At 69.6% G+C, this 110253-nt stretch carries 126 protein-coding genes, 1 tRNA gene and 1 pseudogene (2 of these 128 cut by a window edge); 91 read left to right on the top strand and 37 right to left on the bottom strand.

Features of this window, described 5'->3' with window-relative positions; genetic code table 11:
• The 3 genes in view from FG385_RS04255 to FG385_RS04265 are tightly spaced (at most 8 nt apart) and all read right to left on the bottom strand, a layout consistent with a single transcriptional unit that may run on beyond the window.
• Positions 1-1446 carry the 5' portion of an FtsK/SpoIIIE domain-containing protein gene (locus tag FG385_RS04255; RefSeq protein ID WP_139095275.1) on the bottom strand. It extends 1254 nt beyond the left edge of the window, so the window shows 1446 of its 2700 coding nt (coding positions 1-1446); its start codon is at positions 1444-1446; its stop codon lies off the left edge, out of view.
• A gap of 8 nt (positions 1447-1454) precedes the next feature.
• The gene (locus tag FG385_RS04260) at positions 1455-1703 is read right to left on the bottom strand and encodes a hypothetical protein (protein ID WP_139095276.1); all 249 of its coding nucleotides are present in this window, start codon (positions 1701-1703) and stop codon (positions 1455-1457) included.
• Entirely contained in the window at positions 1704-1964 is a 261-nt protein-coding gene (locus FG385_RS04265; RefSeq protein ID WP_139095277.1) for a hypothetical protein, read from the bottom strand.
• Between the two features lie 291 nt (positions 1965-2255).
• Between FG385_RS04265 and FG385_RS04270 the strand changes: the two genes are divergently transcribed.
• The 4 genes from FG385_RS04270 to FG385_RS04285 all read left to right on the top strand — a co-directional run bounded on the left by FG385_RS04270 (position 2256) and on the right by FG385_RS04285 (position 4409).
• On the top strand, positions 2256-2729 hold the full coding sequence (locus tag FG385_RS04270; RefSeq protein ID WP_139095278.1) for a hypothetical protein: 474 nt from the start codon (positions 2256-2258) through the stop codon (positions 2727-2729).
• Positions 2726-3100 (top strand): winged helix-turn-helix domain-containing protein, encoded by a 375-nt coding sequence (locus FG385_RS04275; RefSeq protein ID WP_139095279.1) that lies wholly within the window; start codon positions 2726-2728, stop codon positions 3098-3100. Before FG385_RS04270 ends, FG385_RS04275 begins: the two co-directional genes overlap by 4 nt.
• Before the next feature lie 752 nt (positions 3101-3852).
• On the top strand, positions 3853-4134 hold the full coding sequence (locus FG385_RS04280) for a type II toxin-antitoxin system Phd/YefM family antitoxin (protein WP_139095280.1): 282 nt from the start codon (positions 3853-3855) through the stop codon (positions 4132-4134).
• Positions 4131-4409 (top strand): type II toxin-antitoxin system RelE family toxin, encoded by a 279-nt coding sequence (locus FG385_RS04285; RefSeq protein ID WP_139095281.1) that lies wholly within the window; start codon positions 4131-4133, stop codon positions 4407-4409. Before FG385_RS04280 ends, FG385_RS04285 begins: the two co-directional genes overlap by 4 nt.
• On the opposite strand, the gene FG385_RS04290 is transcribed toward FG385_RS04285, so the two are convergent.
• Entirely contained in the window at positions 4394-4780 is a 387-nt protein-coding gene (locus FG385_RS04290; protein WP_235022378.1) for a formylglycine-generating enzyme family protein, read from the bottom strand. The genes FG385_RS04285 and FG385_RS04290 overlap by 16 nt on opposite strands.
• Before the next feature lie 393 nt (positions 4781-5173).
• Positions 5174-5260 (bottom strand) — tRNA-Ser (locus FG385_RS04295).
• Between the two features lie 169 nt (positions 5261-5429).
• Between FG385_RS04295 and FG385_RS04300 the strand changes: the two genes are divergently transcribed.
• Complete coding sequence (locus FG385_RS04300) at positions 5430-5690, top strand: MFS transporter (protein WP_139095282.1); 261 nt, start codon at positions 5430-5432, stop codon at positions 5688-5690.
• A 323-nt stretch (positions 5691-6013) separates the two neighbouring features.
• Here FG385_RS04300 and FG385_RS04305 read toward each other — a convergent pair whose 3' ends face one another.
• On the bottom strand, positions 6014-6280 hold the full coding sequence (locus tag FG385_RS04305) for a winged helix-turn-helix domain-containing protein (RefSeq protein ID WP_235022380.1): 267 nt from the start codon (positions 6278-6280) through the stop codon (positions 6014-6016).
• 139 nt (positions 6281-6419) lie between these two features.
• The gene (locus FG385_RS04310) at positions 6420-8084 is read right to left on the bottom strand and encodes a bifunctional diguanylate cyclase/phosphodiesterase (RefSeq protein WP_139095283.1); all 1665 of its coding nucleotides are present in this window, start codon (positions 8082-8084) and stop codon (positions 6420-6422) included.
• A 251-nt stretch (positions 8085-8335) separates the two neighbouring features.
• On the opposite strand from FG385_RS04310, the gene FG385_RS04315 reads away from it, so the two are divergent.
• From FG385_RS04315 to FG385_RS04330, 4 genes are all read left to right on the top strand, one after another.
• Positions 8336-9703 (top strand): tryptophanase, encoded by a 1368-nt coding sequence (locus tag FG385_RS04315; RefSeq protein ID WP_139095552.1) that lies wholly within the window; start codon positions 8336-8338, stop codon positions 9701-9703.
• A 136-nt stretch (positions 9704-9839) separates the two neighbouring features.
• Positions 9840-10832, top strand: a complete 993-nt coding sequence (locus FG385_RS04320; RefSeq protein WP_139095284.1) for an AraC family transcriptional regulator — start codon at positions 9840-9842, stop codon at positions 10830-10832.
• Positions 10833-10886: 54 nt separating this feature from the next.
• Complete coding sequence (locus tag FG385_RS04325) at positions 10887-11186, top strand: helix-turn-helix domain-containing protein (protein WP_139095285.1); 300 nt, start codon at positions 10887-10889, stop codon at positions 11184-11186.
• A 237-nt stretch (positions 11187-11423) separates the two neighbouring features.
• Positions 11424-12071: a phosphoribosyltransferase gene (locus FG385_RS04330; protein ID WP_139095286.1), complete on the top strand. Its 648-nt coding sequence runs from the start codon at positions 11424-11426 to the stop codon at positions 12069-12071.
• A gap of 56 nt (positions 12072-12127) precedes the next feature.
• Here FG385_RS04330 and FG385_RS04335 read toward each other — a convergent pair whose 3' ends face one another.
• Positions 12128-12808: a TetR/AcrR family transcriptional regulator gene (locus FG385_RS04335; RefSeq protein ID WP_139095287.1), complete on the bottom strand. Its 681-nt coding sequence runs from the start codon at positions 12806-12808 to the stop codon at positions 12128-12130.
• A gap of 124 nt (positions 12809-12932) precedes the next feature.
• On the opposite strand from FG385_RS04335, the gene FG385_RS04340 reads away from it, so the two are divergent.
• Positions 12933-13382, top strand: a complete 450-nt coding sequence (locus FG385_RS04340) for a nitroreductase family deazaflavin-dependent oxidoreductase (RefSeq protein ID WP_139095288.1) — start codon at positions 12933-12935, stop codon at positions 13380-13382.
• A gap of 118 nt (positions 13383-13500) precedes the next feature.
• Here FG385_RS04340 and FG385_RS04345 read toward each other — a convergent pair whose 3' ends face one another.
• Positions 13501-14289 carry a protein phosphatase 2C domain-containing protein gene (locus FG385_RS04345; RefSeq protein ID WP_139095289.1) on the bottom strand — a complete coding sequence of 263 codons (789 nt, stop codon included), beginning with the start codon at positions 14287-14289 and terminating at the stop codon, positions 13501-13503.
• A gap of 63 nt (positions 14290-14352) precedes the next feature.
• Here FG385_RS04345 and FG385_RS04350 point away from each other — a divergent pair, with 63 nt between their 5' ends.
• Both FG385_RS04350 and FG385_RS04355 read left to right on the top strand, forming a co-directional pair.
• A complete protein-coding gene (locus FG385_RS04350) occupies positions 14353-14562 on the top strand; it encodes a helix-turn-helix domain-containing protein (protein ID WP_139095290.1) in 210 nt (69 codons plus the stop codon).
• Complete coding sequence (locus FG385_RS04355; RefSeq protein WP_139095291.1) at positions 14562-15089, top strand: Clp protease N-terminal domain-containing protein; 528 nt, start codon at positions 14562-14564, stop codon at positions 15087-15089. Before FG385_RS04350 ends, FG385_RS04355 begins: the two co-directional genes overlap by 1 nt.
• Before the next feature lie 359 nt (positions 15090-15448).
• On the opposite strand, the gene FG385_RS04360 is transcribed toward FG385_RS04355, so the two are convergent.
• Positions 15449-16228 carry a hypothetical protein gene (locus tag FG385_RS04360; protein ID WP_139095292.1) on the bottom strand — a complete coding sequence of 260 codons (780 nt, stop codon included), beginning with the start codon at positions 16226-16228 and terminating at the stop codon, positions 15449-15451.
• Between the two features lie 347 nt (positions 16229-16575).
• On the opposite strand from FG385_RS04360, the gene FG385_RS04365 reads away from it, so the two are divergent.
• Positions 16576-17127: an RNA polymerase sigma factor gene (locus FG385_RS04365; RefSeq protein WP_139095293.1), complete on the top strand. Its 552-nt coding sequence runs from the start codon at positions 16576-16578 to the stop codon at positions 17125-17127.
• On the opposite strand, the gene FG385_RS04370 is transcribed toward FG385_RS04365, so the two are convergent.
• Complete coding sequence (locus FG385_RS04370; RefSeq protein ID WP_139095294.1) at positions 17124-18290, bottom strand: pyridoxal phosphate-dependent aminotransferase; 1167 nt, start codon at positions 18288-18290, stop codon at positions 17124-17126. The genes FG385_RS04365 and FG385_RS04370 overlap by 4 nt on opposite strands.
• Positions 18291-18319: 29 nt before the next feature.
• Here FG385_RS04370 and FG385_RS04375 point away from each other — a divergent pair, with 29 nt between their 5' ends.
• Positions 18320-19603: a DUF445 domain-containing protein gene (locus FG385_RS04375; protein ID WP_139095295.1), complete on the top strand. Its 1284-nt coding sequence runs from the start codon at positions 18320-18322 to the stop codon at positions 19601-19603.
• 40 nt (positions 19604-19643) lie between these two features.
• On the opposite strand, the gene FG385_RS04380 is transcribed toward FG385_RS04375, so the two are convergent.
• Complete coding sequence (locus tag FG385_RS04380; RefSeq protein WP_139095296.1) at positions 19644-19823, bottom strand: hypothetical protein; 180 nt, start codon at positions 19821-19823, stop codon at positions 19644-19646.
• Between the two features lie 50 nt (positions 19824-19873).
• Positions 19874-20335, bottom strand: coding sequence for a CGNR zinc finger domain-containing protein (locus FG385_RS04385; protein WP_139095297.1), 462 nt, complete (start codon positions 20333-20335; stop codon positions 19874-19876).
• A gap of 86 nt (positions 20336-20421) precedes the next feature.
• Between FG385_RS04385 and FG385_RS04390 the strand changes: the two genes are divergently transcribed.
• The 8 genes from FG385_RS04390 (at position 20422) to FG385_RS04425 (ending at position 25288) form a co-directional block, all read left to right on the top strand.
• The gene (locus FG385_RS04390; protein WP_139095298.1) at positions 20422-20787 is read left to right on the top strand and encodes a VOC family protein; all 366 of its coding nucleotides are present in this window, start codon (positions 20422-20424) and stop codon (positions 20785-20787) included.
• A 17-nt stretch (positions 20788-20804) separates the two neighbouring features.
• On the top strand, positions 20805-21113 hold the full coding sequence (locus FG385_RS04395; RefSeq protein ID WP_139095299.1) for a TFIIB-type zinc ribbon-containing protein: 309 nt from the start codon (positions 20805-20807) through the stop codon (positions 21111-21113).
• Positions 21114-21791 (top strand): AAA family ATPase, encoded by a 678-nt coding sequence (locus tag FG385_RS04400; protein ID WP_139095300.1) that lies wholly within the window; start codon positions 21114-21116, stop codon positions 21789-21791.
• Positions 21792-21834: 43 nt separating this feature from the next.
• Complete coding sequence (locus tag FG385_RS04405) at positions 21835-22278, top strand: helix-turn-helix domain-containing protein (RefSeq protein ID WP_235022384.1); 444 nt, start codon at positions 21835-21837, stop codon at positions 22276-22278.
• Positions 22256-22849, top strand: coding sequence for a hypothetical protein (locus FG385_RS04410; RefSeq protein WP_139095301.1), 594 nt, complete (start codon positions 22256-22258; stop codon positions 22847-22849). Before FG385_RS04405 ends, FG385_RS04410 begins: the two co-directional genes overlap by 23 nt.
• 114 nt (positions 22850-22963) lie before the next feature.
• A complete protein-coding gene (locus tag FG385_RS04415) occupies positions 22964-23260 on the top strand; it encodes a DUF2516 family protein (protein ID WP_139095302.1) in 297 nt (98 codons plus the stop codon).
• 19 nt (positions 23261-23279) lie between these two features.
• A complete protein-coding gene (locus FG385_RS04420) occupies positions 23280-23831 on the top strand; it encodes a YbaK/EbsC family protein (protein ID WP_139095303.1) in 552 nt (183 codons plus the stop codon).
• Positions 23831-25288, top strand: a complete 1458-nt coding sequence (locus tag FG385_RS04425) for an aromatic amino acid lyase (protein WP_139095554.1) — start codon at positions 23831-23833, stop codon at positions 25286-25288. Before FG385_RS04420 ends, FG385_RS04425 begins: the two co-directional genes overlap by 1 nt.
• On the opposite strand, the gene FG385_RS04430 is transcribed toward FG385_RS04425, so the two are convergent.
• Entirely contained in the window at positions 25224-25967 is a 744-nt protein-coding gene (locus tag FG385_RS04430) for an ABC transporter permease (RefSeq protein WP_139095304.1), read from the bottom strand. The two genes, FG385_RS04425 and FG385_RS04430, sit on opposite strands and share 65 nt — an antisense overlap.
• Positions 25940-26626, bottom strand: a complete 687-nt coding sequence (locus FG385_RS04435) for an ABC transporter permease (protein ID WP_139095305.1) — start codon at positions 26624-26626, stop codon at positions 25940-25942. Before FG385_RS04435 ends, FG385_RS04430 begins: the two co-directional genes overlap by 28 nt.
• A 102-nt stretch (positions 26627-26728) precedes the next feature.
• Between FG385_RS04435 and FG385_RS04440 the strand changes: the two genes are divergently transcribed.
• Together FG385_RS04440 and FG385_RS04445 are read left to right on the top strand one after the other, a co-directional pair.
• A complete protein-coding gene (locus FG385_RS04440) occupies positions 26729-27646 on the top strand; it encodes an ABC transporter substrate-binding protein (RefSeq protein ID WP_139095306.1) in 918 nt (305 codons plus the stop codon).
• 46 nt (positions 27647-27692) lie between these two features.
• Positions 27693-28127, top strand: coding sequence for an SRPBCC family protein (locus tag FG385_RS04445; protein ID WP_139095307.1), 435 nt, complete (start codon positions 27693-27695; stop codon positions 28125-28127).
• 156 nt (positions 28128-28283) lie between these two features.
• On the opposite strand, the gene FG385_RS04450 is transcribed toward FG385_RS04445, so the two are convergent.
• The gene (locus FG385_RS04450) at positions 28284-28511 is read right to left on the bottom strand and encodes a hypothetical protein (protein ID WP_139095308.1); all 228 of its coding nucleotides are present in this window, start codon (positions 28509-28511) and stop codon (positions 28284-28286) included.
• A gap of 371 nt (positions 28512-28882) precedes the next feature.
• On the opposite strand from FG385_RS04450, the gene FG385_RS04455 reads away from it, so the two are divergent.
• Entirely contained in the window at positions 28883-29884 is a 1002-nt protein-coding gene (locus tag FG385_RS04455; RefSeq protein ID WP_139095309.1) for an NADP-dependent oxidoreductase, read from the top strand.
• Positions 29885-30025: 141 nt separating this feature from the next.
• A complete protein-coding gene (locus tag FG385_RS04460; protein WP_139095310.1) occupies positions 30026-30772 on the top strand; it encodes a hypothetical protein in 747 nt (248 codons plus the stop codon).
• Here the strand turns inward: FG385_RS04460 and purU are convergent.
• The 7 genes and pseudogenes from purU to FG385_RS04495 all read right to left on the bottom strand — a co-directional run bounded on the left by purU (position 30769) and on the right by FG385_RS04495 (position 35800).
• Positions 30769-31629 (bottom strand): formyltetrahydrofolate deformylase, encoded by an 861-nt coding sequence (purU, locus tag FG385_RS04465; protein ID WP_139095311.1) that lies wholly within the window; start codon positions 31627-31629, stop codon positions 30769-30771. The two genes, FG385_RS04460 and purU, sit on opposite strands and share 4 nt — an antisense overlap.
• Before the next feature lie 23 nt (positions 31630-31652).
• Positions 31653-32345, bottom strand: a complete 693-nt coding sequence (locus FG385_RS04470) for a maleylpyruvate isomerase family mycothiol-dependent enzyme (RefSeq protein ID WP_139095555.1) — start codon at positions 32343-32345, stop codon at positions 31653-31655.
• Entirely contained in the window at positions 32254-32970 is a 717-nt protein-coding gene (locus FG385_RS04475) for a DedA family protein (protein WP_139095312.1), read from the bottom strand. Before FG385_RS04475 ends, FG385_RS04470 begins: the two co-directional genes overlap by 92 nt.
• Positions 32971-33175: 205 nt before the next feature.
• Positions 33176-33724 (bottom strand): annotated as a pseudogene (locus FG385_RS04480) (lysophospholipid acyltransferase family protein); the annotation flags it as partial.
• Entirely contained in the window at positions 33721-34428 is a 708-nt protein-coding gene (locus tag FG385_RS04485; protein ID WP_139095314.1) for a GNAT family N-acetyltransferase, read from the bottom strand. The gene FG385_RS04485 and the pseudogene FG385_RS04480, both read right to left, overlap by 4 nt.
• Positions 34429-34541: 113 nt before the next feature.
• On the bottom strand, positions 34542-35327 hold the full coding sequence (locus FG385_RS04490; protein ID WP_139095315.1) for a class I SAM-dependent methyltransferase: 786 nt from the start codon (positions 35325-35327) through the stop codon (positions 34542-34544).
• Positions 35306-35800: a DUF2505 domain-containing protein gene (locus FG385_RS04495; protein ID WP_139095316.1), complete on the bottom strand. Its 495-nt coding sequence runs from the start codon at positions 35798-35800 to the stop codon at positions 35306-35308. Before FG385_RS04495 ends, FG385_RS04490 begins: the two co-directional genes overlap by 22 nt.
• A 26-nt stretch (positions 35801-35826) precedes the next feature.
• Here FG385_RS04495 and FG385_RS04500 point away from each other — a divergent pair, with 26 nt between their 5' ends.
• Entirely contained in the window at positions 35827-36864 is a 1038-nt protein-coding gene (locus FG385_RS04500; protein WP_139095317.1) for a UDP-N-acetylmuramate dehydrogenase, read from the top strand.
• Here FG385_RS04500 and FG385_RS04505 read toward each other — a convergent pair.
• Entirely contained in the window at positions 36856-37590 is a 735-nt protein-coding gene (locus tag FG385_RS04505; RefSeq protein WP_139095318.1) for an SDR family NAD(P)-dependent oxidoreductase, read from the bottom strand. The genes FG385_RS04500 and FG385_RS04505 overlap by 9 nt on opposite strands.
• 90 nt (positions 37591-37680) lie before the next feature.
• Here FG385_RS04505 and FG385_RS04510 point away from each other — a divergent pair, with 90 nt between their 5' ends.
• The 5 genes from FG385_RS04510 (at position 37681) to FG385_RS04530 (ending at position 42923) form a co-directional block, all read left to right on the top strand.
• Positions 37681-38850 carry a L,D-transpeptidase gene (locus FG385_RS04510; RefSeq protein WP_139095319.1) on the top strand — a complete coding sequence of 390 codons (1170 nt, stop codon included), beginning with the start codon at positions 37681-37683 and terminating at the stop codon, positions 38848-38850.
• Between the two features lie 108 nt (positions 38851-38958).
• On the top strand, positions 38959-40269 hold the full coding sequence (gene mshA / locus FG385_RS04515; RefSeq protein WP_407645452.1) for a D-inositol-3-phosphate glycosyltransferase: 1311 nt from the start codon (positions 38959-38961) through the stop codon (positions 40267-40269).
• A complete protein-coding gene (locus FG385_RS04520; RefSeq protein ID WP_139095321.1) occupies positions 40266-40781 on the top strand; it encodes a type III secretion system chaperone family protein in 516 nt (171 codons plus the stop codon). The genes mshA and FG385_RS04520 overlap by 4 nt, the downstream gene beginning before the upstream one ends.
• A gap of 65 nt (positions 40782-40846) precedes the next feature.
• A complete protein-coding gene (locus tag FG385_RS04525) occupies positions 40847-41704 on the top strand; it encodes a DUF4349 domain-containing protein (RefSeq protein ID WP_160148728.1) in 858 nt (285 codons plus the stop codon).
• A 478-nt stretch (positions 41705-42182) separates the two neighbouring features.
• Positions 42183-42923, top strand: a complete 741-nt coding sequence (locus FG385_RS04530; protein ID WP_139095323.1) for a phosphoglyceromutase — start codon at positions 42183-42185, stop codon at positions 42921-42923.
• Between the two features lie 12 nt (positions 42924-42935).
• On the opposite strand, the gene FG385_RS04535 is transcribed toward FG385_RS04530, so the two are convergent.
• The gene (locus tag FG385_RS04535; protein ID WP_139095324.1) at positions 42936-43583 is read right to left on the bottom strand and encodes a response regulator transcription factor; all 648 of its coding nucleotides are present in this window, start codon (positions 43581-43583) and stop codon (positions 42936-42938) included.
• 66 nt (positions 43584-43649) lie between these two features.
• On the opposite strand from FG385_RS04535, the gene FG385_RS04540 reads away from it, so the two are divergent.
• The 13 genes from FG385_RS04540 to FG385_RS04600 all read left to right on the top strand — a co-directional run bounded on the left by FG385_RS04540 (position 43650) and on the right by FG385_RS04600 (position 54979).
• On the top strand, positions 43650-44501 hold the full coding sequence (locus tag FG385_RS04540; protein ID WP_139095325.1) for an aldo/keto reductase: 852 nt from the start codon (positions 43650-43652) through the stop codon (positions 44499-44501).
• A 165-nt stretch (positions 44502-44666) separates the two neighbouring features.
• Positions 44667-45839 (top strand): sensor histidine kinase, encoded by a 1173-nt coding sequence (locus FG385_RS04545; protein ID WP_139095556.1) that lies wholly within the window; start codon positions 44667-44669, stop codon positions 45837-45839.
• The gene (locus FG385_RS04550; protein ID WP_139095326.1) at positions 45836-46525 is read left to right on the top strand and encodes a response regulator transcription factor; all 690 of its coding nucleotides are present in this window, start codon (positions 45836-45838) and stop codon (positions 46523-46525) included. Before FG385_RS04545 ends, FG385_RS04550 begins: the two co-directional genes overlap by 4 nt.
• A 27-nt stretch (positions 46526-46552) precedes the next feature.
• Positions 46553-47599: a Ppx/GppA phosphatase family protein gene (locus FG385_RS04555; protein WP_139095327.1), complete on the top strand. Its 1047-nt coding sequence runs from the start codon at positions 46553-46555 to the stop codon at positions 47597-47599.
• Between the two features lie 51 nt (positions 47600-47650).
• Entirely contained in the window at positions 47651-49144 is a 1494-nt protein-coding gene (locus tag FG385_RS04560; protein WP_139095328.1) for a hypothetical protein, read from the top strand.
• Entirely contained in the window at positions 49141-49929 is a 789-nt protein-coding gene (locus tag FG385_RS04565) for a sugar phosphate isomerase/epimerase family protein (RefSeq protein WP_407645453.1), read from the top strand. Before FG385_RS04560 ends, FG385_RS04565 begins: the two co-directional genes overlap by 4 nt.
• Positions 49930-50156: 227 nt before the next feature.
• Entirely contained in the window at positions 50157-50984 is an 828-nt protein-coding gene (locus FG385_RS04570; protein WP_139095329.1) for a thioesterase family protein, read from the top strand.
• Positions 50985-50993: 9 nt separating this feature from the next.
• Positions 50994-51806, top strand: a complete 813-nt coding sequence (gene proC, locus FG385_RS04575) for a pyrroline-5-carboxylate reductase (RefSeq protein ID WP_139095330.1) — start codon at positions 50994-50996, stop codon at positions 51804-51806.
• 9 nt (positions 51807-51815) lie between these two features.
• Positions 51816-52052, top strand: a complete 237-nt coding sequence (locus FG385_RS04580; protein WP_200834294.1) for a PIN domain-containing protein — start codon at positions 51816-51818, stop codon at positions 52050-52052.
• A gap of 223 nt (positions 52053-52275) precedes the next feature.
• On the top strand, positions 52276-52488 hold the full coding sequence (locus tag FG385_RS04585; RefSeq protein WP_139095331.1) for a helix-turn-helix domain-containing protein: 213 nt from the start codon (positions 52276-52278) through the stop codon (positions 52486-52488).
• 194 nt (positions 52489-52682) lie between these two features.
• Positions 52683-52784 (top strand): 30S ribosomal protein bS22, encoded by a 102-nt coding sequence (locus FG385_RS04590; protein ID WP_017986394.1) that lies wholly within the window; start codon positions 52683-52685, stop codon positions 52782-52784.
• 177 nt (positions 52785-52961) lie between these two features.
• Complete coding sequence (locus FG385_RS04595) at positions 52962-54005, top strand: NAD-dependent epimerase/dehydratase family protein (protein ID WP_139095332.1); 1044 nt, start codon at positions 52962-52964, stop codon at positions 54003-54005.
• Between the two features lie 23 nt (positions 54006-54028).
• Positions 54029-54979: a lysophospholipid acyltransferase family protein gene (locus tag FG385_RS04600; RefSeq protein ID WP_407645454.1), complete on the top strand. Its 951-nt coding sequence runs from the start codon at positions 54029-54031 to the stop codon at positions 54977-54979.
• A gap of 19 nt (positions 54980-54998) precedes the next feature.
• On the opposite strand, the gene FG385_RS04605 is transcribed toward FG385_RS04600, so the two are convergent.
• Genes FG385_RS04605 through FG385_RS04615 form a run of 3 tightly spaced genes read right to left on the bottom strand, consistent with a single transcriptional unit; the run spans position 54999 to position 57611 of the window.
• A complete protein-coding gene (locus FG385_RS04605) occupies positions 54999-55901 on the bottom strand; it encodes an HAD family hydrolase (protein WP_139095334.1) in 903 nt (300 codons plus the stop codon).
• A 49-nt stretch (positions 55902-55950) separates the two neighbouring features.
• Positions 55951-56946, bottom strand: coding sequence for a DUF5667 domain-containing protein (locus FG385_RS04610; protein WP_139095335.1), 996 nt, complete (start codon positions 56944-56946; stop codon positions 55951-55953).
• 38 nt (positions 56947-56984) lie between these two features.
• Complete coding sequence (locus tag FG385_RS04615) at positions 56985-57611, bottom strand: sigma-70 family RNA polymerase sigma factor (protein ID WP_235022402.1); 627 nt, start codon at positions 57609-57611, stop codon at positions 56985-56987.
• Positions 57612-57791: 180 nt separating this feature from the next.
• Between FG385_RS04615 and FG385_RS04620 the strand changes: the two genes are divergently transcribed.
• The 20 genes from FG385_RS04620 to FG385_RS04715 all read left to right on the top strand — a co-directional run bounded on the left by FG385_RS04620 (position 57792) and on the right by FG385_RS04715 (position 76180).
• A complete protein-coding gene (locus tag FG385_RS04620; RefSeq protein WP_139095337.1) occupies positions 57792-59303 on the top strand; it encodes an AMP-binding protein in 1512 nt (503 codons plus the stop codon).
• On the top strand, positions 59300-59548 hold the full coding sequence (locus FG385_RS04625) for a glutaredoxin family protein (RefSeq protein WP_139095338.1): 249 nt from the start codon (positions 59300-59302) through the stop codon (positions 59546-59548). The genes FG385_RS04620 and FG385_RS04625 overlap by 4 nt, the downstream gene beginning before the upstream one ends.
• Before the next feature lie 30 nt (positions 59549-59578).
• Positions 59579-61108, top strand: coding sequence for a molybdopterin-dependent oxidoreductase (locus FG385_RS04630; RefSeq protein WP_235022389.1), 1530 nt, complete (start codon positions 59579-59581; stop codon positions 61106-61108).
• 50 nt (positions 61109-61158) lie between these two features.
• Positions 61159-61416, top strand: coding sequence for a FitA-like ribbon-helix-helix domain-containing protein (locus FG385_RS04635; RefSeq protein WP_139095339.1), 258 nt, complete (start codon positions 61159-61161; stop codon positions 61414-61416).
• Positions 61413-61838: a type II toxin-antitoxin system VapC family toxin gene (locus FG385_RS04640; RefSeq protein WP_139095340.1), complete on the top strand. Its 426-nt coding sequence runs from the start codon at positions 61413-61415 to the stop codon at positions 61836-61838. The genes FG385_RS04635 and FG385_RS04640 overlap by 4 nt, the downstream gene beginning before the upstream one ends.
• Before the next feature lie 171 nt (positions 61839-62009).
• Complete coding sequence (locus FG385_RS04645; RefSeq protein ID WP_139095559.1) at positions 62010-62792, top strand: redox-sensing transcriptional repressor Rex; 783 nt, start codon at positions 62010-62012, stop codon at positions 62790-62792.
• A gap of 2 nt (positions 62793-62794) precedes the next feature.
• Positions 62795-64114 carry a glutamyl-tRNA reductase gene (locus tag FG385_RS04650; protein WP_139095560.1) on the top strand — a complete coding sequence of 440 codons (1320 nt, stop codon included), beginning with the start codon at positions 62795-62797 and terminating at the stop codon, positions 64112-64114.
• Complete coding sequence (gene hemC, locus FG385_RS04655; protein ID WP_200834295.1) at positions 64111-65079, top strand: hydroxymethylbilane synthase; 969 nt, start codon at positions 64111-64113, stop codon at positions 65077-65079. The genes FG385_RS04650 and hemC overlap by 4 nt, the downstream gene beginning before the upstream one ends.
• 31 nt (positions 65080-65110) lie before the next feature.
• Positions 65111-66643, top strand: coding sequence for a bifunctional uroporphyrinogen-III C-methyltransferase/uroporphyrinogen-III synthase (locus tag FG385_RS04660; RefSeq protein WP_139095341.1), 1533 nt, complete (start codon positions 65111-65113; stop codon positions 66641-66643).
• A 60-nt stretch (positions 66644-66703) separates the two neighbouring features.
• The gene (gene hemB / locus FG385_RS04665) at positions 66704-67675 is read left to right on the top strand and encodes a porphobilinogen synthase (RefSeq protein WP_139095342.1); all 972 of its coding nucleotides are present in this window, start codon (positions 66704-66706) and stop codon (positions 67673-67675) included.
• A gap of 13 nt (positions 67676-67688) precedes the next feature.
• A complete protein-coding gene (locus FG385_RS04670; protein ID WP_200834296.1) occupies positions 67689-68210 on the top strand; it encodes a hypothetical protein in 522 nt (173 codons plus the stop codon).
• The gene (locus FG385_RS04675; protein WP_139095343.1) at positions 68207-68626 is read left to right on the top strand and encodes a DUF3093 family protein; all 420 of its coding nucleotides are present in this window, start codon (positions 68207-68209) and stop codon (positions 68624-68626) included. Before FG385_RS04670 ends, FG385_RS04675 begins: the two co-directional genes overlap by 4 nt.
• A 12-nt stretch (positions 68627-68638) precedes the next feature.
• Positions 68639-68974 carry a hypothetical protein gene (locus FG385_RS04680; RefSeq protein WP_139095344.1) on the top strand — a complete coding sequence of 112 codons (336 nt, stop codon included), beginning with the start codon at positions 68639-68641 and terminating at the stop codon, positions 68972-68974.
• Positions 68975-68996: 22 nt separating this feature from the next.
• On the top strand, positions 68997-70298 hold the full coding sequence (hemL, locus tag FG385_RS04685; protein ID WP_139095345.1) for a glutamate-1-semialdehyde 2,1-aminomutase: 1302 nt from the start codon (positions 68997-68999) through the stop codon (positions 70296-70298).
• The gene (locus FG385_RS04690) at positions 70295-70921 is read left to right on the top strand and encodes a histidine phosphatase family protein (RefSeq protein WP_139095346.1); all 627 of its coding nucleotides are present in this window, start codon (positions 70295-70297) and stop codon (positions 70919-70921) included. Before hemL ends, FG385_RS04690 begins: the two co-directional genes overlap by 4 nt.
• Positions 70918-71490 (top strand): TlpA family protein disulfide reductase, encoded by a 573-nt coding sequence (locus tag FG385_RS04695; RefSeq protein ID WP_139095347.1) that lies wholly within the window; start codon positions 70918-70920, stop codon positions 71488-71490. Before FG385_RS04690 ends, FG385_RS04695 begins: the two co-directional genes overlap by 4 nt.
• 235 nt (positions 71491-71725) lie before the next feature.
• On the top strand, positions 71726-72499 hold the full coding sequence (locus FG385_RS04700; RefSeq protein WP_139095348.1) for a cytochrome c biogenesis CcdA family protein: 774 nt from the start codon (positions 71726-71728) through the stop codon (positions 72497-72499).
• Positions 72496-74112 (top strand): cytochrome c biogenesis protein ResB, encoded by a 1617-nt coding sequence (gene resB / locus FG385_RS04705; RefSeq protein ID WP_235022390.1) that lies wholly within the window; start codon positions 72496-72498, stop codon positions 74110-74112. Before FG385_RS04700 ends, resB begins: the two co-directional genes overlap by 4 nt.
• Before the next feature lie 2 nt (positions 74113-74114).
• A complete protein-coding gene (ccsB, locus tag FG385_RS04710) occupies positions 74115-75098 on the top strand; it encodes a c-type cytochrome biogenesis protein CcsB (protein ID WP_139095349.1) in 984 nt (327 codons plus the stop codon).
• Entirely contained in the window at positions 75098-76180 is a 1083-nt protein-coding gene (locus FG385_RS04715; RefSeq protein WP_139095350.1) for a MinD/ParA family ATP-binding protein, read from the top strand. Before ccsB ends, FG385_RS04715 begins: the two co-directional genes overlap by 1 nt.
• Here the strand turns inward: FG385_RS04715 and FG385_RS04720 are convergent.
• Both FG385_RS04720 and FG385_RS04725 read right to left on the bottom strand, forming a co-directional pair.
• On the bottom strand, positions 76177-76356 hold the full coding sequence (locus tag FG385_RS04720) for a hypothetical protein (protein ID WP_139095351.1): 180 nt from the start codon (positions 76354-76356) through the stop codon (positions 76177-76179). The genes FG385_RS04715 and FG385_RS04720 overlap by 4 nt on opposite strands.
• Before the next feature lie 132 nt (positions 76357-76488).
• The gene (locus FG385_RS04725) at positions 76489-76698 is read right to left on the bottom strand and encodes a BldC family transcriptional regulator (RefSeq protein ID WP_139095352.1); all 210 of its coding nucleotides are present in this window, start codon (positions 76696-76698) and stop codon (positions 76489-76491) included.
• A 171-nt stretch (positions 76699-76869) separates the two neighbouring features.
• On the opposite strand from FG385_RS04725, the gene FG385_RS04730 reads away from it, so the two are divergent.
• From FG385_RS04730 to cds1, 3 genes are read left to right on the top strand one after another with little or no spacing between them, the layout of a single operon-like run.
• Positions 76870-77334, top strand: a complete 465-nt coding sequence (locus tag FG385_RS04730; protein ID WP_200834297.1) for an Lrp/AsnC family transcriptional regulator — start codon at positions 76870-76872, stop codon at positions 77332-77334.
• Positions 77335-77379: 45 nt separating this feature from the next.
• Positions 77380-77646: a DUF4229 domain-containing protein gene (locus FG385_RS04735; RefSeq protein ID WP_139095353.1), complete on the top strand. Its 267-nt coding sequence runs from the start codon at positions 77380-77382 to the stop codon at positions 77644-77646.
• The gene (cds1, locus tag FG385_RS04740) at positions 77643-78710 is read left to right on the top strand and encodes an L-cysteine desulfhydrase Cds1 (protein ID WP_139095354.1); all 1068 of its coding nucleotides are present in this window, start codon (positions 77643-77645) and stop codon (positions 78708-78710) included. The genes FG385_RS04735 and cds1 overlap by 4 nt, the downstream gene beginning before the upstream one ends.
• Here the strand turns inward: cds1 and FG385_RS04745 are convergent, their stop codons facing one another.
• The 3 genes from FG385_RS04745 to menE are packed head-to-tail and all read right to left on the bottom strand — an operon-like array spanning position 78711 to position 80899.
• Positions 78711-79583 (bottom strand): 1,4-dihydroxy-2-naphthoate polyprenyltransferase, encoded by an 873-nt coding sequence (locus FG385_RS04745; RefSeq protein ID WP_139095355.1) that lies wholly within the window; start codon positions 79581-79583, stop codon positions 78711-78713. It lies immediately after the preceding gene.
• A 24-nt stretch (positions 79584-79607) separates the two neighbouring features.
• Positions 79608-79736 carry a hypothetical protein gene (locus tag FG385_RS35265; protein WP_268815903.1) on the bottom strand — a complete coding sequence of 43 codons (129 nt, stop codon included), beginning with the start codon at positions 79734-79736 and terminating at the stop codon, positions 79608-79610.
• Between the two features lie 32 nt (positions 79737-79768).
• Positions 79769-80899, bottom strand: a complete 1131-nt coding sequence (menE, locus tag FG385_RS04750; RefSeq protein WP_139095356.1) for an o-succinylbenzoate--CoA ligase — start codon at positions 80897-80899, stop codon at positions 79769-79771.
• 152 nt (positions 80900-81051) lie between these two features.
• Between menE and FG385_RS04755 the strand changes: the two genes are divergently transcribed.
• Entirely contained in the window at positions 81052-81399 is a 348-nt protein-coding gene (locus FG385_RS04755; protein ID WP_139095357.1) for a DoxX family protein, read from the top strand.
• A gap of 4 nt (positions 81400-81403) precedes the next feature.
• Here FG385_RS04755 and FG385_RS04760 read toward each other — a convergent pair whose 3' ends face one another.
• Positions 81404-82336 (bottom strand): 1,4-dihydroxy-2-naphthoyl-CoA synthase, encoded by a 933-nt coding sequence (locus tag FG385_RS04760; protein WP_139095358.1) that lies wholly within the window; start codon positions 82334-82336, stop codon positions 81404-81406.
• Positions 82337-82393: 57 nt separating this feature from the next.
• Here FG385_RS04760 and menD point away from each other — a divergent pair, with 57 nt between their 5' ends.
• From menD to FG385_RS04775, 3 genes are all read left to right on the top strand, one after another.
• Complete coding sequence (gene menD, locus FG385_RS04765) at positions 82394-84049, top strand: 2-succinyl-5-enolpyruvyl-6-hydroxy-3-cyclohexene-1-carboxylic-acid synthase (protein WP_200834298.1); 1656 nt, start codon at positions 82394-82396, stop codon at positions 84047-84049.
• Positions 84050-84118: 69 nt separating this feature from the next.
• Positions 84119-85624, top strand: coding sequence for a M1 family metallopeptidase (locus FG385_RS04770; RefSeq protein WP_139095360.1), 1506 nt, complete (start codon positions 84119-84121; stop codon positions 85622-85624).
• A gap of 84 nt (positions 85625-85708) precedes the next feature.
• Positions 85709-86110 (top strand): DUF3592 domain-containing protein, encoded by a 402-nt coding sequence (locus FG385_RS04775; protein WP_235022403.1) that lies wholly within the window; start codon positions 85709-85711, stop codon positions 86108-86110.
• Here FG385_RS04775 and FG385_RS04780 read toward each other — a convergent pair.
• A complete protein-coding gene (locus tag FG385_RS04780) occupies positions 86094-86933 on the bottom strand; it encodes an inositol monophosphatase family protein (protein ID WP_139095361.1) in 840 nt (279 codons plus the stop codon). The genes FG385_RS04775 and FG385_RS04780 overlap by 17 nt on opposite strands.
• 154 nt (positions 86934-87087) lie before the next feature.
• Between FG385_RS04780 and FG385_RS04785 the strand changes: the two genes are divergently transcribed.
• The 18 genes from FG385_RS04785 to nuoN all read left to right on the top strand — a co-directional run bounded on the left by FG385_RS04785 (position 87088) and on the right by nuoN (position 107265).
• Positions 87088-88209 carry a glycosyltransferase family 4 protein gene (locus FG385_RS04785; RefSeq protein WP_200834300.1) on the top strand — a complete coding sequence of 374 codons (1122 nt, stop codon included), beginning with the start codon at positions 87088-87090 and terminating at the stop codon, positions 88207-88209.
• A 3-nt stretch (positions 88210-88212) separates the two neighbouring features.
• Positions 88213-89364 (top strand): glycosyltransferase, encoded by a 1152-nt coding sequence (locus FG385_RS04790; RefSeq protein WP_139095362.1) that lies wholly within the window; start codon positions 88213-88215, stop codon positions 89362-89364.
• A 14-nt stretch (positions 89365-89378) separates the two neighbouring features.
• On the top strand, positions 89379-90104 hold the full coding sequence (locus FG385_RS04795; RefSeq protein WP_139095363.1) for a demethylmenaquinone methyltransferase: 726 nt from the start codon (positions 89379-89381) through the stop codon (positions 90102-90104).
• 28 nt (positions 90105-90132) lie between these two features.
• Positions 90133-91404 carry a geranylgeranyl reductase family protein gene (locus FG385_RS04800; RefSeq protein ID WP_139095364.1) on the top strand — a complete coding sequence of 424 codons (1272 nt, stop codon included), beginning with the start codon at positions 90133-90135 and terminating at the stop codon, positions 91402-91404.
• A 312-nt stretch (positions 91405-91716) separates the two neighbouring features.
• Positions 91717-92073: an NADH-quinone oxidoreductase subunit A gene (locus FG385_RS04805; protein WP_139095567.1), complete on the top strand. Its 357-nt coding sequence runs from the start codon at positions 91717-91719 to the stop codon at positions 92071-92073.
• Position 92074: 1 nt separating this feature from the next.
• Positions 92075-92617: a NuoB/complex I 20 kDa subunit family protein gene (locus FG385_RS04810; protein ID WP_139095365.1), complete on the top strand. Its 543-nt coding sequence runs from the start codon at positions 92075-92077 to the stop codon at positions 92615-92617.
• A 17-nt stretch (positions 92618-92634) separates the two neighbouring features.
• Positions 92635-93375 (top strand): NADH-quinone oxidoreductase subunit C, encoded by a 741-nt coding sequence (locus FG385_RS04815; RefSeq protein WP_139095568.1) that lies wholly within the window; start codon positions 92635-92637, stop codon positions 93373-93375.
• Positions 93372-94685 carry an NADH-quinone oxidoreductase subunit D gene (locus tag FG385_RS04820; RefSeq protein WP_139095366.1) on the top strand — a complete coding sequence of 438 codons (1314 nt, stop codon included), beginning with the start codon at positions 93372-93374 and terminating at the stop codon, positions 94683-94685. Before FG385_RS04815 ends, FG385_RS04820 begins: the two co-directional genes overlap by 4 nt.
• Positions 94685-95407: an NADH-quinone oxidoreductase subunit NuoE gene (gene nuoE, locus FG385_RS04825; RefSeq protein WP_139095367.1), complete on the top strand. Its 723-nt coding sequence runs from the start codon at positions 94685-94687 to the stop codon at positions 95405-95407. The genes FG385_RS04820 and nuoE overlap by 1 nt, the downstream gene beginning before the upstream one ends.
• 73 nt (positions 95408-95480) lie before the next feature.
• A complete protein-coding gene (gene nuoF / locus FG385_RS04830; protein ID WP_139095368.1) occupies positions 95481-96755 on the top strand; it encodes an NADH-quinone oxidoreductase subunit NuoF in 1275 nt (424 codons plus the stop codon).
• Positions 96756-96757: 2 nt separating this feature from the next.
• A complete protein-coding gene (locus FG385_RS04835; RefSeq protein ID WP_139095369.1) occupies positions 96758-99214 on the top strand; it encodes an NADH-quinone oxidoreductase subunit G in 2457 nt (818 codons plus the stop codon).
• Positions 99211-100524 carry an NADH-quinone oxidoreductase subunit NuoH gene (nuoH, locus tag FG385_RS04840; RefSeq protein ID WP_139095370.1) on the top strand — a complete coding sequence of 438 codons (1314 nt, stop codon included), beginning with the start codon at positions 99211-99213 and terminating at the stop codon, positions 100522-100524. The genes FG385_RS04835 and nuoH overlap by 4 nt, the downstream gene beginning before the upstream one ends.
• Positions 100511-101077 (top strand): NADH-quinone oxidoreductase subunit NuoI, encoded by a 567-nt coding sequence (nuoI, locus tag FG385_RS04845; RefSeq protein ID WP_139095371.1) that lies wholly within the window; start codon positions 100511-100513, stop codon positions 101075-101077. Before nuoH ends, nuoI begins: the two co-directional genes overlap by 14 nt.
• A complete protein-coding gene (locus FG385_RS04850) occupies positions 101074-101895 on the top strand; it encodes an NADH-quinone oxidoreductase subunit J (RefSeq protein ID WP_200834301.1) in 822 nt (273 codons plus the stop codon). Before nuoI ends, FG385_RS04850 begins: the two co-directional genes overlap by 4 nt.
• Positions 101892-102191: an NADH-quinone oxidoreductase subunit NuoK gene (gene nuoK / locus FG385_RS04855; RefSeq protein WP_091505144.1), complete on the top strand. Its 300-nt coding sequence runs from the start codon at positions 101892-101894 to the stop codon at positions 102189-102191. Before FG385_RS04850 ends, nuoK begins: the two co-directional genes overlap by 4 nt.
• Positions 102192-102257: 66 nt before the next feature.
• Positions 102258-104153: an NADH-quinone oxidoreductase subunit L gene (gene nuoL, locus FG385_RS04860; protein ID WP_139095372.1), complete on the top strand. Its 1896-nt coding sequence runs from the start codon at positions 102258-102260 to the stop codon at positions 104151-104153.
• A complete protein-coding gene (locus tag FG385_RS04865; protein ID WP_139095373.1) occupies positions 104150-105700 on the top strand; it encodes an NADH-quinone oxidoreductase subunit M in 1551 nt (516 codons plus the stop codon). The genes nuoL and FG385_RS04865 overlap by 4 nt, the downstream gene beginning before the upstream one ends.
• A gap of 2 nt (positions 105701-105702) precedes the next feature.
• Complete coding sequence (nuoN, locus tag FG385_RS04870) at positions 105703-107265, top strand: NADH-quinone oxidoreductase subunit NuoN (protein WP_139095374.1); 1563 nt, start codon at positions 105703-105705, stop codon at positions 107263-107265.
• Positions 107266-107333: 68 nt separating this feature from the next.
• Here nuoN and FG385_RS04875 read toward each other — a convergent pair whose 3' ends face one another.
• The gene (locus FG385_RS04875; protein WP_139095375.1) at positions 107334-107552 is read right to left on the bottom strand and encodes a hypothetical protein; all 219 of its coding nucleotides are present in this window, start codon (positions 107550-107552) and stop codon (positions 107334-107336) included.
• A gap of 203 nt (positions 107553-107755) precedes the next feature.
• On the opposite strand from FG385_RS04875, the gene FG385_RS04880 reads away from it, so the two are divergent.
• A complete protein-coding gene (locus FG385_RS04880) occupies positions 107756-109063 on the top strand; it encodes an HNH endonuclease signature motif containing protein (RefSeq protein WP_139095376.1) in 1308 nt (435 codons plus the stop codon).
• Between the two features lie 16 nt (positions 109064-109079).
• On the opposite strand, the gene FG385_RS04885 is transcribed toward FG385_RS04880, so the two are convergent.
• On the bottom strand, positions 109080-110253 hold the 3' portion of the coding sequence (locus tag FG385_RS04885) for an MDR family MFS transporter (RefSeq protein ID WP_200834314.1). It continues 692 nt past the right edge of the window; 1174 of the gene's 1866 nt are visible here — the last part of the coding sequence; the start codon falls outside the window, past its right edge — the gene reads right to left on this strand; it ends in the stop codon at positions 109080-109082.

The raw sequence follows: 110253 nt of genomic DNA on the forward strand, positions 1-110253 counted from the left end.
CCGTAGCTCGTCGGCGAGGAACCGCAGCAGCGCGAGCCCGAATTCGCGGTCGGTGTTGACGTTGACCCCGATGAGCCGGGCATGCGGCAGCCAGCTCGCGTCACGCCGGCCGGGCGCGAGGCCCGCGAAGGACACGCCTTCCTTGAAGTCCAGCAGGTACAGGGCCAGCTCATCCGGCGGGTAGCGGGCGGCGAGGCTGCCGATCAGCGCGTACAGGAAGTTCGTCTTGCCGGATCCGCTCGGGCCGCCGATCAGCGCGTGCGGGGAGCCGTCACCGATGACCACCTCGACCGGGTCACCCTCGAAGAACCCGACGGGCGCGCGCAGTTCGCGGGCGGAGCTTTCCTCGCCCAGCCCGGCCGGGAGCAGATCGGCGAAGGACCGCGGACCGCCCTGCTTGGCGATGACCGCGTCCGCGAGTCGGCTGGCCGCCCCGCTGACCTCGGCGCCCGGGATCGGCGGGTCGAGGTCGACGACGATGTCCGGCCCGGTCATGCTGGTCACCGCGTGCTGCTCGTCGGCGAAGCGGATGTTCTCGACCCCGCCGCCGAGCATGGTCGGCAGGTCCACGCCGATCAGCGAGATGCCGGCCGCGAGCGCGCCGCCGGCGATGCGCTTGAGCTCGCGGAGCTGTTCACGCGTCCAGTCCTCGCCGTTGCCGAAGAACACGGCGATGCGCCACGGCTCGATGCGCTGGCCGAGCGCTTCGCGCATGGTGCGCAGGGAATGATGGCCGGCCTGCATGGTCTGGGCGTGGGTGCGGCGGATGTACCCGGCGAGCTCGTCGAGCAGGTCGTCGAGGCGGGCTGGGTCGTAGACGGTGACCGCGCTGGTGCGGCTGAGCGGGTACAGGTTGGGCAGGACGGCCGTGAGCTGGCCGACGTCCCACAGGTGCACGCGGACCGCCCCGGGTTCCATGCTGCTCAGCACGCGCAGCAGCAGCCCTTCGACCAGCGATTCCGCCGCCGGGCGGGTCTTCGGCGCGGTGGTGATCGCCAGGTGGGACTCGTCCAGCAGCGGCACGGTGACCGGGAACGGCCCCGTCGAGTCCACAGTGGACGAGCCGATGCGCCAGAGCGGCGGGACGGTGAGCTTTTCCTTGCCGACTCGCCCGAGCCAGTCACTCGGGGGGCGGCCGGCGGGGCCGGGCGCGGTCTCGGCGACGAGCTGGCGCAGGCGGCCCGGGACGGTGGCGGCCTCGGCGTAGAAGGCGGCTTGCACCGTGTTCAGCTGCTCGCGGACGCTCGCGAGCGCCGGATGCCGCAGGTCCTCGCCGGTCGCCTTGCCGATCCCGGCCTGGACGAGGCGCTGCTCAAGTCGGAGCCGCTCCAGCTCGGCCTCGGCGGATTCGCGGGCGGACCGCGCCGCACCGAGCACGAGGCCGAGCTGTTGACGCATCGTGTTCAGCGCGGTCAGCACCCGGCCGCGCTGTTCACTGGACTTCATGAACTTCATCAGAGGCTTGCCTGGTAGCCGCTCACCAGCTCGTCGGCCGCCGCGAGGCGGTCGGCGTCCTGGTGAAGGCGTGCCTCGGCGAGAGCGAGTTGGGGCGGTAGCCACGGCTCCGCCTGTTCGAAGGCCGTGACGATCGTTTCGCGTGCCTCATCCAGCAGCTCCACCGCACGATTGGTGTGTCCGGTTGCCTCCGCCAGTTTCGCACGGAAAGCACCCAGTTGCGCGTGGAGCTCGCCCAGCGAATACATCTACAGCCGAGCGGAGTAGGACTCGGCCGAGGAAACCGCGGCCTCGATCGTGCTCTGTTGACCCGTTATGCCCTGGACGGCTTCCGCGAGTAAGCCATGTGCCTGAGTCACCTCGGGCTGGGTGCTACCGGCTGTTACCTGTCCCAGGATCTGCTGAGCCTCCTCGAGTGCCTGGGCGGCCTGTTGCAGGGCGGCGACACTGGCATTGCACTTCTCGTTCGCCATCGCGATCCCTGCACGGATCTCTTCGACTCCGGCCATCGGCGCGGGTTCTCCTCGGTTCTGTCGAGCTGCGTGGCCGCCGTTGGTGGCGACCCCCATAAAACTATCGGTAGCTGCCCGCCTTGATCGCACTAGGCTGTTCGAGTGATGCATCGCTGGTCACGCCGCTGCTTCGGGTGAATTCTTGACCTATGAGTGTCGCTATCGCGGTCCGGAGTCCCGACGGCGATTTCCAGACCGGCTCGCTGGGCCTGGCCTATCTCGGATCGGTGGCGTAGCAACTCCCCTTCAAGTACTTTCCATAGTAGAAAGTACTTGAAGTGGAGTGGCATGGCGATGAGAGACGACATGAAGAACCCGGCGATGCTGGAGTTGCTGCGTGCCCAACGGGCGCAGTTGGCCGGCCGCCTGGAGACGCCGTGGTGGTACGTCGCGGCCATGGCGTTCGCGTGGGCCGTGGCCTTTGCGATGCCGATCGGATCCCACTACCTCACCGGTGCGGGCATCGGGGGCAGCCTGCTCGTCATCGTGGTGTTCCTGCTGGCGCAATACGCTCTGGCCCGGGTCAGCGGTGTGAATGTGGGCATAGTGACCTGGCGGTACCCGTCTGGCCGAGCCTGGACGATCGCCATAGTGATGGTGATCTTCGCGGCAGACGCGGGGGAAACGCTCTTGCTCGAGCACAGGCTGCTCGCGGCTGCGATAGTGGTCGGCGGGCTCGCTACCGTGGTGGGAACGTGCTGCTGGCAGGGCCATCTGCGGGGCATCCGACGGGACCTGCAGACCGGCCGGGGGGCGAGATGACCGGCAAGGGCACGCCGGCCGCCCGGCTGGATCCGGTCATCCACCCGATCACCCGGCTGTCGATCTGCGGCCTGCTGGCCAGCGGCGCGGACTGGGTCGAGTTCGCCGCGCTGCGCGACGCCGCGGGGATCAGTGACTCGGTGCTGTCGAAGCACTCGCGGCTCCTGGAAGACGCCGGCTACGTCGAAGTCAGGAAAGGGGCGGTCGGCCGCCGGCCGCGGACCTGGTTCCGGCTGACCCCGAACGGGCGCGAAGCGTTCCAGGCTCACGTTGCCTGGCTCCAGCAAGCCGCCCGGGTGCGCCCCGGAGACGCGGCCGAGAACACGGCACCAGCCGCGAGCGCCGCCCACGCGGCGAACGAACTTGGTTGACGCGTCGCGGACGCTCACCGAACCGGACACGGCCCCTGATCGGCTCGCCAACTGCGCCGCGAAGTGACCTTCATGAGGTTTTGGCAATTGCTCCGCCCAAGCAGCACAAGGCCGTGGTCGGCAAGGTACCCACACGGCGACGCAGATGTCGTAGACGCCGTTCCGACGCCGGTTGGTCGCCGTCCCCGGGGTTGATGGCGGCGAACACCGTGCCTGGCTCGCGGTTTTACTGCAAGCCAAATCGCAACCGCAACAGCAGAACGCCGGGCACCCGGTGCGGGCATGCCCGGCGTTCCGCTTCGGGTTGTTCAGGCGCGTGCAGACCCGCGCTGACCTGCGGATACGGCGGATAGCTGCAACGCTGGAGGAAATCCGGCCGGGAGCGAACTGCAACGGAAACCGCCACGGCCACTCGCACGTGATCTGGGCCAACTGCAACCTGAACCGCAACGCTTGAAAGGCCCTGTGCCGGTTCCCGGTAGGCACCCACGCCAACCGCCTTCCACCAGTAGCTCAGCGACCGTACGAGACAGCGTTTTTCGGCTCGTTCCCGGCCCTGAGGTCAGCGCTACCGGCGAGTGACACGACCTGGCCCCGCTTGGGCTCCCAGCGACTCAACCCGTCACATGCGCTGTGACGGGCCAGGAATGGCCTGAGCTGCGCATACGTTGGAGCGCGCCGCCGTGACGGGTGGACGCCGCACCCGTCACGTGCCCTGTCAGGGACCGCGCCGACGCGGTATCCTGAGAAGCGTGAGCGAACCAGCAGGCACCGTCCGCGCCGAGGACAACCCGTCCCTGGCTGAGGTTGCGCGCCGTGCCGAACACGGCGAGACCATCTCGGTCATCGCCCACGGCGAGCACGTGGCCGACGTAGTGCCGTCCGGCGAGCTGGACCGGCTACGCGAGACCATCGAAGTACTGGCAGACCCCGACGCCCGCCGTGCGCTGGAGGACACCGAACCCGTGGTCATCGGCCGCGACGCTATCAACGCACTGATTGCCGAACGCATCGAGCGCGAACGGCAACCGTGACAGCTGAGCCCTACGAGATCAACCTGACCCGCACGGCCCGCCGCGCCCTCGCCGAACAGTTACCGATCGATGTTATGGCCGTCTCCGACTTCCTGAACGGCCCGCTCGCCGAGAATCCGCACCGCGTCGGCAAGGAGCTGGACGCGCCATTCCACGGCGTACATTCCGCGCGCGTCATGCGGGAATGGCGTCTTCGCTACGTGATCGACGACGAAAAACGAGCGGTCACCATTCGCGATATCCGGCATCGCCGCGACGCCTACAAGCCGCGCTGACCCTTGAGCAGACTCGCCAAGCTTTCGACTGGAGTAGCGCACCGAAAACCTGTTTCGTCATCGCACATGGTCGCTGCCGCATCGTTGAACGACGACGGGGTTGCACGGTCGAAGGGGCTTGTCCAGGCGCCGCCCTTCGATTCGTGGCGGCCGTGACGTGTCTCCGTCGCGCACCATTCCCAGACGTTTCCGCACATGTGGTAAACCCCGTACGGACTGACACCGCTTTGATAGCGGTCGCCCGGAGTGGTTGCGCCGACTCCATTTTCGCGGACATTGCATTTTGCGGGAGTTGGCTGGTCTCCGCAGGGGTAGACAGCGCCTCGCGTACCGCGTGCTGACTTCTCCCATTGTTGCCCGCTCGGCAGCACTTTACCGGCCTATTCCGCGTAGGTGTTCGTGTCGTTTCAGGTCACGAAAATGACGGGGTGGTTGGCGAACGGCAGCAACTGTGCTGGTCGTGCTCAAGGTGCCGTTGCCTGCGGTCATGGAGTTGATGGGCTGGTCCGACGCGAGCATCGCGAAGAGGTGCATAAACGTCACGGACGAACTGGTGAGAGCCGTCGCGGAAGAAGTCGGCGGGCACATCAGCTTGCTGAGTCGCTTCCGGAGGGACTCGCCAGGCCGTTCCGGGCGCTGTTGGGCGAGGACGACGACGGCTCGGCCGGTGTCCCGATACCGGCCTGAGTAGGGCAACTGCAACGGAGAGGCGAAACGCCGGGCACCCGCTGGCGGGGTCACCCGGCGTTTCGCCTGGTCAAGCGCGGAGGATACGGGATTCGAACCCGTGAGGGCTGTAACACCCAACACGATTTCCAATCGTGCGCCTTAGGCCGCTCGGCCAATCCTCCGTCGAAGAGCGTACACGGGCCGTGGCGGGAAGCCCGACACGGGGGAAGGCGTGGTTAGGCCGGCTGACCGCCAGCGAACTGCACTGGGTGATCAACTCGTACGCGACGGCGCTTGCCATATTTCTCATGCTTGCCGGGTCGATATCAGACCGTTGGGACGAGCGCCGCGATGCTGGTCGCGGCCCGTTCGGTGCAGGGCATCGGCGGAGCGACGCTCCTTGCGATCGGGCCGGCGCTGCTGAGCGAGGTCCTTCAGGGAAGGCAGCGAAGTTTCGCGCTGGCGGTCTTCGGCTCGGTGGCAGGTTTCGCCATGGCTTTCGGGCCGATGTTCGGGGGGATGTTGATCAGCGTCCGCGGATGGCGCCTCATATTTCTGGTCAACGTGCCCGGTTGCCCGCATCCATCGGCTGGGCCGGTGGTGCGCTCATGATCGTGGTGCTGAGTTCGTTTGTCGCTTTGGCAATGCAGCCCGGGAATCCGGCCGGAGGTGCCCGGCTACGACTGTCTGACGTGGTCAAGGTGGGCGCATAGCCTCAGCGGGCACATCAAGTTCGAGATCGACGTGGTCGCTTACGCGGGAGCGTGAGCAGGTGCGGCTCGCGACGGTCGGATTGTCGCACGAGGCCATTACCTCGTTCCTGGAAAGGCGAATTCCTGGTTACGTTGGCGGTAGTGCCGTTCCCGAGCTGGTGGCCGATCAGCTCGGCGGGGCGTGGCAGCGCGATCGCTCCGTTCGTGTCGTCTTGAACGCCGCTATTTCTCATCCTCCCGCTTATACCGGTCGGCGATGTACGTTCCTTTCGACCTGATTGTCACCACCAGTCCCCGGTAGCGAAGCAGGCGCGTGGCGTGCCGCGCGGTGCCCAGCGAGACACCGTATTCCTGCGCCAGCCTGCGTTCCGAGGGCAGGGGCGTATTCGGGGCCAGTTCGCCGGCCTCGATCCGGGCGGCGAGGTGCTCGGCCATCATTTCGTAGACGTAGCCCGGAGTATCGCCGGGATCGAACTTGGGAACGACCACGTGGCGACCTTAGAACCACCTTGAACGGCGATAGTGTCGTGGGCGCGCCCGCCTGCGTTAGGGCGCGACAAAGCGCAGGCGGATCCGGTCGGACGGGAATTCCCCCCAAAAATCTGGCCGCGTCACTCTACCGAGTAGCTCAGCGTCTTGGTGCGGGCCGCCCGCGGAGGATCTCGACGCGTTCCGAACCGGGCCAGCCGTTGACCCAGCTCGAACCGATCACCTGCTTCGCCGATTTCTTCAGCGGCGCCAGCAACCGGGAAACCTCGCGATAGGACTTCGCCATCGTGCCGGTGCATACGACGGTCGCCAACGAAACCGTGACCGGCATCCCGTCGACGGCCCACGGCGCGTCGAGCAGGGTGTCGGCCACCGTGGTCACTTCGTCGATATCGCAAGCGATCAGGAAATCGTCGCCGCCGACGTGGCTGACCGTGACACTGCGCAGTTTCACGCTGAGATCGGACAGCGCGCGCCCGAGCGCGCGGATCAGATCGTCGCCCGCGGCGAAACCTGCGGTGTCGTTGACGCGCTTGAACGAGTCGATGTCGAGCCACGCCACGACGGTCGGGTGCCCGCCGACGAGCCGCCGGTCCACTTCGCGGGCGACCGCGTCGCTGCCCGGCAGCCTAGTGAGCGGATTGAGCGCCGCGGCCTCTTCGATCTTCATTTCGGCGACTTCGCGGATGAGCTCGTGCACGAGGACGACGCCGAGACAGCGTCCCTGGCCGTCGATCACCACCACGTCGTCGCCGGTACGGTCCAGTTCGGCGTCCGTGACCAGATCGAGCAGTTCGAGCGCGCCCGCGCCGGTGCGGATCGTGCGCGGCGCGTCGGCGAGGCGGGCCGCGGGCCTGTTCGCATGCAAGGCGTGCCCGAACGGGCCGGTCAGATCGAGCAGGAAACGCGCGCGGTCGATCGACCATACGGGCCGCTCGCCGGGGTCCAGCCCGATGATCCCGGTCGGCGCGTCCTGGTCGAGCAGCACGTTGCGGACCTGGTCGCAGGTCGCGTCCGCGGGCAGCGTCGCGGGAGCGTGCAGGAAGTCGTCGACGCGCGGGCTGGCCGCCGACATCCGGACCGGCCCGGGGTCGACGGTGGTCAGGCCCGTCGTCGGGACCCCGTCCTCCCGCGCGGGGGCGAACAGGTTGCCCTGCACGATGCGGACGCCGAGCTGCCGCACGGTCGCCAGCTGGTCCTCGGTTTCGATACCGGTCGCGACGAGGCGGATGCCGGTGCGGTCCGCGAAATGGCAGAGGGCTTCGACGAGCGCGGCGGTAGGCTGATCGTCGGGGAGCCGGTACAGCGTCGTGCGGTCGAGCTTGATCAGATCGGGACGGGCGTCGGCGAGCAGGTTGAGCGGGACGTCACCGTGGCCGAGGTTGTCGAAGGCGATGCGGAAGCCGAGTTCGGCGAACCGGGCGGCGCCGGCGAGCAGGGCCTTGGCCGGTACGCCGTGGAACGGCGAGCCGATCTCGAGGACGATTTCGCGGGCCCGCCTGCCGGTGGCCGTCAGCGTCTCCAGCAGCGAATCGAGTACCAGCTGCGGGGCGGCGGCGGACGCGGCGGTGAGGTTCAGGTGGAGTGGGAGCAGGGTCTCGTAGGACGACTCCTCGACCACGGCGCGCGCGGCGAGCGCGGCGTCCACCTTGACAAGGCGCCCCTTCCGCATCGCGTACCGGAGCAGCTCCTGGACTTTCCCGGAGGCGGGCCGGGCAAGTGCCTCGACGCCGACGATGCCGCCCGTGTGCAGGCTGTACAGCGGCTGGAAAGCGAAGCTGACCTGCTCGACCGCGACTTCCACAACTCAGATCTTCGCCCTTCGGGAGAAGGTTTCGGAGCAATCGTGGCTCGATAGTTACATGTGAATCACGCTCGAATAAAGATTGTGGCGCAGATCACTTTACGGTGCGGTGAATGGTCGGGATGCAATTCCAATAGGACGGGATTGGCCTCTACCGGCAGCGTTGCCGGGCCGCCACCCTGGGGAGGTTGGGCTCGCCCGGGGGTCAGGAGATCCGCATGCCGTCCTTTACTGATCACGATCGGCACAGTATGGAGCCGTTCCGCATCAAGGCCGTCGAGCCGATCCCGTTCCCGACCGTCGAGGAGCGGCATGAAGCGCTGGTCGGCGCCGGTCACAACCTGTTCCGGGTGCCCGCCCGGAAGATCACGATCGACCTCCTGACCGACTCCGGGACGGCGGCCATGTCGGCGGCGCAGTGGGCGGCGCTGATGAACGGTGACGAGTCCTATGCCGGCGCGCGTTCGTTCGAGCGATTCAAGGCTGTCGTAACGGAGTTGACCGGCTACCCGGAGATACTGCCGGTGCACCAGGGGCGCGCCGCCGAGCGGATAGTGCTCGGCAATGTGCTGAGGCCCGGCGACATTTCTGTGAGCAACACGCATTTCGACAGTACGCGGGCGAGTGTCGAGGCCACCGGCGCCGAAGCCGTCGATTTGTCCGTTTCGGCATTTCAGGGCGTTCCCAACCCGTTCGGGGGCGATCTCGATCTCGACGCGCTGGCCTCGCTGCTCGGCGGCGAATCCGGGCGGCGCGTCCGGTGTGTCGTGCTGACGGTGACCAACAACGCCAACGGCGGCCAGCCGGTGTCCCTGCGCAACATCGCCGGAGCGCGGAAACTCTGTGCCGCGCGCGGGATTCCGCTGTTCCTCGATGCCGCACGGTTCGCGGAGAACGCATACCTCATCACTGAGCGCGAAACCGGCTACGCCGACTTCGCGCCGCGCGAGATAGCGCGCAGGATGTTCGATCTCGCGGACGGCTGCTGGGCCAGTCTCAAGAAGGACGGCATCGGCAACATCGGCGGCCTCATCGCTCTTCGTGACGGTGACCTCGCGAACCGGTGTGCCGAGCAAGTCATTGCGTACGAAGGGTTCCCCACCTATGGCGGGCTCGCCGGGCGCGATCTGGAAGCGCTTGCTCAGGGCCTGCTCGAGGTCACCGAACCCGGATATCTCCGGTATCGCGCGGAATCGGCGCGCTGGTTCGGCCATCAGCTGGGGCTCGCCGGGCTGCCGGTGCTCCAGCCGACCGGTTGCCACGCCGTGTATCTCGACGCGGGTCTCCTGCTCGAGCACATTCCCCCGCACCAGCTGCCGGCGACCGCGTTCGCCAACGAGCTCTACCTCGCGGGCGGGGTTCGGGTGTGCGAACTCGGGACGCTCGTGTTCGGCAAGCCCGCGCTTGACGGCGGCCCGGAGCTCCCGGCGCCGCGCGAGCTGGTCCGGTTCGCGCTCCCGCGCCGCGTTTACACCGCGAGCCACCTGGAATACGTCGTCGACGTGGCCGAGGAGGTCCGGTCGAAGGCGGCGCAGCTGCGGGGTTACCGGATCGTGCGCGCTCGTGGTGCGATGCGGCAGTTCACCGCGGTGCTCGAGCCGGTACAAAGGACTCGCTAACGGGCTGCAATTTGCAGTCAGCAAACTACACCCATTTGCCGGTAGCGTTTCCGGAGAAAACGCTCCAGGGTATGTCCCGGAGGTGTGTGGGAGTCGAAGTCGCCCAGCCCTGGATCGAACACGACTGCCCGGGACAATGACACCGTTACCGCTGGAAAGATGCAAACTGTTCGAGTCCAGGAATCTCGACGAAACGCGTGATCACGTAGCGAAGATCTTCTGCCCGCACAAGCTGGACCTGCTGGGGCCGAACGCGGAGTTGCACGCGCGCATGCATTGCCACCGTATTCGCAATATAGCGATTGCGTACGTCGCCTACGGCTGGGACACCAGGGTGGATCCCGGCGAACTCGGCTCCTTCTTCGCGGTAATGCTGCCGGCTGCGGGAACAGGTACTTATCAGAGCAGTTTCGAACATGTGCAGACAGGCGCGGAAATGATCGCGGTGGCATCGCCGACGGAACCGGTGCAGATGCGCTTGTCGAAGGACTGCGGAAACATCGTCGTCCGGATCGAGCGCGCGGCCGTCGAGGCGCGATTGTCGGAGATGCTGAACGGGCCGCTGCGCAGGCCGATCCGGTTCCAGCTCGGGATGGATGTCACCACGGGGTACGCGCGCAGTTGGGTCCAGTCGCTCAAGGCCAGCATCGCCGATCTCGGCAACCCGGATTCGCTCCTGACCCATCCGCTCGCGATGGAGCAGTTCGAGCAGGCCCTCATCGTCGGCCTGCTGCTCGCCCAGCCGCACAACTACACCCGGATGCTCAACGGGGATCACCGCCCCGTGCCCTCGCGATTGCTCGGCGTCACCGTCGATCTGCTCGAGGGGCATCCGGAATGGGCACATACGTCCGCGAGCCTGGCCCGCCAGGCGGGGGTGAGCGTCCGCGCACTGCAAAAAGCCTTCCGTGAACAGCTCGACAGCTCACCCAGCGAGTATCTCCGGGGTGTCCGGCTCCAGCGCGTGCACGACGAGTTGTGCGCGGCTCAGTGCGACACCACGACCGTCGGCGAGATCACCAGCAGGTGGGGCATCGTCCATCACGGCCGGTTCGCCGCCGTTTACCGGGCGCGGTTCGGTGAGTCGCCAAAACAGACCCTCGGCCGGCAGCATGCGCGAAGAGGATAAAACCGTGCGCGAAACGGATCGCTGGCCGCCGAGCGGGCTTCTAGTGTCGGGCGCATGCCGACCCGTGAGCGCGGCGTGCGGTTTCGTCGAGGATCCGGCGACTGCGAACCGATCGGATCCCTCATCCGGTCCACCCGGCGCGAGCACGGGCTGACCCAACACGGCCTGGCGGACACGCTCGCGTCGGCGTCCGGAAACGGCAGTCTCGGACGGGATGAGGTTTCCCGGTGGGAGCGCGGCAAGCGGGTGCCAGGGCCGTACTGGCGGGGGTGGCTGTCCGATGTGCTGGATATCGCCCCGGACCGGTTGCACTCGTCCGCCAGGGCGGCCAGGCACCTGCGCGGCCCGGCGTGATCACCTGGTCGGCGCCGTGAGATTTCGATTTCACTACAGGTGTTCGCCGGGGCGCGACCGTTGGGTAGCCTCGGGCGAAGTTGCCAAGGCAGCATGGCCACCCTCGGGGTGGCTCCGGTCCCGTCGGCCGGCGGCTTCAGCGTGGAGGAAGCCGGTCGGCGAGACCGGCTTTTTGTCTATTGAGGACACTCGCGTGGCGCGGGTGTCCTCGACGTCAACCCTGGGTATCCGGCGAAGATGACACGCATCCGGGCGTTTCGGGACCGGCGGGCGGCCGGTCTGCACCTGGGCGAGGAGCTCGGCCGGCGCCGGTGGCACGATCCACTGGTGCTCGGGCTCGCTCGCGGTGGCGTCGTCGTCGCGCACGCCGTCGCGGAGGTGCTCGACGCCCCGCTGGACGTCGCTGTGGCCCGCAAGATCGGTGCCCCTGGCCAGCCCGAGTTCGGCGTCGGTGCGGTCACCGCGAGCGGGGACGCCACCTATGACGCGCGCAGCCTGCGTGCGCTGGGCCTCCATCCTGAGGACCTGCGGGAAAGCCGTGACGCGGAGCAGGCCGAAGCCCGCCGGCGCGAGCGGGTCTACTTGCAGGGGCGCGCTCCGCAGCCGCGCGCCGGCCGTGACGTCATCCTCGTCGACGACGGTCTCGCGACCGGGGTGACCGCGCGCGCCGCGGCGCACGTGATCCGTGCCGACAGGCCGCGCTCCCTCGTCTTCGCCACCCCGGTCGCCGCGCTGGAGGCAGCGGCGGCCATCAAGGCCGAGGTGGACGACGTGATATGCCTGCTGGCGCCGGACGAGTTGCGTGCCATCGGCGAGTGGTACGCCGACTTCACACAGACCAGTGACGACGAGGTCATCGACCTGCTCGGCGGCGGAAGGGCATGACGGTTCCGTGGTGCTCGACGTCGGGCCGCTGACTCGCCACGAGCTGGTCCGGAGCCTCAGGTGAGGCCGACGAAATCCGCCATCTGGAGGCAGGTGTAGGAGAAGAATGCGTCCGCCGGATCGGCGCTGCCCACGTACTGGCCGAACAGTTCGAAGCTGATCGCCCCGAACAGCTGCGTCCAGGCGATCATCAGGCGGCCGACCTCGGCCGCGGACAGCGCCTTTTCGAGCGTGCCGGCCAGGCCGAGTGCCTGTTCCCGGAGCGGTCCGCTGACCTCGGGGCCCGGGTAGGCGGGTCGGAGCGCGCCGCCCGCGGCCACGTCGATCAGGGCGAGCGCGACCCTGGCGGCGGGGCCGACGGTGTCCTGCGGGGCTTGGTAGCCGGGGATCGGAGAGCCGTAGATCAGTGCGTACTCGTGGGGATGCTCGCGCGCCCAGCCGCGCGCCGCCTGCCAGATGGACTGCCACCGGACTCGCGGCTGCTCCGCCTGGTCGTCGGCCTTTTCCACCGCCTCGCCGATCGCGTTGTAGGCGTCCACGATCAGCGCCGTCAGCAGGTTGTCCCGGCTCGGGAAGTAGCGGTACAGCGCGGACGAGACCATGCCCAGCTCGCGCGCCACGGCACGCAGCGAGAGGCCGTGCGCGCCGACCTCGGCGAGCTGGCGCCGTGCCTCGTTCTTGATCTCCTGCGTCAGCTCGGCGCGGGCGCGGTCCCGGGCGGTCCTGATGGCGGTCATCGGCCCAGTCTGCCATTGATGAGAGCGACGGACAAATTCAAGAGCACCGCTCTTGACAGTGGCCGGCCAGAGGTGTTCACTGATCTCAACAGAGAGCACTGCTCTCCCAAGACGAGGAGATCCGATGAACGAGATTCGCTACATCAAGCCCCGCAAGGGCGAGTACCTCATGCACAACACGGTGCGGTGGCTGACGAAGCGCGGGATGAGCCTGATGGGCAGCCGGGTGCTCTACGTCCGGGGCCGCAAGAGCGGTGAGCTGCGGTCGAACCCGGTCAACCTGCTCACCGTCGACGGGCAGGAGTACCTCGTCGCGCCACGCGGCGTCACGCAGTGGGTGCGCAATCTGCGCGCGGCCGGTGAAGGCGAGCTGCAAGTGGGCCGGCGGTCCGAACGCTTCCGGGCGATCGAACTCGGTGACGACGAGAAGCCCGTTCTGTTGCGGGAGTACCTGAAGCGCTGGAAGTGGGAGGTCGGCATCTTCTTCGACGGTGTCGATGCCAGCGCGCCCGACGAGAAGCTGCGCGAGATCGCGCCGGGCTACCCGGTCTTCCGGGTCGCCGCAGTGAGCTAGCGGGAGCGCTACCGGCAGACCCGCCGGGTGGCCTCGGGCGGGTGCACGACGAACGGTCGCATCATGCCCTCGTCCTCGTTGAGGAGAAGCGGGCGGGCGGCCAGATATGCCGCGCGGGTTATTCGGCCGATTGGCCCAGTTCGGCTCCGTCGAACTCGACGAGGACGAGCGCCTGATCATCGTGAACTTTGGCGCGTGGCCAGCGCTTGCCGCGCGGATCGGTGCGCTCGGCCGCGCGCACCGCCTCGAGAACGGAAGACAGGCCGCGCTCGCGCGCCGCGGTGAGAACCTGTGGCCAGTCGAAGAGGCCGTAGTCGTCCACGCCGACCGACACCCCGTCGGAGGCCAGCAACACCGCGTCGAGCGAACCGCGGGGCCAGCTGCGGCACCGTGCGCGCGACGCGGCGGCCGGAGTCGCCTCCGCCACCCAGAATCCGCCGGGCCGGTTCCGCAGCGCATGCACCTCGGCCGTCGTGTTGAGGCGTCCGGACCGCCGCAGCCTGGCAAGCCGGTCGTCGGTCAGCGGATCGGCGCCGGCCGGGCCGAAGGCGACGACCGGGCTGTCCGCGAGCACCAGCCCGTCGATGCGGGAAGTGGTCCAGCGGAGCATCGCCACCGTGCTCGACGGCGACGCCCCGGGGTGCAGGTCATGGGCGGCGGCCACCGCGGCGATCGCGCCGGACAGCAGCGCGCGCAGATCCTCTTCCGGTTTCGCCCGCAAGGCGTCGGCGAGTTCGGCCGCGAGCAACCCCGCGTACCAGCCACCCGGTGGCAGACCCGGTGCCGGCGCCGTAGCGCCGTCCAGGAGCACCACCGCGTTTTCCAGGATGACGACGTGATCCTCGCTGGGCCGCGGCGCGCCGTCGATGCCGACGCCTGCCTGCTCGGCGACCTTGATCGTGGGCACGGTTCGAGCCTACGTATGTCAACCAAGGTTGACGACTGGGCCGTGTCAACGTAGGTTGACAGCATGAGTGAGGCAACAGATCTGGCCGCCCGCGCGGGCGATCGCGACCCCCGGGTGGGGTTGCGGGCCGTGGCCGCCCTGCGCCGGCTGCTGGAGCAACTCGAGGCCGTGCAGGTGCGCAGCGCCCGCACCCACGGCTGGTCCTGGCAGGAGATCGCCGCCGAGCTCGGGGTGAGCCGGCAGGCCGTGCACAAGAAGCATGGAGGCAGCTGATGTTCGAGGCATTCACGCAGGACGCGCGCGAGGCCGTGGTCGCGGCGCAGCGCGACGCGGCGGAGGTCGGCGCCCGTGAGGTCACGCCGCTGCACCTGCTGATCGCGCTGCTTCGCGGCCAGGAGAGCGCCGCCGTGCGGTTGCTGACCAACCTTGGCGTCGCCGTGGACGACGTCGTGGCCGAGGCGGGCCGAGTCCGGCGCCGCGGTGGGATCAGCGAGGCCGATGCCGAAGCGCTCGGGGAGTTCGGCATCGACGTGGACCGGATCATCGACCGTGTCGAGGAGGTGCACGGGCCGTCAGCGCTCGCGGGCTCCGGGCGCGGCAAGAAGGGCAAGCACATCCGCTTCGCCGACGAGTCGAAGAAGGCCCTGGAGTTGACGCTCCGGGAAGTGGTCGGGCTGGGCGCGAGGAACCTGGGTTCCGAGCACATCCTGCTCGCGCTCACCGTGCTCCGCGGCCCAGCCGCCGACATCCTCGCGCGGTTCGACGTGGACGCGCACCGGTTGCGGCAGGCGCTCGCGTAAGAACAGCCGGTGCGCCGGATGAGTCCGCTCCAGGGAAACAGGTGGTCATCCAGCGCACCGGCTGTCGTAACGCCGCCCGGGCCCGCCGGCACCGCCCCTCGACGTGCCGGCAGGCCCGGCGGCTAGGCGCGCATCGGGGACTTGCTCCCGCTCGGCGCGGTGAGCGGGAACGCCCGAGGCGTGCCGGTGAGTCCCGGCGCCGCAGGGGCAACGCGGCACCGGGACCAAGACCCGAACCGGCCGGGCGACCCCGGCCGATCGGGAAGCATGAAGGTGTGCATGAAACGCCCCTCGGTAAGGAAAATACAAGAAGTTGATCTTGTTCTGGGCGTGGCTCGCCCGCGGAACCGAGGTGGGGGTCAGTCGGGGGAGGTGGTCGGCAAGGCCGCTTCACGGCTGTTGCCGGCGTGCGCGTCCCGCCGGGGGACACCGATGGGCGCGAGCGCCGCGATGCCGGAGCGCGTGGTGAGGACCGCCAGCGGATGCTTGGTGTTCCCGCCGCCGTCGTGTGCGGCGACGGCGCTGCATGCCTGGCCGCCCGGCGCGCTCGGCGGTACGGGCAACGGGTTCTTCGCCCGCACGACATGCTCGGTGACCGGCGCCGGTGTGCTCGGCGCCGCCGCGGGTCGCGGCGGCTGGGGGTGCTCGAGGGACGGCTGGGTTACGACGGCCGCTTGCCGGTCCGGGACCGGTGCGGGCTTGGGGGCCGGTGGAGTGCTGACCGCCTTCGGTGGTGCCGAGGCGGCGCGGGTCTGTTTGGTGGTCGCGTGCTGCTTCGGAGCCGGCGCCGCGGGTGCCGGCGCGAGCGCCGCGGTGACCGGCTGGACGACCGTGGTGGTCGTCTCGGTCACGGTGGTCGTGACGGTTTGCACGGTGGCGGTGACTGTCGAGGTGAGGGCGTCGACGGTGTGCTCGACCGTCGAGACGGTCGTGGTCAGCAGGCCGCCGAGAAGGCCGCCCTGCGCTTGCGTGACCTGCCCGGCCAGCGTGGGCTCGGTGCCCTGCGGGGTCTCGTCGGCCGAGGCGGTGAGGCCGCCGAGCAGCCCGGCGACGAGCCATCCGGCGAAGGCGAAACCCGCGGCCGCCAGCAGCTTGCCCCAGAGCGGGACGGCACGATGCGTGACCTCCGCATCCCTCACCGCCATCACCACCGTCCCGGGCCCGGCTCAGTCCGGGTGAGCTCTGAGTTGCTCTTGTCGATATCCTGTTCGACCTGGTCATCCGCAGTGCGGAACCGGCCCATTTCTAGCACCGCTGGCGAGTGTTTCACTTCGAAAGCTTCCGATCCACCCCAGACGGCCGAAAAGAGCCACCGGCTTGCGTGCATCTAACCAGACAACGATCACTCTGGGTATCGTCCAGTGCGGGGCTGTCCCTGAGTATGACTACTCAACTCCGTGCTGACCTGGGTCTTCGCGGAGCCGAATCGCGGTACGTCGCGTCCCAATTCCGTTGAGTGGCGGACGGCGAGACGGAGGCACCCGCGTTGACCGAGTTCGATTTCGGTGAGCTGCTCGGGAGAGCCGCCGGGGGCGACGAAACGGCGTGGCGCGTTCTCGTGCGTGCGCTTTCCGCCCTGGTGCTGGGGATCGCCCGGTCCTACCGCCTTGGTGAAGCCGACGCGCTCGATGTCTGCCAGAACACCTGGCTCAAGCTCGCGCAGGTGTCCGGCGGCCTGCGCGATCCGGCGCGTCTCCCGGCGTGGCTGGCGACCACGGCCCGCCGCCAGGCGCTGCACACGCTGACCGCGAGCCGGCGTGAAGTTCCGTGCGTGGACCAGGATCCGGCCGAACCGGAGCGCTCCGCCGAGCACGCGCTGCTGGACGCCGAACGCGACCGGGTGCTGTGGCAGGCGGTCGAGCGCCTGCCCGACCGGCATCGTGAGCTCATCCACCTGCTCGCCGGCGATGCCCGGCTCACGCACGCGGAACTGGCCGTCAAGCTGGGCATCCCACCGGGGAGCATCGGGCCGTTACGCCGCCGGGCGCTCGACCGCCTGCGGCGCGCGCTCGAAACGCAGGGCTACGACCACGCCTAACGCAGTTTGTGCAGGCGGACGATCCCCTCGTCGAGCACCTCGTCCCGCTTACAGAACGCGAACCGCAACAGGTGCTTCCACTCGTCCGGGTGATCGGTGAAGACGCTGACCGGCACCGCCACCACGCCGACCCGTTCCGGCAGTTGCCAGGCCAGTTCGGTGGCGTCCGAATAGCCCAACGGCCGTACGTCCGCACAGACGAAATAGGTGCCCAGGCTCGGATGCACGGTGAAGCCCGCCTCCACGAGCCCGGCCGACAGCCGGTCCCGCTTGCGCCCCAGGGACACCCGCAGCCCTTCGACCCACGGCAGTTCGTGGTCGAGCGCCCGGGCGACGGCGGGCTGCAGCGGGCCGCCGGAGACGAAGGTGATGAACTGCTTCGCCGCCTTCACCGCGCCGACGAGTTCGGCGGACGAGCAGACCCAGCCGATCTTCCAGCCGGTGCAGTTGAAGGTCTTGCCCGCGCTGGAGATCGACACCGTCCGCGACCGCATACCGGGGAAGCTCGCGAGCGGGCGGTGTCCGGCGCCGTCGTAGACCAGGTGCTCGTACACCTCGTCGGTGATCGCGAACAGGTCGTTGCGCACGCACAGGTCCGCGATCGCCGAAAGTTCGGCGTCGGTGAACACCGTGCCGGTCGGATTGTGCGGCGAGTTGACCAGGATCGCCCTCGTCGCGGGCGTGACGGCGGCGCGGAGCGCCTCGAGGTCGAGCGCGAACCGGCCGTCCTGGTCCTCCACCAGCGAAACCACCCGCCGCGTGGCGCCCGCCATCGCGACCGCCGCGGGATACGAGTCGTAGTACGGCTCGATCACGATCACCTCGTCGCCGGGTTCGGTGAGCGCGAGCATCGCGGCGGTGATCGCCTCGGTGGCCCCGGCGGTGACGAGGATTTCGGTCTCCGGGTCGTATTCGAGGCCGTAACGGGCGCGGTGCCGGGCGATGGCGGACCGCAGTTCGGGGCGACCGGGGCCGGGCGGGTACTGGTTCGCGCCGCCGTACAAGGCGTCCTTCGCGGCGTCGAGCATGCTCGCCGGCCCGTCGGTGTCCGGGAATCCCTGGCCGAGGTTGATCGCTTCGGTGCGGACCGCGAGCGCCGTCATCTCGGCGAAGATCGTCGAGGTGAACGGGCGCAGGCGGGGGACGAGAGCAGGTTTGCGCATAATCGACGATCCTCACGGACAATGGGGGTGTGGAGCAAACAACGCCCGTCGATCCGCTCGGCGGCCTGGCCGATGAGCAGGCAAAACGGCGCGGGCTGCGGAAGATGAAGCTGGTCGCCCTGTCCTTCCTGCTCGGGGCGACCGTCGTGTTCGCGCTGACCAGTTGGGCCCAAGCCGCCGGCTGGACCGGCTGGGTGGGGTATCTCCGCGCGGCGGCCGAAGCCGGCATGGTCGGCGCGCTGGCCGACTGGTTCGCCGTGACCGCCCTGTTCCGGCATCCGCTGCGGATCCCGATCCCGCACACCGCGATCATCCCGAACAAGAAGGACGCGCTGGGCAGCAGCCTCGGCGAGTTCGTCGGTGCGAACTTCCTGTCGGAACATGTCATTCGCGACAAGCTCCGCCGCGCCGAGATCGCGCGCCGGCTGGGGGAGTGGGTTTCCCAGCGCGACAACGCCGAGCGGGTGACCTCCGAACTGGCCACCATGGTCCGTGGGCTGGTCACCGTGCTGCGTGACGAAGACGTCCAGGCCGTCCTCGAGCAGGCGCTCGTGCGCCGCGTGGTCGCCCAGCAGTGGGGGCCGCCGCTGGGCAAGCTGCTGGAGCAGGTCTTCGCCGATGGTGCGCACTACAAGCTGGTGGACCTGATGTGCGACCGCTCGTACGAGTGGGTGCGCGACAATCACGCGACCGTGTTGCGGGTGGTGTCCGACCGGGCGCCCACCTGGTCTCCGAAGTTCGTCGACGCGATGCTCGCGGACAAGGTGTACGGCGAGGTGCTGTCGTTCGCGTGGGCGGTCAAGACCGACGTGAACCACCCGATGCGGCTGGCGCTCGACAAGTTCCTCGGCGAGTTCGCACAGGACCTGCAGAAGGACCCGGACACGATGGCGCGCGCCGAACTGGTCAAGCAGCAGCTCCTCGATCACCCCGACGTGCAGCGGCTGATCGGCTCGGCGTGGACGACCGCGAAGGGCATGCTGCTGGCCGCCGCCGAGGACCCGTCGAGCGAGCTGCGGCTTCGGGTGCGCGACGGGCTGAGCTCCCTGGGCACGCGGCTCGTCTCCGACGACAGCCTGCGGTCCAAAGTGGACGGCTGGCTAGAGGGTGCCGCGGCGTACCTGGTCACCAACTACTCGCGTGAGATCACCACGATCATCACGGACACCGTGGAACGCTGGGACGCCGAGGAGACCTCGCGCAAGATCGAACTCCAGGTCGGCCGGGACCTGCAGTTCATCCGCATCAACGGCACGGTCGTCGGCGCACTCGCGGGGCTGGTGATCTACTCGATCGCGCACGCGGTCTTCTAGAGCAGCACCCGCCCGCCGTCCACGCATATCGTCTGGCCGGTCATGAACCCGCGGTCCGGGTCGAGCAGAAAGCTGATCGCCCCGCGACGAGCACCCTCCGGTGCACCTCGTCCTGGTCGGGAAAGGATTCCAGCTCCTCCTCGGTCTGGATCGCGCCGGGCATGGCGGCGTTGACCCCCTGTCCACCGGTTCTGAACTGCGGTTTCTCGGGTTTGTCCACAGGCGGAGGGGTTATCCACAGGTCCTTCTGTGGGTAACTCGTTCGGGGGGTCACTGGCGCTCGCGCCAGGTCCTTGCCTTCTCGCGGTTGCCGCACACCCGCATCGAGCACCACGTCCGCGAACGGTTGCGTGACTCGTCGAAGAAGGCCCACCGGCAGTCGTCGGCCGGGCAGATCTTGACGCGGTCCCATTGGCCGAGGACGGCGAGCCGGGCGGCGGCGGCGAGTACGGCACCAGTCGCCTCGCGGGCGGACAGGACCGGAGTACCGGCGGCGAGTTCGATCTGAACGGGTACCCCGAGCGGCCCGGCTTCCGCGTCGGGGTCACCGACCGCCGCCCGGAGCGTGCTCCTGATCGCGCGAGCCGCCTGCAGGGTGTCCGGCCTGAGATCGCGTTCGGTGGCCCACCGGCGCCAGGTGCCGGCCTGGTGCAGGACGTCGGTGCCCTCCTCGACGTTGACGGTGTTCAGGAAGTCCACCACGAGGGAGATATCTGCGGAGCGGCCGGTCACCTAACCAGCATAAGGCGAATGCCGGTTGCGCCCGATGGAGAGTAACCCGCATACTTCATTGACTGGTTACGACAAAGGAGCAGAGCATGACCGAGATTCCGACGTTCGGCACCGTCGCGCTGGACTGCCCGGACCCGAAGTCGCTGGGCGAGTTCTACGGAGCGCTCCTCGACTGGGGAACGCCGGAGGTGCACTACGACGGGCAGTGGGCCGACCTGACCGGGCCGGGCGGCGTGATGATCTCGTTCCAGCGGGTCGAGGGCTACCGTCCGCCGGACTGGCCGGGCCAGGACGTGCCGCAGCAGTTGCACCTCGATTTCCGGGTTTCGGATCTCGCGGTCGGGCGCGAACGAGCGCTGTCGCTGGGCGCGAAACTGCTCGATGACAGCCGTGACACCTTTCACGTCTACGCCGATCCGGTCGGTCACCCCTTCTGCCTCTGCGCCTCCTGACTGCGTACGCTGGCGGGGTGATTTGTCCGAAATGCCAGAACGTGATGCGGACCGTCGACAAGAACGGGGTGCACATCGAGCAGTGTGAGGGCTGCCGGGGCATCTTCCTCGACCGTGGTGAGCTCGAGCAGATCGCGGGCGCGGAAAGCACGTACTACGGTTCGCCGCCGCGGTACGCGGGCCCGGACGGGTACGGCGACTCGCCGCGTCCGTACCGCCGTGACTACCGCGATTCGCCGAGGCAGTATCAGGGTGGCTACGGGGACTCGCCGCGGCCGTACCGCGGACATCGCAGGCGCGGCTTCCTCGAGAGCCTCTTCGACTAGATGCTCGACCCGCGGATCTGCCCGGCCTGCGGGGATCGCGCCAATGCGCCCCTCGTCGAAAGTTCGACGAGGGTGTGCGAGCACTGCGGGCATCGCTGGCCGTTCCGGCGGCTGCCGCTCTTCGCGCTGACCGGGCCGAGTGGCGCCGGCAAGTCGACGGTGGGGCCGGCGCTCGCGCGGCGGCTCGGCGCCCGCGCCGTCGTGCTCGAACAGGACGTGCTGTGGACCGCCGGGCTGCGCGACGACGTCGACGGCCATCCGGCGTTCCGTGCCACCTGGCTGCGGATGGCCGCGATGATCGCGCAGAACGGCAGGCCCGTCGTCCTGTGCGGCACCGTCGTGCCGCCCGAGTTCGAGGCGCTGCCCGAGCGCGCGCTGTTCTCGGACATCCACTACCTCGCCCTCGTCGCGGAGCCCGCGGTGCTTGCTCGCCGCCTTCGCGCGCGGCCGGCCTGGCGGGAGTGGGACGAGCCGCGCATCGCCGAAACCCTCGAGTTCGACGCCTGGCTCCGCGAGCACGCGGACACCTTCCGGCCGCCCGTGCGCCTTTTCGACACAACGAATGCGTCCCTCGAAGCCGCTGTGGACCACGCTGCCGCCTGGTTCCGCGAGCTGGCTACCGTTGACACCGTTCACGAGTCACCCGATGGGTGCAAGCAAGGTGCTTGCAATTGCTAGCAGTTCGGGGTAACGTGGTTGGTGTCGCGAGGAGATGAGCCCGATGGGAAACGAGGGAGACAACCTCGACAGCTCGCAGGCAGGGCCGATCGAGAAGGTCGGCCACATCGCTTCCGACATCGGCGAGTACATCCGCCAGCAACGCAACAACGCGAAGATCTCGTTGCGGCAGCTGTCGAAGCTCGCCGGGGTGTCGAACCCGTACCTGAGCCAGATCGAACGGGGGGTCCGCAAGCCCAGCGCCGAGATCCTGCAGCAGATCGCCAAGGGGCTGCGGATCTCCGCCGAGGCGCTGTACGTGCAGGCCGGCATTCTCGACCTGCCCTCCGGCGGCCCGGTGCCCGACGCGATCCGCGCCGACACCGAGCTCACCGAGCGGCAGAAGCTGGTCCTGCTCGATGTGTACGAGTCCTTCCGCCGCGAGAACAACCACACAGACGTTCCTGTTCAGGAGAGTGAACATCATGCCGAGCACCAGGACCGATGAGGTACGCAAGGCCGTGAACACCGCCGTGGAGCAGCTCCGCACGCCGCTGCTCGCCGCGCTCGGCGCCGGCAACCTGGCCGGTCAGGCCGTGGCCGACGCCGTCGGCAAGGCGCGGGAGCGCGTCAACGAGAGCAGCGAGGTCGCGCGCAAGAACTTCGAGGAACTGCCCTCGGACGTGACGTCGCTGCGCGAGAAGCTGGACCCGGCCGAACTGCGCAAGCTGGTCGACGAGTACACCGAGGCCGCGCTCCGGCTGTACAACAAGCTGGCCGAGTCCGGCGAGCAGGCCTGGGACAAGTTCCTGGCCGAGCCGCGCGTCAAGTCCGTCCTCGACCAGATCGAGGGCGCCAGCACCGACGCCCGCGAGAAGGTCGAGGAGGTCCTGGGCCTGGCCGCGAAGCGGACCCACGAAGCGGGCGAGAAGGTGGCCGAGGAGACCGCGGAGGCCGCGGACAAGGTCGAGGAAGCCGCGCCGAAGTCGGCCCCGGCCAGCAAGCCGGCGACCACCCCCCGCCGCACCACCGCGACGGCGAAGGCGAAGAAGCCGGCCGCCCCGAAGACCGAAGAGTAAGCACCTGGCTCCGGACGGTCCGGTCGGCGCACCCCGTGTGCCGGCCGGACCGTTCGTGGCATTCTGGTCACAGGGGACAGGTCAGTCGGGGGCGAAGGGACGTAGGCTGGACAAGTGCCGCTCATAGCGCAATGGATCATGATGGTCGTCGGGTGGGCCGGGACGCTCGCGGGGCTCGGCGCCTTCTTCCACGCGCTCCTGCAGCGGGCGGACGCCTTCACCGCGGCCGACCGGAAGACCAAGCCGATCTGGCTGGCCATCACCGGCGCCGGCACCGTGGCCATGGGGTTGTTCGGCTTCGGCGGCGCGGGCACGCTGTTCTGGCTCGCCGGGATTGTCGCCGTCCTGGTCTACCTGGTGGACGTCCGGCCGAAGCTGATCGAGGTCCAGCGCGGCGGCAAGAACTGGTAGCCACGCTAGCCTCGGGTGCATGAGGAACTGGACCATCTCGGGGACCCTGACCGCCGAACCGGCCGCAGAGCGTGCGGACCTTCTCGCGGAGCCGGTCGCCAAGGCACTGGCCGCGCTGGCGAGCCCCGACGCCGGGGTCGTCGAGATCGACCCGGAACTGGCGGATACCGCCGCCTTCTGTGACGCGTACTCCTCTCCCATGGCGGCGTCGGCGAACTGCGTCGTCGTGGCCGGCAAGCGGGCGGGTGAGGTCCGCTATGCCGCGGCGCTCGTGCTCGCCACCACTCGCGCGGACGTGAACGGCGTGCTCAAGCGCCGCCTCGACGTGCGCAAGGCCTCGTTCGCGCCGATGGACGAGGCCGTCGAGCTCACCGGCATGGCCTACGGCGGGATCACCCCGGTCGGGCTGCCCGCGCAGTGGCCGATCCTCATCGACAAGGCCGTCGCCGAATCGCCCGAGCTCGTGATCGGCAGCGGCATCCGCGGCAGCAAGCTGCTGGTGACCGGTGAGCTGCTCGCCGCGCTGCCCGGCGCCGAGGTCATCGAAGGCCTCGCCAAGCCCGCCGCGTGATCGTCGGCGCTCCCGGCGATCTCGACGTCGCCGCGATCCGGCGGATCGCCGGCGGCGAGCCGGTCCGGCTCGACGATCGCCTGCTGAAGGTCGTCGCCGCCCAGCGCGAGGCCGTGCTGGGCGCGCTCACGGGCCAGCCGGTGTATGGAGTGAACACCGGGATGGGCCGCCTCGCCGGCACCCCGCTCACCGCCGAACAGCAGGCAGGGCACCAGGCACGGCTGCTGATCGGGCGAGCGGTGGGCGGACCGCCCTGGTTACCCGCATCCGACGTGCGCGCGCTGTTCGCCGTGCGCCTGCGCGATCTGCTCACGCCGGAAAGCGGGGCGAGCGCGGACGCGGCGCGTTTCCTGGCGGACCGGCTGAACGACGGGTTCGTCCCCGCCGTGCCCGCGACCGGCAGCGGTTCGGCCGGCGAGATCATCCCGCTCTCCCATGCGTTCCAGACCTTCCTCGGCCTCGGCTCGATGCTCGACGGGGCGTCCGCGGCCGATGCGCTGGCGCGGCGTGCCGCCGAGCCGTACCGGCCGGGGCCGAAGGAAGGGACCACCTTCATCCAGGGCGCGCCCATCGCGACCGCGCACGCGATCCTTCGCGCCGCCACGGCCGCCGAACTCGCCGAACTCCAGACCCTCGCGACGGCGCTCACCATCGACGCCATCGGCGCGCCGCGCGGCGTCTACCGCCCTGAGCTCGCCGGGCCGGACCCAGTCCTCGCCGGTGTGCTTCGCCGGATCCAGGCCCTGACCGGCGGCGGTACCGCACGGCCCGTTGTGCAGGCGCCGGTTTCGGTCCGGGTGGGGCCACCGGCGCTGGCGTACACCCGTCGTGCGGTGGCCGAACTCGAGGACGCCACCGAGCGGGCTCTCGCCGCGCCGACCGACTCGCCGTCGTTCGTCGAGGGCGAGTTCGTTTCGACGGCCGGATTCCACGCCGCCGAACTCGGGCTGCGGATGGACGCCGTCGCCGCCGCGCTCGTGCACGTGGGCGAGATCAGCGTGCAACGGACGCACCGCCTGCTCGACGAGCGGTTCAGCGGCCTGCCCGCCCAGCTCACCCCCGAACCGGGGCCGCAGGCGGGCCTGTCGCCGCTGCACAAGCGGGCCGCCGGAGAGCTCCACGCGCTCCGCCGGTCGGTCACCGCGGCATCCCTCGGTTCGCTGGACACCTCGTCGGGGCAGGAGGACGTGCAGGTCTTCGCGCTCGACTCCGGGGAGCGGCTGCGCGCGGCGCTCGATCATCTGCTCGTGATCACTGCCTGCGAACTGATCACCGCCCACCAGGCACACGTCCTGCGCGGGGAACCGGGCGCGCCCGCGCTGCGCGAGGCCTACCGTCGGATCGGTGAACTCGTCCCGCCCGTCGTGGAGGACAGGTCGCTCGGGCCGGAGGTCACAGCGTTTGTGGCTGCCTTGCGTTCTCCACGGTCAATCCCTTCGGCACCACCAGCCGGGTGATCAGCGTGAACGCCCCCTCGCACAGCAGCGCCAGCACGATCACCGCGACGCCGCCGCCGAGGATTTCGCCGTAGCCGCCGCGCCCCTGCGCGAAACCGTCCACGATGTACCGGCCGAGCCCGCCGCCGTCGTTCACGATCGCGCCGATCGCGACCGTCGCGATCAGTTGCAGGAACGCGACCCGGGCACCCGCCAGGATCACCGGCAGCGCCAGTGGCAGCTCCATCCGGAACATGATCTGGGCCTCGGTGTAGCCGGTGCCGCGCGCGGCATCGACCGCGTCGGCGTCCACCGAGATCACCCCCGCGTAGGTGTTGGTGAACAGCGGCGGCAGCGCGAGCGCGACCAGCGCGATCAGCAGCGGCCAGAAATCGGTGTCGAGCTCCCAGCGGGCCGCGAGGAACCAGAACAGGATGATCAGCCCGAAGCTCGGGATCGCCCTGCCGATGTTGATCACGGTGCTGGCCAGGAAGGCGCCGCGCCGGTAGTGCGCCAGCCACAGGGCAGGCGGGATGGTCAGCACGGCCGCGACGGCGAGCGACAGCGCGGAAAAGCTCAGGTGCTCGACCGTGCGGTACGGGATGCCGGCCGGGTCGGTCCAACTCCACCGGTTCGGCTGCCCGAGCCACTGCCAGGCCTCGGTGAAGATGTTCACGCGCGCACCCGCTTCCGCGCCCACGGCGCCAGCACCCGTTCCGACGTCCAGAGCAGGAAGTCGACGACGACGGCCAGTGCGATGGCCAGCACGATGCCGACGATGATCGGCGTCGGGTTCGGCGTGGTGGTCCGGATGCCCTGCAGGATGAAGTACCCGAGCCCGCCCATCCCGAGCATCGACGTGACCGTCACCAGCCCGATGGTCGTCACGGCCGCCACCCGCAGCCCGGCGATCACGACCGGCAGCGCGAGCGGCAGTTCCACGCTGAGCAGCAGCCTCGCCCGGGTGAAGCCCATCCCGATCGCCGCTTCGCGGACGTCGGCCGGCACCTGCTCGATCCCGGTGACGATGTTGCGCAGCAGGATCAGCAGCGTGTACGTGGCCAGCGGGATGACCGCGGTGGTGAACGACAGCCCGAAGAACGGGACCAGCAGCGCGAACGCGCCCAGGCTCGGGATTACGTACAGGGCGCCGGCGCCGGACAGTGCGATCGGGTAGAACCACCGCCAGCGCAGCGACAGCACGGCCAGCCCGACCGACACGACCAGCCCGATCGCGAGTGCGGTCCCGGTGAGCGCCAGATGTTCGCCGAGCCGCTGGATGATGTGGTCCGCGTTGCGCTCGACCCACCGCCACTCGAACAGCGGCCGGTCGGATTCGGCCAGCACGATCGCAGTCACCCGGCGAGCATAGATCTTCCAACGGCACCTTCTCTCATCATGTGGTTTCTGTCGGTGGTCGCGGTTAGGGTCGTCTGCGACCGACCAACTGGAGGGAAGACGATGCGCTGGACTAGGGGTTTCAAGGCGGGAGTGGTGCTCGCCGCCGCGGCGCTCGGGCTGGCCGCGTGCGGCGGGGGTGGCAGCGATCAGTCGGCCGCACCGAGCAAGGGCGGGAACCCGATCGTCGTGGCGTCGTTCAACTTCACCGACAGCCAGATCCTGGCCGAGCTGTACTCGCAGGCGCTGGAGGCCAAGGGCTACCCGGTCACGCGGAAGTTCAACATCGGCTCCCGCGAGCTGGTGTACCCGTCGCTGAAGTCCGGTGAGCTGCAGTTCATCCCGGAGTACCAGGGTGCCGCGATCAGCACGGGGTTCAACCAGACGGCGCCGAAGGACGCGGACTCCGAGCACGCGAAGCTCGCCGAACTGTTCAAGCCCTCGGGGATCGGGCTGCTGAACTACGCGCCCGCCGAGAACAAGAACACCTACATCGTCAAGACCGACCTGGCGAAGCAGCACGGGCTGACCAAGATCAGCGACCTGAAGAAGCTGGGCAAGATCGTGCTCGGCGGTCCGCCGGAATGCGGCACGCGCGCCAACTGCTTCGTCGGCTTCCGGGACACCTACAAGCTGGACGTCACGTTCCAGAGCATCCAGGAGGCCGGGCCGCGGCTGCAGCAGCTGAAGTCCGGCGCGGTGACCGTGATCCCGGTCGACTCGGTGAGCCCGCCCACCTCGGATCCGGAGTACACCGCGCTGCAGGACGATATGAACATCGTCGCGACCGAGAACATCGTGCCGGCGGTGAACCAGAAGGTGCTCGACGAGCGCGGCCCGGACTTCGCGGCCGTCGTGAACGCGGTGAGCGCCAAGCTGACCACCCCGGAGCTGCGCGAACTGAACAAAGAGGTCGATGCGGACGGTGACGCGGTCGCGGATGTGGCGAAGAGCTGGCTGAATAAGCAGGGGCTCGCCTGATCGTTAGAGTCGCGGTCGAGGACCACGATTCGAACAGGGAGTGAACATGGCTCAGGTCACGGCCACCGCGGAACGCACGATCGGCGCACCGGTGGACAAGGTGCGCGAACTCGTCGCCGACTATGCCGAAACCCGGCCCAAGATCCTGACCGAGCAGTACCGGGATTACCAGGTCACCGAGGGCGGCAAGGGCGCGGGCACCAAGGCGACGTGGAAGCTGCAGGCCACGTCGAAACGGGTGCGCGACGTCGCGGCGACCGTGACCGAGCCGGAGCCGGGCACCCTGGTTGAAAGCGACGCGAATTCGAGCATGGTGACGACCTGGACGGTGCGGGAGTCCGGCGGCGGCAGCGTCGTCCGGATCGAGACCACCTGGCAGGGTGCCGGCGGTATCGGCGGCTTCTTTGAGAAGACCTTCGCGCCTGCCGGGCTCAAGCGGATCTACGACGGGGTGCTCGGCAAGCTCGCCGAGCTGGCTTGACGGGAGAGGGGTACCCGGCACGGCGGGATTGACGGCACGATCTGCGTTTCGATGACACGGCCTGGCCGGAGGCCGTGCTGAGGCACGGACTACCTGATGCCCGAAGCCGCCGGGTACCTGCATGCGGCGCCGCCGGCCGTCGATCGTGATGGTCGGCTACTCCGGTCGTGCGGTCCAGCCAACCGTCACATAAGGAACGTCGAGTTCCCCCTTACCGAGGATGTCCTCGATGTCACTCACCAGTTCATCGAACAGCAGGCCCGCCTGTCGCTGCAGCGTCGCGTGCGAGCGCCATGCCGAGATCCAGTCTTCCGCCGGCACGCGGTGTACCACCGGTTCCTCGAGCGCCGACGTCTCGCCGAACAGTCCACTCTCCTCGATCACCGCGCGTTGATCCTTCCGCCGTACGCCGTACGCCGTACGCCGTACGCCGTACGCCGTACGCCGTACGCCGTACGCCGTAGGAGTACCGGGGCACCCGCGAGCAGATCAGCGACTCGATCTCGGACTGGAGTGGATCATCCAGTTGGCGGTGATTCCACACGCAGGCGATATGACCACCATCGATCAGCAGGTGGGCGCACTCCCGAAGCGCCGCTTGCCGGTCCATCGTGTTGAACGACGAGCCGAAGGTCACCAGCTCATACGACGACGCCGGTAAGCCGCGCCACAAATCGGAATCCGCGCCCCGGTTCTGCTGGTTGTATGTCGGCGAGAGTAGGTTTCGTTCGAGGATCGATGTTGGGAGTTCGACGATGAGCACGGCGACCGAGGTGCGTCTCGCGTCCCGCCCGCAGGGGTGGCCGACGCTGGCCAACTTTTCCATTGTGGACACCGAGATCCCGCGCCCAGGTCCGGGGCAGGTGCTGGTACGCAACGTCCTGATGAGCGTCGACCCGTACATGCGCGGCCGGATGAACGACGCGAAGTCCTATGTCGCGCCGTACGAGGTCGGTGCGGCCATGCAGGGTGGCGCGGTCGGCGAAGTCGTCGAGTCCACCGTGGACGACTTCGCTCCCGGTGAAACCGTGTTGCACGACCTGGGCTGGCGCACGCATGCCGTCGTCGACGCCAAGCGGGCGACGAAGGTCGACCCAGAGGCCGCGCCGCTCGGCGCGTACCTCGGTGTGCTGGGCATGCCTGGCCTGACCGCGTACGCCGGGTTGCTGGACGTCGCGCGGCTCACCGAAGGTGACACGGTCTTCGTTTCGGGCGCGGCGGGTGCGGTCGGCTCGGTGGTCGGTCAGCTGGCGAAGTTCAAGGGCGCCAAGCGGGTCATCGGCAGCGCCGGTTCGGACGCGAAGGTCGAGCACCTGACTGGCGAACTCGGCTTCGACGCGGCGTTCAACTACAAGAACGGCCCGGTGACAGATCAGCTTGCCGCGGCCGCCCCGGACGGTATCGACGTGTACTTCGACAACGTCGGCGGCGAGCATCTCGAGGCCGCCATCGCCAACGCGAACGTCCACGCGCGCCTCGCGATCTGCGGCATGATCTCGGCGTACAACGCGACCGAACCGCCCGCGGCGCCGCGCAACCTCGGGCGGGTCATCGGCTGGCGGCTGACCATCCAGGGCTTCCTCGTCCGTGACCACTATCACCTGCGTGACCGGTTCTTCGCCGAAGTCGCCCCGCTGGTGAAGGACGGCCGCCTGCGGTACGAGGAGACGGTGGTCGAAGGCATCCGCAACGCCCCGCAGGCATTCCTCGACCTGCTCGGCGGCGCGAACACCGGCAAGATGCTCATCCGCTTGTGAAGCCGGGGCGGGCTGCACGTCAGCCCCGAGCGAGATAGTCGTAGGCATCCTTCGTAGGGAAGGTACTGCGACAGGGAACGTACGCGTTGGAGCCGCTCGTAGGGTGACGCCAGTGCGGACCGGGTCGGCCATGCTCGGCGTATGACGACGATCCTGCGAACACGGACCCGGTCGGTCGAGCGAGCGGCCTACCAGGTCGGCGCGCTGCTGTTCCTGAGTGGTGTGGTCCACCTGGTCGTGCTGATCGCATCCGGCACGACGTGGGAGGGCCCGCTGTCGTACCGGAAGGCGATGACGTTCGGGCTGTCCTTCGGGCTCACCCTCGCGACGCTCGCCTGGGCCACGTCGTTCCTGCGCATGAACGAACGGGTGCGGACCGCGTTGCTCGGTGCGTTCACCGTCGTGAGCGTGGTTGAGGTCGCACTCGTGACGATGCAGGTCTGGCGCGGGGTGCCGTCGCATTTCGACTTCGAGACCGGCTTCGACACGGTCGTCTCGATGATGCTCGCGATCGGCGCGGTGATCATCGTGACGGTCCTCGGGTTCACCCTCGCCGCCCTGCGCTCGACGAGCGGCCTATCGCCGAGCATGCTGCTGGCGCTGCGGTTCGGGCTCGTGGTGCTGATCGCCGCGCTGGCCGTCGGCGCCGTGATGATCGTCGACGGCGTGCGGCTCGCGCGGGGCGGTGAACCGCAGTTGGCCTACACCACGGCCGGTGCGCTCAAGCCAGTGCATTTCGTGGCCATGCACGCGATCCTCGTTGTACCGGCGCTCGCCTGGCTGATGCGCTTCACCGACTGGACCGAGCGCCGCCGCACCCGCATCATCCAGGCGATCGCGGTGATCTACGCGATCGCGGTCGCCGGCACGTGGCTCGTCTTCGGCTAGAACACGACGGTCCGGTTGCCGTGCACGAGGACACGGTCTTCCAGATGCCAGCGCAGGCCGCGGGCGAGGGTGATCTTCTCGATGTCCCGGCCCTTGCGCACCAGATCGGGCACGGTGTCGCCGTGGTCGACGCGGATCACGTCCTGCTCGATGATCGGTCCGGCGTCCAGATCGGCGGTGACGTAATGGCAGGTGGCGCCGATGAGCTTCACCCCGCGGCGGTGCGCCTGGTGGTACGGGCGCGCGCCGATGAACGAGGGCAGGAAGCTGTGGTGGATGTTGATCGCGCGACCGGCCCACTCTTCGCACAGTTCCGGCGGCAGGATCTGCATGAACCGCGCCAGCACGACCGCATGCGGGTCGTGCTCGTCGACCAGCCTGCGGATCTCGGCGAACGCGCTCGCCTTGTCCCCGGGCGGGAACGGCACGTGGTGGAACGGGATCCCGTGCGCCTGCGTGATACCCGCGAGCGAGTCGTGGTTGCCGATCACGGCGCGCACGTCCACGTCGAGTTCTCCGGCTGCGACGCGGCCCAGCAGGTCGTACAGGCAGTGCCCGTCCTTCGACACCAGCAGCACCACCCGGCGCCGGACATCGGTGTCCTCGACCCGCCAGTTCGACTCCGCCGACAGCGAGGACGCGACCTCCGCGAAGCGGGCACGCAACTCGTCCACGCCGAACGGCAGCGAGTCGGCCCGGACCTCCTGGCGGGTGAAGAACCAGCCGGTGTCCGGATCCGTGTGGTACGCCGCTTCGACGATCCAGCCGCCCGCCTCGGCGAGGAACGAGGACACCCGGGCCACGATGCCGGTGCGGTCAGGGCAGCCGAAGGTGATCACATAACGTCGTTCGGACACCCGCCCATCTTCCCCGGCGCTGCTCACGGCGATGCGAGGGGCTTCAGCAGCGCCGTGTCCCCGGTGACGACGGCCTGGCTGGGCCGCCCCCAGACCCGCCGGTAGACGGCGTCCGCGGAGCCCGTGATGGTGAGGTCGGCCTCGGCCCCACTCTCGTCGATGGACGGGGGCGCGCCGGGGGACAGGCGCACGGTCCAGTCGCGTTCGATATCCGTGGCGCTCAACCGCACCGTGCCCGCGTACGTCGTGTCCGCCCAGTCGGTGCGGGTCGGCACCATCCAGGCGATCAGTTCGTCCACGCCGTCCGCGGCGAATTCGGGGTCGAATCCCACGGACGGTTCAGCCGACAGCGCGTGCTCCGCGTCGAGGCGATGGATAGCCGCTTCATGCGCCTGCCGCCGCGCCCACGAGGCGGCGACCCGCGGGTACCGCGTGAACGGCAGCCAGGCCGGCGCGTCCGGATCCGCGAGGCCGTCGAGCATCTTCGTGCGCTGCTCGTCCCACCAGGCGAGTAGCTCGTCCCAGCCTTCCGGCGGCCGGTCCGGCTTGATTTCGCGGCCGCTCGGGTCGGCCAGGGCCTGGATCACCCACGACTGCACGCGGCCGAGATGCCCGACGAGCCGGCTAACCGTCCACCTCGGACAGGTCGGCACCTCGGCGTCCGGTCCCGCGGTCACCACCGCGGAGCGCATCGCGTCGCCCTGGGTCCGGATCATCGTCAGGAAGTCCTCGTGCCGCATGCCGCGAGCGTAACCGGCGAACCACCTCGAGCGCGCCGACGAGGAGCAAGCCGATCGCGAACGACAGCACCAGTCCCCGGCCGGGCGAGTCGGTGAACGCCGCACCGCCGACCGAACCGATGCACACGCTGTAGGCGGCCCAGATGGTCGTGCCGAGCGCGTCGAACGTGACGAACCGGGGCCACGGCACGCCCATGCTCCCGGTCGCGAGGCCGCTCGCGACGCGCCCGCCTGGCAGGTACCGGGCCGCGACGATCAGCAGTGCGTTATGCCTGTTCACCTGGGTACGAGCCCATTCGTAGCGGGCTTGCCCACGTTCGCCCCGTTGCAGGCGGGCGAGCATGCGCGGTCCGGCGCGGCGGCCGATCCAGTGCGACAGGCAGTCCCCGGCGAGCGCCCCGCTCGCGGCCACCGCGACCAGCAGGCTGAGCCGCGGCAGATCCGGGCCGAGCAGCACCGCGACCGTGACGACCGTGGTTTCGCTCGGCATGAACGGCAGCAGCGCGTCCAGCGCCGACACGGCGAACACGATCAGCCACAGCCACGGGGACGACAGCGCGTCCTTCAGCAGCAGGCCGAGACCGTCCAGCAATTCAAACATGCGCGGCCTGACGCACGGCGGCTTCGGCTCGCGCCGCGAGTTCGCGCCTGTCCGCATACGGTTCGAACGCCTCGTGTACCTCGACCTCGACCCGCAGGTCACGAGCCCGCACGACGCGCCGCAGCGAGTTCAGCAACGTGTCTTCGCCGACGAACGACGCGACCGTGCTCGGCTCCCCGCCCTGCCGGTAGCCCAAGGTCACCGGGCGGATCGGCGCCCGCGCGTCGATCGCCGCCTGGAACGCGGCACGCCGGAAAGTGCCGCCGCCGTGGCTGCCGCACCATGTGGTGCCCTCGGGAAAGACCAGGACCGACCGGCCGGAACGCAGGGTGCTCGCCACGTCCACCACGACGGCGGGCAGGCCGCGCAGCTGATGACGGTCGATGAAGCGGGTGCCGCAGCGCCGGGCCAGGCCGCCGACGACCGGCCACCGGCCGACTTCGCGTTTGGCCAGGAACGCGGTCGGTTCGATCGCCAGTGCCGCCACGATGTCCAGCCAGGACAGGTGGTTCGCGACGATCAGCGTGCCGCGCGCCCCCGGGACGCTGAGCCGTTCGGCGTCGGTCACCACCTCGACCCCCAGTTCCGTGAGCAGCCGGCGCGCGGATGAGCGGAGTTCACCGCCTCGCGCGGCGGAACCGGAGGCGGCCAACGCCCCGCGCCAACGCCGCACGGCTTGCATTGTGGTCACCTCAGGTCGCGCGGAGGTGACGCAGCGCGGTGTACACGGTGAATAGCTGGCCCACGCGTTCATCTGCCGTCCCCGAAGAGGTAACGCCGGTAGCGCGGGCCGACCCGGTCGAACGACAGCAGCGTGAAGAAGTCCGCGACCGCGAACTCCGGGTCGTGCGCGGGCGGGCCGCAGACCCATGCCCCGAGCCGCAGGTAACCGCGCAGCAGCGGCGGAACGGCCGCGTAGGACGGGCGCTCCTGCGTGCGGGGCAGGGGAACCCACGGGCGGTGCGGTTCGACGCGCAGCCCGGCCGGTGAGAGGTGCCTGGCGCGGGTCAGTTCCCAGGTGTCCGCCGCCGTGACGCCGCCGTCGGCGAGTGACACCGACGCGCAGCCGGCCAGGTGGCGGTACCCGGCCGACTGCGCGTACCGGCCCAGCGTCGCCCACATCAGGTTGATCACCGCGCCCGTGCGATGCGCGGGATGGACACAGGACCGGCCGATCTCGACGAGTTCCGGCCGCAGCGGCGCGAGCGCGTCGAGTGCGAACTCTCCTTGTGGATAAAGGCTTTCGCTGGCCCCAGGCAGTAGGATCCGGTAGGTACCGACCACTTCGCCGTCGTGCAGGACCGCCAGGTGCTCGCAGACTTCGTCGAATTCGTCACGGTCGTCCCCGGCACCGAACTCGGCCGAGAACACCTGCCGCCGCAGCGCGAGGCAGCCGGTGACGATCGCCGGATCGGTGGTCACGACCGCCTGGTATCGCGTGTCGATGAGCGTTGTCATGGATCCGATCCTGGCGCCGCGCGTAACGCGTTGACCAGGACATTCTGGTCATATCGGGGAGAAGTCCGGGTTCGCCCGTACCGGTTGTCCCGCTCGTGCGGGTCGGGTTGTCCCTACCTCACGGTGTGCCACGGGACGGTCAGCTCGCCGAGACGCCAGCGCCGAGGCCCGTCGAGCACCGGCCAGCCCCGAGCCCGCAGCAGTTCCACCGTGCGCAACCACCGGAAGCGGACCCCGAACGCCCGGTGCGGCGCGGCGGCGGCCCAACAACTGTCCAAAAGCGACAGAAACTCGTGCACCGGTTCGCCGGGCACGTTGTGGTGGATCAGTGCTTTCGGCAGACGTTCGGCCACTGTGGACGGTCGATCGAGCGTGCTCAGCTTGTAGGACAAGGTAAGGCTGAGCGGCCCGTCGGAGCGGAGCGCGACCCATGAGCAGAGCCGGCCGATCTCGTCGCAGGTGCCCTCGACGAGCAGCCCGCCGGGCGCCATGCTGTCTAGGATCAGCTTCCACGCGCCTTCGACCTCGTCCTCGGCGTACTGCCGGAGCACGTTGAACGCCCGGACCACGACCGGTGCGGTACCCGCGAGCTCGAACCCACCGCGGGAGAAGCCGAGCCGGGGCGGGTCCGCGAGCGGGGCGGCCGCGGCGACCCGCGCCGGATCCAGCTCGAGACCGAGCACTCGTGCGCGCGGGCACGCGGTACGCAGCCGGTGGGCGAGTTCCGCGGTGGTGATACCGGAGGCGCCGTACCCGAGGTCGACCACCAGGGGGTCCGCCGCATGGCGCAGCAGGGCGGACACAAGCGGCGAAGCCGTGAGCCAGCGATCGACCCGGCGCAGCCGGTTGGGGTTGGTGGTTCCTCGGGTAGGCGAGCCTAGGGGTTTTCCGCGAGCCACTGCGCGGACAGTTCGACTTCGCGGCGCAGCAGGTGGGTGATCTGATCCGCGACGAAGTCTTCGAGCTTGCCCCCGACGAGCGGGATGCGGATCTTCACCTCCCCGGTCGCGCGCAGCACCGTCTTCCCGCCCTCGGCTCTGAGTTCGGTCCGGACGTCGATCTCGCCGGGCAGACCGCTGACCGTGGCCCTGGCCGTCCCGCTGTAGCCCTCGCGCGTCCAGCTCTCCTGCCGGTCGACGAACAGGTCGCCGCTGTGCAGGGTGCGCACGATCGACGGCAGCTTGTCCGCGCCGACCCCCTGGCGCAGGGTGAACCGCACGCCGACCGCGGTGGTCGTGTAGTCGAGCAGGGCCGCGTTCTGGCCGCCGACCTCGGCCAACCGGGCCCGGAGCGCGGGCTCGCTGGTCTGGGCGGCGAACACCTCGTCAACACCTTGCGTGAACTCGGCGCGGTGCTCGATACGGGATGCCATGACCGGAGACAGTACCGTTTGACCTCGTGACACCAGTCGAAACCCGGACCCTCCTGGCCGAGCACACCACCCTGCACCTTGGCGGCCCCGCCCGCCGGTTCGTCGTCGCCGAGACCACGGAAGACCTGCTCGGGGCCGTGCGCGCGGACGGCCGGGTGCTCCTGCTGGGCGGCGGCTCGAACCTCGTCGTCGGCGACGCCGGGTTCGACGGCACGGTGGTCAAGATCGCCACCCGCGGCTGGCGGATCGACGGCGAGTCCGTCGAGGTGGCCGCCGGGCAGAACTGGGACGAGTTCGTCGCGGCGATGGTCGAGGCCGGTTTCGGTGGGCTGGAATGCCTGTCCGGCATCCCGGGCTCGGTCGGCGCGACGCCCATCCAGAACGTCGGCGCGTACGGGTGCGAAGTGGCCGACCTGCTGATCTCCGTCGAACACTACGACCGGCGCACCGGCGAGGTGCGCACCCTGAGCGCGGCCGACCTGGGCTTCGCCTACCGCACGAGCGTGCTCAAGGGCACCGACAGCGGGATCGTCCTCGACGTCCGGTTCCGGCTGCGGCCCGATGGGCTGTCCGCCCCGATCCGCTACGCCGAACTCGCCCGCACGCTGGGCGTCGAACTCGGCGCGCGCGTCCCGGCCGCCGACGCCCGCGAGGCCGTGCTCGACCTGCGGCGCGGCAAGGGCATGGTCCTCGACGCGGGCGATCACGACACCTGGAGCGCGGGCTCGTTCTTCACCAACCCGATCGTGCCGGAGTCCGAACTGGACGGTGTGCTGGCCCGGATCGCCCAGGTCGTGGACACGCCGGCGCCGCAGTACCCGGCCGAGGGCGGGGTGAAGCTGTCGGCCGCGTGGCTCATCGAGCGGGCCGGTTTCCACAAGGGCCACCAGGGCCCGGGCGGCCGGGTTTCGCTGTCGACGAAGCACACCCTCGCCCTGACCAACCGGGGCGCCGCGAGCACCGCCGATCTGCTCGCCCTGGCCAAAGAGGTCCGCGACGGCGTCGAGGCGAAGTTCGGCGTCACCCTGCACCCGGAACCGCTGCTGATCAACTGCTCACTGTGAGCGATCCGCCCGCGTCCCGTTGAGCTGGGCCCTCGGCTTGAGTTCGATCGAGTCCAGGTTCACATGCGGCGGCCGGGTGGCGGCGAAGGCGATCACCTCGGCGACGTCTTCCGCGGTCAGCGGGGTCAGCCCGCGGTAGACAGCCGCCGCGCGGTCGGCGTCGCCGGCGAACCGGTTCACCGAGAAGTCCGTCTCGACCATGCCCGGGATGATCTCCGTGATCCGCACGGGGTCGCCGAGATGTTCCGAGCGCAGCGTCTTGTGCAGCGCCGCCTGCGCGTGCTTCGCCGCCGTGTAGCCCGAACCGCCGTCGTACACCTCGTGCCCGGCTACCGAGGTCACGGTGATGACATGGCCGTCGCCGGACTCGATGAGCTTCGGCAGCAGCGCCTTCGTCATCCGCAGCGTGCCGAGGACGTTGGTCTCCCACATCCAGCGCCAGTTGTCTTCGTCGGCGTCCACGACACGCTCGAGGCCTCGCGCTCCGCCCGCGTTGTTGACCAGGACGTGGCATTCTGGGACCTGCTGGACAAAAGCGGCAACCGAGGCGGCGTCAGTGACGTCCAGTGAGTGAGCGGTACCGGCCAGATCCGCGACCACCTTCTCCAGGCGGTCGAGGCGGCGGGCGCCGAGCACGACGTAGAACCCGGCTTCGGCCAGTGCGCGAGCGGTGGCTTCACCGATCCCCGCGCTGGCCCCGGTGATCACTGCGGTTCGTTTGCTCATGCGCCCATACTCCCAGCGGGGGAAGGCCGGATATCGCGGGGAGCCGGTGGGCGTTGGACTGGGACGGCTGGGAAAAGGGGAGGCAAATTCGTGATGGACAGGCGTTCGGTGGTGAAGGCGGCGCTGGTCACGGGAGCGGGGGCGGTCGTGGCGGCGTGCACCGGCGGCGGTGGCAGCGGGGGCGGCACAGACGGAGCCGCGCCGGCGACCGAGAGCAGGCCCGTGGCCAAGCTCACCGCCCAGCCCGCCGTCGACGCGCACGACGCGGCGGTGCTCCAGCCGGTCACGGTACGGGTGGCCGACGGTCGGCTGACCGACGTCAAGCTCACCAACGCCGACGGCCACGCGGTCGAAGGCTCGTTCAACACCGATCGCACGGTCTGGACCAGCAGCGAGGTCCTCGGCTACGGCAAGACGTACACCTACGCGGCCTCCGCGACCGGTACCGACCAGAAGCCCGTGCAGTTGGCCGGCAGTTTCACCACGCTGACGCCGGCGCGGCAGATCCGGGTGACGATCAACCCTGGCGACGACGCCGAGGTCGGCGTCGGGATGCCGGTCAGCGTCAAGTTCAGCTCCGACGTGCAGAACAAGGCCGAGATCGAGAAGGCGCTGATGCTCGAGACGAGCGGCCACGTCGAGGGCTCGTGGGGGTGGCTCTCGGACCGGCAGGTGGACTTCCGGCCCAAGGAGTACTGGCCGGCGAACACCCAGGTCAACGCGGACGCGAAGCTGTACGGCATCGACCTCGGGGGCGGTGGCTACGCGCGGGCGGACGTGACCACGAAGTTCACCGTCGGGCGCAGCCAGGTCGTCAAGATCCACACCCCGGACCACGTCATGAACGTCTACCGGGGCGGGGCGAAGGTCAACAGCTACCCGTGCAGCAACGGGCTCGACTCGGACGTCAACCGGAACACGCCCAACGGCACGTTCATCATCATGACCAGGGAGCCGCACGCGATCTTCGACAACGCGCGCTACGGCTACACCAACGTCAACAAGAAGTGGGCCTGCCGGATCTCCAACCACGGCGAGTTCATCCACGAGAACCAGGACAACGCGGCCGCGATCGGCAAGGTCAACAACTCACACGGCTGCGTAAACCTGCTGGACGCCGACGCGAAGGAGTTCTTCGACTCGGCGCTGATCGGCGACCCGGTGGAGATCACCGGTTCGCGGCTGGCGGGCCCGGTCAATTCGGACGTAATGGACTGGCTCGTGTCCTGGTCGGCCTGGCGGGGGAAGTCGGCGCTCTAGTCCCGTCGCCCATTGGGGGAAGATGTCGGGGGCCTGCTGGCGTTGCGCACTCCAGGTGGCCCTCCGCCGTGCTTTGCCGGCGGCCGACACACATGGGAGTGAACCAGGGTGACGATCTCGCTGCGCGGGTCTCGAACGGCGTCGACGATTTGGCCGCGCAGGGTCGCGGTGCTGTCCGTACACACCTCACCGCTGGAACAACCGGGCACCGGCGACGCCGGGGGCATGAACGTGTACATCACGCACACCGCCGTGGAGATGGCGCGGCGCGGGATCAGCGTCGAGGTGTTCACCAGGGCGACCTCCTCCGACCAGCCGCCGGTCGCCGAGCTCGCCCCCGGGGTGCTCGTCCGCCACGTCCCGGCCGGCCCGTTCGAACCGCTCGGCCGTGACGAACTGCCCGCGCAGTTGTGCTCGTTCACCTCGGGCGTGCTGCGGGCCGAGGCCTTCCACGAGCCGGGCTACTACGACCTGATCCACTCGCATTACTGGCTCTCCGGCCAGGTCGGCTGGCTCGCCCGTGATCGCTGGGGCGTCCCGCTCGTACACACCGCGCACACCCTCGCGAAGGTCAAGAACGCGGCGCTCGCCGATGGTGACAAGCCCGAGCCGCGCACCAGGGTGTTCGGTGAAGAACAGGTGGTCGCGGAGGCGGACTGCCTCGTCGCGAACACGCCGGTCGAGGCGAGGCAGCTGGTCAGCCTGTACGGCGCCGATCCACGCGCGGTGCGCACCGTCGAACCGGGCGTCGATCTCGAACGCTTCACGCCCGGTTCGAAGACGGCCGCCCGCGACAAGCTGGGCCTGCCGCAGGACGCGGCCGTGCTCGCGTTCGCCGGGCGGATCCAGCCGCTCAAGGCGCCCGACGTGCTGCTGCGCGCGGCGGCGCGCCTGCTCGAGCAGAGCCCTGGGCTGCGCGAGCGGCTCGTCGTGCTCGTGGTGGGCGGGCCGTCGGGGACCGGGCTCGAACAGCCGCAGGCGCTGCGGGAGCTGGCGGCCGAGCTGGGTATCCAGGAGCAGACGAGGTTCCTGCCGCCGCAGCCGGGCGAGATGCTCGCCGAGGTCTACCGGGCCGCCGACGTGGTCGCGGTGCCCAGCTACAACGAGTCGTTCGGGCTGGTGGCGCTCGAGGCGCAGGCGTGCGGGACACCGGTGGTCGCGGCCGAGGTCGGTGGTCTGCCGGTGGCCGTGGCGCACGGGGTGTCCGGCCTGCTCGTGCCGTCGCACAAGGCGCACGATTGGGCCAGCGCGCTGGCCAGCGTCGCGTTGCAGCCGGACCGGCGTGCCGAGCTCGGTGACAACGCCGTGCACCACGCGCGGCGGTTCTCGTGGGAGCGGACGACCGACGCGTTGCTCGGCACCTACGCGGTGGCGGCACACTCGTTCCGGAACGCACTACGCCCGGAGGTTGCGGTTTGAGCGTCGACCAGGTGATCCAGTCCACCCTGGACCGGGCGGGCCTGAAGTACGACAAGAAGGCCGAGGGCCGGTACTTCGTGACCCTGCCCGGCACGAAGAAGCTGCAGACGAACTGCTGGCTGATCGTGCGGGAGCACGCGTTCGCGGTGGAGGCGTTCGTGTGCCGGCGCCCGGACGAGGCGCATGAGGAGGTCTACCGCTTCCTGTTGCGCCGCAACGCGAAGCTCTACGGCGTGCACTACACGGTGGACGCACTCGGTGACATCTACCTGGTCGGCAAGCTGAGCCCGGCGTCGGTGACCGAGGACGAGCTGGACAAGCTGCTCGGCCAGGTCCTCGACGCCGCCGACAACGACTTCAACACGATCCTGGAACTCGGCTTCGCGACTTCGATCAAGCGCGAATGGGACTGGCGGGTGTCCCGCGGCGAGTCCCTGGCCAACCTGCAGGCCTTCAAGCATCTGGTGGAGCCGGAGCATCCCCTCGAGCCGGGCGCGCTGACCGATTCGTGATCTTCCGCGTGCAACCGCTGTGACCGATCCGCCCGTCTTCCCGCCGGAACTGGAGGGAGACGAGGTTGAGAGCAGGATTGTTGCTGACCGGGCTGGCCGTACTCGCGCTGGCGAGCGGCTGCACCGGGACCGCCACCAGCGACCGGGCTGCCGCGCCCGCGCAGGGCGGGGTCGCGCAGCCGGAACACCAGAGCCAGGCGAACGGCCAACCCCGGCAACTCGCGAGATCGGCGCGACTGGCCATGACGGCCACCGACATCCGCGCGGTGACAGCCGAGGCACGGCAGATCGCGGTAGCGGCGGGCGGCTACTCGGGCTCCGAGCGCACCGACGTCGGCTCGGCGAACATCGCCCTCGCCGTCCCCGACAAGACGCTCGATGACGTGATCGGTCAGCTGTCGCGGCTGGGCCAGGTCACCAGCACTGAACAAACCGCGCAGGACCTGACCGAGCAGGTCATGGACCTCGACTCCCGCCTCGAAACGGCCCGCCGCAGCGTCGACCGGATCCGCGCCCTGCTGGACCGTGCCGCCAGCCTGAGCGACATCACGACCATCGAATCCCAGCTGACCACGCGGGAATCCGACCTGGAATCCCTGGAAGCCAGGCAACGAACCCTGACCACAAGCGTCGCCATGGCGACCATCACCCTGACGATCACCCCGGCAGCTCCGCTCCCGGCTGTGACAGCGGCCCCAGGCTTCCTGGCAGGGCTGGCCTCCGGCTGGTCAGCCTTCCTCACGTTCGGCCGCACGATCGTGCACGCCCTAGGCGCGGCCCTACCGTTCCTGCTGATCATCGGCCTCCTGGTTACCGCCCTATGGCCGATATGGCGACGCCGACCGCACAAACGTGCCCAGCCGAAGGGGAGTCCAGGGGGCTCGCCCCCTGGCGGGGGTCGGGGGGTTCGACCCCCGATGTGATGCCCGGAGGGCCGGACGGGCGCTTTCCGCGAGTAGGGGTGCTCCGCCCCGGAGGCGGAGCGGCTCGAGGGAGGGGGAGTCGCGAACTCGAGCCGCCCCGCTGACGCTCCCGCCGCTGTGGACCCGGTGGCGAGGGGGAGTGCCAACGGGGCCGGCGGGGCCGCAGCCCGGCAGGGGGGAGACGAGCTGCGGTCGTACCCCGCTGCCGCTGGGGAGTGCGTGGAATCCAGCGGCGCGGGACGTACGTCAACTTGTCAGATATCCACCAGTAATCACAAGACTACTGGATACTCCATTCGAGTGAAATTTATGATGCGTGTTAACGGAACGCAGCAAGTGTCACTTTCCGCATGCGTTCTGAGGGGTGGTAGGACCGCTCGGTCGATTGCGTTACCGTCTAGTAACGCACTGTGCGTAGAACGCGTACCCAACGCCACCCTCGACGGAGACGGTTCGCGCCGCGGTTTAGATTCGGAGTATGGCCGAACTAGGGACGTTGGTGCTGCTCCGGCACGGGCAGAGCACCTGGAACGCGGAGAACCTGTTCACCGGTTGGGTCGACGTACCCCTGTCCGAACTGGGGCAGTCCGAGGCCCGTGAGGGCGGTGAGCTGCTGGCCGAGAAGGGGATCCTGCCCGACGTCGTGCACACCTCGCTGCTGCGCCGCGCGATCTCGACCGCCAACATCGCGCTCGACGTTGCCGACCGGCACTGGATCGACGTGCGCCGCAACTGGCGGCTCAACGAGCGGCACTACGGGGCGCTGCAGGGCAAGAACAAGAAGCAGGTTCGCGACGAGTTCGGCGAAGAGCAGTTCATGCTGTGGCGGCGCTCGTACGACGTGCCACCGCCCGCGATCGAGCGCGGCACCGAGTTCAGCCAGGACGCCGACCCCCGCTACGACGCGGACGCGCCGCTGACCGAATGCCTGAAGGACGTCGTCGCGCGCCTGCTGCCGTACTGGGAGTCGGCGATCGTGCCCGACCTCCGTGCCGGCAAGACCGTGCTCGTCGCGGCGCACGGCAACTCGTTGAGGGCCCTCGTCAAGCACCTCGACGGCATCTCCGACGATGCGATCGCCGGGCTCAACATCCCGACCGGGATCCCGCTGCGCTACGACCTCACCGAGGACCTGAAGCCGGTCACCGTCGGCGGCGAGTACCTCGACCCTGAGGCGGCGAAGGAAGCCGCCGCGGCGGTCGCGAACCAGGGCCGCTGACCCACCTCGCGGTTAGATCAGGCCCAGGTCGCGGGCGCGGGCGCCGGCTTGGAAGCGGGACTCCGCGCCCAGGGCCGCCATCAGCTCGGCGACGCGGCGGCGGTACGTGCGCAGGCCGAGGCCCAGTGTGCGCGCCGCCGTCTCGTCCTTGCAGCCCGACGCCAGCACGTCGAGGATCCGCGGCGCCAGCGCCCGCACCTCGGCGAACTGCATCTCGAACACCTCGAGCTCCGTCGCCGCGCGCCAGGCCGCGTTGAACAGCGACGTCACGCTCTGCATGACCTCCGGGCGCGTCATCACGCTGTAGCTGCGCTCACCGCCCGAGCGGTCGCCAGCCAGGATCGCGACCCGGCGGTCGAGGATGATCGTCTCGTTGATCTCGTCCGGGGTGATCCGGATCTCCGCGCCGAGCCGTTTCAGCATGCGCAGGTGCCGCACCTGCTGGTCGTCGAGGAGCACCCCGGGCCGGTACAGCTTCCGCACGTGCGCCTTCGACCCGCTGGGGGGCGCCGCGGGCGCGAGGGGCTGGTGCGAGACCGCCCAGGTGTGCATGTCGTTGGCCGCGCACGCGACCTCGTCGGCCGACGCGAACAGGTGCCCGGCGCGCTCGAACAGTTCGGCCTCACCACGCACTACCGCGGCGTCTCCGGCTATCTCCATCCCTCCAGTTTGGCAGCAAACTGCCAATCCCGGGCGTGCCGCGAACGGACTCAGCAGGCTGACAGCATGACAACGGAAACGATCACCGCCGCCGCGGCGGGCACCTGGCAGCTGGGCGAGAACACCGTGAACCGGATGGGCTTCGGCGCCATGCGGCTGCCCACGGCCGACCGGGACACCGCCGTCACGGTGCTGCGCCGGGCCGTCGAACTCGGCGTCAACCACATCGACACCGCGGCCTTCTACTTCCAGGACCTGCTCTCGTCCAACGAACTGATCAACACCGCGCTGCGCCCGTATCCGGCGGACCTGGTGATCACCACGAAGGTCGGCCCGGGGCGCGACACGTCGGGCGAGTTCTACTTCGCCCGGCCCGACCAGCTCCGCGGGCAGGTCGAGGAGAACCTGCGCCAGCTCGGCCGCGAGCACCTCGACGTGGTCAACCTCCGGATCGGCCAGACCCTCGACCGCGGAACCGGCTCCCTCGCCGAACATTTCGGCGCACTGGCGGAACTGCGCGAAGCCGGGCTGATCCGGCATCTCGGGATCTCGAACGTCAACGCGGGCCATCTCGCCGAGGCCCAGCAGATCGCCCCGGTCGTGTGCGTGCAGAACCAGTACGGCCTCGGCGTCCGGCGGGAGGACGACGGGCTGCTCCGCCTGTGCGGCGAGCAGGGGATCGCCTTCGTTCCCTTCTTCGCCGTCGCCCACGCGCATGAGGACGACGCCGTCGCGGCCGTCGCCGAGGCGCACGGCGTGACCGCCGCGCAGCTCCGCCTGGTCTGGACCTTGCACCAGGGAGCCCATGTGCTCGCCATCCCGGGCACCGGAAATCCGGCCCATCTGGCGGAGAACGTCGCGGTCGGCGGGCTGCGACTGTCCGAAGAGGAGCTTGCGCGACTCGACCCGATCCGGTGAATTCGGGAGTCACGGCCCGGCGGCGGGCACGTGAACGCGGGCTTAACCGGCGACCAACAGTTTCCATGAAGGTGTCACAGGCGTCACGACAAGCCCGTCAAGACTAGGTCAAATGGACATCTTCGTGCTTACGATTCAGCCGTGAGCGTGAGTGCTGCACTCGCCATGGCCGTCGGCTGCCTGCTCGTCGGCGCGATCGCTGGTTCCCTGATCAGCCAGGGTCGGCGCCGGCGAGTGGCCCGCCGTCCGGCGGGCCCGACGGTCGCGGAGTTGTTGCTCCGGCTGGTGCGCTCCTCCGACAACGGGGTACTCGTGCTCAACCGATTCGGTGACATGGTGCTCCACAACAACCGGGCCGAGGCCCTCGGGCTCGTGCGGGACAACCGCGCCGACCCCCGCGCCCGCAAGGCGAGCGAGCAGGTGGTCGAGACCGACGAGGACGTCGAGGTGGACCTGTCCCCGCTCGAAGCTCGCGGCCGCCAGCCGGAAGCGGTGGTCGGGCACGTTCGCCCGCTCGGTGACGGGTTCACCGTCGTCGAGGCGGTCGACCATTCCGAGGCCGCCCGGCTGGAGGCGGTCCGCCGCGATTTCGTCGCGAACGTCAGCCACGAACTCAAGACCCCGGTGGGGGCGATCGCGCTGCTCACCGAGGCCGTGCTGGACGCCGCCGACGACGTCGACGAGGTGCGCCGGTTCGGCGGCAAGATCCTGCACGAGTCGACCCGGCTGGGCACGCTCGTGACCGAACTCATCGCGCTGTCCCGCCTGCAGGGCGCGGAGCGGCTGCCCGATCTGAACGTGGTCGAGGTGGACGCCGTGGTCCGCGAGGCGCTGGGCCGCACGAAGCTGTCCGCCGAGTCGGCCGACATCCAGGTCACCGCCGACGCGCCGAGCGGGCTGCTCATCGAGGGCGATCGCACGCTGCTGGTCACCGCGCTGTCCAACCTGCTCGAGAACGCCGTCGCGTACTCGCCCGCGGGCAGCCCGGTCTCGGTCAGCAGGCGGCTGGTGGACGGCAAGGTCGAGATCGCCGTCACCGACCGCGGGATCGGCATCGCCGAGGAAGACCAGCAGCGCGTGTTCGAGCGGTTCTACCGTGCGGACAAGGCCCGTTCGCGGGCGACCGGCGGCACCGGCCTCGGCCTCGCGATCGTCAAGCACGTGGCCGCGAACCACGGTGGTGAGGTCAAGCTGTGGAGCATGCCGGGCACCGGCTCGACGTTCACCCTGCGGCTGCCGGTTTACAAGGGCGCGAGCTCGAACGGCTCCGCCCCCGAGAACCCCGAGCGGATACCCCGGCTCGTGGCGACCAGTCAGGAACAGGGAGGAAAACAGTGACGAGGGTGCTCATCGTCGAGGACGAGGAGTCGTTCGCCGACCCGTTGGCCTTCCTCCTGCGCAAGGAGGGTTTCACCGCGGCCGTGGCCAGCACCGGGCAGCAGGCGCTGGAGGAGTTCGACCGCAACGGGGCCGACATCGTGCTGCTGGACCTGATGCTGCCGGGGATGAGCGGCACCGACGTGTGCAAGCAGTTGCGGCAGCGCTCGGCGGTTCCGGTGATCATGGTGACCGCGCGGGACAGCGAGATCGACAAGGTGGTCGGGCTGGAACTCGGCGCCGACGACTATGTGACCAAGCCGTACTCGGCGCGCGAGCTGATCGCACGCGTACGCGCGGTGCTGCGGCGCGGCGGCGAGAACGGCGGGGAAGGCGAGCTCGCACCGCTGGTGCTGGCGGCGGGCCCGGTGCGGATGGACGTCGAACGGCATGTGGTGACCGTCGACGGCAGCGACGTCTCCTTGCCGCTCAAGGAGTTCGACCTGCTGGAGTACCTGCTGCGCAACGTCGGCCGGGTGCTCACCCGCGGCCAGCTGATCGACCGGGTGTGGGGCGCGGACTACGTCGGGGACACCAAAACGCTGGACGTGCACGTCAAGCGGCTGCGGTCGAAGATCGAACCCGATCCGGGCTCGCCGCGGCATCTGGTGACCGTGCGCGGTCTTGGTTACAAGTTCGAGACTTAAGCCGTCGGCCAGGTACCGTAGGGCTTTGTGCGCCTAGGGGTACTCGACGTCGGGTCCAACACCGTGCATCTGCTGGTGGTGGACGCGCATCGTGGTGCCCACCCGACGCCGATGCATTCGGAGAAGTCCGTGCTGCGCCTCGCCGAGCAGCTAACCAAGCACGGTGAGCTGAGCAAATCCGGGGAGAAGGCGCTGGTCGACGCCGTGGCCATGGCGAAGAAGGCGGCCGCCGCGCTGGAGTGCGAGGAGGTCATGGCCTTCGCGACCTCGGCCGTCCGCGAGGCGGCGAACTCGGCGAAGGTTCTCCGCAAGGTCCGCGACGAGACCGGTATCGAGCTGAGAGCGCTTTCCGGGCCCGAGGAGGCGCGGATGACGTTCCTGGCCGTCCGCCGCTGGTTCGGCTGGTCGGCCGGGCAGCTGCTGGTGCTGGACATCGGCGGCGGCTCGCTCGAGGTGGCCATGGGTATCGACGAGGAACCGGCGCTGGCCGAGTCGCTGCCGCTGGGCGCCGGGCGGATCACCCGCACCCGGTTCTCCCACGATCCGCCGAGCCGCGGTGAGCTCGTCGCGACCTCGGCATGGCTCGAAGAGCAGCTCGCGCCGCTGGCGCGTAAGGTGGCCCGTTCGGGCAAACCGGACAGGGTGGTCGCGACGTCCAAGACGTTCCGGTCGCTCGCCAGGCTGACCGGAGCGGCGCCGTCGGCAGACGGCCCGCGGGTACGCCGTACCCTGTCCGACACCGCGCTGCGGCAGCTGATCGCCTTCGTCTCGCGGATGACGGCGGCCGACCTGGCCGAGCTCGAGGGAGTCAGTTCGAGCCGGGCACACCAGCTGGTCGGTGGTGCGCTGGTGGCACAGGCCGCCATGCGGGCGCTGTCGCTGCACGAGCTGGAGATCTGCCCCTGGGCGCTGCGAGAGGGGCTGATCTTGCGGCGACTGGACCATTCGAACGGTGCGGACGACACTGCACCGGGGGCGTGGCGCAGTTCGTCGCGCGAACAGACCGATGACAGCACCCCGCTGGACGGGGACGATGCGCTCAGTGCACGGTGGAGAGGTGGAAGGGATGCGTGAGGCGGTGCCGCGTTGTCACGTCCGACGCCGTGCGGTTGGGGTGAAACGCTGATGAGCCGAGAAAGCGGTCAGGACCGCTCGCAGAAGACGGTCGCCGAGCTGCTTGCCCTGCACGGTGGGAACGTCGAGGGCCGCCGCCGGCATCGTCGTGCCGCCGAAGAGGACGACGAGCAGCAGCCGAACGGCGCCGCGCCGCGGCGTGCCCGCGGTGCCACCGACACCGGCCCGCAGGCGATCATCGATCGGGTCCGCGGCGACAACCCGCCGCCGCCCAACGGCCGCCGCAACGGCGGTCGCCGCGCCCTGCCCGACGACGACGCACCCCCGGCCCCGCCCCGCCCGCAGCAGGACTCCGCCGCGCTGCCCCGGCCCAACGGGGCTCCGCCGCCGCCACCTTCGGGCAACTTCCCGAGACCGGTCCCGCCCGCGTCGGGAGCGTTCCCCAAGCCGAACGTCGCGCCACCCGAGTCCGGCGCGTTCCCCCGGCCGGCGCAGGAGCCGGCCGGCTTCCCACCCCCAGAGCCCGGCGGTTTTCCGCGCCAGAACATGCCGCCGCAGCCGTCCGAGCCCAACGGGTTCAAGCTGCCCGCACGTCGCCGACCGCCGCATGACTCGGGGCCGCTCCGCCGGCCCCCGCAGGAGTCGGCCCCGCTGCCGCTGCCCGAGCAGGGCGAAGAGCCACGGCCCCGCGCGGCCGAGGAGACCCGCCAGGTGCCGCCGCTGCACCGGGCTCCCCAGCCCGGGGCGCTGTCCGCCCGTCTCGACGGGCTCGACGTACCGGCCCCCGACGAGACCGCGGATCCAGGGCCGCCGCCGGGCGGGATGCCCAGCGGCGCCTTCGCGGCGCCGCCGCGCCGCCCGTTCCGCCGCCGTCCGGGCCGCCCGCCGGCGGAGCCCGAGCAGCACACCGAGCAGTTCCAGGCGGTCAACGGCAAGCAGCCGCCGGAAGCGGCCGTCCCGCAGGACGCGCCGCCCGCCGGGCTGTCCCGGTGGCACCGCCGGCGTGACCAGGTCGCCGCGGAGGACACCGAGGTCGGCGTGATGCCGGCCGTGCGCGACGAGCCGGAGCCGCACCCGTCTGGGTTCGCCCGCGCTCCCCACGTGCCGGACGAGCAGCTCGAGGCCACCGGTTTCCACGACCCGTTCGCCGATGACGACGAAGAGGTCGACGAGTTCGGCGACTTTGGCGAGGCGGAGCCCGAGCGGCGTGGCGCGGGGTACGAGTACGAGGACGAGGCGGCCGACGAATACGAGGAGGACGCCGAGCCCGCGAGCGAAGCGTCCCCGGCCAGGCAGTGGCTGTCCATGGCAGGGCAGCTCGCGCTCGGCGTCGTCGGCGGAGCCGCGGTGTGGCTCGGCTTCAACTGGCTGTGGGGCAAGATCCCGGCCGCCGCGCTGGTCGTCGCGCTCGCCGTGATCGTGGGGCTGGTGTGGATCGTGCGGAAGATCCGCCGCGCGGACGACATCCAGACCATGGTCCTGGCGGTACTGGTCGGGCTCGTGGTCACCGTCTCGCCCGCGGCGTTACTGCTGCTGTCCCGTTGATCCCGATCGGCCTGTCGACCGCGTCGGTCTGGCCGTTACGCGCCGGCACCGGGTTCGAGCTCGCCGCGGACCTCGGTTACGACGGGGTCGAGGTCATGGTGTGGGTCGACCCGGTGAGCCAGCATGTGCCCGAGCTGCGCCGCTGGTCGCGGCGCACGGGCATGCCCGTGCTGTCGGTGCACTCCCCGTCGTTGCTGATCACGCAGCGGGTGTGGTCGCCGGATCCGGTCGTGCGGTTGCGCCGCAGCGTCGAGGCCGCGCTCGACCTGGAGGCGCGCACGGTCGTCGTGCACCCCCCGTTCCGCTGGCAGCGGCGCTACGGCGACCGGTTCGCCGATCTGGTCGCCGAACTGGAGGACGACAGCGGGATCGAGATCGCGGTCGAGAACATGTTCAAGGTCCGCCCGCCCGGTGGCCGCCGCGACACCCGGATGTCCGCGTTCCGGCCGTCGATCGATCCGACGGACGTCGGGTACGGGCACTACACGCTGGACCTCTCACATTCGGCCGCCGCCGGGATGGACGCGCTGGCGCTGGCGGAGCGGATGGGTGGCGGGTTGAACCACGTGCACCTCGCCGACGGCACCGGGGTGCCGAAGGACGAGCACCTGGTACCCGGCCGCGGCGGCCAGCCATGCGCCGCGCTGCTGGAGAACCTCGCCACGGCCGGGTTCGACGGGCAGATCGTGCTGGAGGTGAACACGCGCCGCGCGAGCAGTTCCGCACACCGGATGAAGGACCTGGCGGAGGCGTTGCTGTTCGCCAGGTTTCACGTCGGACAGTGAATCGTCAACAAGATCAACTTCACTCTGCCGACGGCCGGTGGAGCATGGGCTTCCGATATGTGAACACGTAAAGTTTCCGTCGTGAACTCCCTGCGCTCGCTGACACATGCCGCCGGAAGCGGCACGGTATGCCGTGCCGTGAATGACGCTCCCGCCACGAGAGGCGCAGCGCACGAGGCCGATCTCAGCCGTCTGGTCGTCTCCCCGCGCGTCGTGGTCAGCCGTTCGTGAGCGCGGTGGAAGCCCGGGACCCCGCGGCCTTCGACGTGGCGTGCGCGGTCCGGTCCCTGGGAGACGGCACGCTGACCGCGGACCTGCGCCAGGAATGGTCCATCGGGCACCATCCGCACGGCGGGTTCCTGCTCTCGCTCATCGCGAAAGCCGCCGTCGCGGTCCTCGCCGAACGGGGCGATCCGGCCGCGGAACCGCTGATCGTCAGCGCGGAGTTCCTGCGGGCACCGGCGATCGGTCCGGTGCTGCTGCGTACCGACGTGCGGAAGCTGGGCCGCCGGGCCACGGTCGTCGCGGTGCGGCTCGAGCAGCGCGGCCGCAGCTGTGTCGAGGCGACGGTGACCGCCGGACGGCTGCCGGTCCGGCGCCCGGACTGGACCGATGTGAGCCCGATGCCCGTCGAACCTCCGCCGCGGGCGATCCCGCTGGGCGGCGACACCGCGGAAGGGGCGTTCAACATCTCGAAGGGGTGTGACATCCGGCTCGATCCGGCGACCGCCGGGTACCTGACCGGCCGCACCGGGGATCCGCCCCGGCTGCGCCTGTGGGTCCGGCCGCGGCACATCGCGCCGGACCCGTATTTCGTGCTGCTGTCCGGCGACATCAACCCGCCCGTGGTGTTCAACCTCGGCCGGCTCGGCTGGGCGCCGACCATCCAGCTGACCGCGCTGGTCCGCGCCCGGCCGGCGGCCGGCTGGCTGCGCGTGCAGGTCGACTGCCGTTCGGTGCACGAGGCGTGGTTCGACTCCGACGCGACGGTTGTCGACTCCGCGGGTCGGCTGGTCTGCCAGGCCCGCCAGCTGGCACTCGCCCCGGCGCCTTAGTCTCGGGGAATGACCACGATTGCGGTACTGGGCGCGGGGAAGATCGGGGAAGCGCTGCTGGCGGGCCTGCTGCAGGCCGGCCGCAGCGTGCAGGAGCTGCTGTTCACCGAACGGCACCCGGAGCGCGCGGCCGAACTGACCGCGCGGTACGGCGTCGCCGGGGTCGAGGTCGACGAGGCCGCCAAACGGGCCGACGTGCTGGTCGTCGCCGTCAAACCGCAGGACATCGATCCGGTGCTGGCCGAACTGGCCCCGGTCGTCGACTCGGCCTCGCTGGTCGTGTCGCTGTGCGCGGGCCTGCCGACGGCGCTCTACGAACGCCGGCTGCCCGCGGGCGTGCCCGTCGTCCGGGTGATGCCGAACACCCCGATGGTGGTCGGCGAGGCGATGAGCGCCGTCTCGCCGGGGACCCACGCCACGCCGGAGCACGTCGCGCTGGTCACCGACCTGCTGTCCGCGGTCGGCCAGGTGATCGAGGTGCCCGAGTCGCAGCAGGACGCGGTCACCGCGTTGTCCGGTTCCGGCCCGGCGTACTTCTTCTACCTGGTCGAGGCCATGATCGACGCCGGGATCCTGCTCGGCCTGCCGCGCGCGGTGGCGGAGAAGCTGATCGTCCAGTCGGCCGTGGGCGCGGCGAAGATGCTCGCGGAGGGCACCGAGCATCCGGTGATCCTGCGCGAAGCGGTCACGTCCCCGGCGGGGACGACCATCAACGCCATCCGCGAGCTGGAGAAACACGGCGTCCGCGCCGCGCTGCTCGACGCGATCGAGGCCGCGCGCGACCGGTCGGTCGAACTCGGCAAGGCGCACGAAGAGGAGTAGCACCAGGCTGTGATGCTGCTCGACGTCGACGTCTGGCTCGCGGCGTTTTGGGCGAACCACGTAGTCCATCCGGCTGTAGCCGCCTGGTTCAACGAGCAGGACGGCGAGTTGCGGCTGTGCCGGGTGGCGCAAACGGGCCTGCTGCGGCTCCTGTCCAACTCTGCTGTGGCGAGCGATCTCAGCCCGCGACGACAGCCACACGCTCCGGACCGACGACTATCTGGCCGCGTTCGCGCAGGCCGCTGAGCTGGAGCTGGTGACGTTCGACACCGGTTTTGCGCCGCGCTACCCGGCCATCACGGTGCGCACCGTGCGGTAGCCGGGCACCGCGCCCGGTTGGACCAATTCTCCCGGTAGCCGTCGCACTGGTCCCACGTGTCCCGCTACCCTCAGGGGACAAGCACGTGCGTGTCGAACCGCCGGTGGGGAAGCCGAGCGGCACGACACGTGTCGAAGGGCACGGTGACGTATGCCGTCGAACAAGAAGGACGTGCCCGCTGTCGGGCAGGTCCAGTTCCTGACGGTCGCCGAGGTGGCCTCGCTCATGCGGGTCTCCAAGATGACCGTCTATCGCCTCGTGCACTCGGGCGAGCTGCCGGCCGTACGCGTCGGCAAGTCGTTCCGCGTGCCGGAGAAGGCGGTGCACGACTACCTGGAAGGCGCATATTTCGACGTCGGCTAGGGGTGTGCTCCGCGACCGGGGGCAGTCTGTTCGCGCAAGCCCCCTGGACCCCCGGACGTGGTTGCCTTCGGGGGCCAGCGTCGCCAATGCAGACCCCGCGGGTAATCTGGGAGACCGCTCGCGCCTCATGCGCTCCATTTCGCTGGACGCTGCGCGAGGGCAGCGTCGGCCGACGAAAACGCGAAGGAGCACCCGTGGGCTCAGTGATCAAGAAGCGCCGCAAGCGCATGTCCAAGAAGAAGCACCGCAAGCTGCTTCGCCGCACGCGCATGCAGCGCCGGAAGCAGGGCAAGTAACGCCCACGCGAACGGCGTCTTTCCGCGGCTCGTCCGGATGCCCCGGGCGGGCCGCGCCCATTTGGGTGACTGCGCTGACCTGGGTTAACAGCACGTAAGAGCCCCTGACTTCGGCGCGGCGGCGGGGGTAGCATCGCCACCGCCGCCCGATACCAGTCCCTGTCTCCAGGGGGTGCCATGCCGTCCAACATCGTGCTCGTCACGGGTGTCGGAGGTGAGCTCGGCGGCAGGCTGCTGGCCCGCCTCGGCACCAATCCGGAGTTCGAGCGTGTCCTCGGCGTGGACACGGTCCCGCCGGCCAAGCAGGTGCTGCGCCGGCTCGGCCGAGCCGAGTTCGTGCGCGCCGACATCCGCAACCCGCTGATCGCCAAGGTGCTCGCGGACGCGCAGGTGGACACGGTGGTGCACGCCGCGACCACGTGCCATCCGGCAGCGCCCGCGCGGCGGGGCGCGCTGAAGGAAGTCAACGTCATCGGCACGATGCGGCTGCTCGCGGCGTGCCAGCGCTCGGCTTCGGTGCGCAAGCTCGTCGTCAAGTCCACGGCCGCGGTCTACGGCGCGAGCCCACGCTCGCCCGCCGTGTTCACCGAGGATTCGGAGCTGATCCCCGGTTCGTGGACCGGCTACGCGAAGGACGCGGTCGAGATGGAGAGCTACGTGCGCGGGCTGGCCCGCCGCCGGCCCGACCTCACGGTGACCATGGCGCGGTTCACGAATGTGATTGGGCCGGACGTGGACACCGTCCTGGCGCGCTACTTCGCGCTGCCGGTGGTGCCCACCGTGCTCGGCTACGACGCCCGCCTGCAGGTCCTGCACTCGTCGGACGCGCTTGCCGTGCTGGAGCTCGCGACGCTGTACGACCGGCCTGGCGTGTTCAACGTGGGCTCGGACGGGGTGCTGACCCTGTCGCAGGCCGTTCGCCGGGCCGGGCGTGTCGAACTGCCCGTGCCGCGCGCGATGATCCCGTCGGTCGGCAAGATGCTGCGGGGCGCGCGCGTGGTGGACTTCTCGCAGGATCAGGTGCGCCTGCTGAACCACGGCCGGGTGGTCGACACCAAACGGCTGAAGGAGGTCTTCGGATACCGCCCCCGGTGGACCACGGCGGCGGCGTTCGACGACTACGTGCGCGGGCGCGGGTTGCGCCCGATCGTCGACGGTGAGCGGCTTGCCGCGGTGATGGGCGACGTCATGGCGGCGGCAACGACCGGCCAGTCCCGATGAACCCCGAACCCAGGAGTGGACGAGTGACCACCAGCGCGGAAGCCAAGGTCATCCCGCTACGGCCGAGGGAACAACGACCCGCGGCGGCGCCACCACCGCCCCGGCCGGTCGAGGCGCCGGCTGTGGAGCTGCCGGCCGAGCCCGACCTGATGACGAGGATGCTCGAGTTCGTGCGCAGCCGGCTCACCGGCGCGTACGAAGTGGACGAGTTCGGCTTCGACGCCGAGCTGACCGAGACACTGGTGTTGCCGCCGCTGCGGTTGCTGTACGAGAAGTGGTTCCGGGTGAGCACGCACGGGATCGACAACGTCCCGAAGGAGGGTGGCGCACTGATCGTGTGCAACCACTCGGGGACGCTGCCGCTGGACGCCATGATGACCGCGCTCGCCGTGCACGACGAGCATCCCGAGCGCCGGCATCTGCGGATGCTGGGCGCGGATCTGGTGTTCCGCACGCCGGTGCTCTCGGCGCTGGCGCGCAAGTCCGGGCAGACGCTCGCGTGCGCGGCCGACGCCGAGCGGCTGCTGTCCTCGGGCGAGCTCGTCGGGGTGTGGCCGGAGGGGTTCAAGGGGATCGGGAAGCCGTACTCGGCGCGGTACAAGCTGCAACGCTTCGGGCGGGGCGGCTTTGTGGCGGCGGCGCTGCGGACCGGGGTGCCGATCGTCCCGTGCGCGATCGTCGGGGCGGAGGAGATCTACCCGAAGCTCGCGGATCTCAAGCCGCTGGCCCGGTTGCTGGGCCTGCCGTACTTCCCGGTGACGCCGTTCTTCCCGCTGCTGGGCCCGCTGGGCGCGATCCCGCTGCCGACGAAGTGGACCATCGAATTCGGCGAGCCGATCGCGACGGACGAGTACGCCCCGGAGGACGTCGACGACCCGATGCTCGTGTTCGGCCTGACCGACCAGGTGCGCGAGTCGATCCAGCAATCGCTCTACGAACGCCTCGCCCACCGGGAAAGCGTCTTCAAGGGCTGACCACCGCACGAGGGTAGGGCTAGCGGCGGCGGTAGGCCATGCCGGCCGCGACGGCGCCGGCGACCGCGCCGGCGCCGAGTACCGAGGGCACGCCGATCTTCGCCGCCTTGCGGCCCGTGCGGAAGTCCCGGATCTCCCAGCCTCGCGCCCTGGCGATCTCCCGCAGGCCCGCGTCCGGGTTGACCGCCACCGCGGTCCCGACCACCGAGAGCATCGGCACGTCGTTCGACGAGTCCGAGTAGGCCGTGCAGCGCCGGAGGTTCAGACCTTCGCGTGCGGCGAGCGCCCGCACCGCATGCGCCTTCGCCCGCCCGTGCAACAGATCCCCGACCAGGCGGCCCGTGTACACCCCGTCCACGTGCTCGGCGACGGTGCCCAGCGCGCCGGTCAGCCCGAGCCGCCGCGAGATGATCGCCGCCAGTTCGACCGGGGTCGCGGTCACCAGCCACACCCGCTGCCCCGCGTCGAGATGCATCTGCGCGAGCGCCCGCGTGCCCGACCAGATCTTGTCGGCCATCAGCTCGTCGTAGATCTCCTCGCCGACCTCGGTCATCTCGCTGACCGTCTTACCGGCCACAAAGGACAGTGCCTGCTCGCGGCTGGACTTGACGCTGTCGTGCGTCTCGCGCCCGCCGATGCGGAACTTCACCTGCTGCCACGCGAACCCGGCCAGATCCGAGGTCGTGAAGTACTTGCGCGCGGCAAGCCCGCGGGCGAAATGGAAGATCGACGCGCCCATCATCATCGTGTTGTCCACGTCGAAGAACGCGGCCGCGGTCAGGTCCGGCGTCGCCGGCGGTGCGGGCGGCTCGGGTCCTTCCGCCTGCGAGGTCTCCATCGCGACGGCTGCGTCGGCCGACGCTTCGCCGGCGAGTGTGGCGAGTCGTTCGAGTTCCGGGCCCTTGCCCCTGCCGCGCCACACGCAGACCGCCTCCTGACTCGGGTGTCTGGGCCAAGGGTAGCGATTGCGCTCAGCCGATCCCCACCCCGGGAAGCCCGGGTAACACCGGCGGAATGGAGATCAACGGCGGTGGCGAGCTGCTCGTCGTCGTGGGCGCGCGCGGGCTGGTCGGGGCGGGTACGGGCGCCTCGACCGCCGTCGGTGCCTGGCTCGGTGCCGGCGCGGGCAGCGGAGTCGGTGGAGCCGGCGTCACCGGCACCGTGGAGGTGGACACGTCTTGTGCGGGCAGCTGCCCGCTGCTCGGCGGGATCGGCACCGGCGCGGGCGGCTGCGCACCGGTGAACGTGTCCACCGGCGGTTCGCACGAACCCGCCTGTGGCACCGCGCCCAGCTCGTCGGTCTGGCCGGTGGTGATCTGGAAACAGTCGAGCCGGGCCTGCAGGGTCTGCGCGCGGGCCTCGATCCGGGACAGCAGTTCGGCCGAACCGACGAACTCCCCGAACGCCCCGCTGGGCACGCCTCCCTGCGCGGCGAGGAGTTTCTCGTGCTGGTCGAGTGACCACGTGCGCAGCTCACCCAGCTGCCGCCCGCTGCCCTGCGTCGCCACCTTGGTCAGCTCGGCGGTGCCCGCCTTGGCCTCACGCTGGAAATCGGCGAGCGTCGAGAGGTAGACGGCCGGGCTCGCGTCACCGAGCGCCGTCAGCTCGTCGAGCCGGTTCGACGCGAACTCCAGGAGCCGCTGCGCCTTGGCCGAGTCCCCGAACGTGAGCCCCAGTTCGGCGGACTCGCCGGCACGCTTGATGCCGTACAGCGCGTCGCCGGGTAGCGCGTCCTTCGACAGCACCAGCCCGAGCCCGGCGAGCGCGATCGCCAGCGCCACGGCGGCCGCCAGCACTTCGGCGAGCACGCGCCGGCGCCCGCCCGGCCGGTCGCCTCCCGCGAGCCTTTCGAGGAGCCCGTTGCGGATGCGTTCGCGGGTTTCCGCGTCGGGATTCGCGGCGTCACCGAGCCGGCGCAGATCGGAGATGACCTCCAGATCGCGCCCCGACCACCCGGGTACGTCCACGTCCTGTGAACGACCGATAGGCCAGGTCCGTTACGGCCTTAACGCCAGGTGGGCGGCAGCAGCTGACCGAGTTTGCGCACGGCCCGGTGCTGCAGCGCCTTGATGGCTCCCTCGTTGCGCTTCATGATCAGGGCGGTCTCGGTGAGCGACAGGCCCTGGACGAAGCGCAACACGATGCACTCGCGCTGGTCGTCTCCGAGCGCGGCGATGCACTTGAGCAGCGCTTCGCGCGTCGCGCTCGTCAGCGCCTCCTGCTCGGGGCCCGTGTTGTCGTCGGAGCTCTGCCCGGCGAACGGTGCCGAGCCGGAGTCGGAGACCTCGTCGGTGACCACTTCGAGCTTGTACCGGCTCGACTTCACGTGGTCGAACACGATGTTCCGGGCGATCGTGATGAACCAGGCGCCGACGTCGCGGCCCTGGTAGCTCACCGAGGTGATCCGGCGCAGCGCGCGCAGGAAGGTCTCGCTGGTGATGTCCTCGGCGAGCTCACGGTCGCCGAGGCGGAAGAACACGTACCGGTAGACCATGTCGACGTAGCGGTCATACAGCGTGCCGAAGGCCGAACTGTCGCCCTTCTGCGCGGCATGGACGAGGTCCCACGACTCGGCGGGCTGCCCGTCCGGCCGGCTCACGGGGCGCGTGATCGTGCCGACGTGCAGCCCCAGGGGGCGTGCAGCAAGCCAGTTCGTCACGGCGACTCCTCTGTCCCGGCCAAGTGATCACCACCACTCTGGCGCTAAAGCAGCATACGTGTTGTTACCCGGAAGTAGGTAGTGGTCCTTGTCGCGGAAATGCGACGATCCGCGAGCTTCCCCATGACGGGGGAGAAGAGGAGGCTTTGCGTTATGCGCAACATCGCCGGTCTGCTCGCCGACGCGGCCATCCGGTGGCCGGCTGCCCGGGCGCTCACCGACACCACCGCGGGGACGAGTTTCACCTGGTCGGAGCTCAATTCGGCGGTCGAAAACCAGGCTCGCCGGCTGCTTGAGCGGGGGCTCGGAACCGGGGACCGGGTCGCGCTGCGGCTGCCGACTTCCGCCGATTTCGCGATCGCCCTGTTCGCCGTCGCGCGGGCCGGCGGGGTCGCGGTGCCGGTCTCCCCGCTGGCCCCCGAGGCCGAGTTGACCTGCCTCCTCGAGCACAGCGGCGCGCGGCTGGTGCTCGACCGCGAAGCGCTGAGGTCCTCGGCGGAGCCGGGCGAGCCCGTCGAGCCGTCCGGCGGCGACGAGGACATCGCCGTGCTGTCCTACACCTCCGGCACCACCGGCCCGTCCCGTGGCGTGATGTTGTCCCACCGGGCGCTGCTGGCGAACGTCGAGCAGGTCGGGGCCGTGCCGGGCACGCTGCGCCACGGCGACCGCGTGTTCATCGCGATTCCCCTGTTCCATGTCTACGGCCTCGGCCCCGGCCTGCTGCATGCGGCCGCGGTGGGCGCGACGGCCGTGCTCGCCGAACGGTTCGACGTGGTCAAGGCTCTCGAGGTGTGTGCGGCGCACCGGGTCACGGTGATCGGCGGAGTGCCCGCGATGTACGCCGAGTTCGCCCGCATGTCCGCCGAGCAACTCGGCGAGGGGCTCGCCACCGTCCGGCTGCTCAGTTCCGGCGCCGCGCCGCTGCATCCCAAGGTGCTCGCGAGCATCCGGGAGAAGACGGGGCTCGAGATCTTCGAGGGCTACGGGCTCACCGAAGCGGCGCCGGTGGTGACGTCCACGCTGGTCACGGGCTATGCGAAACCCGGCTCGGTCGGGCGGCCCGTGCCTGGTGTCGAGCTGCGGCTGGTCGAGTCCGATGGGCTCGCCGAACCGGTCCCGCTGGACCCGGACGACCTCGACGACGCGTTCGTCGAGGACGAGGCGGGCACCGGCCTGGTGTCGGTGCGCGGCGCGAACCTGTTCTCCGGCTACTGGCCCGACGGCGCGCACGGGCCGGACGAGGACGGCTGGTTCCGCACCGGCGACGTCGGTTACCTGGACACCGACGGCGATCTGCACCTGGTGGACCGGGCGAACGACCTGATCATCGTCAACGGCTTCAACGTCTTCCCGCACGAGGTCGAGGAGGTCATCGTGGCGATGCCCGAGGTCGCCGAGGTCGCGGTGGTTGGCATGGTCGACGAGCGCAGCGGCGAGTCGGTCCGGGCGGTCGTCGTCCCGGCTCAGGGGGCCTCGCTATCGGAGCAGCAGGTCATGGACCACTGCGCCGAACATCTCGCCGGGTACAAGGTGCCGACGACGATCGAGTTCGCGGAGACGTTGCCGCATTCGCCGGTCGGGAAGCTGCGGCGCGTACCGCCAGCCCCTCTCCCACCACCGCCCTCAACGGAGGCGCTGCGCGCCCGGGCTAGATTCAAGCCATGACCGACGTGACCGTGATGACCCGGCAGGGCTGCCATCTGTGTGAGCAGGCCGAGCAGGCCGTCGAGCGGATCTGCGGCGAGCTGGGCGTCGCCTGGACGACGGCCGACGTGGACACGAATCCCGAGTGGCGCGCGGAGTACGGCGACTACGTGCCCGTGATCCTCATCGACGGGGTCCAGCACGGGTACTGGCGGGTGGAGGAAGACCGCTTCCGTAAGGCTCTCGTAACCGCCGTTCACCAGTGAATCCGCGGGGCTCGCGCGAAGAATGAGAACGTGAGCACTGACCTGGGCGAAGCACCCGCCGGCGCGCCGCCGAAGCTGAGTCCGGCCGTCGCGGGCCTGATCGGCGTGCTGGCGCTCGTCGCCGCGCTCGCCGCGGGGCATCTCGTGGCCGCGTTCGTCGGCCCCGGGGCTTCGCCGTATTTCGCCGTCGGCAACGCGGCGATCGATCTCACCCCGGCCTGGCTCAAGGACTTCGCGGTCAACGCGTTCGGCACGAACGACAAGCCCGTGCTGCTCGGCGGGATGGCCGTGGTGATGGTGCTGCTGGCCGTCGTCGCCGGGCTGATCTCGCGCGAGCGTTCATGGCCGGGGCAGATCGTGATAGCGGTGTTCGGGGCGGTCGGTATCGCCGCCGTCTGGGGCCGACCCGACCTGGGGCAGGCCGCGCTGTTCGCACCCGCGGTGAGCCTCGTCGCCGGGCTGCTCGTGTTCCGGTGGCTGCATCGCGCGGCGCTCACCCGCGGGGTTTCGGCTTCCCGCCGCCAGTTCCTGTTCGCCGTCGTCGCGGCCGGGGTCGCGGGTGCGGTCGGGCAGTGGGCCGGTTCGCGGCGCGACGCCGCTCCGTCGCGCGCGTCGATCGGCCGCCTGGTCCCCGCCCAGCCGGCGCCGCCCGTGCCGGCCGGCGCCGATTTCGCGAAGCTGGGCACGCCGACGTTCATCACGCCGAACAGCGACTTCTACCGGATCGACACGGCACTGGTGGTGCCGCAGGTGCCGGCCGAGGACTGGCGCCTGCGTATCCACGGCATGGTCGAGAAGGAGCTGACCTTCACCTACGACGACATCCGCGGCCGGCCGCTCATCGAGCGCATCGTCACGCTCTGCTGCGTGTCGAACCCGGTCGGCGGGCCGTACATCTCCACCTCCCGCTTCGTCGGCGTCGACCTCGCGGAACTGCTCGGCGAAGCGGGTGTCCGGGCGGGGGCCCAGCAGCTGTTCTCGACCAGCAGCGACGGGTTCACCGCGGGCACCCCGGTGCCTACGATCATGGAACCGGGCCGCGGCGCGATGCTCGCGATCGGGATGAACGGCGAACCGCTGCCGATCGAGCACGGCTTCCCCGCGCGGCTGGTGGTGCCCGGTCTGTACGGCTACGTGTCGGCGACGAAATGGGTCACCGATCTGGAACTGACCACCTGGGACGCGAAGCAGGCGTACTGGCTGCAACGCGGCTGGTCCGAGCAGGGGCCGATCAAGACCGAGTCGCGGATCGACGCGCCGCAGGGTCGCGTGGCCGCGGGCAAGGTCCGGCTCGCCGGCATCGCGTGGGCCCAGCACACCGGGATCGACAAGGTCGACGTCCAGCTCGACGGCGGGCCGTGGCGGCAGGCGGTGCTCTCGACGGAGGTCACGCCGAACGCGTGGCGGATGTGGTGGGCCGAGGTCGACGCCGCACCGGGAGCGCATACGGCGAGCGTCCGGGCCACCGACCGGTCCGGCTACACGCAGACCGACCAGCTCGCCGACGTGGTCCCCGACGGAGCCACGGGCTGGCACACGATCACCTTCACCGCGCGCTGAGCCCCGGCTGTGTCTGGTCAAGGCGTTTTGCATGCAGGTAGAATGCTTGCATGGTGAGCATTCAGATCCGGGACGTTCCGGAGCAGGTCAGGGACACATTGGCGACCCTCGCCCACTCGCGAGGGCAGTCGATGCAGGCCTACCTGCGGGGGCTCTTAGAGGAAGACGCTTGCCGTGCGAACAACATCGATCTGCTCAAGCGCGTGCGGGAAGTCGGCGGCGGGTACTCTTCCGAAACGGGAGAAGCCGCCCAGACAATCGCCGAGCTTCGCGCCGAGCGTGATCGCCGGAACGCCGGGGACGCATGATCGTCATCGATGCGTCGCTGATGGTCGAGGCGTTGGTCAATGACAGTGTCCTTGGCGACCTGGCGCAATCCGCGTTGAACGCCGATCCCCGCTGGGTCGCGCCTGAGCACCTTCGCGTTGAGGCCACTTCCGCGATCAGGGGCCTCTTGCTTGCCAAGAAGCTCAGCGGGGAACGCGCGGACACCGCCGTGAGCACTCTCAACCAGCTCACCGTCGGCTATGCGGGCTGGGGCGAGATCGCCGACCGGGTGTGGGAACTGCGGCACAACCTGACGCCGTACGACGCGGCGTACATCGCGCTCGCCGAGATCAGGGGCTGCCGCCTCGTCACCACCGACCGGAAGCTGTTGGACTGCTCCGCGCGCAGTTGCCAGGTTGACGTCGTCGGAGATCCCGCGCCAGCTCCACGAGTAGGCACCTGACGTTCGTGTGTCCGGGGCCATGCCTCCGACCAGCCACTTTGTGCCTGCGTTCACAAATGGCTACCGTAGTGCGGTATCCCCGCGCGGCCCCGGCATCGAACCGGACTTCGCTCGCCGGGTCAAGGGAAAGTTTCACCAGCGGTGTTGACGGTGTCGGACGAGGAGGCCAGCGTGGTGGCACGGCGTGGCCGGCGGAACGGTGCCCGAGTCGATATCGACGCCGACAACGCGCCCACGGCCGAGATGCCGGCCGTCACCGACGGCGGCGCCGATCCGGTCCGCGTGAAGTCCATCCCCGAAGCCGCCGTCGCGCGCCTCGCCGTGTATCTGCGGGTGCTGTCCGCGATGGCCGAGCAGGGCGCGACCACGGTCGCGAGCGAGGAACTCTCCGCCGCTGCCGGGGTCAACTCGGCCAAGCTGCGCAAGGACCTGTCGTACCTGGGGTCCTACGGAACGCGCGGGGTCGGCTACGAGGTGCAGGTGCTCGTTGGCCAGATCGAGCGCACGCTGGGGCTCACCCGCCAGCACAAGGTCGCCGTGGTGGGAATCGGGAACCTGGGTCATGCGTTGGCCAACTACGGCGGGTTCCCCGGCCGGGGGTTCCCCGTCGAGGCGCTGTTCGACGTGGACGCCGATCTGATCGGGGTCCCCGTGGGCGGGATCCCGGTCTCGCATGTGGACGACATCCCGAAGGTGTGTGCCGAACGCGGTATCTCCATCGGTGTGGTCGCGACGCCCCCGACGGCGGCGCAGTCCGTCTGCGACCGCTTGGTCTCCGGTGGCGTGCAGTGCATCCTGAACTTCGCGCCCGTGGTGCTGCAGGTGCCGGAGCACGTCGAGGTCCGCAAGGTGGATCTCGCCGTCGAGCTGCAGATCCTGTCCTTCCACGTCGCGCGGCGCGCGGACGAGAAGAACGGTTCCCACAAGGTGGGTAACGGAATGGTGGTGCGGTGACTGTGTCTGTGCTGGCCGTGGGGCTTTCGTATCGCACGGCTGAGCTGCGCAAGCTCGAACGCGCCGCGATCGGCGCCGACGAGCTGGACAAGGTGCTGCACCAGCTCCAGCAGGCGCCGCACGTGAACGAGGTGATGCTCGTCTCCACGTGCAACCGCATCGAGGTCTACTCGGTCGTCGAGACCTTCCACGGCGGGCTGGCCGATGTGTCGGAAGTGCTGGCGCAGCAGGCCGACTGTGCCGCCGCCGACCTTTACGACAACTTGTATGTGCACTACGCGGGCGCCGCGGTCGAGCACATCTTCTCGGTGGCTTCGGGCCTCGACTCGATGGTCGTCGGAGAAACCCAGATCCTCGGCCAGGTCCGCAACGCCTACGCCGCCGCCCGCGAAGCCGGCACCGTCGGCCGCACCCTCCACGAGCTGATCCAGACGACACTGCGGGTCGGCAAGCGTGTGCACAGCGAGACCGGGCTCGACACGCTCGGCGCGTCGGTCGTGTCCGAGGCGCTGGGGGAGACGCCGGAGCTCGAGGGCAAGCACGCGGTGATCGTCGGCGCCGGATCGATGGGCGCGCTGTCGGCGAGCCAGCTGCGCAAGGCCGGGATCGGCCGGATCACCGTGGTGAACCGCACACTCGAAAACGCCGAACGACTCGCCGCGAACGTGACCGAGCTGGGCGTACCTGCCGAGGCCGGCGTGATGGACGAGCTGGCCCACCGCCTCGCCGAGGCCGACGTGGCGGTGAGCTGCACCGGCGCCCAGGACGTGGTGCTGCTGGCCGAGCACATCATGCCGCGCGGTGGCCGCGAGCTGGTGATCTGCGATCTCGGCCTGCCGCGTGACGTCGACCCGTCCGTCGGGGCGGTGCCCGGGGTCCGGCTGGTGGATCTGGAAACGGTGCGACGGCGCATGGATTCCGTCGGCGGCGCGTCGTCGGCCAAGCAGATCGCCCGTGCCACCGGGATCGTGCTCGACGAGGTGCGTGAGTACCTTGCCGGCCAGCGCAGCGCCGCGGTCACCCCGACCGTGACCGCGCTGCGCAAGCGGGCCGCCGAGGTGGTCGACGCGGAACTGCTCCGCCTCGATCACCGGCTGCCGGAACTCGAGCCGGGCGTGCGCGACGAGTTCGCGCGCACCGTGCGCCGGGTCGTCGACAAGCTGCTCCACGCGCCGACCGTGCGGGTCAAGCAACTCGCCGCCGACGCGCAGGGCACCGATTACGCCAGCGCGCTGCGGGAACTCTTCGAGCTGGATCCTGCCTCGCCGGCCGTGGTCGCGAGCCCCTCTCCCCAACCCAGTACAGACGGTGAAACTCAGTGACACGAACCATCAGGATCGGCACCAGAGGCAGCGCCCTCGCTCTCGTGCAGACCGGCACCATCGCCGAAGCGTTGCGGAAGGCGGGGGAGAACGTCGAGATCGTCAAGGTCTCCACGCCCGGTGACCGCTCGCACGCCCCGATCGCGGAGATCGGCGTCGGCGTGTTCACCTCCGCGCTCCGCGACGCCTTGCTGCACAAGCAGGTCGACGTCGCCGTGCACTCGTACAAAGACCTCCCGACGGCGCCGCAGCCGGGGATCGTGCTGGCCGCCGTGCCGCCGCGCGAGGACCCGCGTGACGCGCTGATCGCCCGCGACGGGCTGACGCTCGGCGAGCTCCCGCCGGGTTCGGTCGTCGGCACCGGGGCCGCCCGCCGGATCGCGCAGCTGCGCGCGCTCGGGCTCGGTTTGGAAATCGTGCCGATTCGCGGCAACATAGACACCCGGCTCCGCAAGGTCGCGGACGGTGAGCTGGACGCCATCGTGATCGCGCGGGCCGGCATCTCCCGGCTCGGCCGGGCCGGTGAGATCACCGAAACCCTGGATCCGATCCAGATGCTGCCCGCCCCCGCCCAGGGCGCGCTGGCGATCGAGTGCCGCGTCGACGACGTGGACATCGAGCATCTGCTCCGATCCATTGTGGACGACGAGGGAACCCGGGCCGCGGTGACGGCCGAGCGCGCGATGCTCGCGACGCTCGAAGCCGGCTGCAGCGCGCCCGTCGGTGCCCTCGCCGAGGTGGTGGAGGACATCCAGGACGGCGGTGCCGAGGGCGACCTCGTGGTCGAACGCGTATCGCTGCGCGGGGTGGCCGCCGCCGGGCTCGACGCGGATTCGGTGGAGTTGATCCGTGCCTCCGCCGTCGCGGACAAGAGCGATGCGGAGCGACTCGGCCGCGACCTGGCCGCGGAGCTGCTCGACCTGGGTGCCGGCGCGCTGTCCGGCCCGGGCCGCAACCAACGTTGACAGAGATATTCGGTACTGGAGAAAGAAGACAATGACCCCCGCGCGGAACACCGCTGGGCGCGTCGCGTTCGTGGGCTCCGGCCCCGGCGACGCCGGATTGCTGACCGTTCGTGCCCAGGAACTGCTGGCCAAGGCCGAGGTCGTGGTGACCGACCCCGACGTGCCGGCCGGTGTGCTCGCCGCGGCCAGCGCGGACGCCGAGGTGCGCCCCGCCGTCGGTGAGCCGGGCGAAGTGGCCAAGGACCTGGCCGGTGAGGCGAAGGCGGGCCGGCTCGTGCTGCGCCTCGTCAGCGGCGACCCGCTGACCCTGCCCGCCGGCGTCGCCGAGGTGCAGGCGGTGGCGAAGACCAGTGCCGTGTTCGAGGTCGTGCCCGGTGTCTCACCGGGCGTCGCGGTGCCGGCGTACGCCGGCATCGCGCTCGGCGGCACGTACGCCGAGGTCGACGCCCGCGGCGAGGTCGACTGGGCCGGCCTGGCCGCGGTCAAGGGCCCGATCGTCCTGCACGCCACTTCGGCGCACCTGGCCGAGGCGGCCGGGGCGCTGGTCGAGCACGGTCTGGCGCCGTCCACGCCGGTCGCGGTGACCTCGAACGGGACCATCAACACGCAGCGCACCCTCGACAGCACGCTGGCCACGCTGGCGCAGGACGCGGGCGAGCTCGTTGGGCCGCTGGTGGTGACCATCGGGGACGTGGCCGGGCACCGCGCGAAGCTGTCCTGGTGGGAGTCGCGGGCACTGTACGGCTGGAAGGTGCTGGTGCCGCGCACCAAGGAGCAGGCCGGCGAGATGGCCGAGCGGCTCCGCAGCCACGGCGCGACTTCGCACGAGGTGCCCACGATCTCGGTGGAACCGCCGCGCAGCCCGGCGCAGATGGAGCGCTCGGTCAAGGGTCTGGTCGACGGGCGGTACCAGTGGATCGTGTTCACCTCGGCCAACGCGGTGCGCGCGGTATGGGAGAAGTTCGAGGAGTTCGGGCTCGACGCGCGGGCCTTCTCGGGTGTGAAGATCGCGTGCGTCGGCGAGGCGACCGCGGATCGGGTGCGGGCGTTCGGGATCAACCCGGAGCTGGTGCCGAAGGGAGAGCAGTCCAGCGACGGCCTGCTGGCCGAGTTCCCGCCCTACGACGACATTCTCGACCCGGTGAACCGCGTGCTGCTGCCGCGTGCAGACATCGCGACGGAGACGCTGTCGGCCGGTCTGGTCGAGCGCGGCTGGGAGGTCGACGACGTGACGGCGTACCGCACGGTGCGCGCCGCGCCGCCGCCGGCGGAAACCCGCGAGATGATCAAGACCGGTGGTTTCGACGCGGTGTGCTTCACGTCCTCGTCGACGGTCCGGAACCTGGTCGGTATCGCGGGCAAGCCGCATACGAGGACCCTGGTGGCCTGCATCGGCCCGAAGACGGCGGAGACGGCCGTCGAGTTCGGCCTGCGGGTGGACGTCCAGCCGGAGAAGGCGGACGTCCGGCATCTCGTGGACGCGCTCGCGGCGCACGCCGCGAAGCTGCGCGCCGAGGGCGCGCTGCCGCCGCCGCGCAAGGCGAAGCGCACCCGGCGTTCGTGACCCGCGAAAAGGCGGCCCGCACCGGGCCGCCTTTTCGCCGCCCGGAGTACGGTCGACACCGTGTTCCCCGAGCATCGTCCTCGCCGGTTGCGTGGGACCGCCGCCATGCGGCGGCTGGTCAGCGAGACCACGCTGCGACCGCGCCAGCTGATCCTGCCCATGTTCGTCGCCGAAGGCGCGGCGCAACCGAGGCCCATCGCGAGCATGCCGGGCGTCGTGCAGCACACGCGCGAGTCGCTGCGCAAGGCGGCCGTCGACGCGGTGCGAGCCGGGGTCGGCGGGCTCATGATCTTCGGCGTGCCCCGGACCCGGGACGCGACCGGCTCCGGCGCGATCGACGAGAACGGCATCCTCAACGTCGCACTGCGGGACGTGCGCAGCGAACTCGGTGACGACACCGTGCTGATGGCCGACACCTGTCTCGACGAGTTCACCGACCACGGTCACTGCGGAGTCCTCGACGCGGGCGGCGGCGTGGACAACGACGCGACGCTGAAGCTGTACGCCGAGATGGGCGTCGCGCAGGCCGAGGCGGGCGCGCACATGCTCGGCCCGAGCGGCATGATGGACGGCCAGGTCGGCGCGATCCGTCAGGCGCTCGACGACGCGGGCCACACCGAGACCGGGATCCTCGCCTACTCCGCGAAGTACGCGAGCGCCTTCTACGGCCCGTTCCGCGAGGCGGTCGACTCGCAGCTCAAAGGCGATCGCAAGACGTACCAGCAAGATCCGGGCAACGCGCGTGAGGCGCTGCGTGAGATCGAGCTGGACGTCGCCGAGGGCGCGGACGCGGTCATGATCAAACCGGCGATGACGTACCTGGACGTGCTGCGCGCGGCAGCGGAGGTCTCGCCCGTGCCCGTCGCGGCGTACAACATCTCCGGCGAGTACGCGATGGTCGAGGCCGCCGCGGCGAACGGCTGGCTGGACCGCGAGCGCACGATCCTCGAGGTGCTCACCTCGATCCGCCGCGCCGGCGCCGACATGATCCTGACCTACTGGGCCGCCGAGGCCGCACCCTGGCTGGACTAAGTAGGCTAGTCGGGTGACCACACCCGAATCGGACGACGAGCGCCGCGCGAAGGGCTTGCCACCCGCGCCGAAGCTGCCCGGTGAAGAGCCGGAGCCGGTGGCCCCGCCGAAGCCGGTCGAGGTCTCGTTCTGGCTGTGGGTCACGTCCGGGGTCGTGTTCATCGTCGGCTACGCGATCATCTTCTTCGCTCGCGACCGGATCATCGACTCGGTCATCAAGGGCAACACCAGCAGCGCGGTGAACCCCGACCAGATCCGTTCCGGCACCACGGTGCTGCTCGCGGTCCTGCTGGTCGGCGCCGTCTCGTTCGCTGCCATGTACGTCCTCTTCGCGTACAAGGCGCGCCAGGGCACCCGCTCGGCCCGTACGGTTCTCGTCTTCCTGATGGCGATCACCGTGCTCTTCCAGGTGGCGCTGCCGTTCTCCAGCCTGGTCACACTGGTGGCCACGCTCGTCGGGCTGATCGCGCTCGCCCTGTTGTTCCTGCCGAAGGTCACGGCCTACTTCCCGAAGGTCGGCCGCGCGAAGCCGTGAGCGAGACGCGGTACTTCGAGCCCGGGGCGAAATGGACGGCCCTGCTCTACGGGCCGCTGTTCGCGGTGCTCGGCTACCTCGCCGAACTCGCCACCGGGACCACCCACACCGTCGCGTGGATCCTCGTCGGGCTGGGGCTCGCCGCGATCACCGCGCCCTGGATCCATGCCCGCCGCCGGTTCCTCACCGTCCGGGTCACCGGCACCGAACTGTGGGAGGGCCGCGAGTCCCTGCCGCTGTCCGAGATCGCCGAGACCACCGACGTCGGCGCACCGGCCGGGGCCCGCGTGCTCGGGGGCGGGTGGAGCACTCCGCGCAAGTTCGACGAGCTGCCGATTCGCCTGACCGACGGGACGGTCGTCGTGGCCTGGGCGAAAGATGTGCAAGCTCTGCGTGCCGCGCTCGAGCGGGCATGAGAGCCTTGCCACGTGAACAGTCAGCCGAAGCTGCACCGGCCGTGGCGTGCCTGGATCGCGCTCGCTGAGGTGATCCTCGCGGGCGTCGCCATCTGGCTGGCCTTCCCGCTGTGGCACGCCGGCGTGAGAACGCTGACCGTCAACCTCAGCGACGGCGTGGTGCTCACGTCCACGCGCTACATCTCCAGCTGGATGTCCGCGGCGATCGGGCTCGGCCTGCTTTCGGCACTGCTCCTCGTCGACGCCGTCCGTGAACTGCTGCTGGCGATCCGGACGAAACACCGCAGCAAGCCGCGCAACGAGGACCCGGAGGGCTTCTTCGAGGGACGCCTCAACGGCGCTTCATAGCCCCTTTGCGAGACTGGCAGGCGTGACGCACGGAGTCGATCAGTCCAAGGCATGGTTCGAACGGGCAACGGCCGCGACACCCGGTGGGGTGAACTCACCGGTGCGCGCGTTCAACTCGGTCGGCGGCACCCCCCGGTTCATGGTCCGCGGCGAGGGCCCCTACCTGTGGGACGTCGACGGCAATCGCTATGTCGACCTGGTGTCCTCGTGGGGGCCGATGATCCTCGGGCACGCGCATCCCGAGGTCGTGCGGGCCGCCACGCAGGCCGCGTCCTCGGGCCTGTCGTTCGGCACGCCGACGACCGGTGAAGTCGAGCTCGCCGAGGAGATCATCGCCCGCGTCGCGCCGGTCCAGCAGGTCCGGCTGGTCAACTCCGGGACCGAGGCGACGATGAGCGCCATCCGGCTCGCGCGCGGGTTCACCGGCCGCAGCAAGATCATCAAGTTCGCCGGCTGCTACCACGGGCATGTCGACGCGCTGCTGGCGCAGGCGGGCTCGGGGGTCGCGACCTTCGGCCTGCCGACCTCGCCCGGCGTGACCGGCGCGCAGGCCGCGGACACGATTGTCGTGCCGTACAACGATATCGACGCCGCGCGGAAGTCCTTTGCGGACAATCCGGGGGAGATCGCCGCGGTCATCACCGAGGCCGCCGCCGGCAATATGGGCGCCGTGGCCCCCGTGGCCGGGTTCAACGCGGGGCTGCTCGAACTCGCGCACGAAAACGGCGCGCTGCTGATCATGGACGAGGTCCTGACCGGGTTCCGCGTCTCGCGCGCGGGCTGGTACGGACTCGACGAGGTGCCCGGCGATCTCTACACGTTCGGCAAGGTCATGTCCGGTGGGCTGCCCGCCGCGGCGTTCGGCGGCCGCGCGGACGTGATGGCCAAGCTCGCTCCGGGCGGTCCCGTCTACCAGGCGGGCACGCTGTCCGGGAACCCGGTCGCGGTGGCGACGGGCCTGGCGACCCTGCGTGCGGCCGGCGACAGCGTGTATCGCGCGCTCGATGCGAACTCCCAGCGCCTCGGCGCCCTCTTCACCGACGCGCTCGCCGCGAAGGGCGTCGCGCACCACATCGCGTACGTGGGCAACCTCGTCACCGTGTTCTTCACCGAAAAGCCCGTGCTCAACTACGAAGACGCGCGGAACGCCGACACCTGGCGTTTCCCCGCCTTCTTCCACGCGCTGCTCGATCGCGGTGTCTACGGGCCGCCGAGCCCGTTCGAGGCGTGGTTCGTGAACGCGGCGATGGACGACGCGGCGTTCGAGGTCATCGAGGCGGCGCTGCCGGCGGCGGCCGAGGCGGCGGCGGAGGCGCGCCAGTGACGACGATCGTGCATCTGCTGCGGCACGGTGAAGTACACAACCCGGACCACATCCTCTACGGCCGCCTGCCCGGGTTCGGCCTGTCCGAACGCGGGCAGCGGCAGGCGATCACGGTGGCCGAAGCGATCGCCGGGCACGACATCGCGCACGTCGTCGCTTCGCCGTTGCAGCGCGCGCAGGAGACGGCCGGGCCGATCGCCGGAGCGCACCGGCTCGACCTGCACACCGACGACCGGCTCATCGAGGCAGGCAACCGGTTCGAGGGCAAGCGGGTCGCGGTCGGGGACGGCGCCCTGCGCAACCCGCGGTACTGGCCGATGTTGCGCGACCCGTTCCAGCCGTCGTGGGGTGAGCCATATCTCGACATCGCGCGCCGCATGCTCGGCGCGGTGTACCGGGCGCGCGCGGCGGCCGAAGGGCATGAGGCGTTGTGTGTGTCACACCAACTGCCGATCTGGACGGTTCGCCGGTTCCTCGAGGCGAAACCGCTGTGGCACGACCCACGGAAAAGGCAGTGCTCGCTGGCGTCGCTGACCAGCCTGGTCTTCGAGAGCGAGCAACTGGTCGAGATCGTCTACAGCGAACCGGCCGGTGCCACCGACCCGAAGGTGACGGGAGCATGAAACGCACGATCCTGGCTCTGCTCGCGCTGATGCTGCTGGCCGGCTGCTCGACCGGCAAGGACGCGGTTTCGCAGGGCGCGAGCTTCCAGTTCGTCGCCCCGGGCGGGACGACCGACATCACCTACAACACCGCGGACCGCAAGCCGATCCCGAACCTGTCCGGCGAAGATCTGATGACCCCCGCCAAGCAGATCTCGGTCGCCGACTTCGCGGGCAAGGTCGTGGTGCTCAACATCTGGGGTCAGTGGTGCCCGCCCTGCCGCACCGAGGCGCCTGAGCTTGAGAAGCTGTACAAGGCCGAGCAGGCCAAGGGCGTGCAGGTGCTGGGCTACGACGTGCGGGACGACGACAGTTCGGCCCCGCGGGACTTCGTGCGTGACCGGAGCCTCACCTACCCGTCGATCTACGACCCGCCGGGCCGTGGCCTGCTGAAGCTGACCGGCTACCCGCTGAACGCCGTCCCGTCGACGATCGTGATCGACAAGCAGCAGCGCGTCGCGGCCGTCTACCTGCGGCCCATCCTCGCGAGCGATATCGAGCCCCTGGTGCAGAAGCTCGCCGCCGAATAGCGCGTCTTTCGAAGCGGCGGAGCCGCTTGCGGTGGGCAAGCAACCGGCACCGCCGCGGGTTCTCAGGTGGTTCCTCACGAGGACAGCGGCGACGTGGTGAATTGGCATTCATGAGGAGGCGATCCCGGAGCGAGGGGCCACCTGAGGTTCCGCCACCCGCACCGCTATGCAAGCCGCGTAACACTCTCTGGGCCCCGGGGAGCTCACACCGAACTCACTGCTTACCCTCAGCAGGGTGAACTCCGTGACCGAGCTGGCGACCTCCGGGCCGCTGCTGCTCGCCGCCGGGGTCGCACTGGTCGCCGGCGCGATCTCGTTCGCATCGCCGTGTGTCGTCCCGCTGGTTCCGGGTTACCTGGCCTATCTCGCGGCGCTCGTCGGCGCGGATGCGCCCGCGGTCACCCCCGGCGAGGAGCGCAAGAAGGGCCGCTTCGCCGTCGTCGGCGCGGCCGCGCTGTTCGTGCTCGGGTTCACCGTCGTGTTCGTCGCCGGGCTGGGCACGCTCGTGTGGGCCGCCGACGCCGTGCTCGGCAACGAGGCCCTCCTGCAGCGCATCGGCGGCGTCGTGACCATCGCCATGGGCCTGGTGTTCCTCGGCCTGATTCCGGCGCTGCAGAAGGACATCCGCTCGCACCGCGTACCGCGCGGCGGGCTGCTCGGCGCACCGCTGCTCGGCGCGGTGTTCGGCCTCGGCTGGACGCCGTGCATCGGCCCGACGCTGTCCGGCGTGCTCGCCCTCGCCACCGCGACCGGTGGTGCGGGCATCCGCGGGTTCCTGCTGGTGCTGATCTACTGCCTCGGTCTCGGCCTGCCGTTCCTGCTGATCGCCGTCGGTGCCCGGTGGGCGATCCGCGCGACGGACTGGCTGCGCCGCAACGGCCGGCGCGTGCAGGTGTTCGGCGGCGCGCTGCTGATCGTGGTCGGCGTCCTGCTGGTCACCGGGCTGTGGGGGGATCTCGTGAGCTGGCTGCGTGACGCGTTCATCACGGACACGGTGTTGCCGCTGTGACCGCCACGGAGACGCCATCGACCCCGCCGTCGTCGCCGTACCGGCAGACACCGGCCAGGCGGGTTCTCGCCTTCCTGCGCAACACCTGGCGCGGCCTGACCGCGATGCGCACCGCGCTGGTCCTGCTGTTCCTGCTCGCGCTGGCCGCGATGCCCGGGGTGATGCTGCCGCAGCGCCCGCTGAACCCGCCGAAGACCGCCCAGTACATCGCCGCCCACGGCTGGTGGGGCACCCTGCTCGACCGGCTCCAGTTCTTCAACGTCTTCTCGAGCGTCTGGTTCTCGGCGATCTACCTGCTGCTGATGGTGTCGCTGGTCGGCTGCCTGCTGCCGCGCAGCTTCGAGTACATCCGCTCGATGCGTGCGAAGCCGGTGCTGACCCCGCGGAACCTGTCGCGCATGCCGCACTTCCGCGAGGCAACCGTCGAACGCAGCCCGAGCGACGTCCTTGCCGCCGCTCGCGCCCGGCTCAAGGGCTGGCGGACCGTGGAGCGCGAGGAGGACGGCGGCGCGCGCAGCATCAGCGCCGAGCGCGGTTACCTGCGCGAGACCGGCAACATGATCTTCCACTTCGCGATACTCGGCCTCATCATCGCCTTCGCGCTGGGCAAGATGTACACCTACGAGGGCCAGGTGATCGTCCAGGCCACCGGCGGCCAGGACTCGGTGTTCTGCAACTCCGGCATCTACGCCTACGACTCGTTCAATCCGGGCCTGCGGGTCGACGGCACCGACCTCACCCCGTTCTGCGTCAAGATCAACGACTTCTCGGCGAAGTACACCGCGGCCGGTGAGCCGACGCACTATTCGTCGGACATCGAGTACCAGTCCGGCGCCGACCTGCAGACGGGCACCTGGAAGCCGTACCTGCTCGAGGTCAACTCACCGCTGCGGACCGCGGGCGACCGGACCTACCTGCTGGGCCACGGGTACACGCCGATCTTCACGGTCACCTACCCGAACGGTGAGAAGCGGACGCAGGCCACGCAGTGGCGGCCGGAGAACCAGACGACCTACCTGTCCGACGGCGCGACGAAGTTCGACCCGCCCGGTGTCACCAACGCGGCCGAGCGGCGTACCAAGGAACTCGCGATCACCGGCCTGTTCGCGCCGACGTCGTTCATCCACGGCGGGATCCTGACCTCGACCGCGCCGGAGCTGAACAACCCGATGGTGGCGGTGGACGTGATGCGCGGCGACCTCGGCCTCGACTCCGGCCGGAGCCAGTCGATCTTCGACATCGACCAGTCCATGGTGGCTGACGGCAGGCTCAAGCGGGTGGCGAGGCAGAACCTCGCGGTCGGCCAGTCGATCACCCTCGACGACGGCACGAAGATCAGCTTCGACGGGGTCCAGCAGTGGGTTTCGCTGCAGGTCTCCCACGATCCGACGCAGGACTACGTGCTGGGCTTCGCGATCGCGATGCTGGCGGGGCTGGCCGGGTCGTTGCTGGTCAAGCGCCGGCGCGTCTGGCTTCGGGTACGACCTGCGGACGGGGACGGAAACGGTACCGTGGTGCAGGTGGGCGGACTGGCCCGCACTGATCAGGCGGGCTACGGCGAGGAGTTCACCCGGATCGCGGATGAGCTGCTCACAGGTGGAAAGAGGAAGTAGACGTGCTGGCACTCGTCAACGAGACACTGTCCCACTACAGCGACTGGTCCTACACCACCGCGACCGCGATCTACGTACTGGCGCTGGCCTTCTTCCTCATCGAGCAGGCTTTCGGCGCCAAGAGCCGCCGGGTCGCGGAGCGTGCGCAGGCCCGCCAGCTGGTCGGCGCCGGGGCGCCGGCCCCGGACGTCGAGACCACGGCCGACGTTCCCGAGCACCGCGCGCCGCGGGGCCGCGCCGAGCGGATCGGCCGGATGGGCGTGTCGCTGCTGGTGCTCGGCGCGCTGCTGCACGTGGCGGCGATCGTGCTGCGCGGGCTCGCGACGCACCGCGTGCCGTGGGGCAACATGTACGAATACATCATGGCGGTGACGTTCATCGCCGTGGTGACCTGGCTGTGGGCGGTCCGGAAGTTCCCGGTGCGGCACCTGTCCGGGTTCATGCTGCTGCCGGTCGTGATCCTGATGTTCATCGGCGGCACCGCGCTGTACACGGTCGCGGCCCCGGTGGTGCCGGCGCTGCAGTCGTACTGGCTGTGGATCCACGTGTCGGCGGCGATCGTCTCCTCCGGCATCTTCATGGTGCCCGGGGTCGCCAGCATCTTCTTCCTGATCCGCTCGGCGCATGACCGCAACCCGGAGCGGTTCGCCCGGTTCGCGCCGAGGCTCCCGGCAGCGGACATGCTGGACCGGGTCGCCTACCGGGCCACCGTCGTGGCGTTCCCGCTGTTCACGTTCGGCGTGCTGTGCGGCGCGGTCTGGGCGGAATCGGCCTGGGGCCGGTTCTGGGGCTGGGACCCGAAGGAGACCACGGCGTTCGTCGCCTGGGTGGTCTACGCCGCCTACCTGCACTCGCGGGCCACCGCTGGCTGGCGTGGCACGCGGGCCGCGGTGATCAACATCCTCGGGTTCGCCGTGATGGTGTTCAACCTGTTCTTCGTCAACCTGGTCACGACGGGCTTACATTCGTACGCCGGGGTTGGCTGATGACCGATCCTCGCGAGTTCTCCGAGGAGCGCACGGACTCCACGTCCCATCCCCAGCGGCCGCCGCGACGGCCGGCCGCGCCCCAGGGTTACGACCCGAACCTGCCGCCCCTGCAGCCGCCGCAGTCGCAGTACCCGCCGCTGCCGCAGCCCTCGCGGCCACGCGCCGAAGTGCCGGGCGCGCCGGTGGTGCGCCCGCCGAGGCGCATCCCGCACTCGGGCTGGCGCAAGGCGCTGTACCTGGGCAGCGGCAAGGTGATCAACCCGGGCGAGAGCCCCACCGAGCGGCAGCAGCGCGAACTGGTGGCGCGCGTGAACCAGCCGCTGCGGGGCTGTTTCAAGATCGCGATGATGAGCCTCAAGGGCGGTGTGGGCAAGACCACGATCACGACCACCCTGGGCTCGACGTTCGCCTCGCTGCGGGGCGACAGGGTGATCGCGGTGGACGCGAACCCGGACCGCGGTACGCTGTCGCAGAAGATCCCGATCGAGACCACCGCGACGGTCCGGCATCTGCTGCGCGACGCCGACAAGGTCACCCGCTACAGCGACGTGCGCGCGTACACGTCCCAGGGTGCTTCACGGCTGGAAATACTTGCCAGCGAACAGGATCCGGCCGTCTCGGAGGCGTTCTCGGAGACGGACTACCTGCGTACGGTGAGCCTGCTCGAGCACTACTACAACATCGTGCTCACCGACTGCGGCACCGGGCTCATGCATTCGGCGATGAAGGGCGTGCTCGATTCCGCCGACGCGCTCGTCGTGGTGTCCACGGGTTCGGTGGACGGGGCCACGAGCGCCTCCGCGACGATCGACTGGCTCGACGCGCACGGGTACGGCGACCTGGTCAAACGTTCGATCGTGGCGATCAACTCGGTGCGCCCGAAGGCGGGCTCGGTCGATCTGGACAGGCTCGGCGCGCATTTCGGCGCCCGTGCGCGGGCCGTATGCCGGATCCCGTTCGATCCGCATCTGGAGGAGGGCGCCGAGATCGAACTCGACCGCCTGCAGCCGGCCACCCGGCTCGCTCTCCTGGAACTGGCGGCCGCGATGGCCGACGCATTTCCGGCTAAGGGTCTTTAACTTCCGTCGTCTTCGGGGCGGCGGTGCTGCTCGCCGAGGGTGCGCAGGAATTCGGGGTCGTCGTCGGGCGCGACCGGTGCTCGGCGGGAAGACGCACCGACTCGCTCAGGTCCGAACGCCCGCCACAGCAGGACGGCGATGGTGAGCGCCCCGATCAATGCGAGCAGATAGATCATGCTCGGCCCCTTCCGAAGCAGTGGTGCCTGGTTGCTCCCGAGGGTAGCCCTTTGTGTCGAATTCCGGGTGCCCGCACCACCGGGCCCGCGGCTTCCGGCGGTGCTTCCGCCGGGCCGCGGGTCTGGCCGGGATCAGCCGCGAGTGGGCTCGCTGGCGTCCGTGGTGAGCTCGGCGAGCAGCTCGTTGACCTCGGATTCCCGGAACCGCCGGTGACCACCCGGGGTGCGGATCGAGCCGATCCGGCCTGCCGTGGCCCACCGCGTCACGGTCTTGGGGTCCACTCGGAACAACGCGGCGACTTCGCCGGGAGTGAGCAACCGCCCACCTACGGTCGCGGTCATTTTCCGCCTCCTTAACGCCTGCACTGCTATACCGAGGACAGCTGAGGCCGCCTCGGTCGGCCAACACGGCAATCGTTGCACTTCACCCGGCAGGTACTCGAACGGTTGTCCAAGAGTAAAGAGGTAGTAAGGGACAAATCGCCCACCGTGGACAGGGCTAGGGTGAGCCCCGTGGACGCAGTGGACCGCAAGATCATCGCCGCCCTCCGGGAGAACGGGAGGGCAACCTACGCGGAGCTGGGGCGGACGATCGGCCTGTCCGCGTCCTCGGTCCACGAGCGCGTCGGCAAGCTCGAGGCGGCCGGGATCATCACCGGCTATCACGCGGTCGTCAACCCGGGCAGCGTCGGTCTCGGCGTGACCGCGCTGGTCGGCATCCAGCCCACGGACACCGCGGAGAACGACGAACTCGCGGACGCGCTGGCCGATCTTCCCGAGGTCGAGAGCTGCTACGCGGTGGCGGGGGACGAGGCGTTCGTGGTGAAGGTGCGAGTATCCACAGTGGACGAACTCGAGCGCTCGCTCGGGCGGTTGCGGCGGATCCCCGGGGTCGCGCGGACGCGCACGACGGTCGTGCTGTCCACCCGGTTCGAAGGGCGGCCGAACAACAGCGAAATCGGCGCCGGAGGCGCGTGACGGGTGCCGCCGTCCCAGCAGAACCAGAGCGTAACCTTGAGCATTGTGAACGCTCGACAGACGCTGGGTCGTGACCTGACTCTTTACCTTCTGGCGCGCTTCGGCCTGATCGCCGTCGTGGCCGCCGTGCTGGTGCTGGTCAAGGTCCCGCTGCTGGTCGCGATAGCGGTCGCCATCGTGGTCGGGCTGCCGGTGGGCCTCCTCGCGTTCCGCAAGCTGAACGCGCGGGTGACCGCAGGCCTGGCCGCGCGGAACGAGCGGCGGGCGCGAGAGCGCGCCAAGCTGCGGGCCGAGCTGCGCGAGGCGGAATGAGCCGCGCCTGGGTGCGTGAGGCGGTCCGCCTGATCGAAGCCGACGCGAACCGCAGCGCGGACACCCACCTGCATGTGTTCCCGCTACCGCCCGAGTGGGGCGTCGATCTTTACCTGAAGGACGAGTCGGTCCATCCGACCGGATCCTTGAAGCACCGGCTGGCCCGCTCGCTCATGCTGTACGCGCTGGTCAACGGCGAGATCGGGCCTGACACGACGGTGATCGAGGCCTCGAGCGGGTCGACCGCGGTCTCCGAGGCGTACTTCGCGCGGATGCTGGGACTGGAGTTCGTCGCGGTGATGCCGCGCAAGACGAGCCCGGAAAAGGTCCAGCTGATCGAGTTCTACGGCGGGCGATGCCATTTCGTCGACGTCCCCTCGGCGGTGTACGGCGAGGCCGAGCGCCTCGCCGCGGAATGTGACGGGTATTACCTGGATCAGTTCACCTACGCCGAGCGCGCGACGGACTGGCGGGGCAACAACAACATCGCCGAATCGGTGTTCGCGCAGATGAAGCTCGAGCGCCATCCGGTGCCGGCGTGGATCGTCGTCGGCGCCGGCACGGGCGGGACGAGCGCGACCTTCGGCAGGTACGTGCGCTACCGGCGGCATACGACGAAGATCTGCGTGGTCGATCCGGAGAACTCGTCGTTCTTCGGGTCCTGGCAGACGGGCGCGCCCGACTACACGACCGGGATGCCGTCGCGGATCGAAGGCATCGGCAGGCCCCGCGTGGAACCGTCGTTCGTGCCGAACGTGATCGACGAGATGATCCAGGTCCCGGACGCGGCGTCGATGGCCGCGATCCGGCTGCTGCGGGAGCGCACCGGGCACTGGGCGGGCGGCTCGACGGGAACGAACCTCTACGGCGCCTTCAGGCTGATCTCGCGCATGCTGGCGGCCGGCCAGCCGGGTTCGGTCGTGACGTTGCTGTGCGATGGCGGCGAGCGCTACGCGCACACGTACTACAACGACGAGTGGCTGACCGAGCAGGGCCTGGCCTGGGAGCCGGAACTCGCGGCCATGACGGAGTTCCTCGCGACCGGGCGCTGGCCCCGCGTCTGATCAGGACAGCGCCAGCGCGATTCCGCCGACCACGGACCAGGCGAGCATCACCAGGCCGGTGTCCCGCAGCACGGGAATCAGGCCGGGGCCCGTGGCGCCGCTCGTGATGGCCTTCAGCGGGGTACGCAGCATGACCGCGGTGACGAGGGGGATCAGCACGAGCGGGTGGAAGATCCCGAGCACGATCGTGAGGACGTAGGGGACGGTCACCAGCGCGAGGTACAGCCGCCGCGTGCCGGTGTCGCCGAGGCGGACGGCCAGGGTGTTCTTGCCGTGGTCGCGGTCGGTCGGGATGTCGCGCAGGTTGTTCGCCGTCAGCACGGCCGTCGAGAAGCAGCCGACCGCGACCGCGGCGGTGAGCGCGGCCCAGCTGATCCGGCCCGCCTGGACGTAGACGGTGCCCAGCACGGCCGCGAGGCCGAAGAACACGAAGACCGCGATCTCCCCGAGCCCGGCGTACCCGTAGGGCTTCTTCCCGCCCGTGTAGAACCACGCGCCGAGGATGCAGACCGCGCCCATGACCAGCAGCCACCAGCGGCCGGTCGCGATCACCAGTGCCAGCCCGAGGACACCCGCGAGGCCGAGGCAGCCGAAGGCGGCGGTGAGGACCAGCCGGGGGGCGGCGGCGCCGGAACCCACCAGCCGCAACGGGCCGACCCGTTTCTCGTCGGTGCCGCGGATCCCGTCCGAGTAGTCGTTGGCGAAGTTGACGCCGACGATCAGCGACAGCGCGACGAGCAGGGCCAGCAGCGACTGCCACCAGGTGAAGGCGCTCAGCTGGATCGTCGCCCCCACGCCGGCGACGACCGGTGCCACCGCATTGGGCAGCGTCCGCGGACGGGCCCCCTCGATCCACTCTGCAACTGTCGCCATGTCACCCATTGTGGCGAACCGCGCTCACCCCACGTCGATCGGGACGGCCCAGGTGAGCGTGCCGCTGCCGGGCTCCTCGTTGGCCGCGGCTACCGGCGTCGCGGCGAACGCCAAGGCCAGGAAGGCCAGCACGGCGAAAGCGCAGCGTTTCATGCGAACGAGTGAAAGGGCACGCTCGTAAAAAGTCAACCAACTGTACCGAAAATGCCCGAGACAACTGCCGCGCGATCGATCTTCCCTGGTCCGCGCAGCGGCAGGGAGTCCACGAAGCGGAACCGCTTCGGCACCGCCGCGGAGCCCGCCGCCGCGCGCACCGCCGCCCGGAGGTCGTCGACCTCGACCGGGCCGTCGATGACCACCGCCGCCGCGACGGCCTGGCCCCATTCGTCGTCCGCCAAGCCGACGACGCACGCGTCGCGCACGCCGGGGCACGCGCCCAGCGCTCGCTCGACCGCCGCCGCCGAGATCTTGACCCCGCCGGTGTTGATCATGTCGTCGATCCGGCCGAGGATCTCCAGGCGCCCCTCGTCGATCCGGCCGCGATCCCCGGTCCGGAACCAGCCGCCGACCAGCGCTTCCGCGGTGAGATCCGGGCGCAGGCGGTAGCCGTGTGTCAGGACGGGACCGGAGATCAGCACGCGCTCGTCCGGCCCGATGCGCACCTCGACCCCGTCCAGCGGCACGCCGTCGTACACGCATCCGCTCGCCGTCTCGCTCATGCCGTAGGCCGGCACGATGTGCACACCCGCCTCCGCGGCGCGGTTCCGCAGGGCCGTGGAGGTCGCGGCGGCGCCGATGATGATCGCGTCGAACGCGCGGGCGGCGGCGAGTCCAGGGCCACCCGCATCGAGGATTCGCGTGAGCTGGGTGGGGACCATCGCGGTGTAGCGCGGACCGTCCGCGCGGAGGACGGGGGCCGCGGCTTCGGCGAACAGATCCCCGGTGAAGCGCGCCGGCGGCAGCACGGCGCAGGTCGTGCCCGCGAGCAGCGAGCGGACGACGACCTGCACGCCGCCGATGTAGTTCGCCGGCGTCGCGAGCAGCCAGTGCCCCGGCCCGCCGAGCCGCTTGTGTGTCGCCGTCGCCGACGCGCGCAGGGCCCCGGCCGAGAGCAGCACACCCTTCGGCTCCCCGGTCGAGCCGGAGGTCGCGATGATCAGCGCGGTGCCGGGCTCGACCGCCTCCGACGGCGCCATGGCGTCGCGCAGGCTCTCCGAACCCGGCGCGAGCGGCAACACGGCCGGCCCGCCGTCGAGCGCTTCGGCGAGTGCGTCCCGCAGTTCGCCGACGCTCCCGCCGACCCACACCTCACGCACGGACGGCCCTCCGGACAGTCGTAGGTTCCGGACGGCGCGCTGGGCCGTCCGGTTGCTGCCTGTGTCACCGCGCAGTCTGCCGGATGTCACACCGGTGGCCGCAGCCGTGTCAACGGGGTGACCAGGCAACCAACGTGAAGGGATCGACTCCGATGGTCACCGCATATCACATCGTCGCCGTCTTCGCCGCACTGTGGATCGGTTTCTCCGGATACTCGCTGTTCGCCAAACGGCAGTTCGTCGTGGCGCCGCTCGAGCAATACCGTGTCCCACGGTCGTGGTGGAACTGGCTGGCTCTGGCGAAGTCGGCCGGCGCCCTCGGCCTGATCGTGGGCTTGTTCGTCCCCGCCATCGGTGTCGCGGCGGCGGTGGGCCTGATCCTGTACTTCCTCGGGGCGGCAGCCACGACGGTGCGCGCACGCTCGTACCGGACCACCGTGTACCCGCTGCTGTACCTCGCACCGGCCGCCGCCACGCTGGTGCTGCAACTGGGCGGCTGAACCCTCAGTAGTAGTACGGGAAGTTCGACCAGTCCGGGGAGCGCTTCTCGAGGAACGAGTCCCGCCCTTCGACGGCCTCGTCCTGCATGTACGCCAGCCGCGTCGTCTCGCCTGCGAACAGTTGCTGGCCGACCAGACCGTCGTCGATGAGGTTGAAGGCGTACTTGAGCATGCGTTGCGCCGTCGGCGACTTGCCGTTGACGTCCCAGGCCCACTCCAGCGCTTCGGCTTCCAGCGACGCGTGCGGCACGACCGCGTTCACCGCGCCCATCGCGTGCATCTGCTCGGCGGTGTACTCGCGCCCGAGGAAGAACACTTCCCGCGCGAACTTCTGCCCGACCTGGCGCGCGAGGTACGCCGAGCCGTAGCCGCCGTCGAACGAGCCCACGTCGGCGTCGGTCTGCTTGAACCGGGCGTGCTCAGCCGAGGCGAGCGTGAGATCGCACACCACGTGCAGCGAATGCCCGCCGCCCGCCGCCCAGCCCGGTACGACGCAGATCACGACCTTGGGCATGAACCGGATCAGCCGTTGGCACTCGAGAATGTGCAGGCGGCCCGCCCGCGCGGGGTCGACCGTGTCGGAGGTCTCGCCGCTGGCGTACTGATAGCCGGAGCGGCCGCGAATACGCTGGTCCCCACCGGAACAGAAAGCCCACCCGCCGTCCTTGGGCGACGGGCCGTTCCCGGTGAGCAGGACGCAACCGACATCCGGGCTCATCCGCGCGTGGTCGAGCGCACGATAGAGCTCGTCGACGGTGTGGGGCCGGAAGGCGTTGCGGACCTCGGGACGGTCGAACGCGATGCGCACGACACGCTTTCCCGAGCGTGCTTCGGCGGAGCGGTGGTAGGTGATGTCGGTGAAACCGGACCCTTCGACTTCGGTCCACGCGGCGGGATCGAACAGCTCGGAAACCGGGGAAACGTGGGCGTCATGCACATCTGGGAGGATAGGACGTGTGGCCGAGATGATGGACGACACTCCAGGGGGGACCTGGTGAATCCGTCGACCGCACAGGCCAGGGTCATCGTCGACGAACTCGTCCGCAACACCGTTTCCCATGTTGTGCTTTCGCCCGGTTCGCGCAATGCGCCGCTTTCGCTGGCGCTGCACGACGCCGCGGCGGCGGGCCGCCTCCAGCTGCACGTTCGCATCGACGAGCGGGGTGCGGCGTTCCTCGCGCTCGGCATCGCGGCGCGGACGGGGCGCCCGGTCGCGGTGGTCTGCACCTCGGGCACGGCCGCCGCGAACTTCCATCCGGCGGTCCTGGAGGCCGACCGCGCCGGGGTGCCGCTGATCGTGCTGACCGCCGACCGGCCGCCCGAGCTGCGGGCCGCCGGGGCGAACCAGGTCGTTGACCAGCAGCGCCTGTACGGCGACGCCGTGCGCTACTACGACGAGCTCGCCGTCGCCGAGCGCCGGGCCGGCCAGAACGCCTACTGGCGCAGCCAGATCTGCCGCGCGTGGAACGCCGCGTACGGCGAGTGGCGCTGCGGGCCGGTGCATCTCAACGTCCCGTTCCGCGAGCCGCTGGTGCCCGACGGCTCCGACGACTGGTACGAGTCGCTCGACGGGCGGCCGGGCGGGGCACGGTGGACGGAGCTCCCGGACTTCGGCGCGTTGCCTTCGTCCGTGGTCCCGTCCGCGCGGTGCGGGCTGGTGCTCGCGTGCGACAGCGGGGTGGGGGCCGCGAGCGAGTGGGCGGAGCGGCACGGCTGGCCGGTGGTCTCCGAGACCGGCGGGCTCGGGCTGTCCGGTTCGACCGCGATCGCCAGCGGCGTGTGGTTGCTGGGCGCGGAGCGGTTCATCGCCGAGCACAAGCCGGAGCAGGTGCTGTGCCTCGGCCGGCCGACGGTGTTCCGGCAGGTCCAGGCGTTGCTGTCGGATACCGAGGTCGAGGTGCTGCTGGTGCGGCCGGATTCGGACTGGCCGGCGCCCGCGCACAACGTCCGGCAGGTCGGCCAGTGGTTCGACGAGCCGACGAAACCCGCCGATCCGGAGTGGCTGGCCAGCTGGCAACGGGCGGACAGGGCGGCGTCGGCGGCGGTGCGGGAGGCGCTGGCGCGCGAGCACTGGCCGAGCGGGCTGCGCGTCGCGACCGAGTTGATCGACGCGCTTCCCACGGACGCGCTGCTGGTGGTCGGTTCGTCGAATCCGGCACGGGACGTGGCGCTGGCCGGGCGGATGCGGCCGGACGTGCTGGTGCACCGCAACCGCGGCGTGGCGGGCATCGACGGGACGGTGTCGACGGCCCTCGGCGCGGCGACGGTGCATCGCGGGCATTCGTACGCGCTGCTCGGGGATCTGACCTTCCTGCACGATGTCAACGCGCTGCTGGCGAACGACCGCCCGAACCTGACGATCGTCGTGCTGAACGACGACGGCGGCGGGATCTTCTCGCTGCTCGAACAGGGCGCGCCCGAGCATCAGGACTCGTTCGAGCGAGTTTTCGGCACCCCGCACGGGGCGGATCTGGGTGCGTTGTGCGCCGGGTTCGGCGTGGCGCATCGACTGGTCACGAGCATGGCCGAGTTCCGCGCGGCGCTGCGGCCGGCGCCTGGCCTGCGGGTGGTCGAGGTCCGGGTGGACCGCACGCGGCATCGGGATCTGCACGCCCGGGTTCGGGAAGCCGTTTCCGCCGTTCTGGGGTGAACCGGCCCGGTGGGTAAGACCCCCCATAAGTCCGTATCCGGTTGCCCGTTTTCTCGCTAGTTTCCCGCTATGCGTCTGCGAACGAGAGCGGGCCTGGGGGCTGTCGCCACCGGCATCGCGACCACGTTGCTCACCGCCACGGCCAGCGCCGCACCCGCGCCGGGCGCCCCGGGCGTCGGCGACCCGTACTACCCGTACGCCGGGAACGGTGGGTACGACGTCTCGCACTACGACGTCCGTCTGACCTACCAGCCCGCCACCGACCGGCTTTCCGGCACGACGACGATCCTGGCCAAGGCCACGCAGGATCTGTCCAGTTTCGACCTCGACTTCGGACTGCACGTCAACTCGGTGCTGGTCGACAACGTCCCGGCGGCCTTCCATGCCGACCCGGACGAGAACGGCGAACTCGTCGTCACCCCGGCCGAACCGCTGGCCGCGAACCAGCCCCTCACCGTCGTGGTCGACTACGCCGATACGCCCTCGAAGGTCGTGATCGACGGCTACACCGCGTGGAAGAAGACCCCCGACGGGGCGCTCGCCGTGGACGAGCCGCAGAACTCGCAGTGGTGGTTCCCCGCGAACGACCATCCGACGGACAAAGCCACCTACGACATCTCCGTCGAGGTCCCGGACGACGTCGCCGCCCTCTCGAACGGAACGCTGGTCCGCAAGACCAAGCAGCGCGCCGGCTGGACCCGCTGGAACTGGCGCAGCACCCAGCCGGAGGCGACCTACCTCGCGACGCTCGAAGTCGGCGCGTTCGAGGTCAACCAGTCGACCACCCCGGACGGCAAGCCGTTCATCACCGCCTACGACCCGGCCACCGGCGAATCCCTCGACGCGGCGAAGGCCAGCGTCGAGCGGACGCCCGAGATCGACGACTTCCTCGCGACCCAGTTCGGGCCCTACCCGTTCGAAGCGCGGGGCGGCGTCGTCTCGACCGGCCTCAACTTCGCGCTCGAGGCGCAGACGCGTCCGGTCTACAGCAGCAAGTTCTTCGTCGCGGGCAGCAACACCTCGGTGATCGCGCACGAGAACGCGCATCAGTGGTTCGGTGACGCGGTCTCGCTCGGCCGCTGGAGCGACATCTGGCTCAACGAGGGCTTCGCCTCCTACGCCGAGTACCTCTGGTCGGAGCACGAGAGCGAAGGCACCCCGGCCGAACTCGCCCAGTACGTCTACGACTCGCATCCGGCCGACGACGCGTTCTGGCACGTACTGCCGGGTGACCCGGGCGCGGCGAACCAGTTCGACGACGCCGTGTACGACCGTGGCGCGCTGGCCCTGCAGGCGCTGCGCACCGCCGTCGGTGACGAGGCGTTCTTCAAGATCCTCCAGGGATGGGTGGCCGGGCACTCCGGCGGCGCGGCGCGCATCCAGCAGTTCATCGCGCTGGCCGAGCGGATCTCCGGCAAGCCGTTGCAGGATCTGTTCACCACCTGGCTGTTCAGGCCCGCCAAACCGGCCGCCGGTCCGAACGGGGCCAGCACATTCCACGCGGCAGCCGCGCCGAAGTCGTATCCGGCGATCCACCGGACCCACGAACTACTGGCGGCCGGCCACCGGTACTGAGGCCGCGGCTAACCTGGAGGGGTGACGAAGAGCGAAGGCAGGGCGCGCATCCTGCGTCGCGTCGTGCTCGGCGTCGCGACGCTGATGACAGTGCTGTGCGTCGGATTGCTCCTCGCCGCCCTTCGCAACGACGAGGCCGTCACGAGCCACCTGGGCGTCGCGAACGCCCAGGTGGACTCGGTCTCGTGGGACCGCACGATCATCCGGTTCGTCACCCCGGACGGCATCGTGCACATCCCGGCGAACGGCGTGCTCTACCCGGGCGGGCTCGTCGCCGGTGACCTGGTGCGCATCGAGTACGACACGACGAACCCGGACCTCGCCCGCGTCGCCGGCCGCGACGCCACGCTCACCCTGCTCCCGCTGAGCACGACGGTCCTGATCACCTGGGCGGTGGCCGCCGGCCTCCTGTGGTGGATCCGCCACCGCACCCGCCGCGTGGCCCCCGAAGCCGAACCCGCGCCGGCCCTCACGGCCGGGCGCTAGCGGTTTCCTGCCACCAGGACAGCACCTCCTCGGCCGCGCTCGGCGCGGCGACGAGCAGGCCGTCCGCGGGAAGCGCGGTGCCCGCGCCCCGGCGGTCGAGCACCGCGGCGCCCGCTTCGATCGCCAGCGCGACCGAGCCCGCGACGTCCCATTCGTGATAGCTGTGCAGCACCGCGGCCGACGCGTGCCCGAGCGCGACCTGCGCGATCGACAGGGCCGCCGAACCCAGCACGCGGACCCCGGCGTGGGCCGCGGCCGCCCGTTCGATGAATTCGCCCATCCCCGGCCACGGGCCGCGCCGGGCGAGTTCGGTGCACACGATCGCGCCCTCGCTGATCGCGCGGTCGGCCAGGCGGACCGGTTTGCCGTTCGCCCGGGCGCCGCGGCCGCGGGCGGCGGCGTAGATCTGGGCGCGGTAAGGATCGGCGATGACGCCGACGACCGGCCCGGAGGCGTCGACCAGAGCGAGACTGAACGCACACCACGGCACCCCGGCGACGTAGTTCGCGGTGCCGTCGACCGGGTCGACCACCCAGCGGTACGGCGCGTCCTCGGCGCCGTGGTCCGCGCCGAACTCCTCGCCGACGACGGGAATCCCGGGGAACTCGGCGGTCAGCACCCGGCGCGTATGCCGTTCGAGGATGCGGTCGGTGTCGGTGACCCAGTCGAACGGGGAGTCCTTGGTGTCGGGGTGCGCGCCCCGGCCCGCAGTCGCGGTGATCACGTCAGTGGCGTCGTTGGCGAGCCGTCCGGCGACCTCGAGCGCTCGTGACAGCAGGCCCGGTTCGACCGGCTGGGACGGGCGGGCGGATAGGAGGGTCACGCCGGTCTAGTGTGGCCGCACCGAGTGTCCGGGACGCTACGAAGAGATGAAGTGTCTACTCCGGAAAGACCAGCTTCGAGAAGTTCCGGCACCGTTCGCATGGCGGTTACACGGGCTTCCCCGGACGAACCGGGCACCGTGAGATTTTGGCATCGTGCGAGTCGCCATCGTCACCGAAAGCTTCCTCCCGCAGGTGAACGGCGTGACCAACTCGGTACTGCGCGTGCTGGAACACCTGCGTGACCGCGGACACGAGGTGCTCGTGGTCGCCCCCGGGCTGGCCGGTCCCGCCGAGTACCGCGGCGCCCCGGTCGTTCGCATCCCCGCGGTGGACCTGCCCGTGGTCAACTCGCTGCCGATCGGCCTGCCGACCAGAACCGTGCTGACCGCGCTCGCCGCGTTCCGGCCCGACGTCGTCCACCTGGCTTCGCCGTTCGTGGTCGGCGCCCGCGGGCTGGCCGCGGCGCGGCGCCTGCGGGTGCCCACGGTCGCGGTGTACCAGACGGATATCGCCGGCTTCGCCACCGCGTACGGCCTCGGCCTCGGTGCCCGTGCCGCCTGGCGATGGGTGCGGCGGCTGCACTGCAAGGCCGACCGGACACTGGCGCCGTCGACGGACTCGGTGCACAACCTTCGCGAACACGGCATACCGCGGGTGTACAAGTGGGGCCGGGGCGTGGATGTCGAGCGGTTCTCGCCGGCGCACGCCGATCCGGCTTTGCGAGCCGAACTCGCGCCGAACGGCGAACTGCTCGTCGGGTTCGTCGGCCGGCTCGCCCCGGAGAAGGAGGTCGATCGCCTGGTGGCGCTCGGTGGCCTCGACGGCGTCCGCGTCGTCGTGGTCGGCGACGGGCCCGAGCTCGACCTGCTGCGCGAGCGCATCCCCGGCGCGGCGTTCCTCGGCGCGCGGTACGGCCAGGAGCTTTCCGAGGCGTACGCGAGCCTCGACGTGTTCGTCCACACCGGACCGTACGAGACGTTCTGCCAGGCGGTACAGGAGGCGATGGCCTCCGGCCTGCCGGTGCTGGCGCCCGATGCCGGCGGTCCGAAGGATCTCGTGCTGCCCGGCCGCACCGGATACCTGCTGCCCGCCGACCGGGACGCCTTCGAGCGGGAACTTCTCGCCAGGGTGAACGACCTGCGTGACCCCGCGCTGCGGGCGCGGCTGGGGCAGAAGGCCCGCAAGGTCGTGCTCGGCCGGACCTGGCCCGCGGTGTGCGCGGAACTGGTCGGGCACTACGAAGCCGTCACCGGCAGCGTCGCACGCGCGGCGTGAGCGATGCACATAGTCCAGCTCGCGAACTTCTACGGGCCGCGGTCGGGCGGGCTGCGGACCGCGCTGCACCATCTCGGCGCGGGCTATGTCGCGAGCGGTCACGAGGTGACGCTGGTCGTGCCCGGCAGCGCTTACCAGGACGAGTGGCTGCCGACCGGCGTGCGGCGGTTCTCCCTGCCCGCGCCCAGGATTCCCGGGACCGGGGGTTACCGCGCGGTCGATCCGTACCGCGTGCGGGCGCTGCTGCGGCAGCTGCGGCCCGACCGGCTGGAGGTGTCCGACCGGCTGACCCTGCGCGGCATGGGCGTCTGGGCCAGGCGGCACGACGTGCCGAGTGTGGTGATCTCGCACGAGCGGCTCGACCGCCTGCTGGAGCAGGTCCTCATGCCGAAACCGGTGGCGCGCCGGGTCGCGGACGTGGCGAACCGGCGGATGGCCGGCAGCTACGACAAGGTGGTCTGTACCACGGCGTTCGCCCGTGAGGAGTTCGACCGGATCGGGGTGCCGAACGTGCAGCGGGTCCCGCTCGGGGTCGACCTCGCCGCGTTCGCGCCCGGTATGCGGGACACGTCCTGGCGGGCCGAACTCGCCGGCGGCGCCGACGCCCTGATAGTCCACTGTGGACGACTTTCGCCGGAGAAACATGTCGAGCGCAGCGTCGATACGGTCGCGGAGCTGACCGAGGCGGGAGACCGGGTGCGCCTGGTGATCGCGGGCGACGGCCCGCGGCGCCGCGCACTGGAAAGACGGGCGCGAGGGCTCCCGGTCACCTTTCTCGGTTTCGTGTCCAGCCGCGCCGAGGTGGCCCGGCTGCTCGCGAGCGCCGACGTCTCGCTCGCGCCCGGGCCGCACGAGACGTTCGGCCTCGCCGCGCTGGAAGCGCTGGCCTCCGGTACCCCGGTCGTGGTGTCGCAGTCCTCGGCGCTGCGGGAGATCGTCCGGCCGGGCTGCGGAGCCGCGGTGCCGGACCTGCCGGTCGCCTTCGCGAGCGCGGTGACCGGGCTGCTGGAAAGCCCGGAAGACGCACGCCGGGCGGCCGCGCGCGCCCGCGCGGAGGAGTTCACCTGGCCGGACTCCGTGCGCGGAATGCTGTCGGTCATGCCTGCCGGCCCTTCACCCACCGCCGCCCTCAACCGAGGCGCCGCGCGCCGCTGATTAGATTCATGCTCATGCCCCGAGCGAACCTCGACAAGGACCCGCACGAGGTCGCCGCCATGTTCGACGGCGCCGCGGGCGGGTACGACCGCGCGAACTCGGTCATGACCTTCGGCTTCGACCGCCGCTGGCGGACCACCACCGCGCACGCCCTCGACGCCAGGCCCGGAGAGAAGGTGCTCGACCTCGCCGCCGGCACGGGCGTCTCCACCGCCGAGTACGCCCGCGGCGGCGCGTGGTGCCTCGCCGCCGACTTCTCGATCGGCATGCTCACGAGCGGCAAGCACCGCGGCGTGCCGATGGTCGCCGCCGACGCGCTGCACCTGCCCTTCGCCGACGACAGCTTCGACGCCGCGACCATCAGCTTCGGCATCCGCAACTTCGTCGACACGAAGGCCGCGCTCGTCGAGATCGCGCGGGTGGTCAAGCCCGGCGGGCGGCTGGTGATCTGCGAGGCGTCGACCCCGCCGTTCGGCCCGATCCGCTTCGTGTACCGCAGGTTCCTGCTGCGCGCGATGACCCTGCTCGGCCGCTTCACCTCCAGCAACCCGGAGGCGTACTCCTACCTCGCCGAGTCGATGGCCGCCTGGCCGGACCAGCGCACCCTCGCCGAGACGATCGCCGCCGCGGGCTGGACCAACGTGGAGTGGTTGAACCTCACCTTCGGCGTCGTCGCCATCCACCGCGCGAAAAAGCCCCCCGTAGCGCCGGCCCCTCACCCGACCACCACCCCTCAATGACGCGCTGCGCGCGGCTAGTCTTGCCCACATGACCCAAGACGCCCAGGTAATCGTCGTCGGCGCCGGCCCGGCCGGATCCACCGTCGCCACCTACCTGGCGCGCGCCGGGATCGACGTGCTCGTGCTGGAGAAGACGACGTTCCCGCGCGAGAAGGTGTGCGGCGACGGCCTGACCCCGCGCGGCGTCAAGCAGTTGATCGACCTGGGCGTCGATACCAGCCAGGAGGCGGGCTGGGTGCACAGCCGCGGCCTGCGCATCCTCACCGGCGACCTGACCCTCGAACTCGACTGGCCGGATCTGACGAGCTATCCGCCGTACGGGGTTTCGCGCACCCGCCACGATTTCGACGATCTGCTGGCGAAGCTCGCGGTCAAGGCCGGGGCCCGCCTGCGGGAGCGCACCACGGTGACCGGCGCGATCACCGACGAGCGCACCGGCCGCGTGGTCGGCGTCGAAGCGAAGACCGGCCCGGACAAGACGCCGGTCAGCTACCGCGCGCCGCTCGTGCTGGCGTGCGACGGGGTGTCCGCGCGGCTCGCCAGGTCGGTCGGTATCGAGACGGACGCCCGGCGGCCGATGGGCGTGGCGGTTCGCCGCTACTACAAGAGCCCCCGGCACGACGACCCGTTCATCGAGGGCCACCTCGAACTGTGGGACCGAAGCGATCCGCGGAACCCGAAGCTGCTGCCCGGCTACGGCTGGGCGTTCCCGCTCGGCGACGGCACGGTCAACGTCGGGCTCGGCATGCTGTCGACCACGAAAGCCTTCCGCAACACCGACTATCGCGCGCTGATGCGGTCCTGGCTCGATTCGACCCCGGAGGAATGGGGCTACCGCGAGGAGAACGCGGTCGGCCGGATCGGCGGGGCGGGCCTGCCGATGGGCTTCAACCGCACCCCACACTACCGCGACGGCCTGCTGCTGCTCGGCGACGCCGGTGGCATGGTGAGCCCGTTCAACGGCGAGGGCGTCTCCGCCGCCATGGAGTCCGCGCAACTGGCCGCGGAGTGCGTGGTGCAGGCGCTCGCCCGGCCCGAAGGCCCGTCCCGCGAACGGGCGCTGCACGGTTACCCCCTTGCGTTGCGTGAGCTCATGGGCGGCTACTACCGGCTCGGCAATCTCTTCGCGAAGGCCATCGGCCGTCCGCTGGTCATGCGGGTCGCGACGAAGTACGGGCTGCGCGTCAACCCGCTGATCCCGCTCATCTACAAGGGCCTTTCCGGCTGCTACGACGCCAAGGCCGGGGACGCGGTGGACCGGATGATCTCGCTCGCGGCGAGGCTTACGCCAAGCGCGTGAGTCGGCCGGGTGGGTATCGCGTGTGCTCTGTCACATTGACTCTCCGTGAAAACGGGCGGCGCGGACGATCTTGGTCGGTTTGTCCCAGGTCTAGGGCCTGAGGTCACTTTCGGGGCCTGCCGCAGGTTAGGTTTGCCTTAAACTAAGGACCCCGCGACAACGCTGTGAAGCACGTCCTACACTGCCCCCATGCTTTGTGAACCCGTTCACAACTTCGTCGAAAAGGCTTGTGAACATTTTCACAATCACCGCGACGGTGCGGAAGGGGTGTGACACGTGGTGTTAGCGCAGGGCGCGTCCGCGAGCCCGGCGATGTACGTACCGCTGGTCATCTTGTTCGTGCTGGCAGCCGCGTTCGCGGTGCTCTCGGTGCTGCTGGGCCCGCTGGTCGGTCCGAGCCGGTACAACAAGGCGAAACTGCGGGCCTACGAGTGCGGGATAGAGCCCTCGCCGCAGCCGCTGGTGGGTGGGGGCCGGATGCCGGTGGCCTACTACATCACCGCGATGCTGTTCATCCTGTTCGACATCGAGATGGTCTTCCTCTACCCGTTCGCGGTGAACGCGGACGCGCTCGGCCTGTTCGGGCTGGTGGAGATCGTGCTGTTCATCGTCACGGTCGGCTTCGCCTACGCGTATGTGTGGCGGCGCGGCGGGCTGGATTGGAACTGAAATGGGCCTCGAAGAGAAGCTCCCCAACGGGATTCTGCTGGCGAGTCTCGAGGGCCTGGTCAACTGGGCCCGCAAGAACTCCTTGTGGCCGGCCACTTTCGGGCTGGCCTGCTGCGCGATCGAGATGATGACCACCGGCGGCTCCCGGTACGACATCGCGCGGTTCGGGATGGAGCGGTTCTCGGCGACCCCGCGCCAGGCGGATCTGATGATCGTCGCGGGCCGGGTCACCCAGAAGATGGCGCCGGTGCTGCGGCAGATCTACGACCAGATGGCGGAACCGCGCTGGGTGCTCGCGATGGGGGTGTGCGCCTCCTCGGGCGGCATGTTCAACAACTACGCGGTGGTGCAGGGCGTCGACCACATCGTGCCGGTCGACATGTACCTGCCCGGGTGCCCGCCGCGGCCGGAGATGCTGCTCGACGCGATCCTCAAGCTGCACGCCAAGATCCAGGACGAGCCGATGGGCCCGCGCCGCGCCGCGCTCAAGGCGGGGCAGCGCACCGAACTCGTGCCCTCGTCGATCAAATACGCGAAGGACTGAGCCGCGTGCCTGAAGAGATGCCAGAGACGGGCGGCGAGCACTCCAGCGCCGAGCGCGCCGAGACCGGCCTCGAACCGAGCGGCGTGCGCCCGGCACAGCCGGTGGTGGCCGGGCACGCGCGCCGGGGCATGTTCGGTGTGCATGACGCCGGTGACACCACCGGCTACGGCGGAGTACGGCTGCCGGCGTACACCCCGCCCCCGGCGGAACGCCCATACGGCGGCTGGTTCGACGAGTTCGCCGACCAGTTCTTCGCCGCGCTGGCCGAAAACGACGTGCCGGCCGAGGCGGTGCACCAGATCACGGTCGACCGCGACGAGATCACGCTGTACCTCGACCGGCGGTATCTGGCACAGGCCTGCCGGATCCTGCGCGACGACGCCGGGCTGCGGTTCGAGCTGTGCAGTTCGGTGTCCGGAGTGGACTACGGGCCGGACGTGCCGCAGCGACTGCATTCGGTGTACCACCTGACATCGATGACGTACCGGCGGCGGATCCGGCTCGAGGTCACGCTCGAGATCGAGGATCCGCACGTGCCGTCGGTGGTCGAGGTGTACCCGACCGCCGACTGGCAGGAGCGCGAGGCCTACGACATGTTCGGCATCGTCTACGACGGCCACCCCGCGCTCACCCGCATCCTCATGCCCGACGACTGGGACGGGTTCCCGCAGCGCAAGGACTACCCGCTCGGCGGGATTCCGGTGGAGTACAAGGGCGCGGAGATCCCGCCGCCCGATCAGCGGAGGTCGTACTCATGACTACCGAATACGCGGAATCGCGTGACACCACCGAAGGCCGCGTGTACAACGTCAGCGGTGGCGACTGGGACGAGGTCCTCGACGATGCGACTCACGACGAGCGCATGGTCATCAACATGGGCCCGCAGCACCCGTCGACGCACGGTGTGCTCCGCCTCGTGCTGGAACTCGAGGGCGAGACGGTGACCCAGCTGCGGTCGGTCATCGGGTACCTGCACACCGGGATCGAGAAGAACGCCGAGTACCGCACGTGGACCCAGGGCGTCACGTTCGTGACCCGCATGGACTACCTGTCCCCGCTGTTCAACGAGCTGGGCTACTGCCTCGCGGTGGAGAAGCTGCTGGGCGTCGAGGTGCCGAAGCGGGCCCAGCTGATTCGCGTGCTGCTGTGCGAGATCAACCGCATCGGCTCACATCTGGTGTACATCGCGACCGGCGGCATGGAACTGGGCGCGATCACGGCGATGACGCTCGGCTTCCGCGAGCGCGAAGAGGTCCTGCACCTGCTGGAGTTCCTGACCGGCCTGCGGATGAACCACGCGTTCATCCGGCCGGGCGGCATCGCGCAGGACCTGCCGGCCGACGCGCACGAGAAGATCAGCCAGTTCATCAAGGTGATGGACAAGCGGCTTCCCTTGTACGACAAGCTGTTCACCGGTCAGCCGATCTGGCGCAACCGGCTCAAGGGGGTCGGCTACCTGCCGGTGGACGCGTGCCTCGCCCTCGGCGTGACCGGACCGGTGCTGCGCTCGGCCGGCCTGCCCTGGGATCTGCGGAAGGTCGAGCCGTACTCCTCCTACGACGAGTTCGAGTTCGACGTGCCCACCTCGAACGAAGCGGACTGCTGGGCGCGGTACCTGTGCCGCGTCGAGGAGATGCACCAGTCGCTGCGGATCATCAAGCAGGTGCTCAAGCGGCTCGACGAGCCGGGCCCGGTGATGGTCGAGGACAAGAAGATCGCGTGGCCGGCGCAGCTGTCGATCTCCAGCGACGGGATGGGCAACTCGCTCGAGCACGTCAAGAAGATCATGGGCCAGTCGATGGAATCGCTGATCCACCACTTCAAGCTGGTGACCGAGGGGTTCAAGGTGCCGCCGGGCCAGGTGTACGCGCCGGTCGAGTCGCCGCGCGGTGAGCTGGGCTTCCACGTGGTGTCGGACGGCGGCACGAGGCCGATGCGGGTGCACGTGCGGGAGCCGAGTTTCGTGAACCTGCAGTCGATGCCCGCGATGTCCGAGGGCGGGCTGGTGGCCGACGTGATCGCCGCCGTCGCCTCGATCGACCCCGTGATGGGGGGAGTGGACCGCTGATGACACAGCGTACAGAGCCGCTGTTCGACGCCGATACCGTCGCGAAGGCGCAGGACCTGATCGGCCGGTACCCGCAGTCGCGCTCGGCGCTGCTGCCGATGCTGCATCTCGTGCAGTCGGTGCAGGGGCACGTGAGCCAGGAGGGCATCGACTTCTGCGCCCGGCAGCTCGATCTGTCCGAGGCCGAGGTCAGCGCGGTCGTCACGTTCTACACCATGTACAAGCGGCGGCCGTGCGGTGAACACCTGGTGAGCGTCTGCACGAACACATTGTGCGCGGCGCTCGGCGGGGATGCGATCTACCAGCAGCTGAGCGAGTATCTCGGGGTGGGTCACGAGGAGACCGCCGGTGAGCCCGGCGAGCCAGGTTCGGTCATGCTCGAGCACGCCGAATGCCTCGCCGCCTGCGACCTCGCGCCGGTGCTCCAGGTCAACTACGAGTACTACGACAAGCAGACGCCCGAGTCGGCACTCGAACTGGTGAAGGCCCTGCAGAGCGGCGAAAAGCCCGCGCCGTCGCGGGGCGCGCCGCTGACCGACTTCAAAGGTGTGGAACTCCAGCTCGCGGGGTTCTTCCCGGAGGACGAACAGACGCTCCGGTCCCAAGTGGACGGTCCGTCGCAGGCAGTGGAAACGCTGCAGGGCGCGAAGATGGCCGCGGACCGCGGCTGGACCGCGCCGGTGATGGAGGACGTTCCGCTGCCGGAGGTGGAGGCGAAATGAGCGACAATCGCTCTTTCCCGCGCTCATGGAGCCGACCGGGTGCGGGTGTCCCGCAAGACGCTGTGGAGAAGAAATGACTGATCCGCTGACGCCGGTACTGACCAAGCGGTGGCTGTCGCCGAACTCGTGGCGCCTGGAGACCTACGAGGCGCTCGAGGGCTACACGGCGATCCGCAAGGCGCTCGCCGGCACGCCGGAGCAGCTCGTGCAGCTCGTCAAGGACTCGGGCCTGCGCGGTCGCGGCGGGGCAGGATTCCCGGCCGGGCTCAAGTGGTCGTTCATGCCGCCGAACGAGGACAAGCCGCACTACCTGGTGGTCAACGCCGACGAGGGCGAACCGGGCACCTGCAAGGACATCCCGCTGATGATGGCGGATCCGCATTCGCTCATCGAGGGATGCATCATCGCCTCGTACGCGATGCGCTCGCACCACTGCTTCATCTACGTGCGCGGCGAGGCGCTGCACTGCAACCGGCGGCTCAACGCGGCCGTGCGGGAGGCCTACCGCGCCGGGTATCTCGGCAAGAACATCCTCGGGTCCGGGTTCGACCTGGACATCACGATCCACGCGGGCGCGGGCGCGTACATCTGCGGCGAGGAGACGGCGCTGCTCGACTCGCTCGAAGGCCGCCGCGGCCAGCCGCGGCTCAAGCCGCCGTTCCCCGCGGCGGCCGGGTTATACGCGGCGCCGACGACGGTGAACAACGTCGAGACCATCGCGAGCGTGCCGTTCATCGTCAACGCCGGGTCCGACTGGTTCCGCAAGATGGGGCGGGAGAAGTCGCCGGGCCCGAAGATCTTCTCGATCTCCGGGCATGTCGAGCTGCCGGGCCAGTACGAGGCGCCGCTGGGCACCACGCTGCGCGAGTTGCTCGATCTGTGCGGCGGGATGAAGGACGGGATCCCGCTGAAGTTCTGGACCCCGGGCGGTTCGTCCACGCCGCTGTTCACCGCCGAGCACCTCGACGTGCCGCTGGACTTCGAGGGCGCCGCCGAGGCCGGTTCGATGCTCGGCACGACGGCGATCCAGGTGTTCAACGAGACCGTGTCCGTGCCGTGGGCCGTGATGAAGTGGACCCAGTTCTACAAGCACGAGTCCTGCGGCAAGTGCACGCCGTGCCGTGAGGGCACGTACTGGCTGGACCAGATCCTGGAGCGGATGGTCGACGGCCGGGGCACCGAGGAGGACATCGACACCCTGCTCGACCTGTGCGACAACATCTTCGGCCGGGCGTTCTGCGCGCTGGCCGACGGTGCGGTCAGCCCGGTCGTCAGCGGTATCAAGTACTTCCGCGACGAGTTCCTGGCCCTGTGCCGGAGCAACAAGCCCGAACTGGTGGGAGCGTAGGCATGACGATGGCGCCGAGTGAAAAGGGCACCGCGCCGAAGCCCGAAGACGCCGTCCCGGAAGGATACGTACGGCTCACGATCGACGGCGAAGAGGTCATCGCGCCCAAGGGCGAGCTGCTGATCCGCACCGCGGAGCGCCTCGGCACGGTGATCCCGCGGTTCTGCGACCACCCCCTGCTCGACCCGGCAGGCGCCTGCCGCCAGTGCCTCGTCGAGGTGGAGATGGGCGGGCGGCCGATGCCGAAACCGCAGGCCTCGTGCACGATGACGGTCGCGGACGGGATGGTCGTCAAGACGCAGGTGACCTCGCCGGTCGCGGACAAGGCGCAGCACGGCGTGATGGAGCTGCTGCTGATCAACCACCCGCTGGACTGCCCGATCTGCGACAAGGGCGGGGAATGCCCGCTGCAGAACCAGGCGATGACCAACGGCCGCGCCGAGTCGAGGTTCTACGACACCAAGCGGACCTTCCCGAAGCCGTTGCCGATCTCGACGCAGGTGCTGCTCGACCGGGAGCGGTGCGTGCAGTGCCAGCGCTGCACCCGGTTCTCCGCGCAGATCGCCGGCGACCCGTTCATCGAGCTGCTCGAGCGCGGCGCCGACCAGCAGATCGGTACCGCGGAGACGGCCGATGTGCTCGACATGGCCTCCCGGACGTCGTCGGGGCAGCCGTTCCAGTCGTACTTCTCCGGCAACACGATCCAGATCTGCCCGGTCGGAGCGCTGACCTCGGCGCTGTACCGGTTCCGCGCCCGGCCGTTCGACCTGGTGTCCTCGCCGAGCGTGTGCGAGCACTGCTCGTCGGGCTGCGCCGAGCGGACGGACTTCCGGCGTGGCCAGGTGATGCGCAAGCTCGCCGGCAACGACCCGGACGTCAACGAGGAATGGTTGTGCGACAAGGGCCGGTTCGCGTTCCGCTACGCGGGGGCCGCGGACCGGATCCGGCGCCCGCTGGTCCGGGACGCTTCCGGTGCGCTTCGCGAGTCCTCGTGGACCGAGGCGATGCGTGCCGCCGCTGCCGGCCTGGCGAAGGCCCGGGATTCGCGCGGGGTCGGCGTCCTCGCCGGTGGGCGGCTGACGCTGGAGGACGCGTACGCGTACGCGAAGTTCGCGCGGATCGCCTTGCACACCAACGACATCGACTTCCGCGCCCGCGCGCATTCGGACGAGGAGCTGTCGTTCCTCGCTGCCCGGGTCGTCGGGGCGGAGGGGGTGACGTTCGCGTCGCTGGAGCACGCGCCGACGGTGCTGTGCGTCGCCTTCGAGCCCGAGGACGAGGCGCCGATCGTGTTCCTGCGGCTGCGTAAGGCGGCCCGCAAGCGCGGCGCGAAGATCGTCCACCTTGGACAGTGGACCACGCCTTCGGTCCGCAAGACGTTCGGCGAGCTGCTCGCCTGCGCCCCCGGCGGCGAACCGGCGGCGCTCGCCGGGCTCGCGTCGCACGCGCCGGACCTGGACGCGGCGCTCGCGCAGGACGGAGCGGTGATCCTCGTGGGCGAGCGGGCCGCCGAGGTGCCGGGCCTGTTCTCCGCGGTGCACGAACTGGCGGCGCGCACGGGCGCGCGGGTCGCGTGGATCCCGCGGCGGGCCGGTGAACGCGGTGCGCTCGAGGCGGGTGCGGTGCCGACGCTGCTGCCCGGCGGACGCCCGGTCACCGACGCGGCGGCTCGCGCGGAGATCGAAAGTGCCTGGGGCGCTTCGCTTCCCGCCGAGCCCGGCCGCGACACGAGCGCGATCGTCGAGGCGCTCGCCGGCGGTTCGCTGAGCGGCGTCGTGATCGGCGGCGTCGATCCGGACGACCTGCCCGATCCGGAGCTGGCCCGCCGCGCGCTGGACCAGGCCGAGTTCGTGGTGAGCATCGAGATGCGGCCGAGCGGGGTGACCGAGCGAGCCGACGTGGTGCTGCCGATCGCGCCGGATGTCGAGAAGGCGGGCAGCTACGTCAACTGGGAGGGCCGCCGCCGCTCGTTCGACACCACGATCGAGAACACCGGGGCCCTGCCGGACTGCCGCGTCCTCGACACGCTCGCCGTCGAAATGGAAGCGGACCTGTTCACGCAGACCGCGGCCGCGGCGTACGGCGACTTCGCCCGGCTCCCGGCCTACGGCCCGCGCCCGGCTTTCGAGCCGGTTTCGGCGAACGGCGCCGCGTCCGGGGTCCGGCTGGCGACCTGGCGGCAGTTGCTGGACAACGGGTCGATGCAGGACGAGGAGCCGCATCTGGCCGGCACGGCGCGCCGCGTCGTGGCGCGGGTTTCGGAGGCAGCCGCCCGGGAACTGGGCGAGACGGTCACGGTGTTCACCGACCGGGGCGCGATCACGGTGCCCGTCGAGGTGGCGGACCTGCCCGAAGGCGTCGTGTGGCTGCCGGCCAACTCCGGTGACTCCCGGGTCCGGGCGAAACTCGGCGCCGGGCACGGAACCGTCGTTTCCATCGAAGCGGGAGGCGAGCGATGAACCCGTTGATGGTGCAGGAACCGCTGACCAGGGCGGAGCTGCTGGCGAACGATCCGTGGTGGCTGATCCTGATCAAGGCCGTGGTGATCCTGCTGATCGGGCCGATCATGACGATCCTCCTGATCGTGTGGGAGCGCAAGGCGGTCGGCCGGATGCAGAACCGGCCGGGGCCCAACCGCGTCGGGCCGGGTGGCTACCTGCAATCGCTGGCGGACGCGTTGAAGCTGCCGTTCAAGGAACAGATCATCCCGGACACGGCCGACCGCAAGGTGTACTTCCTCGCGCCGGTGATCGCCGTGATCCCGGCGCTGGTCGCGCTGTCGGCGATCCCCTTCGGGCCGCAGGTGTCGATCTTCGGCCACCAGACGGTGCTGCAGCTGGTGGACCTGCCGGTCGGGGTGCTGCTGGTCCTGGCGTGCTCGTCGGTCGGGGTGTACGGGATCGTGCTCGCGGGCTGGTCGTCCGGCTCGCCGTACCCGCTGCTCGGCGGGCTGCGCTCGGCGGCACAGGTGATCTCCTACGAGATCGCGATGGGGCTGTCGATCGTCGCGGTGGTGCTGTACGCGCACTCACTGTCCACAGGGGACATCGTCAACGCGCAGACGCACGGCTGGTACTTCTACCTGACGATCCCGAGTTTCGTGATCTACCTGATCTCCATGGTCGGTGAGACGAACCGGGCGCCGTTCGACCTGCCGGAGGCGGAGTCCGAGCTGGTCGGCGGGTTCCACACGGAGTACTCGTCGATGAAGTTCGCGATGTTCTTCCTCGCCGAGTACGTCAACATGGTGATCGTGTCGGCGTTCTGCACGACGCTGTTCCTCGGCGGCTGGATGTTCCCGTTCGTCGGGCTCGACTCGCCCCTGAACAAGGGCTGGCTGCCGCTGATCTGGTTCGGGATCAAGCTGTTCGCGCTGCTGTTCTGCTTCATCTGGCTGCGCGCCACGTTGCCGCGGTTCCGGTACGACCAGTTCATGAGGCTGGGCTGGAAGGTGCTGGTCCCGGCGAACCTCGTGTGGATCATCGTGATCGTCGCGTTCCGCGCGATCCGGCAGAACGGCGGCCTGTCGACGGGGCAGATCGTGATCGGCGTGGTCATCGTGGCGGTGGTCGCGATCGGGGTCGCCCTGCTGGTACCGGACAAGCGGCCGCCGGAGGACGACCGGGTGCCGATCACCGGCGGTGGTTACCCGCTGCCGCCGCTGGACCTGACGGTGCCGGACGTGCCCGACCGGACGAAGAAGCGGCGCCGGAAGGCTGTCGGAGCCGGAGAACCCGCGCAAGTTGGGAGTTCCGATGGGACTGTTTGATCCGCTCAAGGGCTTTGGCGTCACCTTCGGGATGATGTTCAAGAAGGTGGCGACGGAGGAGTACCCGGAGGCCGGTGCGCCGGCCGCGCCCCGGTATCACGGGCGCCACCAGCTCAACCGCCATCCGGACGGGCTGGAGAAGTGCGTCGGCTGTGAACTGTGCGCGTGGGCGTGCCCGGCGGACGCGATCTTCGTCGAGGGCGGGGACAACACCGAAGAAGCCCGGTACTCGCCGGGCGAGCGGTACGGCAAGGACTACCAGATCAACTACCTGCGCTGCATCGGCTGCGGCCTGTGCATCGAGGCGTGCCCGACGCGATCCCTGACGATGATCAACTTCTACGAGATCGCCGACGACGACCGGCAGCGGCTGATCTACACGAAGCAGGACCTGCTCGCGCCGCTGCTGCCGGGCATGGAGCAGCCGCCGCATCCGATGCGCCTTGGCGAGGACGAGCAGGACTACTACATCCACGGCCCGGAGCTGGCTCGCGGGCGCGGCGTCCCCTCGGGCGAGACGGTGGAAACGGCGCACGAGGAGGTCATCGGATGACCGGCGCGACGAGTTCACTGGTGCTCGCCCAGGCCGTCGATCAGAGCACCTCCGTCGGGGAGGCGGTCGCGTTCTGGATCCTGGGGCCGGTCGCGCTGCTGGGCGCGCTCGGGCTGATCTTCGCCCGCAGTGCCGTCCACTCGGCACTGTTCCTGGCGACGACGATGTTCTCGCTCGGTGTGCTGTACCTGGTCCAGCAGGCGCCGTTCCTCGGCTTCACCCAGATCATCGTGTACACCGGCGCGATCATGATGCTGTTCCTGTTCGTGCTGATGCTCGTCGGGCGGGAGAGTTCCGACTCGGTGGTCGAAGTGCTCCGCGGGCAACGACTGTGGGCCACCATCCTTGGGGTCGGCGTCGCCGGTCTGTTGGTCACCGGGCTGCTCAACGCGCTGTCCAACGTCAGCCCGGCGCCCACGCCGAACGGCACCCCGGCCGGGCTCGGGCGGTTGATCTTCACCGACTACCTGTTCCCGTTCGAGCTGACCTCGGCCCTGCTGATCACCGCCGCGCTCGGCGCGATGGTGCTGGCGTTCAACGAAAGGCGCGGCCGCCGCAAGCAGAAGGACCTCGTCGAGGCACGGTTCCGCGGCGAGTACGAGCGCATCTCGCCGAAGCCCGGGCCCGGTGTCTTCGCGACTTCGCATTCGGTCATGACCCCGGCCCTGCTGCCCGACGGCACGGTCGCGAAGGACTCGCTGTCGGCGATCATCGAGTCCACCCCGACCGCTCAGCTCGAGGCCGAGCGGAAGCGGGTGGAGGGCACGGAGCCGCAGCCGGACGCGCACGCGCTGACCGGTTCGGAGGAGAAGGAATGACTCCCACCTACTACCTGTTGCTGTCCGCCCTGCTGTTCTCCATCGGCGCCGTCGGCGTGCTGGTGCGGCGCAACGCCATCGTCGTGTTCATGTGCATCGAACTGATGCTCAACGCGGTGAACCTGTCGCTGGTGACGTTCTCCCGTATCAACGGGAGCCTCGACGGCCAGGTGATGGCGTTCTTCGTGATGGTCGTGGCCGCCGCCGAGGTCGTGGTGGGGCTCGCGATCATCATGGCCATCTTCCGGACCCGGCGCTCGGCCTCGGTCGACGACACCAACCTGCTCAAGTACTGAGAGGCCCCGCCCGCCAGCCCACCGCCGCCCTCAACGGACGCGCTGCGCGCGGCAGAAAGGATCTAAGTGACTGCATCATCGTGGCTGCTGGTCGCGTTCCCAGCACTGGGCGCGCTGATCCTGCTGGCCGGAGGCAGGCGGACCGACCGCTGGGGGCACCTGCTCGGCTGTGCCACCGTCATCGCGTCCTTCGTGTACGGGCTGGTGCTGTTCATCGCCAGCGACGGCAAGCCGACCGACACGACGATCTATTCGTGGTTCCCGGTCGGCAACCTCTCGATCGACATCGGGTTCCGGATCGACGCGCTGTCCCTGGTCTTCGTGCTGCTGATCACCGGGGTCGGTTCGCTGATCCACATCTACTCGATCGGCTACATGGCCGAGGATCCGAATCGCCGGAAGTTCTTCGGGTACCTGAACCTGTTCGTCGCCTCGATGCTGATTCTGGTGCTGGGCAACAACTTCGTCAGCCTCTACCTCGGGTGGGAAGGCGTCGGCCTCGCTTCCTACCTGCTCATCGGGTGGTACACCGACCGGCCCTCGGCCGCGACCGCGGCGAAGAAGGCGTTCCTGATGAACCGGGTCGGCGACGTCGGCCTGGCGGTCGCGATCTTCCTGATGTTCAAGTACCTCGGCACGGTCACCTACGCCGGGGTGTTCGCGAACATCGGCCACGCCCCGCCGGGCGCGATCACGGCGATCGCGATCCTGCTGCTGCTCGGGGCCTGCGGCAAGTCCGGCCAGTTCCCGTTGCAGGCATGGCTTCCGGACGCGATGGAAGGCCCGACCCCGGTGTCGGCCCTCATCCACGCCGCGACGATGGTGACCGCCGGGGTCTACCTGGTGGCCCGGTCGAACCCGATCTTCAACGAGACCGAGACCGGGCGCCTGATCGTCACCCTCGTCGGCGCAGTCACGTTGCTGATCGGATCGATCATCGGTTGCGCCTACGACGACATCAAGAAGGTGCTCGCCTATTCGACGGTGAGCCAGATCGGCTACATGATGCTGGCCGTCGGGCTCGGGCCGTTCGGCTACGCGCTAGGCATCATGCACCTGCTGACGCACGGCTTCTTCAAGGCCGGGCTCTTCCTCGGCGCCGGTTCGATCATGCACGCCATGAACGACGAGGTAGACATGCGAAAGTTCGGCGGGCTGTACAAGCGAATGCCGATCACCTTCGCCACGTTCGGATTCGGTTATCTGGCCATCATCGGGTTCCCCTTCCTGTCTGGTTACTTCTCCAAGGATCCGATCATCGAGGCGGCGTTCGGCGAAGCCGGCTGGCGCGGGTGGGCATTCGGCCTTGCCGCCATGCTCGGTGCGGCGCTCACCGCCTTCTACATGACGCGGCTGGTGCTGATGACCTTCTTCGGCAAGGCCCGCTGGCAGGAGCTCAAGTCCAGCGACGGCCGGGAGTTCCACCCGCACGAGGCGCCCGCCGTGATGACCGTGCCGATGATCATCCTTGCGCTCGGCTCGATCGGCGCCGGCGCGTTCTTCTCGCTCGGCGACCGGCTCACCGGCTGGCTCACCCCTTCGCTCGGCGAACTGAGCGAAGCGGAGCACAGCGTCATCCCGCACGCGCTGATCCCGTGGCTGACAATCCTCCTTTCCGCACTCGGTGTGCTCGTGGCATGGCTCGTGGTCGGGCGGCGTGAGACTCCGGTCGAACGCCCGCAGAACGTGTCCGCCGTGGTCCGTGCGGCGCGCAAGGACCTGTACGGCAACGCGCTCAACGAAGGCCTCGTCGCGACGCCCGGGATGTGGCTGACCCGCTTCTCGGTCTACCTCGACAGCCGGGGCGTGGACGGTGCGGTCAACGGCCTGGCCGCCGCGCTCGGCGGCGGGTCCGGACGGCTCAGGCGCCTGCAGACCGGGTTCGTCCGCTCGTATGCACTTTCGATGCTGGCCGGTTCGTTCGTGCTGGTCCTGGCCCTGCTGTTGGTGAGGTTCTCATGACCTGGGTACTGGCGCTGATCCTGTTGCCGCTGGTCGGCGCGGTGGTGCTGACCGGCCTGCGGCGAAACGACCGTATGGCCACGGCCGTCGCACTGGCGTTCTCGATCGTCGAGTTCCTGCTCGTGATCCCGATGTGGGCGACCTACCACCCCAGCGGTGACCGGTTGCAGCAGACGACGTCGATGGACTGGATCCCGACCTTCGGCGTCCACATCTCCTTCGGCGTCGACGGCATCGCGCTGATCATGATCGCGGTGATCACGTTCCTGGTGCCGATCGTCATCGGTGTGCTGGGCCGTGCCGACAAGCTGCCCGAGGGGCGCAGCGCGGGCGGGTATCTCGCGCTGATCCTGGTGCAGCAGGCGCTGACGATCGCGGTGTTCGCGGCGACCGATGTGTTCCTGTTCTATGTGCTGTTCGAGATCATGCTGATCCCGATGTACTTCCTCATCGGCGGCTACGGCGGCGCGAACCGGCAGTACGCGGCGGTCAAGTTCTTCCTGTACTCCTTCCTCGGCGGGCTGATCATGCTCGCGTCGGCGATCGGCGCGTACTCGATCGCCGCCGACAAGCTGGGCAAGGGCACGTTCGACTGGGCCACGCTGGTCACGGTCGTCCGTGACGCGCCGACCGGCACGCAGATCTGGCTGTTCCTCGGCTTCTTCCTCGCGTTCGCGATCAAGGCGCCGCTGGTGCCGTTCCACACCTGGCTCCCGGACGCGGCCGGCGAGGCACCGATCGGCGTCGCGGTGCTGATCGTCGGCGTGCTGGACAAGGTCGGCACGTTCGGGCTCCTGCGCTACTGCCTGCCGATGTTCCCCGAGGCCAGCAAGACGCTCGCGCCGCTTGTGCTGGTTCTGGCCGTGCTCGGTGTGCTCTACGGCTCGATCCTCGCGGCGGGGCAGCAGGACATGAAGCGGTTCGTGGCCTACGTGTCCATCGCGCACTTCGGGTTCATCGCGATGGGCATCTTCGCCTTCACCCAGCAGGCCGCCGTCGGCTCGGCGACCTACATGCTCAACCACAGCCTCGCGACCGGAATGTTGATCGTGGTACTCGGCCTGGTCATCGCGCGTGGCGGGTCGACGCGGATCTCGGACTACGGCGGGATGTACAAGGTGACTCCTTTGCTGGGTGGCATGCTGCTCATCGCTGGTCTGTCCACTTTGTCCTTGCCGGGGACCAACTCCTTCGTCAGTGAGTTCCTGGTGCTGTTGGGTTCATTCAAAACCCAGCCGGTTTACGCGATCCTCGCGTCGGTCGGCATGGTGCTCGCCGCGGTCTACGTGCTGTGGCTCTACCAGCGCACGATGACCGGACCGGTCCGCGGCGACGCGCTCATGGGCGCGGGCGGCGGACCGGGTACCGCCATCGCGCCCGAGTTCGGCGCGAAGAAGACCATCCGCGATCTGGGCGCCGGCGAGCTCGCGCTCCTGGTGCCCATGGTCGTGCTGATCATCGGCCTCGGGTTCTATCCGAAACCCGTGCTCGACACGGTGGGACCGTCGGTGCAGGCCACGCTTTCGGCCGTGCAAGGAGGGCACTGAAAGTGATCCAGGTGCTGGCCCAGCAAGGGCAGATCACGACGCCGCAGATCGAGTACGCGGCGATCCTGCCGGTGCTGATCGTGCTCGCGGCGGGATGCGTCAGCGTGCTGTTCGAGGCGTTCCTGCCGCGGCATATGCGCTGGCCCGGGCAGGTCGTGCTGAGCTTGCTGGCACTCGTAGCCGCCGGGGTCTCGCTGGCGGTGTACGTCAGCGGCTCGCCCAAGGCGGGCCTGACCACGCTGGCGGGTGTGATCTCCGTCGACAAGCCTGCCCTGTTCCTGTGGGGCACCCTGCTCGCACTGGCGCTCGGCGCGGTGCTGCTCATCGCCGACCGTTCGGTTGAACCGGGCGGTGCCTTCGTGGCGCAGGCGTCGATCCGTCCGGGCACGTTCCAGGACCGTGCCCAGGTGGGATCGACGGGGATGCAGACCGAGGTCTTCCCGCTGACGCTGTTCGCCCTCGCCGGCATGATGACCTTCTGCGCGGCGAACGATCTGCTGACCATGTTCATCGCGCTCGAGGTGCTGAGCCTGCCGCTGTACCTCATGTGTGGCCTCGCTCGTCGTCGTCGCCTCCTTTCCCAGGAATCGGCTGTCAAGTACTTCCTGCTGGGTGCGTTCTCCTCGGCGTTCTTTCTCTACGGGCTCGCGCTGCTGTATGGCTACGCGAACTCGGTCAAGCTGGCCGACATCGCGAACGCCGCCGCCGGCTCCGACCGGTCGGACACCCTGTTGTTCGCCGGGATGGGCTTGCTCGTGGTAGGCCTGCTGTTCAAGGGCTCGGTCGGGCCGTTCCACACCTGGACGCCGGACGTCTACCAGGGCGCGCCGACTCCGGTGACCGCGTTCATGGCGGCGTGCACGAAGGTCGCCGCGTTCGGCGGGATCCTGCGCGTGCTCACCGTCGGGTTCGAGTCGACGAGCTGGGAATGGCGCGGGGTGCTCTGGGGGGTCGCGATCGTCTCGATGGCGATCGGCGCGATCCTCGGCCTCACCCAGACCGACGTGAAACGCATGATCGCCTACTCGTCGATCGCGCATGCCGGTTTCCTGCTCGTGGGCACGATCGCGATGACCGAGCAGGGCCTTTCAGGAACCTTGTTCTACCTCCTCGCTTACGGGTTCACCACGCTCGCCGCGTTCGGTGTGGTCTCGCTGGTCCGTGACTCGTCCGGTGAGGCGACGCACCTTTCGGCCTGGGCGGGCCTGGCGAAACGTTCGCCGATGCTGGCCGGCGTGTTCACGTTCCTCTTGCTCGCTCTGGCCGGGATCCCGTTGACCAGCGGATTCGTCGGGAAGTTCGTCGTGTTCTCGGCCGCGCTGCGGGACGGGATGGCTCCACTGGTCGTGATCGCGCTGGTGTTCAGCGCCGTGGCGGCGTTCTTCTACCTGCGGGTGGTCGTGCTGATGTACTTCTCGCAGCCGGCCGCCGACGGTCCGACGGTGAGCGTGCCGGGCGCGTTCACGACGGCCGCGATCACGCTGGGCGTGCTCATCACGCTGCTGCTCGGCGTGGTGCCTTCGTTCGCGCTCGGCTGGGCAGGCTCGGGTACGTTCGCCTTCTGAACCGCGATGCCGACGTGTGTCCATTCCGGTGCCGCAGTATGGGCCCGTTGGCATGGGCGGTAAGGGGATCAGGGACCGCCGGGCTCGGGCGCGGACGCACTGAGGAGGCTGATGACGTCGTCGTACGAGCAGGAGTGCCGATGCATCGGCAGCTCGTCACAGCGGCATTCCTTGTGCACGAACGATTCAGCGAGATGACGCGCCGTCGCGGCGTGTCGTCCGTCGTCGACTCCGAGGTGGGCGAGACGGTTCTGCGCGCTGTCTCCCAGTGTGGTCTGCTTGGTCATCGTGCTGTCCCTTCGTTCTCGGAAGCGTGGTGGGCACAGCTCGATCATGCCTGCGATGGGAGGGTCGTGGGGAATGGAATCGAATTCTGTGGATAACTGGGGGCGATGTGGATAACCTCGGGCCGCGGGCTCGAAATGCACGAATGTTCCGTCCATTCCTTCCCGGGCTCGAACGTGCACACGAATTTCGGTAGGTTGAGTATGTGATCGACGAACCCGCGTTGTGGCAGCTTTCCGAGCAGGACGTGGCTGCCGTCGTGCGTGCGCGAACGGCGGCGGTGCATCGGGCGTATGCCGAGATGCTGGATGCCGTGGGTGTCTTTGACGACCGGAACATCGCGGCCGGTTTCGGTTATCGTGACACCGCGAGCTGGCTGAGTATTGAGTTGCGGTTGTCGCGGCGCGAGGCGAAAACAGTGGTATCCCATGCGGAGTCCGCGACACCTACCACGACCCCGCTCGGTGAGCGGCACGACGCCGAACTTGGGCTGGCGGCCGCCGCGCTGCGGGCGGGAGAGATCTCACGTGAACACTACGACGTGATTCACGGAACCTTCGCCGAATGCCCGGACTCGGAAACCGCACAGGCCCGCGCGTCGGCTCAAGACACCATGGTGACGGCCGCACGTCAGCTACGGCCTGACCAGTTGCGGCGGCTGTCCACCCGCATCCTGGCCTACTGGCGCGAGACACAGCCCCCGGAACCCGCGGCCGACCGCGGCACGTGCAACCGCTTCGAATACCGCTATGACAAGCAGGGCTGGCTACGGTTCTGCGGGCACCTTGATCCCGAGACGGCGGCGACACTCGACGGGTTGTTCGGTCCGCTGGCCAAACCATGCCCGAATCCGGATGGTAGCCCCGATGAGCGCGACACCGCCGAACGCCGCGGGGATGCGCTGGCAGAGATCATCGCGCTCGCGGCGCGGGTGGATGATCTGTCGGTGCAAGGCGGGGAGCGAGCCCTGATGATGGTCACCGTCACTCTCGATGACGTCCGTGACCAACTCCGCAACGCGCTGCTGGACGTGCCAGGCTGCCACGCCCCCGACGATCTCCGGCGGCTGGCGTGCGAGGTGGCGATCCTGCCCGCGATGTTCTCCGCCCGCGGGGAACCGCTCTATCTCGGCCGCACCCAACGACTGGCCTCCCGTGCGCAGCGACGAGTCCTGGCACATCGAGATTCGGGGTGCGTGTTTCCCGGCTGCAGCCGCGGGCCCCGCTGGTGTGTCGCGCACCACCTCCGCCACTGGTCAGCGGGTGGCGCAACAGATATCAGCAACATGGCGCTGCTATGCGCCGCCCACCACAAGATCATCCATACCACCGAGTGGGAAATCCGGCTCACCGGCGGGCTCGCCGAGGTCCTGCCACCAACCCGGATGGATCCTGACCGAAGACCCATCCGCAATCTCGCCCACACCCTCGGGCCACCGAGACCTCAAACAGCGACCAGAAGCCGAGCGCCCTCGCGCATCCCCGGCGAGAGCCCCTGGGCAGAAGCCAGCTGATGCTTCGCCCTCGGACTCAGTGAGTGAGCGCGGTGGCGTCGCCCGCGTGGCGGCCCGTGGAGAGAGCCTGGCTGTTGCTGATCAGTTCGGCCGCGATTTCGTCCACGCACGCGGTGAAATCCCGGTCCTTCGATTCCTCCCAGTCGGCCAGGGAATCCAGCAGCCACACGCGCCAGGCACCGATCAGGCGCGTGAAGGTATCCGTCCCGAGGCCGGTGAAACGGTAGTGGCCATCGGCTTCGGTGAGGTAGCCGCCATCGACCAGGTCCGAGGCGGTGGGCTCGAAAATGCCGGCCGGAACCGACGTCTGTGCCGCAAGCTCGTGCAGGGTCGCGTCCCCGTCATCGACGCTGTTCCGATAGACCTGCACGAGCAGCCAGCCCTGCGCGTACGTCAGCGGCACTCCGGAGCGAGCGAGGATCGCGGGTCCCGGGTCGCCCTTGCGCTGCCGCCATATGCTTGCCACCACTTTTTCCAGCTCCCGACGGGAATCGCCTGAGCCCGGCTCCGAGAATCCGCTGCTGCTCGAAGCCATGGCCTTCGTCGCATCGCGAAGGGGGACCTCGCGAAGGAACAGCGCGACCACGAACGAGAGGATCCCGATCGGTGCGGCGATCAGGAACATCGTCTGAATAGCGTCCACATAGGACGGCACAGTCGGCACCGCGGGCAGTCTGTTCGCGAAGATCGTGCCGAAGACGGCCACCCCGAAGGAACTTCCCAGCGTGCGCAGGAAGCTCACACCCGACGTGGCGACCCCGAGATCCTCGTAGGCGCTCGTGTTCTGCACGACGATGGTCGGCACCTGCATACAACAACCCAGCCCGAGTCCGAGCACGACCATGAACCCGGAGGTGGCCGGGAAACCGGTGTTCGCATCCAAAGTGGACAGCAGGAACAGGCCGAGTGCCATGATCAGCGACCCCACCACCGGGAAGATCTTGTACCGCCCGGTGCGGCTGATCACGTTGCCGCTGATCAGCGCCGTCGCCATCAGGCCGACCACGAGCGGCAGCATGCGCAGCCCCGATTCGGTCGCGCTCGCGCCCTGCACCCGCTGCAGATACGTGGGCAGGTAGGTGATCCCGCCGAGCATCGCGAAGCCCACCACGAAACTCAGCACGCTCGCCACCGTGAACACCCGGTCCGCGAACAGCCGCATCGGCAGCATCGGCTCTTCGGCGCGCCGC

Origin of the sequence: Amycolatopsis alkalitolerans (assembly GCF_006152065.1) — a bacterium.
Classification (GTDB): domain Bacteria; phylum Actinomycetota; class Actinomycetes; order Mycobacteriales; family Pseudonocardiaceae; genus Amycolatopsis_E; species Amycolatopsis_E alkalitolerans.

Excerpts from the sequence above, each read along its gene's own strand:
- FG385_RS04265 (WP_139095277.1), bottom strand. The coding sequence starts at position 1,964 with ATGGCCGGAGTCGAAGAGATCCGTGCAGGGATCGCGATGGCGAACGAG.
- FG385_RS04350 (WP_139095290.1), top strand. The coding sequence starts at position 14,353 with ATGAGTGAGGCAACAGATCTGGCCGCCCGCGCGGGCGATCGCGACCCC.
- FG385_RS04545 (WP_139095556.1), top strand. The coding sequence starts at position 44,667 with ATGGCCGTCGGCTGCCTGCTCGTCGGCGCGATCGCTGGTTCCCTGATC.
- nuoK (WP_091505144.1), top strand. The coding sequence starts at position 101,892 with ATGACTCCCACCTACTACCTGTTGCTGTCCGCCCTGCTGTTCTCCATC.
- FG385_RS04745 (WP_139095355.1), bottom strand. The coding sequence starts at position 79,583 with ATGGCGACAGTTGCAGAGTGGATCGAGGGGGCCCGTCCGCGGACGCTG.
- FG385_RS04795 (WP_139095363.1), top strand. The coding sequence starts at position 89,379 with ATGCCCCGAGCGAACCTCGACAAGGACCCGCACGAGGTCGCCGCCATG.
- FG385_RS04770 (WP_139095360.1), top strand. The coding sequence starts at position 84,119 with ATGCGTCTGCGAACGAGAGCGGGCCTGGGGGCTGTCGCCACCGGCATC.
- FG385_RS04800 (WP_139095364.1), top strand. The coding sequence starts at position 90,133 with ATGACCCAAGACGCCCAGGTAATCGTCGTCGGCGCCGGCCCGGCCGGA.
- FG385_RS04405 (WP_235022384.1), top strand. The coding sequence starts at position 21,835 with ATGGGAAACGAGGGAGACAACCTCGACAGCTCGCAGGCAGGGCCGATC.
- FG385_RS04300 (WP_139095282.1), top strand. The coding sequence starts at position 5,430 with ATGCTGGTCGCGGCCCGTTCGGTGCAGGGCATCGGCGGAGCGACGCTC.
- FG385_RS04320 (WP_139095284.1), top strand. The coding sequence starts at position 9,840 with ATGACACCGTTACCGCTGGAAAGATGCAAACTGTTCGAGTCCAGGAAT.
- FG385_RS35265 (WP_268815903.1), bottom strand. The coding sequence starts at position 79,736 with ATGAAACGCTGCGCTTTCGCCGTGCTGGCCTTCCTGGCCTTGGCGTTC.
- FG385_RS04475 (WP_139095312.1), bottom strand. The coding sequence starts at position 32,970 with ATGTTTGAATTGCTGGACGGTCTCGGCCTGCTGCTGAAGGACGCGCTG.
- FG385_RS04625 (WP_139095338.1), top strand. The coding sequence starts at position 59,300 with ATGACCGACGTGACCGTGATGACCCGGCAGGGCTGCCATCTGTGTGAG.
- FG385_RS04445 (WP_139095307.1), top strand. The coding sequence starts at position 27,693 with ATGGCTCAGGTCACGGCCACCGCGGAACGCACGATCGGCGCACCGGTG.
- FG385_RS04835 (WP_139095369.1), top strand. The coding sequence starts at position 96,758 with ATGACGATGGCGCCGAGTGAAAAGGGCACCGCGCCGAAGCCCGAAGAC.
- FG385_RS04325 (WP_139095285.1), top strand. The coding sequence starts at position 10,887 with ATGCCGACCCGTGAGCGCGGCGTGCGGTTTCGTCGAGGATCCGGCGAC.
- FG385_RS04355 (WP_139095291.1), top strand. The coding sequence starts at position 14,562 with ATGTTCGAGGCATTCACGCAGGACGCGCGCGAGGCCGTGGTCGCGGCG.
- FG385_RS04560 (WP_139095328.1), top strand. The coding sequence starts at position 47,651 with ATGAGCCGAGAAAGCGGTCAGGACCGCTCGCAGAAGACGGTCGCCGAG.
- nuoH (WP_139095370.1), top strand. The coding sequence starts at position 99,211 with ATGAACCCGTTGATGGTGCAGGAACCGCTGACCAGGGCGGAGCTGCTG.
- FG385_RS04535 (WP_139095324.1), bottom strand. The coding sequence starts at position 43,583 with ATGGAGATAGCCGGAGACGCCGCGGTAGTGCGTGGTGAGGCCGAACTG.
- nuoE (WP_139095367.1), top strand. The coding sequence starts at position 94,685 with ATGACACAGCGTACAGAGCCGCTGTTCGACGCCGATACCGTCGCGAAG.
- FG385_RS04715 (WP_139095350.1), top strand. The coding sequence starts at position 75,098 with ATGACCGATCCTCGCGAGTTCTCCGAGGAGCGCACGGACTCCACGTCC.
- FG385_RS04585 (WP_139095331.1), top strand. The coding sequence starts at position 52,276 with ATGCCGTCGAACAAGAAGGACGTGCCCGCTGTCGGGCAGGTCCAGTTC.
- FG385_RS04640 (WP_139095340.1), top strand. The coding sequence starts at position 61,413 with ATGATCGTCATCGATGCGTCGCTGATGGTCGAGGCGTTGGTCAATGAC.
- FG385_RS04460 (WP_139095310.1), top strand. The coding sequence starts at position 30,026 with ATGACGACGATCCTGCGAACACGGACCCGGTCGGTCGAGCGAGCGGCC.
- FG385_RS04330 (WP_139095286.1), top strand. The coding sequence starts at position 11,424 with ATGACACGCATCCGGGCGTTTCGGGACCGGCGGGCGGCCGGTCTGCAC.
- nuoF (WP_139095368.1), top strand. The coding sequence starts at position 95,481 with ATGACTGATCCGCTGACGCCGGTACTGACCAAGCGGTGGCTGTCGCCG.
- FG385_RS04540 (WP_139095325.1), top strand. The coding sequence starts at position 43,650 with ATGACAACGGAAACGATCACCGCCGCCGCGGCGGGCACCTGGCAGCTG.
- FG385_RS04335 (WP_139095287.1), bottom strand. The coding sequence starts at position 12,808 with ATGACCGCCATCAGGACCGCCCGGGACCGCGCCCGCGCCGAGCTGACG.
- FG385_RS04775 (WP_235022403.1), top strand. The coding sequence starts at position 85,709 with ATGACAGTGCTGTGCGTCGGATTGCTCCTCGCCGCCCTTCGCAACGAC.
- FG385_RS04530 (WP_139095323.1), top strand. The coding sequence starts at position 42,183 with ATGGCCGAACTAGGGACGTTGGTGCTGCTCCGGCACGGGCAGAGCACC.
- FG385_RS04420 (WP_139095303.1), top strand. The coding sequence starts at position 23,280 with ATGAGGAACTGGACCATCTCGGGGACCCTGACCGCCGAACCGGCCGCA.
- FG385_RS04695 (WP_139095347.1), top strand. The coding sequence starts at position 70,918 with ATGAAACGCACGATCCTGGCTCTGCTCGCGCTGATGCTGCTGGCCGGC.
- FG385_RS04810 (WP_139095365.1), top strand. The coding sequence starts at position 92,075 with ATGGGCCTCGAAGAGAAGCTCCCCAACGGGATTCTGCTGGCGAGTCTC.
- FG385_RS04315 (WP_139095552.1), top strand. The coding sequence starts at position 8,336 with ATGGAGCCGTTCCGCATCAAGGCCGTCGAGCCGATCCCGTTCCCGACC.
- nuoI (WP_139095371.1), top strand. The coding sequence starts at position 100,511 with ATGGGACTGTTTGATCCGCTCAAGGGCTTTGGCGTCACCTTCGGGATG.
- FG385_RS04440 (WP_139095306.1), top strand. The coding sequence starts at position 26,729 with ATGCGCTGGACTAGGGGTTTCAAGGCGGGAGTGGTGCTCGCCGCCGCG.
- FG385_RS04805 (WP_139095567.1), top strand. The coding sequence starts at position 91,717 with ATGTACGTACCGCTGGTCATCTTGTTCGTGCTGGCAGCCGCGTTCGCG.
- FG385_RS04410 (WP_139095301.1), top strand. The coding sequence starts at position 22,256 with ATGCCGAGCACCAGGACCGATGAGGTACGCAAGGCCGTGAACACCGCC.
- cds1 (WP_139095354.1), top strand. The coding sequence starts at position 77,643 with ATGAGCCGCGCCTGGGTGCGTGAGGCGGTCCGCCTGATCGAAGCCGAC.
- FG385_RS04720 (WP_139095351.1), bottom strand. The coding sequence starts at position 76,356 with ATGATCTATCTGCTCGCATTGATCGGGGCGCTCACCATCGCCGTCCTG.
- FG385_RS04865 (WP_139095373.1), top strand. The coding sequence starts at position 104,150 with ATGACCTGGGTACTGGCGCTGATCCTGTTGCCGCTGGTCGGCGCGGTG.
- FG385_RS04725 (WP_139095352.1), bottom strand. The coding sequence starts at position 76,698 with ATGACCGCGACCGTAGGTGGGCGGTTGCTCACTCCCGGCGAAGTCGCC.
- FG385_RS04260 (WP_139095276.1), bottom strand. The coding sequence starts at position 1,703 with ATGTATTCGCTGGGCGAGCTCCACGCGCAACTGGGTGCTTTCCGTGCG.
- FG385_RS04635 (WP_139095339.1), top strand. The coding sequence starts at position 61,159 with ATGGTGAGCATTCAGATCCGGGACGTTCCGGAGCAGGTCAGGGACACA.
- FG385_RS04850 (WP_200834301.1), top strand. The coding sequence starts at position 101,074 with ATGACCGGCGCGACGAGTTCACTGGTGCTCGCCCAGGCCGTCGATCAG.
- FG385_RS04595 (WP_139095332.1), top strand. The coding sequence starts at position 52,962 with ATGCCGTCCAACATCGTGCTCGTCACGGGTGTCGGAGGTGAGCTCGGC.
- FG385_RS04755 (WP_139095357.1), top strand. The coding sequence starts at position 81,052 with ATGGTCACCGCATATCACATCGTCGCCGTCTTCGCCGCACTGTGGATC.
- FG385_RS04340 (WP_139095288.1), top strand. The coding sequence starts at position 12,933 with ATGAACGAGATTCGCTACATCAAGCCCCGCAAGGGCGAGTACCTCATG.
- FG385_RS04275 (WP_139095279.1), top strand. The coding sequence starts at position 2,726 with ATGACCGGCAAGGGCACGCCGGCCGCCCGGCTGGATCCGGTCATCCAC.
- FG385_RS04400 (WP_139095300.1), top strand. The coding sequence starts at position 21,114 with ATGCTCGACCCGCGGATCTGCCCGGCCTGCGGGGATCGCGCCAATGCG.
- FG385_RS04270 (WP_139095278.1), top strand. The coding sequence starts at position 2,256 with ATGGCGATGAGAGACGACATGAAGAACCCGGCGATGCTGGAGTTGCTG.
- FG385_RS04370 (WP_139095294.1), bottom strand. The coding sequence starts at position 18,290 with ATGCGCAAACCTGCTCTCGTCCCCCGCCTGCGCCCGTTCACCTCGACG.
- FG385_RS04660 (WP_139095341.1), top strand. The coding sequence starts at position 65,111 with ATGACCCCCGCGCGGAACACCGCTGGGCGCGTCGCGTTCGTGGGCTCC.
- FG385_RS04815 (WP_139095568.1), top strand. The coding sequence starts at position 92,635 with ATGCCAGAGACGGGCGGCGAGCACTCCAGCGCCGAGCGCGCCGAGACC.
- FG385_RS04620 (WP_139095337.1), top strand. The coding sequence starts at position 57,792 with ATGCGCAACATCGCCGGTCTGCTCGCCGACGCGGCCATCCGGTGGCCG.
- FG385_RS04875 (WP_139095375.1), bottom strand. The coding sequence starts at position 107,552 with ATGACCAAGCAGACCACACTGGGAGACAGCGCGCAGAACCGTCTCGCC.
- FG385_RS04505 (WP_139095318.1), bottom strand. The coding sequence starts at position 37,590 with ATGAGCAAACGAACCGCAGTGATCACCGGGGCCAGCGCGGGGATCGGT.
- FG385_RS04470 (WP_139095555.1), bottom strand. The coding sequence starts at position 32,345 with ATGATCCGGACCCAGGGCGACGCGATGCGCTCCGCGGTGGTGACCGCG.
- FG385_RS04790 (WP_139095362.1), top strand. The coding sequence starts at position 88,213 with ATGCACATAGTCCAGCTCGCGAACTTCTACGGGCCGCGGTCGGGCGGG.
- FG385_RS04485 (WP_139095314.1), bottom strand. The coding sequence starts at position 34,428 with ATGACAACGCTCATCGACACGCGATACCAGGCGGTCGTGACCACCGAT.
- FG385_RS04390 (WP_139095298.1), top strand. The coding sequence starts at position 20,422 with ATGACCGAGATTCCGACGTTCGGCACCGTCGCGCTGGACTGCCCGGAC.
- proC (WP_139095330.1), top strand. The coding sequence starts at position 50,994 with ATGACCACGATTGCGGTACTGGGCGCGGGGAAGATCGGGGAAGCGCTG.
- FG385_RS04820 (WP_139095366.1), top strand. The coding sequence starts at position 93,372 with ATGACTACCGAATACGCGGAATCGCGTGACACCACCGAAGGCCGCGTG.
- FG385_RS04495 (WP_139095316.1), bottom strand. The coding sequence starts at position 35,800 with ATGGCATCCCGTATCGAGCACCGCGCCGAGTTCACGCAAGGTGTTGAC.
- FG385_RS04455 (WP_139095309.1), top strand. The coding sequence starts at position 28,883 with ATGAGCACGGCGACCGAGGTGCGTCTCGCGTCCCGCCCGCAGGGGTGG.